The organism is Pseudoalteromonas aliena (genome assembly GCF_038155085.1).
Lineage (GTDB): Bacteria > Pseudomonadota > Gammaproteobacteria > Enterobacterales > Alteromonadaceae > Pseudoalteromonas > Pseudoalteromonas aliena_A.
This window is the reverse complement of record NZ_JBAKAU010000006.1, coordinates 57,672-173,014: the sequence shown is the minus strand read 5'-3', so window position 1 is coordinate 173,014 and position 115,343 is coordinate 57,672. Positions and strand designations below refer to the sequence as shown.

Annotated in this window: 96 protein-coding genes and 1 riboswitch (2 of these 97 cut by a window edge); of the genes, 40 read left to right on the top strand and 56 right to left on the bottom strand. The window is 38.6% G+C overall.

Going from position 1 to position 115,343, the window contains the following annotated elements; all coding sequences use genetic code 11:
• Positions 1 to 221: the 3' portion of a hypothetical protein gene (locus V6260_RS08370; RefSeq protein ID WP_341593644.1), read on the top strand. It extends 181 nt beyond the left edge of the window; the window shows 221 of its 402 coding nt (coding positions 182–402); its start codon lies beyond the left edge, outside the window; its stop codon occupies positions 219 to 221.
• 709 nt (positions 222 to 930) lie between these two features.
• Here the strand turns inward: V6260_RS08370 and eno are convergent.
• The 5 genes from eno to rlmD form a co-directional block, all read right to left on the bottom strand.
• Positions 931 to 2,229 (bottom strand): phosphopyruvate hydratase, encoded by a 1,299-nt coding sequence (gene eno / locus V6260_RS08365; RefSeq protein ID WP_256848707.1) that lies wholly within the window; start codon positions 2,227 to 2,229, stop codon positions 931 to 933.
• 275 nt (positions 2,230 to 2,504) lie between these two features.
• Positions 2,505 to 4,139 (bottom strand): CTP synthase, encoded by a 1,635-nt coding sequence (locus tag V6260_RS08360; RefSeq protein WP_341593643.1) that lies wholly within the window; start codon positions 4,137 to 4,139, stop codon positions 2,505 to 2,507.
• Positions 4,140 to 4,301: 162 nt separating this feature from the next.
• Positions 4,302 to 5,099 (bottom strand): nucleoside triphosphate pyrophosphohydrolase, encoded by a 798-nt coding sequence (mazG, locus tag V6260_RS08355; RefSeq protein ID WP_341593642.1) that lies wholly within the window; start codon positions 5,097 to 5,099, stop codon positions 4,302 to 4,304.
• A gap of 2 nt (positions 5,100 to 5,101) precedes the next feature.
• On the bottom strand, positions 5,102 to 7,258 hold the full coding sequence (relA, locus tag V6260_RS08350) for a GTP diphosphokinase (protein ID WP_341593641.1): 2,157 nt from the start codon (positions 7,256 to 7,258) through the stop codon (positions 5,102 to 5,104).
• Between the two features lie 8 nt (positions 7,259 to 7,266).
• The gene (gene rlmD / locus V6260_RS08345) at positions 7,267 to 8,592 is read right to left on the bottom strand and encodes a 23S rRNA (uracil(1939)-C(5))-methyltransferase RlmD (RefSeq protein ID WP_341593640.1); all 1,326 of its coding nucleotides are present in this window, start codon (positions 8,590 to 8,592) and stop codon (positions 7,267 to 7,269) included.
• Positions 8,593 to 8,705: 113 nt separating this feature from the next.
• On the opposite strand from rlmD, the gene barA reads away from it, so the two are divergent.
• A complete protein-coding gene (gene barA, locus V6260_RS08340) occupies positions 8,706 to 11,480 on the top strand; it encodes a two-component sensor histidine kinase BarA (protein WP_341593639.1) in 2,775 nt (924 codons plus the stop codon).
• Between the two features lie 79 nt (positions 11,481 to 11,559).
• On the opposite strand, the gene pdxJ is transcribed toward barA, so the two are convergent.
• The 10 genes from pdxJ to rpoE all read right to left on the bottom strand — a co-directional run bounded on the left by pdxJ (position 11,560) and on the right by rpoE (position 20,269).
• The gene (pdxJ, locus tag V6260_RS08335) at positions 11,560 to 12,291 is read right to left on the bottom strand and encodes a pyridoxine 5'-phosphate synthase (RefSeq protein WP_341593638.1); all 732 of its coding nucleotides are present in this window, start codon (positions 12,289 to 12,291) and stop codon (positions 11,560 to 11,562) included.
• Between the two features lie 22 nt (positions 12,292 to 12,313).
• Positions 12,314 to 13,006, bottom strand: coding sequence for a DNA repair protein RecO (gene recO, locus V6260_RS08330; protein WP_341593637.1), 693 nt, complete (start codon positions 13,004 to 13,006; stop codon positions 12,314 to 12,316).
• Between the two features lie 20 nt (positions 13,007 to 13,026).
• Complete coding sequence (gene era, locus V6260_RS08325; RefSeq protein ID WP_341593636.1) at positions 13,027 to 13,959, bottom strand: GTPase Era; 933 nt, start codon at positions 13,957 to 13,959, stop codon at positions 13,027 to 13,029.
• Positions 13,949 to 14,626, bottom strand: a complete 678-nt coding sequence (gene rnc / locus V6260_RS08320; protein ID WP_341593635.1) for a ribonuclease III — start codon at positions 14,624 to 14,626, stop codon at positions 13,949 to 13,951. The genes era and rnc overlap by 11 nt, the downstream gene beginning before the upstream one ends.
• A gap of 2 nt (positions 14,627 to 14,628) precedes the next feature.
• The gene (gene lepB, locus V6260_RS08315; protein WP_341593634.1) at positions 14,629 to 15,564 is read right to left on the bottom strand and encodes a signal peptidase I; all 936 of its coding nucleotides are present in this window, start codon (positions 15,562 to 15,564) and stop codon (positions 14,629 to 14,631) included.
• Positions 15,565 to 15,580: 16 nt separating this feature from the next.
• Entirely contained in the window at positions 15,581 to 17,368 is a 1,788-nt protein-coding gene (gene lepA / locus V6260_RS08310) for a translation elongation factor 4 (protein ID WP_341593633.1), read from the bottom strand.
• A gap of 275 nt (positions 17,369 to 17,643) precedes the next feature.
• On the bottom strand, positions 17,644 to 18,093 hold the full coding sequence (locus tag V6260_RS08305; RefSeq protein WP_341593632.1) for a SoxR reducing system RseC family protein: 450 nt from the start codon (positions 18,091 to 18,093) through the stop codon (positions 17,644 to 17,646).
• 20 nt (positions 18,094 to 18,113) lie between these two features.
• Positions 18,114 to 19,064: a MucB/RseB C-terminal domain-containing protein gene (locus V6260_RS08300; RefSeq protein ID WP_341593631.1), complete on the bottom strand. Its 951-nt coding sequence runs from the start codon at positions 19,062 to 19,064 to the stop codon at positions 18,114 to 18,116.
• Positions 19,065 to 19,068: 4 nt separating this feature from the next.
• Entirely contained in the window at positions 19,069 to 19,686 is a 618-nt protein-coding gene (locus V6260_RS08295; RefSeq protein ID WP_341593630.1) for a sigma-E factor negative regulatory protein, read from the bottom strand.
• Position 19,687: 1 nt separating this feature from the next.
• A complete protein-coding gene (gene rpoE / locus V6260_RS08290; protein ID WP_002958721.1) occupies positions 19,688 to 20,269 on the bottom strand; it encodes an RNA polymerase sigma factor RpoE in 582 nt (193 codons plus the stop codon).
• A 245-nt stretch (positions 20,270 to 20,514) separates the two neighbouring features.
• On the opposite strand from rpoE, the gene nadB reads away from it, so the two are divergent.
• On the top strand, positions 20,515 to 22,125 hold the full coding sequence (gene nadB / locus V6260_RS08285; protein WP_002958722.1) for an L-aspartate oxidase: 1,611 nt from the start codon (positions 20,515 to 20,517) through the stop codon (positions 22,123 to 22,125).
• On the opposite strand, the gene V6260_RS08280 is transcribed toward nadB, so the two are convergent.
• A complete protein-coding gene (locus V6260_RS08280) occupies positions 22,100 to 22,456 on the bottom strand; it encodes a hypothetical protein (protein ID WP_341593629.1) in 357 nt (118 codons plus the stop codon). The two genes, nadB and V6260_RS08280, sit on opposite strands and share 26 nt — an antisense overlap.
• 55 nt (positions 22,457 to 22,511) lie before the next feature.
• Entirely contained in the window at positions 22,512 to 22,763 is a 252-nt protein-coding gene (locus V6260_RS08275) for a succinate dehydrogenase assembly factor 2 (protein WP_341593628.1), read from the bottom strand.
• A 164-nt stretch (positions 22,764 to 22,927) separates the two neighbouring features.
• Between V6260_RS08275 and ygfZ the strand changes: the two genes are divergently transcribed.
• Complete coding sequence (ygfZ, locus tag V6260_RS08270) at positions 22,928 to 23,839, top strand: tRNA-modifying protein YgfZ (RefSeq protein WP_341593627.1); 912 nt, start codon at positions 22,928 to 22,930, stop codon at positions 23,837 to 23,839.
• A gap of 12 nt (positions 23,840 to 23,851) precedes the next feature.
• Positions 23,852 to 24,337 carry a peptidylprolyl isomerase gene (locus tag V6260_RS08265; protein WP_341593626.1) on the top strand — a complete coding sequence of 162 codons (486 nt, stop codon included), beginning with the start codon at positions 23,852 to 23,854 and terminating at the stop codon, positions 24,335 to 24,337.
• A 42-nt stretch (positions 24,338 to 24,379) separates the two neighbouring features.
• Here the strand turns inward: V6260_RS08265 and V6260_RS08260 are convergent, their stop codons facing one another.
• From V6260_RS08260 to V6260_RS08250, 3 genes are read right to left on the bottom strand one after another with little or no spacing between them, the layout of a single operon-like run.
• Positions 24,380 to 24,862 carry a hypothetical protein gene (locus tag V6260_RS08260; protein ID WP_341593625.1) on the bottom strand — a complete coding sequence of 161 codons (483 nt, stop codon included), beginning with the start codon at positions 24,860 to 24,862 and terminating at the stop codon, positions 24,380 to 24,382.
• Positions 24,863 to 24,884: 22 nt separating this feature from the next.
• Positions 24,885 to 25,697, bottom strand: coding sequence for a DUF481 domain-containing protein (locus tag V6260_RS08255; protein WP_341593624.1), 813 nt, complete (start codon positions 25,695 to 25,697; stop codon positions 24,885 to 24,887).
• A gap of 44 nt (positions 25,698 to 25,741) precedes the next feature.
• Positions 25,742 to 26,062 carry an HI1450 family dsDNA-mimic protein gene (locus V6260_RS08250; protein ID WP_341593623.1) on the bottom strand — a complete coding sequence of 107 codons (321 nt, stop codon included), beginning with the start codon at positions 26,060 to 26,062 and terminating at the stop codon, positions 25,742 to 25,744.
• Between the two features lie 357 nt (positions 26,063 to 26,419).
• Here V6260_RS08250 and V6260_RS08245 point away from each other — a divergent pair, with 357 nt between their 5' ends.
• The 7 genes from V6260_RS08245 to V6260_RS08215 all read left to right on the top strand — a co-directional run bounded on the left by V6260_RS08245 (position 26,420) and on the right by V6260_RS08215 (position 34,265).
• The gene (locus V6260_RS08245; protein WP_341593622.1) at positions 26,420 to 27,211 is read left to right on the top strand and encodes a crotonase/enoyl-CoA hydratase family protein; all 792 of its coding nucleotides are present in this window, start codon (positions 26,420 to 26,422) and stop codon (positions 27,209 to 27,211) included.
• A gap of 71 nt (positions 27,212 to 27,282) precedes the next feature.
• Positions 27,283 to 27,636, top strand: a complete 354-nt coding sequence (locus tag V6260_RS08240) for a CidA/LrgA family protein (RefSeq protein WP_341593621.1) — start codon at positions 27,283 to 27,285, stop codon at positions 27,634 to 27,636.
• Positions 27,629 to 28,372, top strand: coding sequence for an LrgB family protein (locus tag V6260_RS08235; RefSeq protein WP_341593620.1), 744 nt, complete (start codon positions 27,629 to 27,631; stop codon positions 28,370 to 28,372). The genes V6260_RS08240 and V6260_RS08235 overlap by 8 nt, the downstream gene beginning before the upstream one ends.
• A 37-nt stretch (positions 28,373 to 28,409) precedes the next feature.
• Positions 28,410 to 29,240, top strand: a complete 831-nt coding sequence (locus V6260_RS08230) for a mechanosensitive ion channel family protein (RefSeq protein WP_341593619.1) — start codon at positions 28,410 to 28,412, stop codon at positions 29,238 to 29,240.
• Between the two features lie 167 nt (positions 29,241 to 29,407).
• Entirely contained in the window at positions 29,408 to 32,662 is a 3,255-nt protein-coding gene (locus V6260_RS08225) for a winged helix-turn-helix domain-containing protein (RefSeq protein ID WP_341593618.1), read from the top strand.
• A 16-nt stretch (positions 32,663 to 32,678) separates the two neighbouring features.
• Positions 32,679 to 33,068, top strand: coding sequence for a DP-EP family protein (locus V6260_RS08220; RefSeq protein WP_341593617.1), 390 nt, complete (start codon positions 32,679 to 32,681; stop codon positions 33,066 to 33,068).
• Between the two features lie 207 nt (positions 33,069 to 33,275).
• Positions 33,276 to 34,265, top strand: coding sequence for a sensor domain-containing diguanylate cyclase (locus tag V6260_RS08215; RefSeq protein ID WP_341593616.1), 990 nt, complete (start codon positions 33,276 to 33,278; stop codon positions 34,263 to 34,265).
• 36 nt (positions 34,266 to 34,301) lie between these two features.
• Here V6260_RS08215 and V6260_RS08210 read toward each other — a convergent pair whose 3' ends face one another.
• The 5 genes from V6260_RS08210 to V6260_RS08190 form a co-directional block, all read right to left on the bottom strand.
• Complete coding sequence (locus tag V6260_RS08210) at positions 34,302 to 34,430, bottom strand: hypothetical protein (protein WP_341593615.1); 129 nt, start codon at positions 34,428 to 34,430, stop codon at positions 34,302 to 34,304.
• A gap of 95 nt (positions 34,431 to 34,525) precedes the next feature.
• Positions 34,526 to 35,878 (bottom strand): magnesium transporter, encoded by a 1,353-nt coding sequence (locus V6260_RS08205; RefSeq protein ID WP_341593614.1) that lies wholly within the window; start codon positions 35,876 to 35,878, stop codon positions 34,526 to 34,528.
• Positions 35,879 to 36,190: 312 nt separating this feature from the next.
• Complete coding sequence (locus tag V6260_RS08200; protein ID WP_341593613.1) at positions 36,191 to 36,940, bottom strand: serine/threonine protein kinase; 750 nt, start codon at positions 36,938 to 36,940, stop codon at positions 36,191 to 36,193.
• Between the two features lie 139 nt (positions 36,941 to 37,079).
• A complete protein-coding gene (locus V6260_RS08195; RefSeq protein WP_341593612.1) occupies positions 37,080 to 37,559 on the bottom strand; it encodes a MarR family transcriptional regulator in 480 nt (159 codons plus the stop codon).
• Between the two features lie 132 nt (positions 37,560 to 37,691).
• On the bottom strand, positions 37,692 to 39,359 hold the full coding sequence (locus tag V6260_RS08190; RefSeq protein ID WP_341593611.1) for a methyl-accepting chemotaxis protein: 1,668 nt from the start codon (positions 39,357 to 39,359) through the stop codon (positions 37,692 to 37,694).
• Positions 39,360 to 40,015: 656 nt separating this feature from the next.
• Between V6260_RS08190 and V6260_RS08185 the strand changes: the two genes are divergently transcribed.
• From V6260_RS08185 to V6260_RS08150, 8 genes are all read left to right on the top strand, one after another.
• A complete protein-coding gene (locus V6260_RS08185) occupies positions 40,016 to 42,724 on the top strand; it encodes an endo alpha-1,4 polygalactosaminidase (RefSeq protein ID WP_341593610.1) in 2,709 nt (902 codons plus the stop codon).
• On the top strand, positions 42,724 to 46,005 hold the full coding sequence (locus V6260_RS08180) for a tetratricopeptide repeat protein (RefSeq protein WP_341593609.1): 3,282 nt from the start codon (positions 42,724 to 42,726) through the stop codon (positions 46,003 to 46,005). The genes V6260_RS08185 and V6260_RS08180 overlap by 1 nt, the downstream gene beginning before the upstream one ends.
• Before the next feature lie 14 nt (positions 46,006 to 46,019).
• Positions 46,020 to 46,535, top strand: a complete 516-nt coding sequence (locus V6260_RS08175; protein ID WP_341593608.1) for a protein PelC — start codon at positions 46,020 to 46,022, stop codon at positions 46,533 to 46,535.
• The gene (locus V6260_RS08170) at positions 46,532 to 47,830 is read left to right on the top strand and encodes a PelD GGDEF domain-containing protein (protein WP_341593607.1); all 1,299 of its coding nucleotides are present in this window, start codon (positions 46,532 to 46,534) and stop codon (positions 47,828 to 47,830) included. The genes V6260_RS08175 and V6260_RS08170 overlap by 4 nt, the downstream gene beginning before the upstream one ends.
• Positions 47,827 to 48,810, top strand: coding sequence for a HEAT repeat domain-containing protein (locus V6260_RS08165; RefSeq protein ID WP_341593606.1), 984 nt, complete (start codon positions 47,827 to 47,829; stop codon positions 48,808 to 48,810). The genes V6260_RS08170 and V6260_RS08165 overlap by 4 nt, the downstream gene beginning before the upstream one ends.
• A complete protein-coding gene (gene pelF, locus V6260_RS08160) occupies positions 48,803 to 50,320 on the top strand; it encodes a GT4 family glycosyltransferase PelF (protein ID WP_341593605.1) in 1,518 nt (505 codons plus the stop codon). The genes V6260_RS08165 and pelF overlap by 8 nt, the downstream gene beginning before the upstream one ends.
• Entirely contained in the window at positions 50,308 to 51,672 is a 1,365-nt protein-coding gene (gene pelG / locus V6260_RS08155) for an exopolysaccharide Pel transporter PelG (protein WP_341593604.1), read from the top strand. The genes pelF and pelG overlap by 13 nt, the downstream gene beginning before the upstream one ends.
• Before the next feature lie 85 nt (positions 51,673 to 51,757).
• Entirely contained in the window at positions 51,758 to 52,075 is a 318-nt protein-coding gene (locus tag V6260_RS08150; protein WP_341593603.1) for a hypothetical protein, read from the top strand.
• A gap of 110 nt (positions 52,076 to 52,185) precedes the next feature.
• Here the strand turns inward: V6260_RS08150 and V6260_RS08145 are convergent, their stop codons facing one another.
• From V6260_RS08145 to V6260_RS08135, 3 genes are all read right to left on the bottom strand, one after another.
• Positions 52,186 to 53,187, bottom strand: coding sequence for a D-Ala-D-Ala carboxypeptidase family metallohydrolase (locus tag V6260_RS08145; protein ID WP_341593602.1), 1,002 nt, complete (start codon positions 53,185 to 53,187; stop codon positions 52,186 to 52,188).
• An 11-nt stretch (positions 53,188 to 53,198) separates the two neighbouring features.
• Positions 53,199 to 54,524 (bottom strand): L,D-transpeptidase family protein, encoded by a 1,326-nt coding sequence (locus V6260_RS08140; RefSeq protein ID WP_341593601.1) that lies wholly within the window; start codon positions 54,522 to 54,524, stop codon positions 53,199 to 53,201.
• Positions 54,525 to 54,733: 209 nt separating this feature from the next.
• Positions 54,734 to 55,711, bottom strand: coding sequence for a DNA topoisomerase IB (locus V6260_RS08135; protein ID WP_341593600.1), 978 nt, complete (start codon positions 55,709 to 55,711; stop codon positions 54,734 to 54,736).
• 182 nt (positions 55,712 to 55,893) lie between these two features.
• On the opposite strand from V6260_RS08135, the gene V6260_RS08130 reads away from it, so the two are divergent.
• Both V6260_RS08130 and purU read left to right on the top strand, forming a co-directional pair.
• Positions 55,894 to 57,780 carry a hypothetical protein gene (locus V6260_RS08130; protein ID WP_341593599.1) on the top strand — a complete coding sequence of 629 codons (1,887 nt, stop codon included), beginning with the start codon at positions 55,894 to 55,896 and terminating at the stop codon, positions 57,778 to 57,780.
• A gap of 179 nt (positions 57,781 to 57,959) precedes the next feature.
• The gene (purU, locus tag V6260_RS08125; protein WP_341593598.1) at positions 57,960 to 58,790 is read left to right on the top strand and encodes a formyltetrahydrofolate deformylase; all 831 of its coding nucleotides are present in this window, start codon (positions 57,960 to 57,962) and stop codon (positions 58,788 to 58,790) included.
• Between the two features lie 233 nt (positions 58,791 to 59,023).
• On the opposite strand, the gene V6260_RS08120 is transcribed toward purU, so the two are convergent.
• Positions 59,024 to 60,544: a CYTH domain-containing protein gene (locus tag V6260_RS08120; RefSeq protein ID WP_341593597.1), complete on the bottom strand. Its 1,521-nt coding sequence runs from the start codon at positions 60,542 to 60,544 to the stop codon at positions 59,024 to 59,026.
• Between the two features lie 212 nt (positions 60,545 to 60,756).
• On the opposite strand from V6260_RS08120, the gene V6260_RS08115 reads away from it, so the two are divergent.
• A complete protein-coding gene (locus tag V6260_RS08115; protein ID WP_341593596.1) occupies positions 60,757 to 61,359 on the top strand; it encodes a TIGR04211 family SH3 domain-containing protein in 603 nt (200 codons plus the stop codon).
• A gap of 60 nt (positions 61,360 to 61,419) precedes the next feature.
• Here the strand turns inward: V6260_RS08115 and V6260_RS08110 are convergent, their stop codons facing one another.
• Positions 61,420 to 61,902: a winged helix-turn-helix transcriptional regulator gene (locus V6260_RS08110; protein WP_341593595.1), complete on the bottom strand. Its 483-nt coding sequence runs from the start codon at positions 61,900 to 61,902 to the stop codon at positions 61,420 to 61,422.
• Positions 61,903 to 62,071: 169 nt separating this feature from the next.
• Between V6260_RS08110 and putA the strand changes: the two genes are divergently transcribed.
• Positions 62,072 to 65,875, top strand: a complete 3,804-nt coding sequence (putA, locus tag V6260_RS08105; RefSeq protein ID WP_341593594.1) for a bifunctional proline dehydrogenase/L-glutamate gamma-semialdehyde dehydrogenase PutA — start codon at positions 62,072 to 62,074, stop codon at positions 65,873 to 65,875.
• A gap of 119 nt (positions 65,876 to 65,994) precedes the next feature.
• Positions 65,995 to 67,188: an HD-GYP domain-containing protein gene (locus tag V6260_RS08100; RefSeq protein WP_341593593.1), complete on the top strand. Its 1,194-nt coding sequence runs from the start codon at positions 65,995 to 65,997 to the stop codon at positions 67,186 to 67,188.
• Positions 67,189 to 67,239: 51 nt separating this feature from the next.
• Here the strand turns inward: V6260_RS08100 and V6260_RS08095 are convergent, their stop codons facing one another.
• The 6 genes from V6260_RS08095 to V6260_RS08070 form a co-directional block, all read right to left on the bottom strand.
• Complete coding sequence (locus V6260_RS08095; RefSeq protein ID WP_341593592.1) at positions 67,240 to 68,277, bottom strand: general secretion pathway protein GspB; 1,038 nt, start codon at positions 68,275 to 68,277, stop codon at positions 67,240 to 67,242.
• A gap of 11 nt (positions 68,278 to 68,288) precedes the next feature.
• A complete protein-coding gene (locus tag V6260_RS08090; protein ID WP_341593591.1) occupies positions 68,289 to 69,206 on the bottom strand; it encodes an ExeA family protein in 918 nt (305 codons plus the stop codon).
• A 173-nt stretch (positions 69,207 to 69,379) separates the two neighbouring features.
• Positions 69,380 to 69,898, bottom strand: coding sequence for a DUF1566 domain-containing protein (locus V6260_RS08085; protein ID WP_341593674.1), 519 nt, complete (start codon positions 69,896 to 69,898; stop codon positions 69,380 to 69,382).
• A gap of 9 nt (positions 69,899 to 69,907) precedes the next feature.
• A complete protein-coding gene (locus V6260_RS08080; RefSeq protein WP_341593590.1) occupies positions 69,908 to 71,560 on the bottom strand; it encodes a DUF1566 domain-containing protein in 1,653 nt (550 codons plus the stop codon).
• Positions 71,561 to 71,619: 59 nt separating this feature from the next.
• Entirely contained in the window at positions 71,620 to 71,952 is a 333-nt protein-coding gene (locus V6260_RS08075; RefSeq protein WP_341593589.1) for a hypothetical protein, read from the bottom strand.
• Positions 71,953 to 71,973: 21 nt separating this feature from the next.
• Positions 71,974 to 72,678, bottom strand: coding sequence for a DUF2982 domain-containing protein (locus tag V6260_RS08070; protein WP_341593588.1), 705 nt, complete (start codon positions 72,676 to 72,678; stop codon positions 71,974 to 71,976).
• Positions 72,679 to 72,924: 246 nt separating this feature from the next.
• On the opposite strand from V6260_RS08070, the gene V6260_RS08065 reads away from it, so the two are divergent.
• The 3 genes from V6260_RS08065 to msrA all read left to right on the top strand — a co-directional run bounded on the left by V6260_RS08065 (position 72,925) and on the right by msrA (position 77,710).
• Positions 72,925 to 73,977, top strand: coding sequence for an efflux RND transporter periplasmic adaptor subunit (locus V6260_RS08065; RefSeq protein ID WP_341593587.1), 1,053 nt, complete (start codon positions 72,925 to 72,927; stop codon positions 73,975 to 73,977).
• Between the two features lie 3 nt (positions 73,978 to 73,980).
• Entirely contained in the window at positions 73,981 to 77,079 is a 3,099-nt protein-coding gene (locus V6260_RS08060; RefSeq protein ID WP_341593586.1) for an efflux RND transporter permease subunit, read from the top strand.
• Positions 77,080 to 77,164: 85 nt separating this feature from the next.
• Positions 77,165 to 77,710, top strand: coding sequence for a peptide-methionine (S)-S-oxide reductase MsrA (gene msrA, locus V6260_RS08055; RefSeq protein WP_341593585.1), 546 nt, complete (start codon positions 77,165 to 77,167; stop codon positions 77,708 to 77,710).
• A 101-nt stretch (positions 77,711 to 77,811) separates the two neighbouring features.
• Here the strand turns inward: msrA and V6260_RS08050 are convergent, their stop codons facing one another.
• Complete coding sequence (locus V6260_RS08050) at positions 77,812 to 79,641, bottom strand: TonB-dependent receptor domain-containing protein (protein WP_341593584.1); 1,830 nt, start codon at positions 79,639 to 79,641, stop codon at positions 77,812 to 77,814.
• Positions 79,642 to 79,678: 37 nt separating this feature from the next.
• A riboswitch (cobalamin riboswitch) is annotated at positions 79,679 to 79,862 on the bottom strand.
• 162 nt (positions 79,863 to 80,024) lie between these two features.
• Here V6260_RS08050 and V6260_RS08045 point away from each other — a divergent pair.
• From V6260_RS08045 to V6260_RS08025, 5 genes are all read left to right on the top strand, one after another.
• Positions 80,025 to 81,707, top strand: a complete 1,683-nt coding sequence (locus V6260_RS08045) for a chloride channel protein (protein ID WP_341593583.1) — start codon at positions 80,025 to 80,027, stop codon at positions 81,705 to 81,707.
• 15 nt (positions 81,708 to 81,722) lie between these two features.
• Positions 81,723 to 82,157: a CopD family protein gene (locus tag V6260_RS08040; protein ID WP_341593582.1), complete on the top strand. Its 435-nt coding sequence runs from the start codon at positions 81,723 to 81,725 to the stop codon at positions 82,155 to 82,157.
• Positions 82,158 to 82,271: 114 nt separating this feature from the next.
• On the top strand, positions 82,272 to 83,288 hold the full coding sequence (locus tag V6260_RS08035; RefSeq protein WP_341593581.1) for an aspartate carbamoyltransferase: 1,017 nt from the start codon (positions 82,272 to 82,274) through the stop codon (positions 83,286 to 83,288).
• A gap of 33 nt (positions 83,289 to 83,321) precedes the next feature.
• Positions 83,322 to 84,602, top strand: a complete 1,281-nt coding sequence (hemL, locus tag V6260_RS08030; protein WP_341593580.1) for a glutamate-1-semialdehyde 2,1-aminomutase — start codon at positions 83,322 to 83,324, stop codon at positions 84,600 to 84,602.
• A 182-nt stretch (positions 84,603 to 84,784) separates the two neighbouring features.
• Positions 84,785 to 86,626 carry a methyl-accepting chemotaxis protein gene (locus tag V6260_RS08025; RefSeq protein WP_341593579.1) on the top strand — a complete coding sequence of 614 codons (1,842 nt, stop codon included), beginning with the start codon at positions 84,785 to 84,787 and terminating at the stop codon, positions 86,624 to 86,626.
• A gap of 66 nt (positions 86,627 to 86,692) precedes the next feature.
• On the opposite strand, the gene mrcB is transcribed toward V6260_RS08025, so the two are convergent.
• From mrcB to V6260_RS08005, 4 genes are all read right to left on the bottom strand, one after another.
• Positions 86,693 to 89,035 carry a penicillin-binding protein 1B gene (gene mrcB / locus V6260_RS08020; protein ID WP_341593578.1) on the bottom strand — a complete coding sequence of 781 codons (2,343 nt, stop codon included), beginning with the start codon at positions 89,033 to 89,035 and terminating at the stop codon, positions 86,693 to 86,695.
• 150 nt (positions 89,036 to 89,185) lie between these two features.
• The gene (locus tag V6260_RS08015) at positions 89,186 to 90,415 is read right to left on the bottom strand and encodes an ammonium transporter (protein ID WP_341593577.1); all 1,230 of its coding nucleotides are present in this window, start codon (positions 90,413 to 90,415) and stop codon (positions 89,186 to 89,188) included.
• A 9-nt stretch (positions 90,416 to 90,424) separates the two neighbouring features.
• Positions 90,425 to 90,763, bottom strand: a complete 339-nt coding sequence (locus V6260_RS08010; protein ID WP_004587162.1) for a P-II family nitrogen regulator — start codon at positions 90,761 to 90,763, stop codon at positions 90,425 to 90,427.
• 221 nt (positions 90,764 to 90,984) lie between these two features.
• Positions 90,985 to 92,208 carry a diguanylate cyclase gene (locus V6260_RS08005; RefSeq protein ID WP_341593576.1) on the bottom strand — a complete coding sequence of 408 codons (1,224 nt, stop codon included), beginning with the start codon at positions 92,206 to 92,208 and terminating at the stop codon, positions 90,985 to 90,987.
• 373 nt (positions 92,209 to 92,581) lie between these two features.
• Here V6260_RS08005 and V6260_RS08000 point away from each other — a divergent pair, with 373 nt between their 5' ends.
• Positions 92,582 to 94,099: a S10 family peptidase gene (locus tag V6260_RS08000; protein ID WP_341593575.1), complete on the top strand. Its 1,518-nt coding sequence runs from the start codon at positions 92,582 to 92,584 to the stop codon at positions 94,097 to 94,099.
• A gap of 43 nt (positions 94,100 to 94,142) precedes the next feature.
• Here V6260_RS08000 and V6260_RS07995 read toward each other — a convergent pair whose 3' ends face one another.
• On the bottom strand, positions 94,143 to 94,796 hold the full coding sequence (locus V6260_RS07995; RefSeq protein ID WP_341593574.1) for a response regulator transcription factor: 654 nt from the start codon (positions 94,794 to 94,796) through the stop codon (positions 94,143 to 94,145).
• Positions 94,797 to 94,899: 103 nt separating this feature from the next.
• Positions 94,900 to 96,840 (bottom strand): acetate--CoA ligase, encoded by a 1,941-nt coding sequence (gene acs, locus V6260_RS07990; protein ID WP_341593573.1) that lies wholly within the window; start codon positions 96,838 to 96,840, stop codon positions 94,900 to 94,902.
• A 443-nt stretch (positions 96,841 to 97,283) separates the two neighbouring features.
• Between acs and V6260_RS07985 the strand changes: the two genes are divergently transcribed.
• The gene (locus V6260_RS07985; RefSeq protein ID WP_341593572.1) at positions 97,284 to 98,450 is read left to right on the top strand and encodes a DcaP family trimeric outer membrane transporter; all 1,167 of its coding nucleotides are present in this window, start codon (positions 97,284 to 97,286) and stop codon (positions 98,448 to 98,450) included.
• Positions 98,451 to 98,965: 515 nt separating this feature from the next.
• Positions 98,966 to 101,074, top strand: coding sequence for a TonB-dependent siderophore receptor (locus tag V6260_RS07980; RefSeq protein ID WP_211001474.1), 2,109 nt, complete (start codon positions 98,966 to 98,968; stop codon positions 101,072 to 101,074).
• Positions 101,075 to 101,677: 603 nt separating this feature from the next.
• Here the strand turns inward: V6260_RS07980 and recA are convergent.
• Positions 101,678 to 102,721, bottom strand: a complete 1,044-nt coding sequence (gene recA / locus V6260_RS07975) for a recombinase RecA (protein WP_058547221.1) — start codon at positions 102,719 to 102,721, stop codon at positions 101,678 to 101,680.
• 65 nt (positions 102,722 to 102,786) lie between these two features.
• The gene (locus tag V6260_RS07970; RefSeq protein ID WP_341593571.1) at positions 102,787 to 103,278 is read right to left on the bottom strand and encodes a nicotinamide-nucleotide amidohydrolase family protein; all 492 of its coding nucleotides are present in this window, start codon (positions 103,276 to 103,278) and stop codon (positions 102,787 to 102,789) included.
• A gap of 21 nt (positions 103,279 to 103,299) precedes the next feature.
• Between V6260_RS07970 and mutS the strand changes: the two genes are divergently transcribed.
• Positions 103,300 to 105,885, top strand: coding sequence for a DNA mismatch repair protein MutS (gene mutS / locus V6260_RS07965; protein WP_341593570.1), 2,586 nt, complete (start codon positions 103,300 to 103,302; stop codon positions 105,883 to 105,885).
• 289 nt (positions 105,886 to 106,174) lie between these two features.
• Here mutS and rpoS read toward each other — a convergent pair whose 3' ends face one another.
• The 11 genes from rpoS to V6260_RS07910 all read right to left on the bottom strand — a co-directional run bounded on the left by rpoS (position 106,175) and on the right by V6260_RS07910 (position 113,761).
• Positions 106,175 to 107,149 (bottom strand): RNA polymerase sigma factor RpoS, encoded by a 975-nt coding sequence (rpoS, locus tag V6260_RS07960; RefSeq protein WP_341593569.1) that lies wholly within the window; start codon positions 107,147 to 107,149, stop codon positions 106,175 to 106,177.
• A gap of 35 nt (positions 107,150 to 107,184) precedes the next feature.
• Complete coding sequence (locus V6260_RS07955) at positions 107,185 to 108,009, bottom strand: peptidoglycan DD-metalloendopeptidase family protein (RefSeq protein ID WP_341593673.1); 825 nt, start codon at positions 108,007 to 108,009, stop codon at positions 107,185 to 107,187.
• Between the two features lie 41 nt (positions 108,010 to 108,050).
• On the bottom strand, positions 108,051 to 108,629 hold the full coding sequence (locus V6260_RS07950) for a YqaA family protein (protein ID WP_341593568.1): 579 nt from the start codon (positions 108,627 to 108,629) through the stop codon (positions 108,051 to 108,053).
• Positions 108,630 to 108,638: 9 nt separating this feature from the next.
• Positions 108,639 to 109,277 (bottom strand): protein-L-isoaspartate(D-aspartate) O-methyltransferase, encoded by a 639-nt coding sequence (locus tag V6260_RS07945; RefSeq protein ID WP_341593567.1) that lies wholly within the window; start codon positions 109,275 to 109,277, stop codon positions 108,639 to 108,641.
• Positions 109,267 to 110,031 (bottom strand): 5'/3'-nucleotidase SurE, encoded by a 765-nt coding sequence (gene surE / locus V6260_RS07940; protein WP_341593566.1) that lies wholly within the window; start codon positions 110,029 to 110,031, stop codon positions 109,267 to 109,269. The genes V6260_RS07945 and surE overlap by 11 nt, the downstream gene beginning before the upstream one ends.
• Entirely contained in the window at positions 110,012 to 111,064 is a 1,053-nt protein-coding gene (gene truD / locus V6260_RS07935; RefSeq protein ID WP_341593565.1) for a tRNA pseudouridine(13) synthase TruD, read from the bottom strand. The genes surE and truD overlap by 20 nt, the downstream gene beginning before the upstream one ends.
• Complete coding sequence (ispF, locus tag V6260_RS07930; protein WP_341593564.1) at positions 111,061 to 111,558, bottom strand: 2-C-methyl-D-erythritol 2,4-cyclodiphosphate synthase; 498 nt, start codon at positions 111,556 to 111,558, stop codon at positions 111,061 to 111,063. The genes truD and ispF overlap by 4 nt, the downstream gene beginning before the upstream one ends.
• Entirely contained in the window at positions 111,555 to 112,256 is a 702-nt protein-coding gene (gene ispD, locus V6260_RS07925; RefSeq protein ID WP_341593563.1) for a 2-C-methyl-D-erythritol 4-phosphate cytidylyltransferase, read from the bottom strand. Before ispD ends, ispF begins: the two co-directional genes overlap by 4 nt.
• A complete protein-coding gene (ftsB, locus tag V6260_RS07920) occupies positions 112,246 to 112,533 on the bottom strand; it encodes a cell division protein FtsB (RefSeq protein WP_341593562.1) in 288 nt (95 codons plus the stop codon). The genes ispD and ftsB overlap by 11 nt, the downstream gene beginning before the upstream one ends.
• 37 nt (positions 112,534 to 112,570) lie before the next feature.
• Entirely contained in the window at positions 112,571 to 113,206 is a 636-nt protein-coding gene (locus V6260_RS07915) for a hypothetical protein (protein ID WP_341593561.1), read from the bottom strand.
• Between the two features lie 75 nt (positions 113,207 to 113,281).
• Positions 113,282 to 113,761, bottom strand: a complete 480-nt coding sequence (locus V6260_RS07910; protein WP_341593560.1) for a DUF2947 domain-containing protein — start codon at positions 113,759 to 113,761, stop codon at positions 113,282 to 113,284.
• A 60-nt stretch (positions 113,762 to 113,821) separates the two neighbouring features.
• On the opposite strand from V6260_RS07910, the gene V6260_RS07905 reads away from it, so the two are divergent.
• The 3 genes in view from V6260_RS07905 to V6260_RS07895 are tightly spaced (at most 52 nt apart) and all read left to right on the top strand, a layout consistent with a single transcriptional unit that may run on beyond the window.
• A complete protein-coding gene (locus V6260_RS07905; protein ID WP_341593559.1) occupies positions 113,822 to 114,061 on the top strand; it encodes a DUF1653 domain-containing protein in 240 nt (79 codons plus the stop codon).
• A gap of 52 nt (positions 114,062 to 114,113) precedes the next feature.
• Positions 114,114 to 114,962 carry a MoxR family ATPase gene (locus tag V6260_RS07900; protein WP_341593558.1) on the top strand — a complete coding sequence of 283 codons (849 nt, stop codon included), beginning with the start codon at positions 114,114 to 114,116 and terminating at the stop codon, positions 114,960 to 114,962.
• A 1-nt stretch (position 114,963) separates the two neighbouring features.
• A protein-coding gene (locus V6260_RS07895; RefSeq protein WP_341593557.1) for a vWA domain-containing protein crosses the window boundary here: on the top strand, positions 114,964 to 115,343 show its beginning. It continues 808 nt past the right edge of the window; the window shows 380 of its 1,188 coding nt (coding positions 1–380); the start codon lies at positions 114,964 to 114,966; its stop codon lies beyond the right edge, outside the window.

Here is a 115,343-nt window from a genome sequence, read left to right as displayed (position 1 = left end):
ATGGTCGTTTGCTTGTTCTCCCATATGATAGCTTTAAATTTGAAAATGGCTCATTCGTTGGTGTGGAGAGTAAAGATTTCATTGCTCAAATAAAAAACAGTCGAGATTTTGCAAAAAGTATAGGAGATACAAAATCAGAAAAACAATGGTCAGATTTCCTTGATGTACTTCATGAATATGATGGATATCAATTATCCCCTAAAATCAATGTTGAAGCATAAATACAATTTATTAATTTATGCTTTAACATTATAAATTTATTGAATGTAAATTGAATCGTTCCAGTAACTAGGAGACGAAATTTAGCTTGATGAAACTAAGAAATCACCTTGTTGCGGGCCATAAAAATCAAAATAATAAAGCCAACCTGTGACTGTTTAACCCAGATTGCAGTTATGTATATCAATGCATAAAGTACCGCATAGATATATTTACTCTGAGCAAGACTTACATCAACTAAGGTTCATATCGAGGGATGGGTCTAAAACCCCAAATACTTTCGCTTAACCGTAAACCAATCAACAAAAAAGTGAGTATTTATTATCCCACATTAAAATAGATGCTGCGTCACGCTAGTTTACACTGTCGTATTAACCTAGAGGCCTTGGCCATACAGACGCCAATAACGAATTGCACAGACTCATTGAATAAACATGGCTGGGGAACACCGCTGTAATCCACCTAAAAATGAGTTAATTGCATCACTGGGAGTAAGTTAAAGGGTCTACTAGCAAATCTATAATTGTACTATATGGTGATAAGCGTTAAGCATAAGGTTTTTATAGTCCTGCTGTTGGCTAAGTGTACGCATTAACAAACTTCGTGCCTTGCTCCCAACTCTTTGGATAAAAGTATCTAATATAAAAAATCCCCGCCTGAGCGAGGATTTTATCATCTAAAATTAAATATTAGATTCTATATAAAATAGAATTACTGACCTTTAACTTCTTTAAGACCCTTGTAAGGTGCTTTTGAACCTAGCGCTTCTTCAATACGAAGAAGTTGGTTGTACTTAGCTACACGGTCAGAACGGCTCAATGAACCTGTTTTAATTTGACCTGCAGCAGTACCTACCGCTAAATCAGCAATAGTTGAATCTTCTGTCTCGCCAGAGCGGTGAGAAATAACAACTGTAAAGCCTGCGTCTTTTGCCATTTTGATTGCAGCTAACGTTTCAGTTAGTGAACCAATTTGGTTAAACTTAATTAAGATTGAGTTAGCAATACCGTTGTCGATACCACGTTTTAAAATCTTAGTATTTGTTACGAATAAGTCATCACCTACTAATTGGATTTTATCACCCATTAGTTTAGTTTGGTGTGCAAAGCCATCCCAATCTGACTCATCTAAGCCATCTTCAATAGACACAATTGGGTATTGCTCAGTAAGCTCTTGTAAGAAGAAGTTAAATTCTTCAGAAGTGAATTTTTTGCCTTCACCTTTAAGATCGTAAATATTTGCTTCTTTGTCGTAAAACTCAGATGCAGCACAATCCATCGCTAAAGTAATATCTTTACCTAACTCGTAACCTGCGTTTGCTACCGCAACTTTAATTGCTGCAAGTGCCGCTTCGTTAGATGCAAGGTTTGGCGCAAAGCCACCTTCATCGCCAACTGCTGTTGAGTGACCATCTGCTTTAAGTACTTTTGCAAGGCTATGAAATACTTCTGCGCCCATACGTAGGCCTTCTCGGAAGTTTGCAGCGCCAACAGGTTGGATCATAAACTCTTGAATATCTACAGAGTTATCTGCGTGCTCACCACCATTGATGATGTTCATCATTGGAAGTGGCATAGAGTAAACACCCGGTGTGCCGTTTAAATCAGCAATGTGCTCGTAAAGCTCTACTTTTTTAGACTGTGCAGCTGCTTTTGCAGTTGCAAGTGATACAGCTAAGATTGCGTTTGCACCTAGTTTTTCTTTGTTTTCAGTGCCGTCTAAATCTAGCATTACTTTATCAACAGCACTTTGTTCTAATGCATTTTGACCTTTTAGCGCATCTGCGATTTCATTATTAATAAAACCAACAGCGTTTAATACGCCTTTACCTAAGTAACGTGACTTATCACCGTCGCGTAACTCTAATGCTTCGCGAGTACCAGTAGAGGCGCCTGAAGGTGCAGCTGCACGACCCCAAGAACCATCTGCTAAATGTACGTCTGCTTCAACAGTTGGGTTACCACGCGAGTCCATAATTTCGCGACCGATTACTTTTACGATTTCTGACATCTTGATTCCTCTATATTCCCAAAATGGTGAGTTCAGCTAACTTTACTACGTTTTGTATAGTTTATACCAATTGCATTTAATTAGTGAGCTATCATAACGCTAAGAAAACAACTCAATAATAAGGCACAAATTATGACATATAGTTGTTCTATATGAGTAATTTTTAACGCAATTAGTAAATTATTTAATCCGATACAATGCCCATGTTTTTAATAAAATGGGTATTAGTCAGCCCTTAAAACAAAAAAGCCGTGCAATATGCACGGCTTTTAAAATTACGAATTAGCTTTTTGGTGAATGTGAGCCGCAGCTACAAACCCTTCAAATAGCGGGTGACCATCACGTGGGGTTGACGTGAATTCCGGGTGGAATTGCGCGGCAATAAACCATGGGTGATCTTTATTTTCGATAATTTCTACTAATTTTTTATCTTCTGATAAACCAGTAAAGCTCAAGCCTGCTTTTTCAAGCGCTTCTACAAAATTGTTGTTTACTTCGTAGCGATGACGATGACGTTCAACAATTTCAGCATTACCGTATACTTCATGTACTTTAGAACCTGGTGTTAAATGACATTTTTGTGCGCCTAAACGCATAGTGCCACCTAAATCAGATTTTTCATCACGTACTTCAATCTTGCCTTCAGCGTCTAACCATTCAGTAATTAAACCAACGACAGGCGCTTCTGAGTTAGCATTAAATTCTGTAGAGTTTGCATCAGTTAAACCTGCAACATTACGCGCGTATTCAATAAGTGCCACTTGCATACCTAAACAAATACCTAGGTATGGAACTTTGTTTTCACGTGCGTATTTAGCCGCTAAAATTTTACCTTCAACACCACGTCCGCCAAAGCCGCCAGGAACTAAAATAGCATCTAAATGAGATAGTAGTTCTACACCTTTGCTTTCTAAGTCTTGTGAGTCTACGTATTCAATATTAATTGTTAAACGATTTTTAAGACCCGCATGTTTTAGTGCTTCGTTAACTGATTTGTATGCATCTGGTAATTCAATGTACTTACCAACCATACCAATTGTTACTTCACCAGTAGGGTTAGACTCTTGATACAGTACTTGTTCCCACTCAGCGAGATCAGCTTCTGGCGCATCTAAATGAAAACGACGACATACAAAGTTATCTAATTCTTGAGATTTTAATAGCGCAGGAATTTTATAAATGCTGTCTACGTCTGGTAGTGAAATAACCGCTTTCTCTTCAACATTAGTGAACAATGCAATTTTTGCACGCTCGTTGTTAGGCAGTTTACGGTCTGAACGACAGATAAGAATATCTGGCTGAATACCTACAGAGCGCAACTCTTTAACAGAATGCTGAGTTGGTTTTGTTTTCACTTCACCCGCAGGGCCTAAAAATGGCACTAGCGTTAAGTGAATAAATAGCGCGCGTTCGCGGCCAATTTCAGTACCCATTTGACGAATTGCTTCAATAAACGGTTGTGATTCAATATCACCTACTGTACCGCCAATTTCTACAATCGCGATTTCATGACCTTCAGCACCGTCGTATACGCGTTGCTTAATGTCATTTGTAATATGTGGAATAACCTGAATAGTTGCACCTAGGTATTCACCACGGCGCTCACGACGTAACACGTCTTCGTATACACGCCCTTGTGTAAAGTTATTACGACTAGTCATTTTGGTACGAATAAAACGCTCGTAGTGACCTAAGTCAAGGTCAGTCTCTGCGCCGTCTTCTGTAACGTATACTTCACCGTGTTGAATTGGGCTCATTGTGCCTGGGTCAACGTTGATGTAAGGATCCAGCTTTAAAATGGTAACGTTTAAACCACGGGCCTCTAAAATAGCGGCTAGTGATGCTGCTGCAATACCTTTACCCAACGAAGAAACAACCCCGCCAGTAACGAAGATAAATTTTGTACTCATGCGAACCCTAGAATATCAGGAATTAAAAGGAATATAACACCCGAGAAAGAGACTCTGGGTATATCATCAAGACGGGGCGAAATTGTACCAAAACACGCCAGCGCAATCCAGCTAAAAATAGTAAAAGCGCGCACAAAAAATGTGCACTTTTTAACATTAAACCTATTTCACTTTTTTAATGGCATCCCACGCGTTGTCCATTTCTTCTAGGCTTGCAGTATCCAAACTTTTGCCTTGAGCAATTAAGTACGCTTGTACCTTTTCAAACCGCGCTGAAAACTTATCATTTGCTTGTCTTAAAAGTTGTTCAGGATCGCGTTTAACGTGGCGAGCAACATTAACTGTGGCAAACAGTAAGTCGCCTATTTCTTCTGCTGTATGCTCAGATCGAGGATCGTGTTCGAGCGCCTCTTTTACTTCTAATACTTCTTCGCTCACTTTATCAAGTGCGCCATGATAGCTTGGCCAATCAAACCCTAAGCCAGCAACACGTTGCTGAATTTTTTTAGCTTTACTTAGGCTTGGCATATTTGCAGGAATATCTTGCCAAAGCGAAGTATTAACCGATGAAGCTTTTTCAGCACGTTCTTGTGCTTTAATTGCTTGCCATTGCTTTGCTAACTGCTCGTCAGTTAACGCTTGCTGCTCGTTAAATACATGAGGGTGGCGGCGCACAAGTTTAGTGCTGAGCTGCTTTATAACATCATCAAAATCAAATAAATTTTTCTCTTTAGCTAACTGGGCATAAAACACAATTTGAAAAAGTAAATCGCCAAGCTCATTTTTAAGCTCACCTAAATTATTAGTCTCTATGCAATCGGCAACCTCGTACGCTTCTTCTAGGGTATGAGGAACAATTGATTTGAAATCTTGCTTAAGATCCCACGGGCACCCGCCGTTAGGATCTCGCAAGGTTTGCATAATATTTAAAAGCTCAGTTAATGCGTTTTGATCAGTCATGTTTATTGGCTGCGCTTAGCATCGTGAACACCTTCAATCTGAAGTAGTTTTGAAAGTACACGATTAGTACCTGATAAGTCATGTACTTCTATTTGCATAGTAAATACGGCAAGTTGGTCTGCACCAACCGTATTTACGTTCATGTTCAACACGTTGACCTTTTCGTTAGCAAGCACAGAGCTTATATCGCGGATTAAACCAGACCGATCGCTGGCCTCAATTTTTATGCTCAGTGCATAAGAGCCATTAATATCGTCAGACCAACTTACTGAGATCACGCGTTCAGGATGCTGTGTTTTTAAGTTATTAAATGAGTCGCAGTCATCTTTATGAACACCAATACCACGGCCTTGCGTTATATAGCCAATTATTTGATCGCCAGGTACAGGACGACAACACTTAGCTACATGGCTCATTAAGCTACCCACACCATCCACTACAATGCCGTTTTTATCACCCGTTACTTTACTTGGTGCTTTAAAACGTATAACTGGTTCATCTTCTGTACGATCGCTAACAAAGTTAAGCATTTGGTTTAACCGTACATCACCTGCGCCAATGGCAACCATCAAGTCATCGAGCTCTTTAAAATTAAAGCGCTTAATGGCGGGGTCTAAATCTTTGTAAGTTAAATCAAGCTTTTGAAGCTCGCTGTCGAGTATTTCTTTACCCGCACTTAGGTTTTTATCGCGGTCGAGCTGCTTAAACCAGTGATGTATTTTAGCTCTTGCACGCGATGATTTAATATAACCCAATGATGGATTTAGCCAGTCTCGGCTTGGATTAGGCTGCTTTTGAGTCAGTATCTCTACTTGATCCCCTGTTGATAACTGATGTGTAAACGGCACTATTTTGCCAAATACTTTAGCGCCTATACACCTGTGACCTACATTTGAGTGAATGTAGTAGGCAAAATCAAGCGGTGTAGCGCCTAATGGTAAATCAATAATATCGCCACTTGGGGTAAAGATGTACACACGGTCTTCGACTACTTGGTTTTTTAGCTCTTCCGCTAAATCGCCACCATCAACCACTTCTTCTTGCCATTGCAGTAATTTACGCAGCCAACTAATTTTTTGCTCGTAACCTGAGCCTCGTCCAGGTAATGCGCCTTCTTTATACATCCAGTGCGCAGCGACACCTAACTCAGCATCTTGGTGCATGTCGCTGGTACGAATTTGTATTTCAACTGTTTTACCCTCAGGACCAAATACCACAGTATGAATAGACTGATAGCCATTTTGCTTTGGTGTGGCAACGTAGTCATCAAATTCTTTATTAAGATGACGCCAGTTTGTATGTACTATGCCAAGCGCGCCGTAACAATCTTGTAGGCGCTCAACCACAATACGCATTGCGCGAATATCAAAAAGCTGATCAAACTCGTAGTTTTTCTGCTGCATTTTTTTAAAAATGCTGTAGATATGTTTAGGTCGCCCGTACACTTGCGCTTCTATACCGGCTTCACTTAAGCGGTTTTTTACCTGCTCAACCATATCTTCCATATAGGCTTCGCGAGCAAGTCGTTTATCATCTAACTGTTTAGCTATGCCTTTGTAGGTATCTGGGTGTAAATACCTGAACGATAAATCTTCAAGCTCCCATTTTAATTGCCCTATCCCTAAACGGTTTGCAAGTGGTGCAAAAATATCGGCTGTTTCTTTTGCGGCAATAACTCGCTCTTCTTCGTCGGCATCTTTTACATTACGTAAATGACATACCTGCTCTGCAAGTTTAATAACAACAGCGCGTACGTCTTCGACCATAGTTAATAGCATTTTTCGGATATTATCGACCTGCATAGTGCCTTTACCTTGGTGCGATAAAGTACTAATTGTGGCCATTTGCGCTACACCCGTTAACAGCATAGCAATGTTATTACCTAGCTGCTCTTCTATGGTTTCAAGCGATATAAGATCATTTAAAAAATAAGGCGTTAGATATGCAGTAGCTAACGATTCAGGGTCAAGATTTAGCTCAGCTAAAATTTCAACCATTTCGATTGCAGTAGTTTGCCTACTTTCATTATCACATTTTACGCAGAGCGCTTGCACTTTAGTAAGTAGCTCTGTTTTTTCCTCAGACAAGGAAAGAAATGAAAGCCGAGTGCTAAAATCCGTTGTCTCATCTTGCTGATGTGATTGCCGTGTAGCTACCATAATGCATTCTACCTCCGTTGAAATAACGCCATAGTTTCAATATGCCCTGTATGAGGGAACATATTCATTAGCCCAATTTTATTAAGATCAAAGCCAGCTTGTGAAATAATTGCGCTGTCACGGGCTAAAGTAACAGGGTCACAAGAGACATATAAAATAGTTTTAAACTGCTTTAAAGATAATTGCTCTAATACAGCCATTGCACCAGTCCTAGAAGGGTCAAGCACAAGCACGTCTAAATCTTTACTAAACCACGGCGCGTTTTGCATATTTTGCGTTAAATCAAAACAATGAAACTGCGCATTAGTAATTTGGTTAGTTTGCGCATTTTGAGCAGCCATTGCAACAGCTGAAGTGACGCCTTCAACGCCAATTACCGATTTAGCTTGTTTTGCCAACACCAATGAGAAATTACCAATACCACAAAACAAATCTAATAAATTTTCGTCCCCATTTAAATTCAGCCAATTTGCAGCTTGCTTTAACATAGCTTCGTTAACTTGCGCATTAACCTGAATAAAATTACCTAAACCAAATTCAAATTTTAAATCAAATTCTTTAATGTAATAAAATGGCATAGCTAAGTGCGAATGATCAATAATGTCACTCTCGCTTTGCCATACAATAGTATATTGCTGGTTGAGTGCAGCTTGTTCAACTATTGCCTTAAATTCATCGTTAATTGTTTTTGTGTGACGAATAATCACAAAGTTTTGCTCATCACTTTGGCATAACTGCAGATGGCTTATACTATGCAGCGCTTTATGTTGATTAATTAGCTCATCAAAAAGAGTAAATACATTTGCAAAAACATCATTAAGTACTGCGCATTTATTAATACTTACAATGTTTTTAGAGCCACTGGCTCTGTAGCCTACACGCATTTTTTTAGCAGCTTTATCAAGCATAACGGCAATCCGAGCACTGCGCCTGTAATGAGTTGATTTGCTCAATAGCGGAGTTTGCCAATTCAGCTCTTTTAATTTAGCAAATTTATTAAATAATTGAGTAACTGCTGTTTGCTTTTCAATAACTTGCTGAGCAACTTCTAGATGCTGTAGCTGGCAACCACCACAATGATTATAATGCTCGCAAAATGCATCAGTTCTAAATTCACTGGCGTTTATTACTTTTATTACTTTAGCACTACTGTATTTCGCTTTATCTTCAACAAGTGTTGCTTTAACCGTTTCATTAGGTAATGCACCACTTACAAAACACACTTTATTTTTATGCTTAGCAATACCACGCCCTTGATGGTCCATACCTGTGATATTTAATTCTAGTGTTTGTTGCTTAAGCGGTTTTTTTTTCGCTTTAAAAATTTGCGCCATTAGGCATTACCTTCACTTTATTTGTAATGCACCTATCTTTAGATGCTTTAGAATGCGTGTTGAACCGTATATACTCAAATCATACTAATAATGATAATAATAACGCTCACATTATGACCAAATTAGGCTTACGCGATTCTGTTATAACACTGACACTGATCCCCACGGTGATCATAGGATTACTACTTGGTGGCTATTTTACAATAAATCGTTACATTGAGCTTGATGAAATTTTATATCAGCAAGGTGCAACTATTTCTGAGCCGCTTGCTATTGCCCTTGAGCAGCCAATGCTCGAAAAAAATAAACAACTCTTAAATCGCCTTATAAGTTACACACATAACAAACACTCCCCTACAATTAAGTCGATCGCAATTTTCGATAAAAATAATACACTATTAATGACCAGTAATTACCATCGTTCATTCGAAAAACTAATTAATCAAAAAACACTTAAAAACTTAAATACCACCCGCATACAGAGATCAGATAACCTAATTACATTTTTCACCCCAATAGTTAACCACACAAGTCACGACTCTAAATGGGACCCGTCTGCTTTTCAGACATCTATCGGTACTGTAATTCTACAACTGAATAAAGACCAAGCAGTTATAGGGCAGCAACGAGCGCTATTAATTAGTGGTATTGTTATTATTTTATCACTTGCATTTGCCGCAATCTTGGCTTTCAGGCTCAGTCGCATGTTCATGACACCGCTTAATAAGTTAGTACTCGCTACCGACAAATTAGTTGAAGGTAAAAGAAGTACTGGTCTTAACGACAGCATGATCGGTGAGTTTGAATTATTGCGTGAAGGTCTAAATACTATTGCTCACACTATGGTGATGCAAAAAGATGAAATGCAAAAAAACATCGACCAAGCAACTAGCGACTATCGCGAAACATTAGAGCAATATGAAACTTCAAATATAGAACTCTCGTTTGCGAAAAAAGAAGCTCAAGATGCTAACCGTGTAAAATCAGACTTTTTAGCAAAGATGAGTCACGAGCTGCGTACTCCTCTCAACGGTGTTATTGGATTTACACGCCAGCTTTATAAAACACCACTAAACAAGCATCAAAAAGATTATCTCGACACTATTATGCTATCAGCAAATAGTTTAATGACTATTATTAGCGACATTCTAGACTTTTCCAAACTAGAAGCGGGTGCTATGGAACTTGAGTCGATTCAATTTCAACTTCGTGATGCTGTTAATGAGGTAATGACATTACTAGCACCTAGCGCACACGAAAAACAGTTAGAGTTATCTATATACATAAACCAGCACGTGCCAGATGACTTAACTGGCGACCCAACGCGCTTTAAACAAGTATTAATAAACCTCTTAAGTAACGCGATTAAGTTTACTGAAAAAGGCTCAATTAAGGTCGATATAAGTCACCGATTGCTTGATGACGAGCGCGCTTCTTTGTTAGTTTCGGTAACCGACACCGGTGTCGGTATTCCTATGGATAAGCAAGACTCGTTATTCACTCCATTTGGGCAAGCAGACTCAAGCATTACACGTAAATTTGGCGGCACAGGCCTTGGACTTATAATTACCAAACATATTGTTGAAGCTATGAATGGCCGCATATCATTAAACTCTGCACCAGGTAACGGTACATGCTTTACTTTTAATAGTGTATTTAGTTTGCCAAATCACGTTTTTACAAATGACTTACCGACTAAATCACTCATTGGTAAGCGTATCTTATATTTAGAGCCACATGAACATACACACCACGCTGTACTTTCGCTATTAACACAGTGGCAATCAAGCGTAACTGCATGTTTTAACGAAACTAGCTTTTTAGACGCTATAGAAAATACGGAGCATAGATATGATGTTTGTTTAATTGGTCATATGGCATCAGTTGATGATATGCAGCAGCTAAAAAGCTACGTAAAAGCCGTACGTGAATCTACGGACTACTTATATTTGATGCTTAATACTGTATCACACAGTATGCGTGAGTCTTTCATCAACTGTGGTGCAGATGCTTGCTTAAGTAAGCCACTTAATCACCGTAAGTTATGTGAAGTACTTGCCGCACCTTACAGGCTTGACCACCCTACTCATAATATTGAGCAAAACGATCAAGCTTTGCTGCCGTTAAAAGTACTGGTTGTTGATGATAACGATGCAAATTTAAAACTTCTTCATACTTTACTAAGTGAACAGATTGAAGTAATAGAAACGGCACATAATGGATCACAAGCATACAGCTTAAGTAAAAGTCATAAGTACGATGTGATTTTTATGGATATACAAATGCCAATTATGGACGGTATAACCGCATGCAAGCTTATACAGGAGTCATCACTTAATGAAGGTACACCAATTATAGCCGTAACGGCACATGCTCTCCAAAGCGAAAAAAAGCAACTGTTAAAAGATGGTTTCAAAGGCTATTTAACTAAGCCTATTGATGAGGACATGCTTAAACAAATTATTAGCGACCATAGCCCACAAACTCCGGTCAATCGTGATAAAACTAAAACAGATACACCACAAAGCCCAGCACCATTTCAAAGTAGTCGAATTGATTGGGCACAAGCCCTGCAACATGCTGGCGGCAAGAGCGAGTTAGCGCTAGAAATGCTTAATATGCTGCTCCTAAGCGTCCCTGAAACTCTTACATTACTTGCTAAAGCGATAAAGAGTAATGATTGTCAGCAAGTCTTAAGTATTGTCCACAAGTTTCATGGCGCATGTTGCTACACAGGTGTACCAAAACTTAAATCACTCGCAGAAACAATTGAAACATCACTTAAAAATAAGTGCTTGTTAGAGAATATTGAACCTGAATTATTTGAGTTACAGGACGAGCTTGAAAACCTCCTTGCAGATGCAAGTGCGACCGAACTACAAAGGTAAGGTTTTATTTTAGATACAAAAAAACGCGGTATTTACCGCGTGTTTTACTAAGATTTTTAAATGCTTATGTAGATTCGTATTACATTCTTGCTTCAATCATTAATCGCTTCATATCGCGCACGGCTTTATCAAGGCCATCTATCGCTGCGCGAGCTATAATAGCGTGGCCAATGTTTAGCTCGTATATTTCGGGCATTTCAGCAATTGGCTTAACGTTATGATAATGAAGGCCATGCCCTGCATTTACAATTAAGCCTATGCTTGCTGCATATTTAACGCCTTCGCGAATGTGCTCAAGCTCTTTATGTAAGTCAGTGTCATTAGTAGCGTCGGCATATGCGCCAGTGTGTATTTCAACAAATGGAGCGCCACATTCTTTTGCTGCGTCTAACTGCGCTTTATCTGCATCAATAAATAGCGATACTTTTATACCCGCGTCGGTAAGCGTTTTTATTGCTGCTTTAATTTTATCAATATTACCAGCTACATCTAAGCCACCTTCAGTTGTTAATTCTTCGCGCTTTTCAGGTACTAAACATACATACTCAGGTTTTACTTCAAGCGCTATTTTTATCATTTCATCGGTAACAGCGGTTTCAAGATTCATACGAGTTTGAATGGTTTTAGCCATCACATAAACATCGCGGTCTTGAATATGGCGTCTGTCTTCACGTAAGTGAATTGTAATACCGTCTGCACCTGCATGCTCTGCTACACTAGCTGCATGAGATGGATCTGGATAGCTTGTTCCACGCGCTTGGCGAAGTGTTGCAATATGATCTACGTTTACACCCAAAAGAATATCTTTCATTTTCTTACCTGTAAAATTACGTTTATTGAGAGGCCATAAATAACTCGCGGCTTTTTAATGGTTTACTACCTAATAAGGGTTTTAATAAATAGCGACTTAATTGCTTTGCCATATATAGCACATCGCTTTGGCTAAAATCATGATTTGCAATTGAATTAAGCTGTTTACCACTAAATCCTGAGCGTACATCGTCTTGCATTAAAAAACCAAGCTCAGGGAAATAGCTATACGTAAGCGCTTCGTCTATTGGCTCACCGCTTGCGTCAAAACTAAAATCAACACCGTAGCCTAAGAGCTCTAATAATTGAAACTCGTATGAGCGAAGCACTTCTTGCAAATTTGCCCCACTGTTCAGGTTTGCTAGATGAGATTTATACAGCTCAAACACTTGTTCGATTGGCTCATTAACAGGGACAATACGATTAGTGAGCTCATTTAAATAAAAACCACAGTAAAGCTCATCTCCCTTTAAAAAGTGCGAGTTGCCATGCAGTTCAAACTTATTGATATATTTTAAATCGTACTTGCCACTGTAATTAACAAGAAGTGCCTGAAACGGCTGAAGTTGTGCTTTATGTTTAGTGGCCTGGCGACCACTAATTCGAGCCAGCATTCTTAGCTGGCCGACACCTTCTACAAGCATATCTAACATTACTTGAGAATCACTATACGGACGCCTATGTAATAAATATGCTGTGTAGAAGTCGCTATCCATTCACTATGCTACTTATTGGTTTAGTCTTCACCGTAACCTAAGCTTCTTAGTGCACGTTCATCATCAGCCCAACCAGACTTAACTTTAACCCAAAGCTCTAAGAATACTTTGTTATCAAGCATTTCTTCAATGTCTTTGCGGGCTTCTCGGCCAATCGTTTTTAGCTTCTCGCCTTTATTGCCAATAACCATACGCTTTTGTGTTTCGCGCTCAACAAGAATCAACCCGTTGATGTGCCAAATACCATTTTCTTGCCATTTAAACTGTTCGATTTCAACAGTCACTGAATACGGTAACTCCTCACCCATAAAACGCATTAGCTTTTCACGGATAACTTCAGCGGCCATAAAACGCATAGAGCGATCAGTTACATAATCTTCAGGAAAGTAAAATTCACAAGGTGGTAAACGCTTAGTTACTTCATCTTTAATTAAGTTAACATTTTTACCTTGCGTTGCCGATACAGGCATAATGCCAACAAAATCGAACTTATCGCCAAGAAATTTCATGTGAGGAAGTACTAAGTCACGATCTTTAACTTGGTCTATTTTATTGATAACCAATAATACCGGTTTACCACTTTGTGATACTTTATTAAGTACCATGTCATCATCAGCATTCCAATGAGTGCCCTCAACGACAAAAATAATAAGCTCAACATCACCAATAGAACTGGATGCTGCACGGTTCATTAAACGATTAATCGCACGCTTTTCTTCAACGTGTAGACCGGGTGTATCTATGTATACCGCTTGGTGTTTACCTTCGGTATGAATACCCATAATACGGTGGCGTGTCGTTTGTGGTTTGCGTGAGGTAATGCTCACCTTTTGCTCAATTATTTCATTGAGTAAAGTTGACTTACCTACGTTTGGACGGCCTACAATAGCCACCATGCCACAAAACGTATCTACATCACCTTCATGAGGTTGTATTAAAGTATCAAGGTTCATTTTTAAGTATCTTCAATGCTTTTTCAGCAGCTTTTTGTTCGGCTTTACGGCGCGAGCTACCAACAGAAATTATGCTATCCATTCCATCAACGATACATTCAACCGTGAATGTTTGATTGTGTGCTTGGCCTTTGGTATCAACCACAGTATAGCCAGGTAGAGATAATTTTCTGGCTTGTAAATACTCTTGCAGCAGGGTCTTAGGATCTTTTTGGTTAAGCCCTGGTGAAATAGCATCCAAACGTGATTCGTACCACGCCAAAATAAGGTCACCACACCGATCAATTCCTGAATCTAAGAATACAGCGCCAATAATAGCTTCAACTGCATCAGCAAGCGTTGACTCACGACGAAATCCACCGCTTTTAAGCTCGCCCGGTCCTAAACGCAGATAATCACCTAAGCCAAACTCAAGACCAAACTCAGCGAGAGTTTGACCGCGCACAAGTGTAGAGCGCATGCGACTTAAGTCGCCTTCGCGTGCTTTAGGGAATTTGGCATAAAGCGCATTGGCAATTACAAAGCTCAAAATAGAGTCACCTAAAAACTCAAGTCGCTCGTTATGTTGACCTTTATGACTGCGATGCGTCATCGCTTGTTCAAGTAAACCTTGATCAGCAAATTCATAGCCTATTCTGTTATATAATTCTGTTACATTTTTTTTCATTGTTACTGAATATTACCTAGGCGTTCAAAACGAACACCAGTTGGAACCCATCCTGGTAAAATATCATCTGGGCCATTATCAAATTCAAAACTCATCCATATAAAGACAGCTTTACCCACCAAGTTTTCTTTTGGTACAAATCCCCAAAAGCGACCATCTTCACTATTATCGCGATTATCGCCCATCATTAAGTAATGATCTTCAGGCACAATCCATTCATCGGAGCGAGTGCCTGGTTGTCTGTAGTATCGTCCTTTTTGCTCCGCACGCTCAGGGTAGATTAGAATATCATGACTCTCATCAGTTAAAGACTCCGTTAATCGTACAGACGTCATTCCATTCAAATTAAATTCATCGCTTTTAATAATTTCCATATCAATTTTATTATATTCATTACACAGCAAGCTACCTTGTTGCGTTTCGCCTTCTTTACAGTTTGGCTGAATATACAAACGCTTATCACGATAAACTATTTTATCTCCAGGTAATCCTATAGTCCTTTTTATATAATCAATACTTTCATCTAGAGGGTATTTAAAAACAACAACATCACCACGAGCTGGCTCACCCATATCAACTAATTGAGTACGCCAGACCGGATCTTTAATTCCATAAGAATATTTTTGCACTAAAATAAAATCACCTACTAATAATGTAGGCATCATCGAACCTGATGGAATTTGAAACGGCTCAAAAATAAATGATCTAAAAATAGTAATCGCTGCGATCATTGGAAAAATTGACTTGGCCGTTTCTGTTATTACTGGTTCAGGCGCAATTAATGCAGCGACTTCTTCATCAAGTTGACCACCAGATGAAGATTGTGCAATAGCCAAGCGTTCTTGTCTTTTTGGTGCATATAAAAGGTGATCTATTAACCATATTAAGCCTGAGCCTAATGTTAATAACACCAATAAAACTGAAAAATAACCAGCCATTTATGATCCTTTATTTTTATTTACCAACTTTTAAAATAGCTAAGAACGCTTCTTGAGGCACTTCAACATTGCCTACTTGCTTCATGCGTTTTTTACCATCTTTTTGCTTTTTAAGTAGCTTTTTCTTACGACTCACGTCACCACCATAACACTTAGCAATTACGTTTTTACGCAATTGTTTTACCGTTGTGCGGGCAATAACATGCTGTCCAATTGCAGCTTGAATCGCAATATCAAACATTTGGCGTGGAATAAGTTCTTTTAATGCATCAGCTAACTGACGACCACGTGATTGCGCACTATCTCTGTGTACAATAATTGCTAACGCATCAACACGCTCACCATTAATTAAAATATCAACACGCACCATATCTGATGTTTGAAAATGTTTAAAGTTATAATCGAGTGATGCGAAACCACGACTTGTTGATTTCAATTTATCAAAAAAGTCCATTACCACTTCAGCCATCGGTAGTTCGTACGTAACGGCTACTTGCTTTCCATGATAAGTCATTTTAGTTTGGCTACCGCGCTTTTCGATACACAAGGTAATAACATTACCTAGGTATTCTTGTGGTACCAGAATATTAGCTTCAACAATCGGCTCACGAATTTCTACAATATCGTTTACTGCAGGTAAGTCAGACGGGTTATCGATCTGAAATGTACCTTCTTTGGTTACTATTTCGTAGATTACCGTAGGTGCAGTAGTTATTAAATCAATATCGTATTCACGCTCTAAGCGCTCTTGAATTATTTCCATATGTAGCATACCTAAAAAGCCACAGCGGAAACCAAAACCTAGTGCAGTTGAATTCTCTGGTTCAAAAAATAACGACGCATCATTTAAACTTAATTTATTAAGAGCATCACGGAAAGATTCATATTCATCTGATGCGATGGGAAACATACCTGCATAAACCTGTGGCTTAATTTTTTGAAAACCTGGTAAACGCAGCGGAGCAGCATTTCGTTGATGAGTAATTGTATCGCCAACTGGCGCACCATGTATCTCTTTAATACCCGCAATAACAAAACCTACTTCGCCAGTACGTAAAATACCAGTGTTTGTTTGCTTAGGTGTAAAAATACCAACATGGTCAGCTGTGTGAACGTGCTCATTTGACATTATTTTTATTTTGTCGCCTGCTCGTAACTCGCCATGCTTAATACGTACAAGTGATACAACCCCTTGGTATGGGTCAAACCACGAATCAATAATAAGTGCTTGTAGAGGTGCATCTTTGTCGCCTACTGGCGGCGGTACATCTTTAACAATCATTTCAAGAACTTCGGCAATACCCACACCTGTTTTAGCGCTACACTGCACAGCGTCAAGCGCATCAATACCAATAATTTCTTCAATTTCTTCTGCAACGCGCAATGGATCTGCTTGCGGTAAATCGATTTTATTAAGTACTGGAATTACCTCTAATTCCATTTCAATAGCAGTGTAACAGTTAGCTAATGTTTGTGCTTCAACACCTTGGCCTGCATCAACAACAAGTAATGCACCTTCACATGCAGCTAAAGAACGTGAAACTTCATACGTAAAATCAACGTGTCCTGGAGTATCAATGAAATTAAGTTGGTAGGTTTCGCCATCGTTCGCTTTGTAATTCAACGTTACACTTTGCGCTTTAATGGTAATACCACGTTCGCGCTCAATATCCATTGAATCCAAAACTTGCTTTTGCATTTCACGGTCGGTTAAACCGCCACAAACTTGGATCAAACGATCTGAAAGGGTCGATTTACCATGGTCAATATGGGCGATGATCGAAAAATTACGGATATGCTTCATAAACTGGATTCTATACTTCTATTTTAATGGACTAAATATGAATACCTAAGTGACTTGAAAATACTTGCTTTAGGATGCCATAAGCTAAATTTGTATATAACAAACCATACTTACGCTTTTTAAGATGGGTTACAACCATTTTATGTATTGAATAACAATAAGTTATATTTACTTAACTCAAATAATTCAGTCAGATAAAATAATTTAAAAAACCACGGTTCCCTGTATTTCCAAGTTACTTTGGTATAAAACGGCAATTTTACATTTAATTGGCGTCAATCACCATCTATTTGAGTTAAAGGGATACTAATTGGGTGAATTTTTATAACTTTTATATCATGCTTTAACGATTTCACGCGAGTTTTAGCTATAAAAAAGCCAGTAACACCACCTAGAGCTGCAGCTAAAATCTGCCAGCCCTCACAAGCCATAAACAATTGCGCCGCAATAAGTGCAAAAACAAAACTTAAAAGAAGCGGTAACATGTAGACCGCAAAAGCATGCTTAACTACATGACTATCATCTAGTGACAAAGTGACCTTTTGCCCTATTTTTACAGTGGATTCAAATTTATAAGGAAAGGTTTTTTTTGCAGTGCCAAATAATTTACTAAACACTTGTGAGCCGCAACGACCATTGCAGCCTTCACAAGCTTGTTTTTGCTGTGCTTCTAAATGAGCAATGTGGCCATCAAGGGCCACAACAGTGAGGGTTTGTTCAATCATAACAATCCTTACGGAATCGTCTATAGTGCGCGGGTAACTGACTCTGCAATCGCTTTTGCGGTCATACTCGGTACATTACCAACAACCGATACATCAAAATTACCGCCATTATGCACATATACTGTCGTTGCACCAGAAGTGAGTGCGCCACTTAAACGTTTACCTGGTAATGGGCGCTGAATAAATACAGAAACCTCAACAAAACCATCAGAGAACAAATAATAATCAGTTAATTCGTTATTTAAGTCGAGCTTATGTCTGTCTGATTTTAGCAACTCAAAGCCATATGGTAACCAACTGATTTTCCAATTAGTGGCAGTATTATCTTCATTTATAAGTGCATCATTTGGCAAAGGCGTTGGAAAATTTCGATTGAGCACTTCAACTAGCATACTAGCTGGCTGCTCTGTCACACTAATATGTGTAAGCTGTAATTGTTCTAAGGCTTCACCTTCATGGTTAACGTACGCAGCTTTTAGTAGCAACGACGATTCCATATCCAGCCAAATCCAATAATTATATTTATACTCGTCTTTAGATTCTATGCGAACAAGTTGTGCTGCGCGCCCTGCAATACGACCTTTTCCGCCCAGTACAAAATCATAATGCGCACTTAAACGATCTATATCTTTAAAAAGTACTTCAGGGATTGGACCTGCTATCGAATCTGTTTTTAGAGAATATGGTTCAGACTGAGGTTCAAAATAAGTAACTTGATTATCGATACGGACCATTTCAAGCCCTGCACCGTTAAGTAAACTTAAGTGCTCAAGTTCGGTGTCACCTTGTAAAGCATGCACCCATCGGTAGGGTTCCATCGTTTTACCTTTGACAACCACAAACGAGGCGTCAAAATTACGGGTGTGAACGGCATTAGCCATTTTGAGTAATAAATCTTTGGCAGGGTTTGTGTCGTTGGCAAGTACATTAAAGCTTATTACCAACGACAGAACAAAAGTGATTACTTTCATTTAATTAATTTTTTTCCTCAGACGCTTTGGTATCAGTTTGCGCTGTTTCTAAAGAATTCGCAACTCGTGCTTGGCGTTGATGCTCAAGAACTAACGCACCAATACGTTGCTGCTGCAGTTCACGTAAACCTTGCTCAGCATTTTCAAGCGCAGGCTCAGACGAATAACTTACTGGCGATGCCATACCTGTCAGTGGTGTGGTTTGCAGTAATGGAATTTCACTTTGCTGCTCATTGTTACTTTGAGGAAACGTATTAACGCCCACAATAGCAAACATCGCTACACTTGCTGCAATAGCTAATTGAGCAACTGGTTTGCGCCAATTAAAAGCGACTACTTTATTATCTTGTACTGTTTCAGTGATTGCTTGAGGCTGTGTTTTTGACTGACTAAAGTCAGCATAAACAGGCTCGCTTTCTAGTGCTAATGCAACGCGATCGCTAATATCAATATGGGTGTCGTTATTATTTTTTTGAGCACGCATCGCATCACCAATTAACGCATAACGGCCAAACGTAGTTACATCTTGCTCTGCAATTTTTGCATCAGTTAGATATTGCTCGCCGTCAAGTAATGCCGATAACGCTTCGTTATCTAACTTGTTAAGGTGTGCTTTTGTCATACTAAGACTCGCCTATTAATGGGTTTAATTTGTTATCTATTGCTTCACGGGCACGAAATATACGCGAACGCACAGTCCCGACTGGGCAATCCATTACCACAGCTATTTCTTCATAGCTCATCCCTTCGATTTCTCTAAGGGTGATTGCGGTTTTAAGATCTTCAGGCAAACTATCAATCGTATTAAAAATAACAGCGCGTACTTCTTCGCTTAAAAGTAGGTTCTCAGGAGATGCATTCGATCGCATTGAATCTGCACAATCATAAAACTCGGCATCTTCAGCGTCTATATCATTTGCTGGCGGCTTACGCCCCTGGGCTACTAAGTAATTTTTAGCACAATTAACGGCAATACGGTATAACCACGTGTAAAAGGCGCTGTCACCTCTAAAGTTAGGAAGTGCACGGTAAGCTTTAATAAAAGCTTCTTGTGCTACATCAGCAATATCGCCTTGGTTAGATACATAACGTGAGATCAAACCTGCAATTTTGTTTTGATACTTCTTTACTAATAGGTTGAAGGCGTTTTTATCTCCTTGCTGGACCCTTTTTACTAGCACTAAATCTAATTCCTGCTCGCTCATTCGAGCCGGTACTCCTATGTCTGATTTTTGCTTGTTATTCATATTGTCGTCATTGTTCACAAATACTCTGACCTCTTTATGAATAAAAAGTTCTGCTTAATATTATTTTTTTATAAAATAGATGATAATAACGGCGCTAAGCCTTTAAAATCACTACGTAGTAGTATGACAAATATGATACAACTACAGATATTAAAAACAAATATTGCTCAATATGAGCATTGTAACCGCAAAGTACCTCTGACATGAACCAAAATAAACATCACATTGCAGATGTCGCTATTATAGGTAGCGGCGCAGCAGGCTTATCACTTGCATTATCTCTAGCTAATTATTGTAACGTTACCGTGATCAGTAAAGGAGCGCTTACCGAAGGTTCTACTTTATATGCCCAAGGCGGTATAGCTGCTGTATTTGATAAACAAAATGACAGCATAGAATCTCATGTTGAAGATACACTCGATGCAGGCGGCGGTTTATGCGATAGAGACGCTGTTCATTATACCGCCAGCAATGCTCACGATTGCCTACAGTGGTTAATCGACCAAGGCGTACCCTTTGATATGGAGTTTGATAGCAAAGGAAAAGAGCGTTTTCACTTAACACGTGAAGGTGGTCACAGCCACCGTCGTATATTGCATGCAGCTGATGCAACAGGCAAAGCGGTGCAAACTACACTTATTAGCCAAGTTAAAATTCATAAAAATATAACGCTTTTAGAACAATACAACGCCATTGATTTGATCACAGATAAAAGCGCTGGAAAAACTGGGTCACACATTGAAGGCATGTATGTGTGGAACAAAAAAGCTAAAAAAGTAGAAACCATTTCAGCTAAATTTGTTGCTCTTGCAACCGGTGGTGCAAGTAAAGTGTATTTATATACATCTAATCCAGACGTATCAAGTGGTGATGGTATTGCAATGGCTTGGCGTGCAGGTTGTAAAGTTGCCAACATGGAATTTAATCAATTTCATCCAACAAGCCTTTATCATCCTGAGCTACAAAACTTTTTAATTACCGAAGCCATGCGCGGTGAAGGGGCTTATTTAAAACGCCCTGATGGCACTCGTTTTATGAAAGACTTTGACAGCCGTGAAGAGCTTGCTCCACGCGATATAGTGGCACGCGCGATCGATTTTGAAATGAAGCGCTTAGGCGCTAATTGTGTTTATTTAGATATTAGCCACAAAGATAAAGACTTTATTATTGAGCACTTTCCTACTATTTACGCAAAATGCTTAAGTGTAGGTCTCGATATAACTAAAGAAGCAATCCCTGTTGTACCTGCTGCACATTACACCTGTGGTGGTGTAATGACTGACTTTAACGGCAAAACAGATCTCGATAACTTATATGCCGTAGGTGAAGTTGCCTACACAGGCCTACATGGTGCAAACCGTATGGCAAGTAATTCATTATTGGAATGTATCGTGTTTGCCCATGCTGCAGCTAAAGATATTTTAAGTAAAATTGAACATGCACCAGAGCCAATGGCACTTCCTCATTGGGATGAGAGCCGTGTTAGTAACTCAGATGAAGAAATTGTTATTACCCATAATTGGCATGAACTACGTTTATTTATGTGGGATTATGTGGGTATTGTACGCTCTACTAAACGCTTAGAACGAGCACTGCATAGAGTTGAGTTACTACAGCAAGAAATACACGATTACTATGCAAACTTTAGAGTAAGTAATAACTTACTTGAGCTTCGTAATTTAGTGCAAGTATCAGAGCTTATTATTAGAAGTGCTATGGAGCGAAAAGAAAGTAGAGGCTTGCATTACACTATTGATTACCCTGAACAAAGTGAAAATCCAACGCCGACTATTTTGACTCCAAAACGTAATTAATTGCGCCAACAGTGGCACGTTTTAGACGCGCATAACTCTGTTCATTAACGCCATTGGCTGAAATTATAAGCCAATGGTTGTTACTAAAACCTTCAATATGTAGCCATATATTATTACCATAAAATCGGCTTTTGTTACTTATTTCCCCCTGAATTTTTAAGCTCTCCCCCTCAAATCTAAATAACTTTGGTTCTAATATTATAATGCCCTCGTGCGGGTGAATTGCTAATACTTTGCGCCACATTATCAAGCCAGCTAATGCATTTATTATTAGACAAAAAAGCATAGCTAATAGTGAATCTAAAAAAAAACATAATATAAAGCTGAGCATACAAAAAAAGACCACAATTGGTTTGTGGTCAGCTTTATTATTTGTAACTGTAAACCTATACACGAACTCGGTCTAAGATGAGAGTAACCATACTGTTAAGCTCTTCATCTTTGCACTCTTCATGGCCCATAAACCATGCAAATAAATCTGGGTCTTCTTGCGTTAGTAAACGCTGGAAGATAGCCTGTTGCTCCGTGCTCAAAGAGTCGTATGCTTCTTCTACAAACGGCATAAACAAAACATCTAGCTCTAACATGCCACGACGACAAGCCCAACGAATACGTGCTTTACTATGAATTTCAACCATTTTAAACCTCATACTTAATTGACTCGAGTTTAACAAACACGAGCCTATTTAGCAGCTATTAATCTCTCATTAAATAATAAACCCGCACCAATAAGCGCTTGTCTGTACCATACGTAACAACTGCGTTATTATGTCACTTCATTTATATTGCAAAGAAGGTTTTTATGTCGAGCGTTTATGCATGTCCGTTATCTCATCAACTTATTAGCCTTACAGGTGCTGATAAATTATCTTACTTGCACGGACAAATCACTCAAGATCTAAATAAATTAACCAGCAGTAATTATTTGTGGGCTGGCCATTGCAGCGCCAAAGGTAAACTTTGGGGTGTATTTAAATTATTTTCTTACCAAGATAGTTACTACCTTGCAGGTAGCCAAGCTGAAGTTGAAAAATCATTAGCTGAACTTAAAAAATACGCTGTATTTGCAAAAGTTGATATTACTGAATGCTCAAAGCGTTTAATTGGTTTAATAGGTGATGATTTATCTGATGTACTCGCACAACTTGGTATTAACTTTGAAGGTGATGCGAGCGCGTGTGACTTTGAAAATGGTAAAGCACTAAAATTAGCTGATAACCGTGTTTTATTGATGGTCGATAACCAGTTTAGTATGCCTGATGATGTATCTACACTTGATAACGAAGCTCCTTGGCAACAAGCATCTATGCTTGCAGGTGAACCTCAGTTAAGTGCAGATGCAATTGGCGAGTATGTTCCTCAAATGGTAAACCTACATGCTATTGGCGGTATAAGCTTTAAAAAAGGGTGTTATACCGGTCAAGAAACCGTGGCTCGCATGAAGTACCTAGGTAAAAATAAGCGTGCCATGTATATCGTCTCAGGTCAAAGCGAAGGGGCACTTTCAGAACCTGATTTAGAAACCCAATTAGGCGAAAACTGGCGCCGTGCGGGTAAACTCATAGCACAAAGCTTTAATGAACAAACTAATAAATTAACAGGCCTTGTAGTGTTGCCAAACGATACTGATGTAACTCAGGTACTTCGTGCAAAACACACACCTCAGGTGGAGCTAAGCATTCTGCCTCTACCCTACTCTCTTGAAGATGAATAAATAGGAATGACTATGATCGTTGCGGCAAACAAAGTGGTAAAAATGCATTATTCAGTAATGGATAATGATGGCAATAGCATTGATAACTCGTTCGGTGGTGAACCACTACACTTTATCATTGGCACAGGCTACTTAATTTCAGGCCTAGAAAATGCTTTGCTAGGCAAAGAACCAGGCGACACTCTTAGCGTAAAAGTTGAACCTGAAGAAGGTTACGGCGAACGCCACGATAACCTAATGCAAGCTGTACCTAAGTCAATGTTCGAAGGCATGGAAATTGAAGTCGGCATGCAATTTCGTGCTTCAACAGACGATGGCGACCAATCAGTGATGATCATCGATATCCAAGATGAAGAAGTCATTGTAGATGGTAATAACCCACTTGCAGGCATAACACTTAACTTTGATGTAGAAATACTAGAAGTACGAGATGCAACCGAAGATGAATTAACTCACGGCCACGTACATGGCGAAGGTGGGTGTGGTCACGACCACTAATACATTGTTAAACCAAGTAAAAAAGCGCCTAGGGCGCTTTTTTTATATCATATTATTACGCTTAACCGTTTCAGTTTTTGCCTTACTAGGCAGCGCGATTGATACGTTTTTTTCTTTTAAAGCAGCCAGTAAACCTTTTTGATCGTTTGTGCCAACTCGGTACAAAGTGCCATCTTTAAGCGTTAGCTGTATTGCACTAAAGCCAGATACTGTATACACCCAACCATCGTGAGTAATTCGCATACCAATACCGTGCCTGTAGGAATTTTGAACTGCTTTCGCTTCTACTACTTCGCTAAGCTCAATACTTTGCTCGGCAACGCCTGGGCCAAACGCCCAGCTAATCTTTTTATCATCTACTTTGACTGTTAGGCCATGAAACAAAAAGCCCACCAGCACTAAAATCCCAGTAAATATTATTAAAGGTCCATCCGCGCCTAACAAGTTCCACGCAAGCGCTACAAAACCGCCTATCCATGCTAATACAAAAAATATAAACATTGCGTACTGCTTATGCTGATACATAGTTATCTCTAAATTAAAAATATTAAAAGTTGTATACTAAGGTAGCGCTCAACTCAGTATCGTATTTGAGGTTATCGTCTTCTGGCTTTGAATTATAACGGTACATATAAGCAAATTTAAGTGATACGGCACCAATCACTTGGCTAATCAGTGAGGTTTCTGATTTTAAACGTGAGTTTAGCCCAGAAAGTGATTGCTCTATACTTACATCTTGATTAAAACGAGTTCGCTTTGAAACCAAGCGCTCCCACTGCATAGCAACACGAACCAAATAACCCGTTTTATTTTTTTCATCTTCACTCACTTCAGACTCATCATCCGCAACTGAGCGATATAAACCAGGCCCAATATCAATATCAACTTTATTTTTTACACCTTGATAAACGCGAGCACCGTAACCTGTAGCCAACGTACTTTTAAAATCTAGACCACTAAACTGATCTTCTTCATAGTCACCGTAAATAAAAAATGATGAATTTTTAACACCTACTTTATAGTTACCTTGGGCAGAGACGAACACACGATCGGCTGTTACATCTGTTTCGCCAGTATCATCATTATTATCGCGCTTATAAAGCGAGTCTATCTTGAATTGATTTCGCCACTTTTCAAAATCTTGGTATAAGTTACCTTTAAATTTAAAACTAGTTGAATTGGTATTACCTCGACTTAAAATCAAACCAAATTCAGTATCACCATAAAGCATCTCACCTTTATGCAGCTTATGAATTTCTTCATCAGAGAGTTTGCCATATTCATGAAAGTCTTCAAACGGATCAACTGCCCAACTGGAGCAGCTAATCATTAAAAGAATTAAAAATAAAGACTTACGCACGGTATTCTCTCTAACAATAAAGGATAGACGAACAAGCAAAAAAATTACTCAGTTTCTTTCCACAATATGTGACAAAATGGAGCATCTTTATCACGACTAATTAAAACTTTAGCAAACAAAACATCTTCATTTTCAAATTCTAAGCCAACCAACACCTGAATAAAGTGCTCTGGTTCTATTTCTAGAGCAACAAAATCTTGCCACTGCTCATCTGGCTCACCTTCTTCAATGAACCCAAGATCTTCTCGGTATTTATTAAAATCCTCAACGTCTTTATCGCTAAGGTTATTAGGCGCAAGCTCTAAAAAAATATCATAAGCTTGATGAGTTGCCTCTTCTTCTGTGTATAAACGTGGACCCGACATATGTGCTTAACCTAAAGCCTTAAAGTGACATCATAATATCAAAACTAGAAACAAGTTTGAGAAAAAAGCGCTTAAAAATCATATTTTTTTGTTACCAAGTCATACTTTATTCAGTATTGAACGTTTGCAATATTTAAAAGCTTTACTAACGTATTGAATAACAATGCTAATTATAAAACTTAGCCTCATTAATTAACTACCAGTCATTTAAATACCTTTACGGCAATATAATTAGATATAAGTAAAATCAATTAATTAGGACTAATGTAATATTAAATGATTCAATTTATTTCCATAATATATGTACTTCATTCATGTAACATCATAAGCTCAAACAACAGGTCAGAGGAGTGTGTAATGATAAAACTAGAAAAACAAAATGGCATTGCAACCGTCACGCTTAGCAGAGCTAAAAAACAAAATGCACTAAGCTTTGAAATGTTTGTAGAGTTAAACAAAGCCATTAAAAATATAAAAAGAGATCGCAGTATTCGTGCTGTAGTAATAAAAGGCGATGGCGAGCATTTTTGTGCAGGCCTTGATATATCAGCTGTCATGGCGGCACCACTGAAGATTATAAAATTATTGCTAAAATGGTTACCTGGCAATCAAAACTTAGCGCAAAAAGTAGTATTAGGCTGGCAATCACTCAGCGTGCCCGTTATTGCACAAATTGATGGCAACTGTTTAGGGGGGGGATTGCAAATAGCGCTGGGGGCCGATTACAGGATTGTCCATGTTGATTCCAAGCTTGCCATTATGGAAGCGCGCTGGGGGTTGTGCCCCGATATGGGCGCCAATGTAATGATGAGCGGTTTGGTTAAGCGTGACCAAGCACTTTGGCTAGCAAGCCACGCAAACCCAATCACAGCACAACAAGCAAATGAGCTAGGTTTAGTTACTCAGCTTACCGATGATACTCAACAAGCCACGCAAAACATGCTCAGTAAATTACTTGAACGCTCACCCGATACGCTTGCTGCAATTAAACGTGTTACACAGCTTAGCTATAAACCAAACCAACGAAAAATACTCGCTAAAGAAACTTTCAGCCAGATTCGCTTATTACTAAACCCAAATACTAAAAAAGCAATTGCTAAAGCAAAAGGAAAAGCGGATATAACCTACGCAAATATAAGGCACTGGTAGGCTATTGCACAATGCATAAAAGAGTTTGATTTGTTAAAGTTAAGCTCTTATCTTTTCTGTGAGCCACTTTGATGAAATATCTGCTCAGTAGCGCTATTATTTTACTATGTTTAGCCTGCGCTAAACTCATTATGCACTTTATTGGTGGAAGCTTTCCTGCTGCATTACTTGCTATGGTTATTTTATTAGTTTTACTCTTATCCGGTATTGTAAAAGAGCAATATGTAAAACCATGCGCCTCCCCTATTTTAAATATTATGCCTATATTTTTCATTCCTGCAGGCGTGGGATTTATTGAACATCTCGGCCTTATAAAATCGCATTGGGCATTTTTAGCCTCAGTTGTGGTGCTAGTCCCTATAACTACCTTATTGCTTGTTAGCAATGTAATTGCGTATTTTAAGGGAAAAGAAAATAATGACTGATTTTACTTTTTCCACTATTTCAGAGCTACAGCCTAATCTATGGTGGCTGAGCATTCCTTTTATTATTGTATTGTTTTTAGTATTAAGGACCATAAACCAAAGTATAAAAAACAGTGTATTAAAATCACTCACCAACCCCGTATTTTTAAGTATTAGTATTATTGCTTTATTACTAGTTAATCTAAATTTGCCTTATACGCGATTTGCCGCGCACAGCAAATTACTAAGCTGGTTACTAGAGCCCGCAATTGTGGCTTTAGCGCTTCCTTTATACCAGCAATTTACACACGTACGAAAAAACCTATTACTCATAGTCACAACATGTAGCTTAGGTATTGTTAACGCAACCGTTGTGGCATTTTTGCTAAGCATTTTATTTAATGCGCCAGCGCAGCTAAGTGCATCTGTTGCCGCACTAAGTGTCACGACCCCAATATCTTTAATCGTCACTGATTCATTAGGTGGAATCAGCTCACTTGGTGCAGCTTTAGTTATTTTTATTGGTTTACTAGGGGCTTTATTTGGTTTTATGCTTTTTAAACTCGTTAATATTTTTAATCACGAATCTCAAGGCGTTGCCATGGGCACAGCTTGCCATGCAATTGGCACTGCTGCAGCGATTGCTGAGCATCCAAAAGTTGGCGCTTACTCATCAGTTGCAATGGCACTAAGTGCTTTATTAACAGCGATTATAGTGCCGCTGTTATATCCATTTTTAGTCAACTTTTTGCTATAGTTTGAAAATACAACATAGCCCTAACATAGAGCGCTTTATGATCAGTTCTGAAATCGAACAGTTTGAAAAATATTACACCATGCTTACTGAGTATATGGTTACCTACAGTATGCAAATTGTTGGCGCTATTTTTATCCTCCTCATTGGTTTATGGATAGCACAAAAGCTTGCCAAATTTGTAGCTGCGTTAATGACCCGCCATAACGTTGATATTACGCTCACTAACTTTGTCAGTAGCGTGGTAAAAGTACTGCTCATTGTCATGGTTATAATTATTGCACTTGGCAAAATAGGTATCAGCGTTACGCCTTTTGTAGCGGCCATTGGTGCTGCGTCTTTAGGTGCAGGTTTAGCGCTACAAGGAATGCTCTCTAACTATGGTGCGGGCCTCGCTATTATAGCTACTCGGCCCTTTGTAGTGGGCGATACCATTGAAGTTAAAAGTGTAAGTGGTCAAGTTAAAACAATTGAGCTTGGCTACACTATTTTGATCAATGAAGAAAAAGTAGAAATCACTATTCCTAATAAACATATAATGGGCGAGATAATTCATAACTCATTTAGTTATTCGTTAGTTAAAGGTGAGATAGATATTGCCTATAGTGCATGTGCTGATACAGCTATTAGCCTTATTGAAGACGTACTTAAAGCCCATGAATTAGTTGCTCAAAATCCACACTCACAAATAGGCATAGAGCGCTTTGCCGATAGCGGCGTCACCATTAGCTATCGTTATTGGGTGCCTACCACAAAAATAATAGAAACAAAGCTCGCAATTAACGGCGGTGTTTATAAGGCTATTAACAACGCTGAAATTGAAATACCATTCCCGCAACGCGTAGTGACTATAAATAAAAACGATATTTAACCTTCAAACTTTGTAGGTAATGCTATATTGCATTACCTACATCAATAAACCTCCCTTTCTTAGCAAAAACTTTTTTTGTGTTTGTTGTTTATTCTGTAATATAAATAATTAGTTAAATAACTGATTATTTACTCGCTTTAATCACACAATAACAATAATGAGCCATTATGAATCGCAGCCCCTTTTACTTAGGTGATTGGCAAGTCAATCCCCAGTTAAATAATATTCAACGCGCAGGTAAAACTAAGCAATTAGAACCTAAAGCCATAGATGTATTAGTGCACCTGTGCTTGCAAAAAGGTGAAATAGTCACCAGCGATGAACTATTAGATCATTGTTGGAAAAACATTGAAATTGGCGATAATCCACTGCATAAAATAATTACTCAATTGCGAAAAGCCCTTGGCGACAAAGCAAGCGAGCCCGCTTATATAGAAACTATTCGCAAACGTGGCTACCGTATTATTGCAAAACTTGAGTTCCCATTGGCTGACGACATACTAACAACTGAAAACACGTGGCAAGGTGGTTCTCCCTTTTTAGGTCTAAGCGCATATAATCCAAGCGATACACACTTGTTTTTTGGCCGAAATAGGTCAATATCTACCTTACTTGAAACAATATCGGGCCAAGTTAACTGTGAGCGCGCATTTTGTTTAATCCTCGGCCCTAGTGGCACGGGTAAATCATCACTTGTTAATGCGGGTATATTGCCTAAATTACTTGATGAACGAGGCTATAACGGCATCGGAGTTCTTTCTTATTGTCAGCTCGATTTTGCAGATGTACATAAAAATAGGCTTTTTTTAGATTTAGCTTCTGCGTTGCTCGACTGGGATATAAACAATCAACCAGTATTTGAAGGTTTAAGCGCGCAAGTACTTGCTCAGCAGCTAGAGCACAGTATTGATGATGTCATCAATACCATAAAATCAGTGCTTAGCAAAACCTCTACACAACTCAACAAACCGCAATTATTTTTATTTATAGACCGTTTAGAAGTACTACTCTCCTCGCCACTATTTAGTAACGAAACACGTAGCCACTTTTTATCAATTATTGAGCGCTTAGCAACGTCTAAAGCAGTAATTGTATTTAGTGCGTGCAGAAACGATTTTTACCCTTTAGTGGTTGAGCAACCAAGCCTTATGGCTGGCAAAGCTAATGGCGCGCATTACGACTTAACACCACCGAACAGGCACGAACTTCAACAAATCATTCGCCTGCCTGCAATAACTGCTAATTTAACATTTTCAAACGATCCGCTTACCAAAACACCACTGGATGAAATATTGTGCACCGATACCGCCAACAATCCCGACGCATTACCTATGCTGCAATACACTCTACAAGAGCTGTATTTACAGCGCAGTGATAATAACGAGCTACTACACAGTGTTTACAAAAAGCTTGGCGGTATTGAGGGCGCGATAGGCAAAAAGGCAGAAGATATATTTATTGGCCTTAGCAACGAGCAACAACAGCAACTAAAAAGCGTGTTATCACATTTAATAACGCTAAACCCTGATGGTAAAACTATTACTAGCCGCGCAGCCCGCTGGAAGGCATTAACCAACGCCAGCCAAAAAGAGCTTGTACAAGCTATGGTCGATAGCCGCTTATTTGTATCGCACTTACAAAATGGCGAAGCCTGTTTTAGCCTTGCTCACGAGGCATTATTGCGTCAATGGCCGCGTGCAAAACAGTGGATAAGCGATCATAAAGATGCATTAGCAATAAAAAGTCGCTTACAACACCAAGCACAAAATTGGATAGATGAAGGTAAAAGTAGCGCTTACCTCCTTGCGCCAGGTAAACCGCTACAAGAAGCGCAGCTATTACTAAACGACAAACTGTTTAAATTAGATGATAACGAGTACGCTCTTATTAAAAGCTCTGTAAAAAAAACAAAAACAAAAATAAGAGTAAAGCGAGTTACCGTTGCTCTATTATGCTTGCTTACATTTACCGCGTCATTAATGAGCTTCACTAGCTTTAAAGCCCAACAACTTGCACAGCAAAAACGCCAAGAAGCCGAAAGCTTACTAGGGTTTATGGTAGGTGATTTTGCCGACAAACTACGCAGCGTTAAGCGTATGGACTTACTTGATGGCATTAGTAATAAAGCACTTGAGTATTTTACCAATCAAGTCGAGGAACCAAGCCCGCTATTTAACTTTAGCAGTCAACAAGCCGAATTTAAAAGTCGCTTTCAGTACGCGCAAACTCTGGAAGCCATGGGGGAAGTAGCCTATTCGCGTGGTAAAACTGATGAAGCCTTTACCGCCTTTGAAAACGCCCGCATCCGCCTTGAAGCATTATTAAAAATCCAGCCAAACAATTTAGAGCTACTCACGCTCGCAGGTGCCAATGCCTTTTGGCTCGGCCAGCTTCATTATGATGAAAGCGATTATGCTGCCACTGAGCCATTATTTAAAAAGTACCATTCATATAGCGAAACCATGTATTCGTTAGCACCGAATGATTTTAACTCTATTATGGAGTTATCGTATTCGCATAATTCGCTGGGATCTTTATACACAGAGAAATTTGACTACACAGCCGCGAAACAACGCTTTACAAAATCGCTGGCCCTTAAAAATAAAGCGCTTGAGCTTAAACCAAATAATAAAAACTTACTGCGTGATAAAGCGGATACCATCAGTTGGCTTGCAAAAACTGAAGGTAACTTAGGTAACTTTAATGTCGCAATGAATATGCTGGAAAATGCAGTTTCTGTGGTGAAAGAAATGGCTAATCACTACCCTGATGACGCCAGTCTTTTTTATATGTCAGCAAATATACATATGCAACAAAGTTATTTACTAAGTTATTTACCTGATAAAAAAATGGCCTATTTAAAAGCTCGCTTTGCGAATGAAATTATAAATGAGGCTTTAAAGCAAGATCCGGAAAATAATGAATTTCAACATATGTATTATCGCTCATTAGCGCAGTTGATAATGTTGTCTTATGACAAAAAGGTTGATCCAAGGACAGAAAAAATTATTAGCTTCTTAAAATCACAAGGTCTTAATAGTATCAATTCTATCAATACACAAATTAGTCTAATTCACTATTTTATTGACAGAAACTTCCCCCTTAAAGCGCAAGAGTTATTAACAACTCTTGAAAATAATGGTGAATATAAACGGTACATAACCAATAAAATGAAAAATAGAGATAACTTAGCCCTCATAAATATAAACCTACTCAAAGCTAAATTAGCTTCGACCAGCGAACAACGAGATCAATTTTGTGCAAGTGCGCTTAAATCAATTACTCAAACAGTAAAAGTAAACCAAAGCATTCACGTAAAATACCCTCTAGTACAAGCGTATACTTGCTTAAATAGAGCAAACGAGATACCAGTAATGACAGCAAGCCTAATAAAACTAGGCATTGCTGACTTTAAACTATAAATACAAAGGAAATAACATGAATACCACCTTAGAAAAAGTCGATTTTCAAATGCATATTGAGTTTAACGATAAAAAAGAAGCCGTTTTTAGCTATACAGAAAATGGTAAAGTCGTTGATGGCGGCGGTACAGTAAGAACCGAAACTGCTGGTACTTACACTTTAACTCCTGCAACAGTTGGGCTAGGCTTTTTTTTCACGGGAGCTACAATTACGAATAAAATCGGAACATGTGCCCAAGATTTCAGTTATGAACTTAGCGATAACCGCCAAGCAATCACCATTACCGATACAGCAAAAAACTCAGGTACTGCGTGTTTAATATTTAACGTTAAGTGTAATGATAAACCTTATTCAAGCCCTGACCCACAAGTTATAAATAAAAAAAAATTAATCAACAACGCTTAATTATTGATTTTCAAATTGTACGGGGCTGATTTTTCCCTGTGCAATTTATTTATAAACTAACTATCTTTTAGATAAGCACTGGCACACCTCAATAAAAACAAATGAAATCACAAGCTTAAAACAGAAGGTTACCGAAAGGTTTAAAAACCATAAATTGAATAAACTGCTAGACATCAAGTTTCATTAACAATAAAAATGAGCAACACCATGTCTAACAATAATGAAAATAGCAGAGAAGATAACACCGACAACGCTGTATCTGCATTAATGAGCAGCATTTCTAATTCCGTTAACAATGAAAAAATAAGCGCGATTATTAATGTTACTAATGTGATGGCCGATGCTATTTTTATTGTAAATGCTGAAGGGATTTTTGAGTCGGTAAATCCTGTTGCTGCAAAAATTTTTAATATGCAGCTTGAAGAAGTAATTGGTAAAAAATGGCAGTATTTTTTACATGAACAATACCGTGAAGACTACAACTACATGTTTGAAAGCTGGAAAAAAAATTATCAAACACCGCTTAATCATGGCCCTAAAGAAGTAAAAATAATTAAAGCAAATGGTAACTTTTTGGACGTAGAATTATCTGTTTCATGTTTGCCTGAATCAATTACAGGTAAGACACCACTCTTTATTTGTATAATGCATGACATTACTAAACACATAAAAAAATACAAAGCACTTGAAACAGTGGCAAAACTTGATCATTTAACAGGAATAGCAAACCGCTGTACACTCGAAAAAACAATGATCAAGAACTGGCAAGAAAGTATTATAAACAAACAACCTCTGAGTTTCATTTTAATTGATATTGATTTTTTTAAATTATTTAATGATAGCTTTGGGCATGTGAAAGGCGATAAATGCCTGCAAAAAGTAGCTCGTACAATTGAAGAATGCTTACCCTCTAAAGAGTGTTTAGTTGCTCGCTATGGCGGTGAAGAGTTTGCGGTCGTGTTGCCTCGCTCTCATATATCGAATGCTGAAATGATTGCAAAGCGTATTCAAGATAAAATTTTAGGTATTAATTTTAGAGATATTGGGTTACCACGCAATGTAAAAATAAGTGTAAGCCAAGGGCTTGCATGTGAATATAATAATCAATATAGAACATTTGAAGCTTTAATATCAGCTGCCGATACAGCACTGTACAGAGCAAAGTCAGAAGGTAGAAACAAACTATGTATTAGGTAATTAGATATTGGCCTAATTTATAGCTACCTATATTTATTAAGTTAGGCCTGTAATAAATTTAACTGCATCTTTCATCGTTAATTTTGGTGCATTCCTACCTTTTAGTAATCGACCAAATATATCGGCGCTGGTAATAAAACGCTTTTCGACGTTCCATACAAACATAACGTGTAGTACGCTAATACCTGCATTATTCTATAAAATAATCAATAGTAAAAATTATGACTTCAAAAGTCGTTATATTTTCCTATTAAAAAAGCTTATAAAAGCAATAAACTACCTAAACCTAAGAAGGTAACAAACCCAACAATATCGGTAACGGTAGTTAAAATTACCGAGCCAGATAACGCAGGATCTATTTTCATCTTGTCTAAAATAGACGGAATAACCACACCCGCTAGTGACGCAGCCACTAAATTTAATAATATAGCCACGGTAATCGTAATACTGAGCATAATGTCGCTAAACCATAAGAAAGTAAGTACGCCAATTACAAACGCCCACACCAATCCATTTACAGCGCCAACACGTAACTCTTTTTTAAGCAAAGCGCTACGGTTTGAATCTGTAACCTGCCCGAGTGCTAAACCTCGCACAATAACGGTTAATGTTTGACTACCTGCAATCCCTCCCATAGAAGCTACCACAGGCATTAATACTGCTAGCGCTACAACTTGTTCTATAGTTGCACCAAATAAACCAATAAACCACGACGCTAAAAAGGCAGTAGCTAAATTAATACCTAACCATATGCCACGGTTTTTAGCACTTTTTCGCACACTTGCGAACAGGTCTTCGTCTTCACGTAAACCACCAGCTTTAGCGGCTGCTTCATCAGCAATTTCTTGGCGTAATTCATAGGCTGAGGCAATGGTTAATCGGCCAAGTAATTTGTTATCAGCATTAACCACTGGCAGTGCCATTTTTTCACTGTGGATCACCACTTCTGCCGCTTCATATAAATCATCATCAGCATGAAGCGATGAAAAGTCATGATTTGCCAATGTCATTAAGTTATCGGTGTCGCTGGCTTTTATTAAATCATTTACCGCAACTTCACCTATTAAGCTACCCTTGCGGCTTGCTAAATAAATAACTTCACTGTATTGCGGTAAACCTTTATGTAGCAATTTTTTAGCGCTACCGGCTGTTAACTTCTCCGATACTTTTAAAAAGTCAAAACCTAACCAGTGCCCTAATTGTTCTGGCGGGTATTGCTGCGCTAAATCATATTGTTTGGTTTGCGCTTCATCAAGTTGCTTTTTTGCATACTCAACAAATCGCTCTGGTATTACTTCTTCAAGTTCTAGTAGCTCTTCTACATTAACTTCATCAAGAAGTTTAAAAGCCTCAGTATCTTCTAGTGTTTGCAGCAACCACAAACAACTATCGCCACTTAAATTAACAAAAATTTCGTGTTGAGTGTCTTCATCAAGTAACTGCCAAATTTCAAATCGATGTTCTTTTGGTATAGCCTCAAAAAGTAATGACAGTTGCTCTGTTGAAAGTGTTAACTGCGCATCTGCTAATAATCTATTCTTGCGTTCTGTTGTATCGCACTGCAATAAGTCATTTATGAGCTGTGGAAGTTGATCTACCGGATACTCTATCATCTTAAACCTTAAAATTTTAAAGCGCACATTATTTATAGTCTACTTGAACAATAAAAAATTGCAGAAAAAACGTGAACTTATTAAGCATGCGCAGGCTATTTTTGCTCATTGTATGGGCAAACTAAATGCAGCACTAATATTTATTTTAAAAAATAAAAAAAACATAAAAAGGAATTGTTTCTGAGGGATTAAACAACAAGTAAGTAAACCACAGGGATTACTTATAATAAAAAAAACCCATATTAGCTAGGCTAATATGGGCAAAATCATACAATGAATTAGGTGTTTTTAAATTGCGGTTTATGCTTTAAATTAAAGTCTATCAGTAATACTTCGTACTAAGTCAGAATCTACAAATTGAGTAATAAGTGCAGCGCCCCACGCATAGCCACGCTGTATTGGGTAACCTTTAAAAATCCAGCGTTTACGCACGTGATTAAAGCGCTCTAAATAGTCTTGCTTTTTTTGTGGTAGAGGTTGTTCACCCAATTTGTTCCATGCTTTATATACACCTGACATGTCAGAACCTCGCATAAAGCGTTGCAACCAACGTGGAAAGCGCGAAAAGCTAATAGTGGACTGAAAATCTATAAAATAAGGTTTATCGTCTGCGCCGCATAAAATATTACCCATATTACGCAAGTCTAAATGCACGATGCCTTTGCGGTGCATTTTTGCCACTTGACGTTCAAGCTCACTAAAAAAGCCGGCGGGTAGAGTTTTACCTTCATGAATTAAGGAGCGCAGTGGCGTCCCCTCAATATAGCCATAAGCAATAGCAATTGGCGATAATCTACAAAAGCGGTTAGCTACGGCATCAAGTTCAGCTAATCGACTCAAGCCTTTATATTCTTGATTTACCGATACTCGTGCAAATATTTTGCGGATAAACCACGGGCTTTGGCTAAAATCTTTAACAATTAAATCAAATTCATTATCTTTATATCGATACACAATCGCGTTAGCAAAACGCCCCTTATGAACAACACTTAAGTGATGTTGCATAAAAGTATGTTCTGGATATTGCTGCTGTAATTGTACTAACAAATTATTTTCAATCATAACAAACCTAACAAGATGATAACTTTAATTGCCTAGGCAACTATATTATCAAAGTTAGATTCTGCGCACAATCAGAACAATTAATTAGCACGCTAACTTTCTATTGAAACAGTATCGCTATTTTATTGATAATCTACTTTTAAGGCGAGTCTGGCAGTGAATCAAGATTATTTATAGCTTTGAATAGTAAGTCTATTATTTGGTTTTTTTCTGGCTCTGAAAAACCATTTAATGCTTGCGCATAGACTTCGTTCACTACAGGCATAATTTCAGGACAAAGCGCTTTACCTTTTTCACTTAAGCACAAAATAGTTGAGCGCTTATCAAGCTCACATTGCGTTTTAATGATGAGTCCTTTTTCTTCTAGTCGGTTTAATAATCGGCTCATAGCCCCCCGATCATAAACCATATACTCGCAAAGTCCTGCAAGCGTATTAACCGACTCTCTCGCAAGTAGTACAACCACAATATATTGCGCAGAAGTTAAATCCATAGGAAGGAGTTTAGCATCAACATGTGTTGCTAACCTTGAGCGCAAAAAAGACACTAAACGCCCCAAGTCTTGTTCAGGTGCTAGCTCTTCTCGAGTGCAACGTTTAATTGAAGGTATATTTTGCATGGCTATTCACTATGTAGGTATATTGCATGCTGATAGACTCTAACACATACAAAAAATTCAATATTTTTTATAAAAATCGCACACAAAAATAAAGCCGCAATCAGCGGCTTCTATTTTATAGCTAACGTTTTGTTAAATTTTAAATTGGCCTACTAAGTGTCCTAAGCTTTCACCACGCCCAGCTAAGTGCTGACTCACTGAGGATGTCGCTTTACCTGATTGCGTAAGTTCATTCACAATATCTTGGATTGCGAGCACATTACGGTTTATTTCTTCAGTTACACTACTTTGTTCTGTTGCGGCTGTAGCAATTTGTGTGCTCATATCATTAATTGCTGTCACAGAGCTTGTAACTGCTCCTAAACTTTCTGAAATGGCGCGTGATGATTCAACTGAGCGATTACAGCTTTGCTGACTCGCTTGCATCGCATCAACCGCAGCAGTCACTAAATGATGTAGCTCATTTAACATTTCACTAATTTCTAGCGTGCTAACCTGAGTACGACTAGCTAAACTTCTCACTTCATCGGCAACAACCGCAAAGCCGCGGCCTTGTTCGCCAGCTCTTGCAGCTTCAATAGCGGCATTAAGCGCTAGTAAGTTTGTTTGTTCAGCAATTCCACCGATAACACTCAATACACTATTAATTTTTTTAGATTGCTCACTTAATGAATCAACCTGCTCAGCGGCAACATTTATCTCACTCATTAAATTTGAGACTTCATTTAATGATAGATCCACACATTCTTGTGCTTTGGCAACTTCTTGTGTTGCATTTTGAGTTGAACTAGCCACCTGAGTTGTATTTTGTGCTACTTCATGTGATGTCGCTGACATTTCGGTAATCGCTGTCGCAACAAGTTCGGTTTCGTGATTATGGTTTAATAACTGCCCTTCAATAAGCTTCGTTTGCGTGTTTATATCATTTGATGCTGTTTTAACATCATCAGTGACATCAGCCACACTTGTAATAATACTCTGCAACTTACTGACAAATACATTAAATGATTCACCTAATTGACCTATTTCATCTTTACCATGAACTATTAATCGTTTTGTTAAATCACCTTCACCTTTTGCTATATCATCCAGGTTTTGCGCCATAACCTGTATTCGATTAACAATTCGAGTTGCAGCAAAAAGCACACAAATAACAGCTAACACAACCCAGAAAAAAGCGACGATAATTAATGTAGTTAATTTTTCAGATTCGTATTCATCCATTGTGTTTTGATACTTGTCGAGCTCAGCATTTATATCATCCATATAAGCACCAGTACCAAGCATCCAGTTGGTACCCGGTACGATAGCCGCATAGCCTATTTTTTCAACCAGTTTAGTGGTGTTTGGTTTTTGAAAATGGTAATAAAATGCCCCACCACCTTTATTTGCTTGCTCAAGCAAACCGACGATAATTTTTTTACCATTTGGGTCGATCATATCTATTTTATTTTGACCTTCAATTGCATCACCTAATAATGCATGAAATATACTCACACCTTGAGTATCGTAAATGAAAAAGTAACCACCTTGTCCAAATGTTAAATTTCTGAGAGCTTTAGTAACATCATCTTTAGTACCTTTGGATAATTCATGGCGAATAATTTTGCTCCCTATTTCAACTTCAGTTCTTAATAAACTTTCTTTTTCAGCAATCAGTTTTGCTTTGAATGTATTAAAACTTTGTTGCTGATTTTTGAGTTCTAAATAATAAGAACTACCCATTAAACTAATCAAAAGCAGTAACAATGGTAAAATCGATAATAGTAATAGTTTATTTTTCAAACTTAAGTTGTTCATTATTTTTCCTTGTATAACGACAATAAACCCGACACTAAATTACATTATTAGTTTAATTAAATACAATGTAAAAAACACCAGATGACACAAGCAGGCATAAATCATTTTATTACAAAAAAAATAACATTTCCTTTCTATTATATAGAAAGGTATCAACTTTGCTTTTGTAAACACAACACCTATGTAACTATAAAATCAACGAAAACTAAAAGTATTTATCTTTATGGATTAAAGTATTTTTAATCTAGAATCGGTTCAATCTCGGCGATAGGTTTGTAATCTAGTGGCTAAGTAAAAATAAAGCAAAATTTCTACGTCATACCCACATCCTTTCTACATCAATTTGGACAACAAATAGTTAACAACTTCTAAAAAGAACTCAACGGGCAGTACATATTTGGTATTTATGCTGCGTTATTGTCTTTTTATGGGAAACAGCCATATTACACAAGCCCTGGCAAACACACTGCTGAAAATTCAACCATCAAAGTTAAGCACCCTGTGTATTAGTGTAGATATTAGATTCGAAAGCTGATGAAACTGTAGATACTTGAGTTTCATTAACATATAATCATCCTATATTACTAATACTAAATAATTAAAAACGGGTGAAGCGCTTTGAGCTATAGTTACAAATTAATTAAAATAAGCTACCTATGAAATATATTTTATATTTCATGCTGTTAGTTTCTGCATATGTTGTAGCGAAGCCTGTAAATAATAGTATAGCTTTTTACTACTCTGCGCCGATGCCATTAGCCGAAATGACCTTTTATTCTCGCGTTGTAGTACAGCCTGACCTTGTGACTGAGCACGAACTCAATTGGTTTAAACAGCGTAATATAGCTGTTTATGCTTATTTAAGTGTTGGTGAGTCGTTTATTGAAAGTGAGTCTTCACTAGCAGATAATCCTAACTGGAATAGTTATATTTCAGATTTAACATCTACTCATTGGCAACAACATGTACAAGATAGCGCAGCTACTTTAAAAGCACGAGGCTTCAGTGGATTATTTTTAGATACTTTAGACAGCTATCAACTTTTAGATAATAAGCACAGTAAATCAGAACAACAAAATGGTTTAGTCGCAATTATAAAGAATCTGTCTGGCACGTTTAATAAACACCTTATCCTTAACCGAGGCTTTGAGCTACTACCTGAACTTACCGATTTTGCCAATGATTTAGTGGCTGAAGGTTTGTATAGCCATTATAACCCAATCAATAATAGCTACAAACTAACCACCGAGAACGATCAAGCTTGGCTAAGCGCACAATTAAAAACAGCACAAAACTTAGGTTTTAAAGTACAAGTTATTGATTACGCGCAACCTGATAACCGCCTTGCTATGGCGCAAAAAATAAAACAAGCTGGCTTTACTCCTTGGGTAACTGATGGGCACTTACAAACATGGGGCACATCAACCATATCGCCAGTACCAAGGCGCATCCTAATTCCGTTCAACAGTAATGTAAAACCTCTCATTTACACTACCGTACATTTAAAGCTTGCGACCATGATTGAGTATTTGGGATATATTCCTGATTATGTTGATGTAGCCAAACGAGATTTACCGTTAGTAGATCCAAGTTTACATGCTGGTATTATTTCATGGACAAACAGCGATGCTTTTTACACCCCAACTATTACTAATTGGTTGGAAAGTAACTTAGGCGTTGTACCTGAGCTAATTATGGGTGAGCTACCGCAATCAACTAAACTATTACTTAACCTTGGTATTGAAGCGCTTAGCGTATTGCCTCCTGCCCCTTATGAACTAAATCATTTTACTACATGGCTAAAAGGCGAAGCGACAACATCGCCTGCGATAATTAAGCCCTACTTATTGAAATTAGCAACTGATGCCACCCCGCTTATCAATATAAAAGCGGCTGATGGAACTATAATAGTGCAGAGTACTAAAACAAAATATGGCGCGGTTGTTGTTGCACCTTGGCTTATAGATACCTTGCCAATGGAAGGTAGTAAATGGGTTATTGACCCACGTACACTACTCACCAAAGCAATGGGACTACCTCCGATTCTAGTGCCTGATACCACAACTGAAAGCGGTAGGCGTATGCTAACGCTGCATATAGATGGCGATGGCTTCACAAGCCCAGCACATTATGCAGGTAAACCATATTCTGCAGAAGTGATTCGCGATGAAATAATTAAGCGCTACAAACTCCCTTTGACCTCATCGGTTATTCAAGCTGATATTGAAAAAAGTGGCTTACATTCAAAACAAAGTGCCAAACTTGAAGGTATAGCGCGCAGTATTTTTAACCTGCCTTACGTAGAAGTTGCTTCGCATACTTATAGCCATCCGTATTTTTGGACAGCCCTTTCTGGGCAAAAAAAAATAGATGAAGACGACACCGATTACGGTTTTCATTTAGACGTGCCTGGCTACAACACAATTAGCCTTAAAAAAGAAATTACAGACTCGATAAAGTACATTAATGACAGACTTGCACCTAAAAATAAAAAAACAGTGATGATGTTATGGTCTGGTGATGCAACACCTGGCCCAAAAGCGCTTGAACTTGCCCGTGACGCTGGCGTATTAAATGTTAATGGCGGTAATACTGATGTAAATGCCGATAACCCTAGCCTTACACACATATCTCCTATCGGTCGCCCTGAGAGAGATTTGCTGTATCAAATTTACGCCCCCATATTAAATGAAAATGTTTACACAAACTTATGGCATGGCCCTTATTACGGCTTTAGACGCTTAACCGAAACATTCGAAATAACAGAAAAACCATATAGATTAAAACCATACACTATTTATTTTCATTTTTACTCAGGTGAAATCCCCGCGGGACTAGACGCACTAAAACACAATATAGATTATGTTTTAGCTAGGCCAAATACACCGGTACATTTGAGCCATTACGCAAAAGTAGCAAAAGATTTTTACTTTTCTGCACTTGCAAAAAACAGTAATAATGAATGGTTATTTAGCTCAAAATACATTCGTACTTTACGAATTCCTACTGATTTTGATATGCCAAACATTGCCCAAAGTGATGGTGTGTCAGGCGTTACTGAAAAAGGTGACTATATACACATTATTAATAACGTAGCCCGTCTTAGCTTTGAACACAGCAAAAATAGTAAAAAACCTTATTTAGCGTCTGCAAATGTTATTATTGATAATTGGCAAGTTAACGGACCTGTTAGCTTTAAAGCGTGGGTGCCTGCTTCGCTTGAATTAATTAATGCACGTTCTTGCGAATTTGTATCTAGCTTAGGAGAGCACTTTAAAGGTATTACACGCGCTAATGTGACGCACTTTAATCTACCAAAAGGTCTATTTTATGGCTATCTTAACTGCAACGGAGCTGCTTTATAATGAATACCAAAAAGCGTCCTCAGTTAATTTCTGTAAAAACAATATTAGCGGTATTAGTTGTAAGTTGTTTTGCACTTTATGCATTATTTCCTCATACCTTATTTTTTGAAGATGATGCACTTTCAAAAGATTATACTTTTGAAAAGTCATATCTTAATGCAGCGCTTAAAACAGAGCCTAACGACGAGAAGCTACGCGCAAAATTGGTTGAACTACATATAGAGCTTAGTGAGTATTCACAAGCTACTAACGAGCTTGAAAAACTACCAAGAGGTGAGCGCAAAGCAACTCTAGAAATAAAGCTGCTTTACTCATTATGGCTAGCAAACGGGGCTAAAGTTGACGATCGCTTTGAAGATCTATCTTTAAAAATAGGTGTTCATAAGCATTGGGACGAACAAATACTAGCTATTGCAAAAGCAATTGGGTTAAACGCAAAAGTTGCTCTGTACTATCAAAAAAATAAACAACCACTACTTGCAGCTGATTACTGGTTGAGCGCTGGCGAACCAGCCAAAGCTCTTGCTATTTATAAAACACATATAAATGCTGACATTGCAGCTAAAGCGATTGAGACTGCACTTGGCGCAAATAATCCGATACAAGCTTACGCCTGGTGGAAAACTTATGGTGACCAAGCTAATGTTAAGCGCACCCTTTATTTAGCTAACTTAGCTGGCAATACAGAAGATTCAGCTCAAGCCATTGAAAGTTTATTAAAAACTGAGCCAAATAACACCGAGTTCTTAACAAAAGCCATGCACCTGCGTTTAGCAAATGGGAATGCAAAAGGTGCTGAGCAATTACTCGCCATGCTATTACTACAAACTCCAAATGACAAAGAGCTACGCTTACTAAATTGGAAAATAAAGCGCTGGCAGAACAAACCTAAAGAAGCGCTTAAAGAGTTTAAATGGCTAATGTCGAACAGAGCTGTAACTCCAGCAATGCTTACTGACAGTGTTAATGACGCTGCGGCATTATATTTATACCAAGACGCCAACGATATATATGCATACAAAACACAAAACCGACAATTAAAAGGCAACGGCTTTGCTAAGTGGATGCAAACAAACGAATTTATAGGCAACACAAAACAAGAACTTAGTAATATTGACCGTTTTGAACAAATAAATGGTAAGAGTGCATTATCGCAATATTGGAAAGCGAAAGTACTTCACGATTCCGGAAATTTAAAAGCACTAAGAGCTTTATGGCCTAAATATAAAGGGCCTAAAAATGAAGAAGACTTACTTTGGATAGCTCGTGCATTTTGGCTTGAGGATGACTTTAAAACAGCATTGTCTATTTTAAAAAACAAGCAACAAAGTACTAATGGCGAATTTTGGACTGCACGAGTAGATATGGCAATGCGTGTTCAAGATAAAAAAGATGAGCTTTATGCTTTTGAGCAATTAAAAGCAATCAGCACACTAAGTGTTGGCGACACGCTTTATTACCAACAGCTGCGCTTTGAAGGACGGCCTCAAGAGCTTCTCGATTACCTGTGGGAAAGTGAGTCACTGACAGACCGCCAACTGATACAAATTGCATTATTAAGCACGCAAGTAAACGATGCTAAATCGGTTGCCCGCATTCACACTGAGCTTGATAAACAACGCTACAATAAAGCTCTCTACCCTGCTTGGGTTATTCTTTCAAATTGGTATCAAAATCAAAGTGATTTAAATTCGGCTTATACAACTCTAAACCGCGCCGCTAAATTAAGTGAATACGACCCCGATGTTGTACTCGCACAAGGTTGGTTAGCGCTACAAATGCACGACACTATAATGATCAGCCGTATTTTAACTCGCTATTCGGACAGCGATCCTACCTATGCGTGGATGCAGCTCTTAGCTAGCTTATCTGTTTATGATAAGTCATATAACAGTGCTTACTTTTATTTACGAAAACTAGCTGTTGCAGATCCAAGTGACTTAACAACACTGGTTAACTTAGCCGATGTAATGAAGCAGCTTGGTTATTATGCAAATGCTGCCGAGCTAAATCACTATTTATTACAGCATTTACCTAAAGATAAATACGCATACAGAGGCCTAATGTATCGCTGGGCAGGTGCAATGGCTGTTCCTCATTTAATGCAATTAAACACCATGGATGAGCTCGCGCCCGACACTATTGGTGAGCCTCAAGCAAACTGGTGGTTAGCACGTCGAGCTGCACAAAAGTTAGAACCTTGGCAAAAACTACAGCTTTATATGACCAACGGCGAGTTTAATAAAGTGAAACAACTAATAGCCAAAGGCTCACTAAGCAAATTAGATGAGCTAAACGCCATACTCTATTTGAAGCAGCCATACGCAACAATGCAGCGTTGGTACGAAGAGCTGACTGGTGAGCTTAACGAATCACAACTGAGTTTACTCAGAAATGCACGCGCATCCTATTTTAGAGCGCTTGAAATTAACCTATCGCCAGAAGCTGGTTTAAACAGCAGCCAGTACGATGTGAACGTTTATTTTCCTTATGCTAGTGGGCAATGGAAATTAAGTTTAAGTAATCAGCAAAACCTTGATAACAACGGATTGCTGTTTGCGATAGAAGATAAAATGACATTTGGTCGTTGGTATTTTGATGCAAAAATAGATTATCACCAAGGCAGCTTAGTCAGCCGGCAAGGTCTTAGTCTTGATTCTCGTTATCAATGGGATTCTCGTACTCAGGTGGGTTTAAAACTTGAATATAATGTTGAAAACCGCCAATCAGAAGCGCTACTTAGTTATGCTCAGCTAGATAAAGCCACGGCTTATGTTAACTACAACATTGATAATAGACAAAATGTGCAGCTTTCAGCAGCAGCGATGTCTTTTTCTCGAAGAGACGATGGTAGTTCACTCATTAATGGCCAAGAATATAATGCACGTTATCAGTACAGCATTTTAAAAGACCGCCCAATTTGGAACGCTTACTTTAGTGCGCAATGGCAAGACTTTGAGCGTGTAAATGCGTTAATAAACACAGAAACAAGGCCTCTAATAGTTGATCTTCAACCATTTAGACGCTTTGCACTAGGCACCTCATTTGCCTCAACGGGATCGTTAGAACCTCCATATTTAGGTACAAGCCCGTCATGGTTATTCGATATAAGTACTGGGTATCAAACGGTTACTGAGAACATTGATGTGTCGGTATCAAGCGGTGCTGGCTGGTCTATTTTAGGCGATGATTTATTTAAACTACAGCTGGGTTATCAAAGTAGTAATAAAGTGGGTAACTCAGATACACAATTACAATTAGGTTATTACGTACATTTTTAATGTTAGGAGAGAGTATGTTTCGTTTAATTATACCGTGTTTGGTATTACTATTATCAGCATGTACCACCAGCAGAGTTGCTGATGATGTAGAGCTTAGCCCTTCAAAAACTGTGGCATTAATGCCACTTGTTAATCATGCTCAAACACCGCTTGCAGGTGAGCGTGCTGAAGATATTTTAGCCAGCATTTGGCAACAAAATGAATTACCAACTCTTATACGTGCACCTCGCGTAAACAGCAAAGAGCTTCCACCGCTGGATGATCAATACCGTTTAAACAATGCTATGCAATGGTTAAGCACTCAACAAGCTGACTATGTACTAACAGGCAGCATTGAAGAATGGCGCTATAAAGCAGGGCTTGATGGCGAACCCGTTGTTGCACTTACATTATCACTCACTGAAAATGGACAAACAACCCCGATTTGGACAGGTACTATTGCTAAAAGTGGCTGGGGCCGAGATAGTATTGCTGCAACAGCACAAGATGTAATTGCTGATTTAATTTCGTACATAGAGGCTAGTGAGTGAAAACACATTTCCTTAGACCCAGAGAGGTTCCTGAGTTACAAATATGGGCTGAGATGGTTATATTTACCGTGCTTGCTTTAGGGCTGCCTGTATTATTTAACGCCGAAGATCCTTTTTGGACTGAGGGAGGCTTTTCGTGGCCAGTACTTGGCCCATTATTAGTTGCTTTGCGCTATGGTTTTTCAAAAGGTTTTATTAGCATTTTATGCTTACTTGTAGGGCAATTATTATTACTAAAAGTAACTATTTTATCTGCCCAAAGCGGGTTTAATATTAACGCGATGATTGGCTATATCATTGTTATTATGATTGCCGGCGAATTTAGAGATGTATGGGAGCGTACTAATCAAAAGCAAAGTATTCAGCTTGAGTACGTAACTGATCGTCTTGAAACGTTTACTCGTCAGTACCATTTAATTAGCTCATCTCACGATAGAATAGAACAAATGCTAGCTGGGCATACGTTAAGTTTACGTGAATCGCTACAAGCAGTAAGAACCTCTATCGGGTTACTAAAAGAAAGAAGACTTGATAGTGCGGCGCCAAAAATCATCGACTTATTTGTTGAGTACGGTTCGCTAGAGAGAGCGGGGTTATATAAAGTTGAAAACGATACCGTCTTAGAACCACCTCTTGCTTCTATAGGTAAAATGAGTCAAATAGCTAAAAACGATCCTCTTATATTTGCAATGCTCGAGGAGAAAGAATTAGTATCGGTAAAAGACGACAACGCAGTATCAGGTATAAGTAAATATCATATAGCAATCCCACTTATCGACGTAAACAATACTATTTATGGCGCTATTTTGGTTGAAAGAATACAATTTTTTGCACTCAAAAATACAACTCTAACATTACTTGCTGTAATGGCTGGGCATATTGGCGATTTACTTCGTCATGAAATAACAAACCCAGTAATGACTTATGAAGAGTCTCCATACTTTATTCGCCATATTAAACGCGCAAATAAAGAAGCAAAACGATACAACATTCCATCACAGCTACTAAAAATAAAAGCCAACAATATTACTGATAAATCGACTCAACTTATGAGTTATTTAAGTGAAGCCCGTCGTGGTTTAGACATTTATTTATATGATGATAAAAATCAGGTATTACTGCTATTAATGCCATTAGCTAATGAGCTTGAAAAAGCAGGCTTTATTGCCCGAATGAACACTTGGTGTAAAGAGCGCACTGGTTGCACTTTGGCTGAGCTTGATATTGTTATTGAGCAACAACTTGCACTACCAATAAGCTCAGATGACATAAAGAGATTGGTTTCACTTTCATGATTATAATTATTGTAGCAGCTATTTTAGGGTGTATTTGTCAGTACTTTGCACTAATAGAAGTACTGGAAACACCTAATTGGTTTTTAGCTATACTATTGCATGCTATTGCTAGCATCCTTTTTACTTTTGTTAGCTATTTCCTTATACCTAAAAAATATAAAACAACTCCTTATAGCTCTTTACTACTCATGTTTTTATTGTTGTTTACATTGCCTGTACTTGGAATTATAGGTGTTGTAGTAGCGCTTACGTTTGCTCTGTGTAAACCTCTCAAAAACGATGACATAGAAATTGAAGAGCATAAAATACCTGAGCTTCCTTTTGAAGCCAGAGCAATATCAGCAAACCCGACCTATTCTATAGGCGGACTTAAAGCAATTTTAAAGCACGCGAGTGAACCAAATAAACGTCTAAGTGCTGTAATGGCGGCTCGTCACATGAGTGACTCACAAGCTATTCCTATTTTAAAGCTAGCACTTAAAGATTTAGAAGATGATATTCGCCTACTCGCCTACTCAACCCTTGATGGTAAAGAAACCAAACTCAACGAAAAAATTAGTTTATATCAGCAAGAAATAGCCATTACGACTAAGCAGCCAAAGTTAAGTAATTTACAAAAACAACTAGCCGAACTTTATTGGGAACTAAGCTACTTAGGTTTAGCCCAAGGTGCTCTTCGAAAATACGTTTTAGAAAAAGCCGAAGTACTTGCATTGCAAAGTGTTGAGCACGTAAGAACACCTGCAACCTTTATATTTTTAGGGCGTATATCTTTAGCCTTAGACAAATACGAAATAGCCCATGAGTACTTACTCAAAGCAACTGAGTCGGGCATGGCAAGGCGTCATGTTCTACCTTATAAAGCCGAAGTTGCCTTCTGTATGCACAAGTTTGACGACTGTAAACGCTACTTAAAAGAACTCCCAGAACAACCTAAAGGCAGTGAATTACGTCATTTACAGGAGTATTGGCATGAGTAACAAAAATGCAGACATTTTACTGCTTTTAGAAGGTACTTACCCTTATGTGCGTGGTGGTGTATCTAGCTGGGTTCATCAAATAATTGAAGGGTTACCTCATTATAGCTTTGAGCTTGTTTTTATAGGTGGAGCGCCAGAGCATTATGGCGAGATTCAATATACCTTGCCTGAAAACGTTACCAAGCTGCATGTTCATTATTTAGTGGAAAATGACACTTCTGAAATAAAAGGTAAGCACGGGGTTAAATATAAAAAAGAACTCTTTGATTTTTGGCAGCAACTACAAAATTATTTTAGAGATTGTAACGAGCCAATTCCGACTGAATTATTAAAGTTTGCATTTGAAACTTTGGCGAAAAAAGATGGTATTAATGAAGCCGACTTTTTATATAGTGAATCTTCATGGCAAGTACTCACTAATTACTATTCAACTTTTTGTGATGAATCCTCTTTTATTGACTTCTTTTGGTCATACCGCAATTTATATAAACCGCTATTTAAAATAGCCGAAATTGCACGAGGGCTCCCTAAAGTTAAACTTATTCACTCAATATCTACCGGGTATGCGGGTATTTTAGGATCTGGCGCCAGTGTAATAAGTAATACTCCTTTTTTGTTGACCGAGCATGGCATTTACACTAAAGAGAGAAAAATAGATCTTATTCAAGCCAGTTGGATCAAAGAGTCTGAACAAAGCCTAGGTAAAAACTTAAATACCGAGATGGGCTTTATTCGCCGAATGTGGATCAGCTTTTTTGAGCAAATTGGCCGAACAACATATCAAGAAGCAGATAAGATAATTTCGCTATACGATGGTAACAGACAGCGCCAAATAAAAGATGGTGCAGCACCAGAAAAAGCATTTGTTGTACCTAATGGCATTAAAACGATGCGCTTTATTGAAGCGCTTGATCAGCGTCCAAAACAGATACCACCGGTTGTTGGATTAATTGGACGTGTAGTGCCTATAAAAGACATTAAAACCTTTATACGTGCGATTAAAGAAGCGCAATCGATATTACCAGAGGTCGAAGGCTGGATTATCGGCCCTTTCGAAGAAGACCCACAATACTACAAAGAGTGTGAGCTACTGGTAGGCAGCCTTGATTTACAAAATAGTGTTAGGTTTTTAGGTATGCAAGATATTACCAAAATTTTGCCTAAGCTCGGAATTGTAGCTTTAACCTCGATTTCTGAAGCGCAGCCTTTAGTGCTTTTAGAAGCAATGGCGGCCGGTGTGCCTGTACTTGCTAGTGATGTTGGCTCGTGCCGCGAAATAATCGAAGGCGGAACTGATGAAGATAAAGCGTTAGGTAAAGCCGGTGAAGTTGTCCCAATTGCTTCTCCGAGCGAAACAGCAAAGCAAATATCAACCATGCTAACAAATGAGCAAGCTTGGCTTGAGTATCAAAAAAATGGTTTAGACCGCGTACAAAAACTTTATGACGAGAGCCACATGTTTGCCCGTTACGATAAACTTTATAAGGATACAATAGCATGGCTGGAATAGGTTTTGAGATACGGAAAATTCTCAAAAAAAATACCCTGCTCTCAGTTTTTGAAGCATACGGCTACGCAGGTTTAATAGGCTCGGGCCCCTGGCTGCTCTCTATTGTAGCGTTAATGCTAATTGGTATTTTAAGTTTAGGGATTGTATTACCTAAAGTACTTATTATTCAATTTTTAACGCTTGTTACCTACATGATGGCCGCCTCACTTATTTTAACGGGTGGCTTGCAGTTATTACTAACTCGGTTTATTGCCGATTTGTTTTTTCAAAAAGAAGAGGCAAAAGTACTCCCTAATTTACTTGGTGCACAGCTTATAACAACAATAGCCGCGCTATTAGTCGGCTTAGCGGTTTGGCCCATGCTCCCTATACCCGTTGTTACTAAGATTATAATTTTAGGTGCCTTTGTAAGCTTATGTAATCAGTGGCTTGGCGCTATTTTTTTATCGGGTATGAAAGAATACCGGTTAATTTTAATAACCATGCTAAGTGGTTACGCCTTTATGGTATTACTTGCATATTTATTAAGAGACTGGCAGTTAGATGGCTTATTTTTTGCGTTTTTTGCAGGCGAAGCTCTGCTCTTTTTTAGCTTTTTATTCATGATTATTCGCCGTTATCCTGGTGAAAAACTTATAAGCTTTGACTTTTTAAGCAATAAAAAAGTGTATTACAGCCTATTCTTTTGTGGTCTGTTTTATAACATTGGTGTGTGGGCTGATAAAATCATTTTTTGGTATTCACCAAGCACATCAATTCAAATTATTGGCACGTTAAGAGCTAGCCCAATTTACGACTTACCTATATTTTTAGCCTATTTGTCTATTATTCCCGGTATGGCAGTATTTTTAGTAAAAATGGAAACCGACTTTGTAGAAGAATACGACCGTTTTTACACAGCTATTAGAGAGGGATCATCGTTAGAAGAAATTTACTATTTAAAAGACAATATGATCCAAACCGCTCGCTCTGGACTTTACGACATATTTAAAATTCAAGGCATAACCGTGGCTTGCTTATTGTTATGGGGCGAGCAAATACTTAACTTTATCGGTATTGATCCAAACTATAAAACGCTTTTATTTATTGACGTAGTTGGTGTAGGTGTACAAGTTATATTTTTGTCTATTTTAAATATTTTATTTTATTTAGATAAACGCTCAACCGTGCTGTTTTTAGCCGGGCTATTTTTGGTAATAAACGTTGTTTTAACATTGCTATCAATTGCTTTAGGGCCACAGTTTTATGGTTATGGCTTTGCATTAGCCACTATAATTACCTCTGTTGCTGGGCTATTTTGGCTTTCTAAACAATTTGAAGATTTAGAATATGAAACGTTTATGCTGCAATAGCGTGTTGTGTATTTAATGGGAACTGTATAGACTAAATTAACACTACATCTATGTAATAAAAACTTATTATCAAAGGAAGTATTCTATGGAAAAGGGAATTACAATACGTTTTAATATCTTGGCAACGATAGCTCTATGGACGATAAGCTTAGTTTTTGCGTTAACTAATTTTGAAGTAGGAAGTACATACGAATCAAATGCCCTCATAGATATATATATTGACTCTCTGATTGTAAAAATGACATTACTTTTAGCGACATGGATCGCAAGTGCATTGATTTTGTCGAAGGTATTTAACGAAATTTGGAATCGTTTGCTTTCAGATATTTTTAATGTTCGCCAAATTAATTTTAGCGAATCGTACGCACTTAGCATCTTAATGACGTGGGCGTTGTTATCTTAATGCTATTAGCTTTTGATAAGCTAGTCTCAAAAAGTGTTAGTAACAAGAGTTTTACCAACACTTTTTAAGTACGCTAAGTAATAATTGCGCCAATATATTTATTAATATAGCTACTTGCTCACCCAGCGCGCTTTAAAACCACGTGTATCAACATGAATAAATGCCCCTCTGTGCGACTTAGGCCCATAAACACCTAAGCCACCTAGTAAACCTTTAAATGACTCTCGTCTAGCTAACGACTCAACTGTATTTGCCATCGCTTTAGCATCCCCTATTGAATGCTTACCGTCGTTATTTATGTCATCCATGCGGTAGTTACCATCGTTATCTATAAAAATATCGGCAGCATCACCAAATACATGTCGACTAAGTTTTACATTGCCAATTGATTTATTGTAGTAGGGAGTTCTATAACCGCTCATAACCACCATGTTACTAATCGGTATACCTTCTAAAACCAGCTCTTTGCGTATTTTTTCTAGTTTAAGTAGTAACTTATTTTGTAAAAATACATACTTTGGGTGCTTACTTCGCTGCTTACTAACAAACTCTTTTAGTGAAAAGTGAGGTGAAATTTTTACGTTTTCATTTTCAGGCGTCACCTCAACAAATCCATCGGGCACTATGTAATGAGCAGTGTCTTTAATCTGCGAAGGTTTAGGGTAGTGGCCAATATGGTAATACTTGAGCTTTCCTCCTTCAACGTTGTCTGCGGGTACTTTTACAAAAACGTTGATTTTCATACGCTGCTTTTTATCGGGCGACTCAATAATTACCGTTGTTAAACCAGACTCTTTGGGTGCTTGCCATTGCCAACGGTTGGTGTCTGTAAGCTTCGATTTACCTTGAGTGTTAATTAGCGTGTAGGCATTTTTTGATTGCGCAAAAAGCACTTCAAACTCAACCTGCTCTTGGGGCATTACAAATAGCGAAAACACGGAGTACGGCATAACTATATCGTTAATTTTTAGGCTAAATTCTGCATCTTCAAAGTTAGCTTTATTTTTTATGTCAACCACTTGATGCGCAGCCTTTACAGGCGCTTCAGCAAATACACTGTTGCTAAATATAAGTGTGAATATGGCGATAGAAATATAATGAATAAATTGCATAAACCCTCTCATTATTTATTTTTTAACAAAGCAGCAATTACCGACTGTTTACTATTTTTTAAAAGTGCTTTTTTATCACGTTGATAAATATCATCTCTAAAGTTAACCAGTTGGTTTTCGTCAACCCAAGCAGTCCAATAGACTAAATGAATAGGTAGAGGCTCATCTAAATGAAACGTTTGAGTACTGTTTTGAGTACGAGCGCTGTCTATATGATTAAGTGTTTGTGCCTCTCCTTCGTGCTTAATGATCTCACGCGCTAACGAAAAGGGTTGCTCTATTCTTATACAGCCATGCGATAAAGCGCGATCTGATTGGTTAAAACGCTGCTTTGCTGGTGTATCGTGAACATAAATTGCTTCAGCGTTAGGGAATAAATACTTAACCTCCCCTAGAGGGTTTTGGCTCCCTGCTCGTTTTACTAAAAAGTGATCAAATTGGTACGGCTTAATAGCATCCCAATCAATATTGTTAGGATTAACAGTTTGCGAGTCTAGATAACTGTTTTTTCTAATTTCAATATTATTTTTTACAAGGTAGTCAGGATCTTCGGCTACCTTTGGTGCAATTTCTTTGGTGGCAATTGAGGTGGGTATACGCCATTCAGGATTAACTACAAACTTTTCTATTTCGTCGCTAAATGCAGGTGTTTCCCAACTTGGTTTACCTACAATTACGTTATTTTTTAATTTTACGTCGCCCGCTTTTACAAATCGTAAGCTGTATTCTGGAATATTTACATACACATATTGCTCATCACTTGCGCCTGCAAAGTTAGTTACTCTATAAAAGTTAAGTTTTAACTTATCAAGCTTTTGTTTTGCGGGAATGTTAAGCGCTGCAAAGGTGCGCTTACCTACTCGACCATCAACTTTTAAACCATGACGGCTTTGAAATTGCTTAACAGCTTGCTCTATATCTTTATCAAACATGCATATAGCTTCGTCGCAAACATTACTTTTTAAGTCACGCTCTTGATATAAACGCTGCGCAAGTAAGCTCACCTCTTTACTGTTACTGCCTAACTCAAGTAATTCATCGTTATATAAGTGTGTAAAACCACCGTTGTTAACTATTTCTTGATACCAATTAATCGCTTTTTCTGTACGTTCAATTAACCGCGCTGAATATTGATCAAAGTAATAGCTATCATGAGCTTGCATGTACTTTTGCGAGTTGTAAGTAGTTAGTGAAGAGTTAGCAAGAACCACACTCTCAAGCTCATTTGCAGCAAGTGTTGGTGCTGAACATAAGCCGCTTATGCTAATAAACAATGCAGTTTTTAAAGTTAAACGCTTTGCTTTTGTAAACGCTAGATTTGAAAATGACCCCTTCACTGTGTACCTCCTCGCTAAATATCGTTGATAAATGCTTATGTACTTACCACTAAGTAGTACTTTGGAGGTGCAACGGTAATGCCAAATTAAAAAAACAAACTAAACCATTGAAAGTTAGTGGTTTTTTAAGTTTCGTGTTTTATACGTAAATAAATTAGATGAGTAAATATGTAATTAATATGCCCAAGTGTGTAAAGTTGCTATGGCAATTAATCGTTTAAAAAAGCTAAAAAACCGCGCTCATAACGACTCAAATACTTCGTTTTTCGTGGTAATGAAAGCGACTCTCTCCATGCGGTTTGAGTATCTTCATCTTCTTTACACAGCGTAATTAAATCGGGATGCACATACGATTTACGTGCTATAGCGGGGGTATTACCGAGTTGCTCGGAGACACTATCAAGCATGTTTTTTAAAGTAAGCGCTCCTTTGGCTTTAACTAATTGCTTAAATGCAATCACGCTTGCTCGCCAAGTTCTAAAGTGTTTTGCACTAAACTCCTCACCCATTATCTGCTGAATGTACTGATTTATTTCACTTGATGTAACATTAGTGCGCTCACCCTCATTTATATACTGAAATAAATGCTGGCCAGGCAAATCTTGTAAGTCTTTTAATACATAACTAAGCACTCTATCGGTTATGTTTACTTCACGATCCTTGCCTGATTTAGCCCGATACTTTAGCTGAATATTTTTGCCCGTGAGTTTTGCATGGCGTGTGCGTAGTGTTGTGGCGCCAAAGCTTTTATTTTGCTTTACGTTACGCTCGTTACCTACCCTAAGCGCTCCTAAATCCATAAGCCTTACGACTGCCGCTAAAGTACGTTCAATATTAAGCTCATCACCTTGTAAATCTGTTTCTAAACGCGACCTTAACAAAGGTAGTTTATTACCAAATACTCCACATGCTTGGTATTTTTTTGCCTCTTGTTGCGCTCTAAATTCAGGATGATAGCGGTATTGTTTACGTCCCTTACTATCAAATCCTGTCGCTAAAATATGCCCATTTTCTTCTGGGCAAAACCAAGCGCTTTTATAGGCAGGTGGAAACGCCAATCCATTCAAACGATCAATTACATTTTGCTCCTTTATTTGCTTACCGATTGGATCAAAATAAAGCCAGCTTTTATGCTTTAGTTTGCGAGTGATCCCTGGCAGATTATCGTCAACGTAAATTAGCTTCATTTACCCTCCTATTATATTTAAAGCATACGTCTAAATATAAAATGTACCATTTTAAAATAACCTTAAACTGAACAATATTATTGATATATAATCAAAAAACCAGAAAAATACATATTATATTCGTTAGTTTAATAACGCTTATACCCCCCTTAACTGGGTGTGCTGTTAAAAAGGAGCATTCAATGGCTTTTGATTATGGATCGATTGATCTTGGACTAAAAAACCCCTTTAAATTAGAAGGAAAAGTTACAGCATTAAGAGGGCTTGTAGAAACTGTCGTTGGTTTGAGTTTACTGGTGATCGCCGCAGGCTCGGTAAAAGAAGATGCAACTGCTGGTTGGATTTTAATGATATTTGGCATGCTTATTTTAGCAATGGGCATACGCTCTTTATCATCGGGGATTTACGCTACCCTCAAGTATTTTGTAGGCAGAAACCACCCAACGTCGTTAGCTTATAATTTCAGTAAATCAGAAAGCTCAACTGCACAAGAAGAGAAAAAAGAGGTAGCCTATTCAGCTCAATCTCTTGAAGAAATGCTAGTTGGTCGTAAAAACAGTACATTTAAAGAACCCAACGGCTTTTTATCTCGCTTGTTACACAGCCTAATCCCTAAGCTTTTATTTTTACCTTATCCTATTCGTAACATTGCTCAGCGCTTATTTGGCTCATGGGTCAGCACACTAGTTGCCCTTGTCGCTTATGCACTTGTGGCATTTGTGTCTCTATCTGGTTTTACTGGTGAAGCCGGTGAATTAGCTTTTCCTGTATACAGTGCCATATTGATGTTTTATGTGCTTTTTTCTTGGCGCTCTTCAGGCAAACCTATTTCGCGTAATGCAGAAAAAAATATCGAAGCTTTAGGTACTGGCGCACTTGCTAAGATTATTTCTTTGTCGTTTATTTTACCTGTTGTTATTGGCCTTTCTATGTCGTGGTTAATGCAAGAGCAGCATATAAGTAAATCGCAAATTGATAGCTGGTTAGAACAATTACCTAGCTTACATGCAGGCTTATATTTAGTGGCTATTATTGTATTGGCTACTCTTAGCTGTGCACTTGTTTTTGTAATGATAAAAGCACGTTTAAATTCGGTAACGCCTACAGCTGAAGTATCAGAACTTCGTGAGAATTGGCAAGAGTCTGTTCATCCAGATGAAATATTTATAAACCTTGATAACCTAGTAATGGCTAATCGCCGCTATAAAGAGGTTCCAAATAGAGTTTACCGCGAATTAGATCCTAAACTACAAGAGCAAATAGAAGGTAAAGGCGGCTTTAAAGGTGAAATGATCCAAGAGATTCAACCTAAATTACATCCTATGGATTTAGGTAAAAACTTCTCACTTGCCCGTTTGCTTGCTTTATTAAGCGGTAATTTACTTTATATAGTAGCACTCACATTCACTGTACTTTTTGCCTACTCGCTTATTAGTATTTACCACTATGTTGATGCCGCAAACATAAATACTATTGAGCAAGCATTTGATAATCAGCACATTATTCAATTTAGTGAACTACTTATGACAAGTTTTCACTTTTTACTAATAGGTATACTTATAAAAGCTTTTGCTCAGTTACTTATTAATAATGCACACCTGTTTTTTGCCGAAATGCAATTTGAGTCATTACTTGTGTACTTTAAATGTGAAGGTACTTTTACTGAATCGAAAATTTCAACGGGTACAGGTATTCATGACAGTACTCGCTCTGAAAACACATTAGTGCGCAGTAGTATAACGCCTTGGATTATTGTATCTCGTGTTATTTCTACAACGTTTGCAGCAACAGGTATGAAAAACCTAGAGCACCCTCGCCATATTATGGAAATGCATAAAGACGAAGGCCAATTACAGGCTATTAAAAATGACGTAATTGCGTTTTTGAAAGACCGCGAATCTATTGCTTCAATTACGAGTGAACGCGATTTAGGTAACGCGTCGCAAATACATCAGCTAAACCAACAAACCCGTGCGATGCCTACTCAGCAAGCTATCACGAAAGATGACGAGGAAGCTGCGGGTTACCTCAGACAAGAAGAAAATTTATCTGGCGAACCTAAAGCCTAAGTAAACGTTACAAATAATGCCACCTTGTAAATAAGGTGGCATTTTTTTATGCCTCAATTAACTTTATTACCTCTTTTATACTCAACAACATGATTAATACTGTATTAGTGCACAAAGCCCTTGCTTTATACGCTAAAACCCAAATAATAACGTATTAACCACAGGGTAGAATGAGGAAAATGAGTTACATACTAACCACCCAATGTGCCGATGATGTAGGCTTAATAGCCAAAATTACAGGCCTGTGTCATGAACACAATTTAAACATTACACGTAATAACGAATTTGTAGATAAAGATGCAAAACGCTTTTTTATGCGCACAGAACTAACTGGTGAACCTCAAAGCGACTTTTTAGATAAGTTAGAAGCACTATTACCAAAAGGCGCTCAGCTTACTTTACATAATGGCGCTAAAACAAAAGTAGTTTTACTCGCCACTAAAGAGGCGCACTGTTTAGGCACTGTGTTGCTTAAGCAATTTGAGCAAGCATTAAATATTGAAGTATTAGCTGTAATAGCTAACTACCCTGATTTAGAGCCCTTAGCAAAAGGTTTTGATGTACCTTTTCATGTTGTATCGCATGTAGGCTTAACTCGCGCAGAGCACGATAAACAAGTAGGTGATGTTATTGCCTCCTACAACCCAGATATTATTGGCTTAGCTAAATACATGCGTATTTTAAGTCCTGAGTTTGTTGGCCGTTTTGAAAATAAAATCATCAATATTCATCATTCATTTTTGCCTGCCTTTATTGGCGCAAAGCCTTATCATCAAGCATTTGATCGCGGCGTAAAAATCATTGGTGCTACAGCTCACTTTGTAAACAACGAGCTAGATGAAGGCCCAATTATTTTGCAGGACGTAACCAACGTAACGCATGCAAATACCGCCGAAATGATGGCTAAAATGGGTAAAGACGTAGAAAAAACCGTATTTAGCAAGGCCCTACAACTGGCCTCAGAGCATAAGCTATTTATTAATGGTAATAAAACCGTGGTGTTTAGTTAAGCTAGAATAAGTGCTTAGCAGAGTAATCAATGACATTTGCGTTGTTTAGGGGCTATATAGCCCTTAAACTGCTCCATCCGTGCTTTAAGTTAATAAGTATATTTCTATGTAGGATAAAAAAGCATTACCCCATTTTCGCTTTTTATAAATACTATATTTATTGAACACTCGTACTAAAAAAATATAGAAAAAGCACCTTTGTATATTATTAGTTTTACAAAAGTGCATACTCATTATTGCCAATAAGGTTCAATATCAAATGAAGCTAAACGGCTTTGCTCCATAGCACTTACTAAATATTGAGATTTTTGTTCAAGCCAGGATTGAATTTTCGCAAGTTGCTCATCTTCTTGCCCAGCACATAATTGTTTAAGATACTCCAGAGTACTTAATTCATATATACCATGAAAAATATCCAGCCACGGCAATCGAAACTCTAAGCGCTCCTCTTTATCAAATAAAGAGCCTAAACAACTACCACTTAATAAGCTATTTTCAAGCTGCGTACGCAAATTTAAATATGCTGTTACATCAAGCTTTTTTTCTTTAGGTAACAGCTCATGGAGGTTCTTCCAATCTTTATTGAAAAGCCTACTAGCAATTGACGAGACACTTTGTTGCGCTGCTTGCAGCTCAATTTGCCCCCAATATTTACGCCATTGCTTATCTATTAACCATGTCGTTAGCGAAAGTAATAAACGGTTATAACGAGCGCTATGAAACAATGTATTTATGTCGTCTATACTTGGCTGTAACTCTTTTAAGTCACCAATAACCTGTGTAAGAGCTGGTGCGGAATTTATTTTTTTATAAAATGCGTGACGTTTTGATGTATACGTTTTCAGTTGGATCGCATTTTCCACCCACGCCAATTCACTTAACAACCATTTAAGCTCAGTGCGAAGGTGTTCAGTACTTTCTTTAGACACTATATCGTTATATAACCAAAATGTATGGCGAATCAAGCTGACACCATCGGTAACCCGTTTGAGCGTTTTTAAGCTTGGTTTATCAAAGTAGCACTGCTCATGTTTTTGTACAAAACGAATTCCAAAGTTCATCGCCTCAATTAAAGCATGTTCTTGGCTGGCAGAGCTTGGTAATTTTACAAAACCAATCGACTTACTTGGCTTCAAAGGGTTTTCATCGGCAAGACGATAACCTCGTGCTGCTTTTGAATACAAACCTAGACGAATGCAATTTTGGCTAACAAGTTTATCGGCTAGGGCAAACAGTTCATAACGGCTACCTTCTACCAATTCAATTTCAAGCTCACTAATAACCTCAGTTTTTCCAGCTGCAGCGATCTCGCCTTTATCAAGTACAACCTCAATTTTAGCACCACTTTCTGTTTCTATTAGCCAGGTTCGACGAATAAAGTTAGTGCTAAATATTGGATATAAATGTTTGGAAATTGCATTTACTTGCATGCCATGAGGCCAAATACCTTCATTAAACGCCATTAAATTCGGGCGGTTTGATTCAATCGGTAAATTGTACTCAGGACGTTGGTGCAAGCCACCAACAACTTCACCGGCAAGCTTTATCGTTTGCTCACATTGACTGTCAGAACAACGAGTTCTAAAGCCAATATCAAGCGCCCGAAGTTCACGATTAGGTGTATCGTAGTATGCATTTTGTAAACTACGTGACGGTTTATTTTTAACCGTTTTTGCAAATTGAGTAATTAACGAGGGGATCAGTGGAATTACGACATCTGATACCAAAAATTTCAGTTCTATCTCAGTATCCATTCGGTCTGCGGATTACCTTTAAAATAAATAAGTGCTCAAAATAAACAAAGCGACTTCACAATGCAAATTTTTTAATCTTATTTCCCTTTTCATATACCCTACAGTTACAATATCAGCCTTGCTATTAGGCTACTTAATCCATACTATCTAAGTACTTATGTGAAACAAAATTACGTTCATAACGGACAAAGTTATATCAACAAGGTAGATAAATGCTAAAACATTGTTTATTAGGGCTACTTTTAACGGCCACAACATTTATGAGTTATGCACAAGAAGCTCAAACAAATTCAACTGATGCTAAAACTGCTTATATTATCGATGATTTGTATACATTTATGCGCTCAGGTGCAAGTAAAAGCCATCGATTACTAGGCTCTGTAAATGCGGGAGCAAAGTTAACTATATTATCTGCTGAAGAAAACGGATTTGTTAAAGTTAAAGATGATAAGGGCCGTGAAGGTTGGATAGAAACTAAGTTTGTTACTGAAACGCCAGGCCTGCATCAACAATATAATGAACTTAGTAGCGAAATAAGTAGTATCCAAGAAAAGCTTCGTCAAGCACAAATAGAATTACCGCAGCTACAAGAGCAAAATCAGATACTAACAAACCAAAACAAGCAACTATCAGAGCAAATTACTAAGTTAAAAGAAACGTTAACACAAGAGCGAGCGAAAAAAGAGGCAACTAGTTCTGAGGAGAAAAGGCAATTGCTTACATACGGCGGTGCCATAGCATTTTTAGGTTTATTTTTAGGTATTATTTTAACTATTGTTCTTTCTCGACGTAAACGTTACGAGGGCTGGGCGTAACTAAAATTAATTGATGCAAGATTAAAATCATCTATCACTGAGTCTTGCATCAATTGGTGATCAAATATCAATCAGTAACCCTTCGTCCTTTTTAATCTTTTCGATCACCATATAAGTATGATGAGTGCCCACCCCGGGAATATCTACTAAGTCGCCAAGAACTTGTCTATATTCTTCCATATTAGAAACGCGAATTTTTAATAAATAATCATAGCCCCCTGCAACCATGTCACACTCGACGACTTGCTCTATCTTTAATATATGTTCTCTGAATACTTTAAATACAGGAGTATTTGAAGCAACAAGTGATACTTGAACATGCGCTACTAAGCTCTGATTAAGCTTCGCTTCGCTAAGCTTGGCGTAGTAGCCTTCAATATAGCCTTCTTGCTCTAGACGCTTTACACGATCAAGGCATGGGCTGGCACTTAAATTAACCTGTTTTGCAAGGTTAACATTAGAAATTCTGCCGTTCTTTTGGAGAACGTCTAATATTGCTAAATCGATACGATCAAGCATGCGTAATCTATTTGGAATGCTCATAACAGAATTTTATGCGGATAAGTTAAATTTATACCCTGTAAATTATCGTAAATCGTGAAATTTAACCAGCATATTCTGCTGAATTTTATTTAGAATGCACTCACAATATCACTGGTAATTTATTGGTAATTAACTTTACTTTAAATCTTAACACTCCTGAGGGTTGCTTATGTTATTCAACGGCGATTTAACAACGACTTGTCCTATTAGACAAAGAATCCGTGACTTTTACCGCATCGATGAAAATGCGGTTATTGATCATATTTTACCGCTTGCTGAGGTTGGCGTAAAAGCACGAAGCCGTGCGTGGGAAAGGGCCCGTCAGATTGTTTTAAACATACGTAAAGACCAAGATGGTCAAAGCGGTGTTGATGCACTTTTAAACGAATTTTCACTTTCAAGTGAAGAAGGCGTTGTACTAATGTGTTTGGCCGAAGCATTGCTTCGCGTACCAGATAAAGCAACTCAAGATGTGCTTATTCGCGACAAGCTAGCTAAAGGCGATTGGAGCTCTCACTTAGGAAGCAGCGATTCATTATTTGTAAACGCATCTTCTTGGGGATTATTAGTTACCGGTAAAATGGTTAACTACACAGACAAAACAAAAGAACAACAGTTTGGCATGCTTAAAAAGACCATTGGTCGCTTAGGCGAGCCTGTTATTCGTAAATCTGTAAACTTTGCTATGAAAATTATGGGTAAGCAATTCGTAATGGGCCGTACCATTGACGAAGCCATTGAACGTGCTGCCGAGACAGAGCAAAAAGGCTATGTATATTCTTACGATATGCTAGGGGAAGGCGCGCGCACCATGAAAGATGCCAAGCGTTACTTCGACAGCTACATGAACGCCATACATTCTATTGGTAAAGCAGCAAATGGCCGTGGTCCCATAAAAAGTCCAGGCATTTCAGTTAAACTATCTGCTATTCATCCTCGTTATGAGTTCACTCATAAAGAACGCGTAATGGCAGAAATTGTACCTAAACTTAAAGAACTTGCGCTGGCAGCTAAACAGTACGATATCGGTTTTACGGTAGATGCTGAGGAAGCAGACCGTTTAGATATTTCTTTAGATGTTATTGAAGCCGTATTTAGCGATGAAGAATTAGGTAACTGGCAAGGTTTTGGCCTAGCGGTTCAAGCTTATCAAAAGCGTGCTATTTTCGTCATTGAGTGGGTTACCGAGCTTGCTACCCGTGTAGGGCGTAAGATGATGGTTCGCTTAGTAAAGGGCGCTTATTGGGATACAGAAATCAAAACCACTCAACAAGATGGTCTGGACCACTACCCAGTATTTACGCGTAAAGCAACAACCGATGTCTCTTACAAAGCGTGTGCGATTAGAATGCTTGAAGCACGCGATGTATTATACCCGCAATTTGCTACTCACAATGCTTACACCGCAGCGACTATTTTAGAAGTAGCTAAAGGCGATAACACAGGCTTTGAATTTCAGCGCCTGCACGGTATGGGTGAATCTCTATTTGACCAAATCGTAAATGAAGAAAAAATTCAGTGTCGCGTATATGCCCCCGTAGGTCAGCACGAAGACTTACTTGCGTATCTTGTTCGTCGTTTATTAGAAAATGGCGCTAACTCGTCATTTGTGAATGCGATAGTAGACACAACTAAACCGGTTGAATCTTTATTACCTGACCCTGTTGAGACGCTACAAGGCCTACGAAATAAGTACAATACGCAAATTAAAATGCCAATTGACTTATACGGCGAAGAGCGTGCTAACTCTAAAGGTATGGATTTAACGGATATAAACGTTATTACTCCATTCAAAGAAAACCTTGAAAGCTGGTTCAATGAACATCTAATTGAGCAAAGCCAAGTACCTGAAGGCTCACTTGCAGTTAAAAACCCTGCAAATCATCAAGAAATCATTGGCCACGTTAAGTTACAGTCTGGCGATGAAATGAAAGGTATACTGGCAAATGCAGAAGCTGCATTTGAGTCATGGTCGCAAACATCAGTAAAAGAGCGTGCTAATTTATTACGTCGCGTTGCTGATATTTTAGAACGTCACCACGATGAGCTAGTGGCTATTTGTATTAAAGAAGCGGGTAAAATTGCGCAAGACGGTATTGATGAAGTACGTGAAGCCGTTGATTTTTGTCGTTACTACGCAGCCCGCGCTGAAGAACTTTCTCAAGATGAGCGTTTTGAAGCCCGTGGCGTTATTTTATGTATCAGCCCATGGAACTTCCCACTTGCGATATTCCTAGGTCAAGTTGCTGCTGCGATTGTTACTGGTAACACTGTCATTGCAAAACCAGCTGAGCAAACAAGCTTAATTGCGCTTCGCGCTATAGAGCTAATGTTATCTGTTGGCTTGCCTGAGCATGTTGTACAGCCTGTTATCGCACGTGGTTCAGAAGTGGGTAAAACAATTGTTCCTGATGAGCGTATTCAGGCTGTTATGTTTACCGGCTCTACAGAAACAGGCACACTTATTTCTCAAACACTTGCTGCACGTAACGATATTCAAGTACCGTTAATTGCAGAAACAGGCGGCCAAAACTGTATGATTGTTGACTCAACAGCCCTCCCAGAGCAAGTTGTTGATGATGTAATTAGTTCGGGTTTCCAAAGTGCTGGACAACGTTGTTCTGCTCTTCGTGTGCTGTTTATTCAAGATGACGTAGCTGATGGCATCATTGAAATGCTTAAAGGCGCATTAGCTGAGCTACACATTGGCGATCCTTCATTACTTTCAACTGATGTTGGCCCAGTAATTGACGAAAAAGCGCTTAAAAACTTAAACGACCACGTTGAGTACTTAAAAGGTAATTCTATACTTCACTATGAGTGTAAAATCCCGGATAACACGAAAAATGGTGCTTACTTCTTTGCCCCTCGCTTATACGAGATTGAAGATTTATCAGTACTTAAACGTGAAGTATTTGGCCCATGTGTTCATATTGTTCGTTTTAAATCAAACGATATTGATAACGTAATTGACCAAATAAATAACACAGGTTACGGCTTAACAATGGGTGTACATTCACGTATTGAAGAACGCTGTGAGTACCTAGCTAAAATGTCACGCGCAGGTAATGTGTACGTAAACCGTAACATGATTGGCGCTATTGTTGGTGTACAACCATTCGGTGGCCGTGGTTTATCAGGTACAGGCCCTAAAGCAGGTGGCCCTAACTACCTTCAACGTTTAGTAAAAGAAAAAGCATCGCCAGATAACGTACAAATGACTAACCTGACGCCAGACGAGCTTGATTTACACCATTACAGTGGTGCAAATGAGCAAGTTAAAAAGCTAATGGCTAATTCAATGCGCGATGAAAAAATTTGGCGTGCAACACCATTAAATGACAGGGTTTCGGCTGTACGTCAGTTGCTAGCTAAAGTTGCAACAGTAGAAATTATTGATGATTTAGCTGATGATTTAGCATTAACTCTATCAGAAGCCCGTGCACAGCTTAACCGCCTTGAAAAGCACATGCGTAAATTTACTACCCTTCCGGGGCCAACAGGTGAATCAAATACCCTTCACCTAGAAGCACGTGGTTGTGTAGTATGCTACGCCGATAAGAGTACTTCATTTAACTTTTGGGCTCTTTCAATAATTACAGCTATTGCAGCCGGTAATACAGTAATTACTGTAGCGTCTGAGCTGTTTTATGATGAAGCGGTTGCCTTTAAAGATAAGTTTATCTCTACAGGTGTTGCTGAAGGTGTATTCCAAGTAGCTAAACCTAACCAGTTACAAGCTATTTTGGCGCATCCTCATTTAGCAGGTGCCGTAGTTGCTGCTCGCTCGTCTCGTTTAGGCTACTTCAGCCAACAACTTGCACAACGTAAAGGCGCTATTTTGCCGGTAATCAGTTCTGAGTATTACGATACATTAATTAAGCGCTTGATTACTGAAAAGACAATTAGCATTGATACAACAGCATCAGGCGGTAATACCTCGTTAATGACGCTTGTTGAAGACGATGAGTGATCACATTAATACTATTTAGCTACATTTTAACAAAAGGCACTAAAAAAGTGCCTTTTTTATTAGATAAAAGTGAATATATTTGTTAATTTAAAGGGATATTAGCAACAGAAGTCGAAAAATTGAAAACTATTCCCGTTTCGAAGCTACTGCCAGGTATGTTTGTACAAAGTGTTACGAAGCAAACCGGTTGCATTAAGGTCAAAAATCAAGGTTGGGTTAAAACTCAAGCTAGTATTAATAAGCTAGAAAAAGCAGGCGTTTTAGAAGTTGAAATAGATCCAGATAAAACTATTGTCGAATCAATCCCTGTAAATGAATCGAACAACACTACCCCTGCAATAAAAAAATACGATCCTTGGCAAAGAACACATAATTTCGACCATGAAATAAACAAAGCAAAAAAAATCTACAACGAAGCAAAAACACTACAACTAAAAGCATTTAAAGATATTGAAGCGGGTCGAAATATAGACATTACTCCTTTCAAAGAGCTTGCTAGTGGATTCATGGATTCAGTTTTCAGAAACCAAGACGCTTTAGCGTGCTTAACACAAATGCGTCAAAAAGATGCTTACTTACTTGAGCACTCTATTAATGTTTCGATTTTAATGAGTATTTTTGCAAAACATCTAGGTATTGAAAAAAACATTATTGAGCAATTAACCACTGGGGCTCTTTTACATGACATTGGTAAAATAAAAATCCCAGATGAAGTACTTAATAAACCAGGTCGTTTAACCGAAGCTGAATTTGAAATAATGAAAAAACACTCTCTTTTTAGTAAGGAGATTTTAGAAGAGGCCGGTTTAACGGGTTTTGCTGTTGATATAGCTGGTATGCATCATGAAAGGTTAGATGGCAATGGCTATCCATTTGCTAAAAAAGGCGATGAAATAAGCCAGTACGTCCGAATGGCTTCTATTGTAGATGTTTACGATGCACTTACAGCAGAGCGCGTTTACAAAGCAGGCATGGAGCCAATCAAAGCATTTAAAATATTAAAAGACGGATGCCCTGATAGCTTTGACGGTGAACTATTAACTAAATTTATTCAATGCATTGGTATTCACCCTGTTGGCACTTTAGTCAGGCTATCGAGCCAAAAAGTTGGTTTGGTTATACAAAGTAACCCCACAAAACCATTAAAGCCTGTAGTTAAAACCTTTTATAATGCAAAACACAGCCACTACACAGAGGTTCAGGATCTCGATTTATCTAGTAAAAAAACGCAAGATACACTTGAATCCGCAGTCAACCCTAAAGAATATAATATTGATTTAGATAAGTTTTATAAAAACTCAATATTGCCCTAAGAATTCGAGAGCTCATAATTATATTGAGCTCTCGTACATAACTAAGAAACGTTACTGTGGCCAATCTTGTAATGCTTTTAGACTAAACTCATAACCATCAAAATCTAATACGCTTTGTTCTGGTGTAATCTCTCTTACAGTTAGAGCTCCAATGCTCTCCCCTTCATGTAACTCTCGACCATTTAACTTAATCCAGCGCTTATCAGCGGTTGATGAATAAATATGCGCTTGGTACTTGATACTAGGCAGCACTGTTTGTAAACCATCAGGTAACAATTCAACAGGCTCAACACGAGATGACGTTTTAGATGCTTGAGTAACTTCATACTCTTGGTTTTTTTCGACATCTTGTATAGCTTGCGCAAATGCATTTTTAAGAGTTGTAGGCACGGCATCAAGCTCAGGGTCGCTGGTCTGTTGAGATTGGGTGCTGCCATTAATTGGCTTACCCAATACTTTATATTTACTCATATCAAGATGAGCCGATGCGGTATTTTGATTTTGCCCAAATACCGCAGTGTTTTGTGCATTATTTGGGTTGTAATTACTTTGTTGGTTAAACGCTGGCTGATTATAATTTTGAACAGGCATTATTTGTTGCATACTTTGCTGATTATAACCTGCTGCGTTCGTGATCTGACCCGTCGGCATAGGAATATACTGACCATTTGGGGTTAACAACATTTGCTGTACACCATTGGGGGTTTGCACATGCACAAGTTGTCCTTCAATCGTAGCCGTATTTATTGAATCTACTTTCGCTTGCTCTAATTTAGCTATTTTTTGCTTTTCAACTTTATCAGTTACTAGATTATCTTTTTCTTCAGATACCGATTTTTTGTTTTCAGCAATATTAAGTGGAACGGGTTTCGATGCTTTTAATAAGCTCGTACTTTGAAACCACTTACCTGTAGTAAAACCAGCAGCTACAATAATAAAAGCTGCTAAGCTTGCACCAAACACAAATGCTAACCGCCTATAACGCTCGAGTGCTTGCTGTTGTTTTAACTGCTCTGATTGCAAATCGTACTGTTCAGCGCTCATATCTGATTGCTGAGATTGCTTTAGCGCATCTAATAAATAAGACATAACTTACCTAACTATAAAATAAATGAAAGCCCAATACCTACGGCAAATAAAGTAGCGAAAACAAAGCTATACAATAAAAATGAAGATGCTTTTTTCACCTCATTAACTGACGCTACAAAATCCATGGGGAGTGACTCATGTGCTGATTTTTTTATTGTATCGCTATCAACTATCGACTGCTGCTTTGCAAAAGTCCCAACTAAGGCACGCTCACAGACTAAGTTCATTAACCGAGGCACACCGCCTGTTAATTGATGGACCGCTTGCATGGCATCCATCGAAAAGATTCCTTTGTTACATCCGGCAATATGCAATCGATGCTTTATGTAAGCAACTGTTTGGCCTTGCGTAAGGGGTAATAAATGGTAACGAGCCGTTATCCTCTGGGCAAGTTGCCTTAATTCGTTGCGCTTCAAAAGATCTTGTAGCTCAGGTTGCCCAACTAATACTATTTGTAATAATTTTTTATGATCTGTTTCTATATTTGTCAGCAAACGTAATTGCTCAAGCACATTAGGGGCAAGTAACTGTGCTTCGTCAATAATAAGTATAGTGTGCCCACCCGATTTATTATTAGTCTCTAAATGCTTTTTTATAATATCGGTAAGACTTTTAAGTGTTGCATTATTAACATCGTAACTAATATTGAGCTCATCACAAATACTGGCTAATAACTCCAGCTCTGAAAGCGCAGGGTTGTGGATCATCGCTACTTGCGTGTTTTCAGGAAGCTGCTCTAACATACTGCGGGTAATTGTAGTTTTACCGGTGCCAACTTCGCCCGTTAATAATACAAAACCACCGTCTTCACCTAATCCATAGGTAAGGTGTGCTAAGGCTTCTTTATGTCGTTCACTTAAAAATAAGTAATGAGGGTTGGGCGAAATCGAAAATGGTTTTTCGTTCAGGCCAAAATAGCTTAAATACACCGAGATGTTCCTTCGTAATTAAATCACGGCCTATAATGGCAAAAAAATGCGCTGAGTGACAACGTTGTAAGTGCTTTATTATTAAAATAACGTAAATTTATGTGAAACAAAAAAGCACAGCTTTAATACTGTGCTTTCTAGGTATCTATATAAGTTGCTTGGAGCTAAATTGATTACTTTTCATAGCGCACTAAGCGTAAATACACATTGCTAGTTTTTGCATGTAAACTATTTAAACCGCTATCAAATTGATAAACCCATGCAGAACTCATTGTGCTTACGCCAGATGTATTTGACCAATAATTTTGTAATTTGGTTCCAAGAAATACTTCCTCATTAATACTTGGCTCAGTGCAACGGTGCTCTAGAATACTAGCAAGCTCTTTTATATTTGGTACTTGCCAATCATCGTAACCGGCAGTTTTATCATTTTTTGCAGCTAGAAGAGCTTCTTGCCAATTAACTGCTGGAGTTGAGTCTTCACAAAGAGCTGTATCTTTATTATAAGTTTGTGCATAACTACAGCGCTGCCACATTAAACCCGTTTTGCTATCAGAAACAGTGCCGTCTGTATTTATGGTAAACCTATCTGTTGGGCTTGTTTCATCAACTTCTGTATAGCAAGTTTGTTCCGCAAAAATATTAAAGCTAATGACTAAAGGGACACATAAATAGAATAATTTTAATCTCATCATTTTCTCCTAACGACTTCTTACTAGACGAACATACGCAGTATCTTCTTTTGGGTAAGCCAAGTCATTACCATCACTCATATCGATAATATATGCTTGTGATAAACTCGTGCCATCCACTGCTGTTTGTGAAGTCCAAAAGCGTAAGTGGCCTAATGCGGTTTTATCCGCCATATTAGGAAATAAATTGTCATCAAGTAATATGGCTTGCCCTTGCTTGCCATAATCTATTAACCCTAACAATTCAGAGTAGGTAGGTACTCTCCAGTTTGTCCCTCCACAGAAGTCGGTCGAGTTAACTTCATCTATGTAGGTTTGAAGACCGCAATCAGTATTACTTGGACAAGTTGTGTTTGCTCCTCCTGATGAGCTACCTACGGATGATGCATTACCTAAATCCCAAATATAATGATTTTGCCCATCACGTAAAGTCGTGTTAGGTACTACGCCTGATAATGGACTTTTCACTTCCCAAACTAAGCCTGTAACATTGTCACGAACACAACTGAATTGACTACTATCATCTGAAACTTCATCAGCAAATTCATTTAATTTTGTGAAATCAAACGCTAAGTTACCTTCACCAACTTTATCTAAACGATTTGCAAAGCTGTCACGTCCCAGTTCAGCATCTTGTAATAAAAAATCATCACTACCACAATTAATTCGCTGAGTATTGTTATAGCATTCACCTACACCGGTATCATTAATAAGGCCTAATGGTTTTTGCGTTACATCAACAAAAATTGTATCCGTATTGCTACGCCCTTTTGAGTCAGTCACTGTTACTTCAAAATTAAGCTCTGTAGCAGTATCAACATCCGATGCAAAAAAGCGTGTTGTACATTGGCTACTATTCGTTAGTGTTTCAGCATTCCCTGAAAGTTGCTGCCAATTACATTTGTACGTTGCTGTAGTTACTTCACTACCACTTGCATCTAATGTAACTTCATCAAACTCACTAACTACCTGATCTTCCCCTGCATCTGCGATAACTATTTGTTCTGTTTTATTTAATGTCATTATATATTCAGCAGATGATTCACCACCTTCGTCATCAGTTACCATAAGTAACCACTTAAGGTTACTATTACTTTCTAATAATGGATGTGGAAAACTTAAAGTTGAATTTGTATAACTATCAACCTCTAAATTAGGTCCTGATATTAGCGACCAAGAATAACTCACAATTTCTCCATTAGCATCTGGGTCGATTGAATCTAATGCACTTAATGTAATGATGTCGCTATAAACTGACGGAAGAGTGGTTGGAGCTATTTGTGAAACAACTGCTTGCGGGAGTAAGTTATTCGAAGTTAAAGAAATACTGATATCATCAGTTACCAAACCTCCTTCTGATGTTTGATAGCTGACTCTTAAAACTAGCTGACTATCAGCTTTTATATCAGGCGCTGTAATTGTTTGTTCACCGCCTTCAAGAGGGAAGCCTTCAACAGCAGGCCCACTTACTTGTTGCCAGGTAAATGTTCCACCAGCAGGGGATCCTTGAGCTACAACGTTAAAATCTGTTTTTTCAACTACTTGTTGATCTTCACCTGCAAACACGGATGCAACAATATTGGCATCCTCAGAATCACCACCGCCGCCACACCCAGTTAATAAACCAAGACAAAGTAACGATAATACGGCAAATAATTTCATATAAAGCACCCTTTAAAATAACATATATTTATAGTAAGCAATAAGAGTGCCAGATACCTCTATAAATAACTATCTTGATGAATTCGTACAAATAGTTTCGTGCCTACCTTACTATAATCAACTTTATATTCTCGACCATCTAAAGCTTGAATAAACAATAACTGTTTTTCCTCACTAAATACATCGGCACTACTAATATGGATTATCTCAAGGTAGCGCTCTTTAGCATCACGACGATTTTTTGGCAGCTCTTCTTTAAACGGCTCTAAACCATGCTGTGTTACTTTTATCCGAGGTTGTGTTTCAGAGTTGATAATCACTAAATCAAGTTTTCTATCTTTATGTATTATAGTATTACGGCCACTTTTAATGAAGGCTCTATCTTCGCTCATCTTCTTTCCTACAGCCGCAACTTAATTATTTATATGCGACGCTATAAACTGACAGGGTTCACGCTTCCACTTATTTAAGTTCGCACTAAACTCCCAAACATCTTTATCTAACACACTAGCTGGTAATATCAAATCGAAACCAGTAAGTAGTTGAAGGTTCTTGGCTCTGTTTGCAAACATTGCTATGAGCCCATTATAACCAACTCCTTGGGGAGATGTATATTGTGTGTCTTCTATTAACCATTCTGATGGGCAATTACCACCTTTGCAATGTTTTTGAACAACCTGCATAAATAAGTTTCGCTGTTCAATTAAAAGCTTGCCTGCAATCCTTGGGGCAATATTTTCCAAAAACTCATCAATATTATTTATCTTAACTCCAACAGCGTTTAATTCTAAGTAGTCAAGTCCATCTTCTACTTTAGGTATCCCGCTTTGACGAAAGTTACTATGAGATAAACTCCAGCTTCCATATTTATGGTAATAAATCAGCTCAGATTTACTTAATAGCAAGCTGTAATATGGCTCTTGGGTTTTTAAAAAACCAATAAAAACAGCAACGATACTTAAGCTTACTAAAAATATTTCAAGTATGCTAATCCCACCAGGTCTTAACAAATTAAACAGCATAATAAACACTAAACCAATAGCACCAACTATAAGTGTTTCTATACCGTTTCGTGCACCTTGCGCCCTATACTTAATTACATCATTGAATTTATCCATGTTGGTAAAACACCATATAATAAACAAACATAATAACGGCCCAAATTATGACCTTTCTTATTGTTATACATAAGTTACAGCTGGTTTTAAATTTCATACATTACCGCTTTTTCCTCAACAAAATAGGAACAATGAATAAATCTTATTTACTTTTACGCTTAACGCACAAAATTATGAGACACATAACCGTCTTTTCACGGTCTTATTTCGTACAATACTTACAATTCATTTCCAGGTATGAAATCAATGTACTCAAGACAATCAGGTAAAGCACTTTTTCCATTCATTATTACGTTACTTCTAATATTTAGCGTTTATTTATATTTACCGTCAAGCCATGGTGAACAAGCCGACTTATCACAAATGTCTACTCAGGTATCTGCGCATACTGTGACATCACAAGAAAACGCAGTGATGATAGAGGCTATTGGTAGTGCACGTGCAAACCAAGCTATTTATATTAAAAGTGCGCAAAACGATTATGTCACAGATATATATTTTAAAGATGGAGACTTAGTCAGTAAAGGACAAAAATTAGTACAGTTACAAAGCCAACAAGAGCAACTTGCAGTTAAAGAACTCGGTATCAACTTACGTGAGGAGAAACGTCAGTTAGATCGCCTTACCGAACTTTCACGCTCGCAATCAACGGCAAAGTCATTACTTGAAGAACAACTATCTCGAGTTGATGCCACTGAAGCTCAACTAGAAAACGCTAAAACAAAGTTAAATGAAATGACCATTACCGCGCCATTTTCGGGCCTGCTAGGTAAGCGTGAAATATCAGTGGGTGCTTACGTAAGCAACACAACAATAATCACCACACTTGATGATATTAGTATTATTAAAGTTGACTTCAAAGTACCTGAAAAATATTTAGCACAATTAAACATGGGAATGAAAGTACTTACCCAAAACGATGCCTACCCAGGGCAGACATTTAACGGCAAGGTAACGCATATTAGCTCACGTATTGATTCGGTAACACGCAGTGTTGAAGTAACTGCAAGTTTTGCTAATAAATCAGGGTTACTTCGCCCTGGTATGTTACTAAATACAGCACTTGAGCTAAGCAGTAACCAAGCTTTAATGGTGCCAGAAAAAGCGGTTATCCCTTTACAAGACAAACACTTTGTTTTTCAAATTCAAGACGGAGTAGCCAATAAAGTTGAAGTGCATGTTGCTGGCAGAAATAATGGCTGGGTCGCTATCGACGAAGGTTTAAATGATGGCGAGCAAATTGTTACAGAAGGGCTAATTAAAATTCGCTCTGGTAGTAAAGTAAGCGTAAAGGGGTAATACGTGAAAATTACTGATACTAGCGTTAAACGCCCCGTTTTTGCCATTGTAATTAATTTACTGCTTCTTACTTTTGGCCTTGTTGCATTTACTATGCTGCCACTTCGTGAGTACCCTGATATTGAAACGCCAATAGTAAATATTAGCACTGAATACACAGGTGCTTCTGCCGAAATTGTAGAAACTAAAATAACCCAAATAATAGAAAACCGCATTTCCGGTATTGAAGGTATTAAAAGCATAAACTCTTCTAGTCGAAATGGACGCTCAAACATTACCATTGAGTTTGACATTAACCGTGACATAGATGCGGCATCTAATGATGTACGTGAACGTGTAGCACGTGCACTTGATAGCTTACCTGATCAAGTTCGCCCACCAGAAGTGTCTAAATCAAACAGTGATGAAAGCCCTATTGCATGGTTTGTACTAAACAGTGAAACAATGGACTCATTACAACTTTCTGACTACGCACAGCGCTTTATCGTTGACCGTTTGGCCGTGGTAGACGGTGTATCTAATGTACGTATTGGTGGGGAGCGCCAATACGCCATGAAAATTTGGCTAAACCGCCAAGCAATGGCTGCACGCGGCATTACCTCAAGCGACATTGAAGATACATTGCGTACAGAAAACGTTGAATTACCTGCAGGCGAAATTGAATCGATAGATCGCGACTTTACAGTACGCACAGCCCGAAGCTATAAAGATCAGCGCGATTTTAAAAACCTGGTAATTAAACGTGGTGATGAAGGCTACTTAGTGCGTTTAGGTGAAGTTGCCGATGTACGTTTAGAAGCTGCCGATGACGAAAGCTTATTTCGTGGTAACGGGCGTAACATGATTGGTTTAGGAATTGTAAAACAAGCTAAAGCAAACACGCTTACCGTAGTAGATAACGCCCGCAGTGAACTTGAAAAAATCAAACGTAACCTACCTGAAGGCACAACAATTCAAGACAGCTACGATTCATCTGTGTTTATTAAAGAATCAATTAATGAAGTTTACAGCACACTTGCAATCTCTATGGGGCTAGTTGTACTGGTTATATTTTTATTTTTAGGCAATATAAGAGCAACTCTTATTCCAGCAGTAACGGTACCTGTGGCACTGGTTGGTAGCTTTATGTTTTTATTAGCAATGGGCTACTCAATCAACCTACTAACTTTACTTGCCTTAGTATTGGCTATTGGTTTAGTAGTAGATGATGCCATTGTTATGCTTGAAAATATTCACCGTCGCATTGAATTAGGCGAACCACCGCTGCTTGCTGCTTATCGAGGCGCACGAGAAGTAGGCTTTGCGGTTATAGCAACCACGCTTGTACTTATATCTGTGTTTGTGCCATTGGTATTTATGGATGGCCGTATAGGGGCATTATTTACTGAGTTTGCAATGGCGGTAAGTGCTGCCGTATTTTTCTCAAGTGTTACAGCGCTGACTCTTGCTCCAGCCTTGTGTTCTAAAGTACTAAAAGTATCAGACAAACCAAATAAATTTAGCCAATGGATGGACCGCCAATTTAGTAAGATTGAAGTAAGTTACCGTAATTCACTCTCCACTAACATAACCCGTAAATGGGGTTTAATGGTGAGCTTATTATTAGCTGGCTTCGTTAGTTACTCGTTGTTTTTACAAGTTCCTTCTGAGCTAACCCCAAAAGAAGACCGTGGCACGTTCTTTATTATGATGAGCGGCCCTGAGGGCGCAAGTTACGAAAATAATGCCGCTAATATGGCTAAAATTGAAGAACGCTTAATGCCTTACTCGCAAGCGGGTGAGCTAAGTCGTGTACTTGTTCGAGTGCCTGGCTGGGGTGGCAGCGGCGGTGTTGCGATTGTTGGTATGGCCGATTGGGATAAACGCAAACGCTCAACGTGGGAAGTAATGGACGAAATAAGCGGTAAAATGCAAGAAGTTACCGATGTGCGTGCGTTTGCCATTATGCGCCGTGGCATTGGCGGTGGTGGTTCATCTCGCCCTATTGAGTTTGTATTGCAAGGTAATGATTATGCACAACTTGCCGACTGGCGTGACCGTATAATTAAACGTGCTGAACAAAACCCAGGTTTAGTAAGAATCGATCATGATTATAAAGAAACCTTCCCGCAGTTTTTAGTCAGCATAGATAAAAACAAGGCCGCTGATTTAGGTGTATCTGTGTCTGATGTAGGCCGTACACTTGAAACAATGCTTGGCCAGCGCCGTGTTACAACATTTATTGACCGTGGTGAAGAATACGATGTGATTTTAAAAGGGACTAAAGAAGATTTTGCTAACCCTACTGACATTTCAAATATATATCTTAAATCACGAAGCGATGAACTAGTCCCACTTGATAGCCTTATCAGTTTAAAAGAAGAAGCAACCGCATCGCGCTTAAACCGATATAACCGCATGCGCGCAATTACACTAAGCGCCAACTTAGCCGACGGTTATACGCTTGAGCAAGCACTTAACTTTTTAAACGAAGTAGCCGCGCAAGAAAACGATATAGATGGCGCCGTAGATTACAAAGGTGAGTCGCAGCTTTATTACGAAGGCGCATCAGCCATGACCTACGTATTTATACTTGCACTCACCGTTACCTTTTTAGTACTAGCAGCGCAGTTTGAAAGCTTTATGCATCCGTTTGTCATTATGCTTACCGTACCACTTGGTTTAATGGGCGCTATGTTCGGACTTTGGGCTACAGGACTTACCTTAAATATTTACAGCCAAATAGGTATTGTCATGCTCATAGGGTTAAGTGCTAAAAACGGTATTTTGATTGTAGAATTTACGAACCAACTGCGCGATAAAGGCGTTGAATTTAGTGAAGCTATTTTGCAAGCAGCAACTCAGCGTTTGCGTCCTATTATTATGACCTCGCTGACTACGGTTATGAGTTCGGTACCTTTAGTACTTGCTTCAGGCCCTGGCGCTGAAAGCCGTATGGTGATAGGTGTGGTCGTGTTTACTGGCGTTATTGTATCGACCCTGCTAACTCTTTTTGTTGTACCAGCTGCATATTATGCACTTGCACGTAACACTCAATCACCTGAGTTTTTACAGCAAAAATTAGACAAACAAGCCGCTGAAAAACCTTTCGAAGAGATCTAATCTCTTTATTGCGCCGTAACCTTGTTGTTGCGGCGCATACAATTTATGCTCGCCTTTAAACCTCATGTACATTTTAGGAATACTTATGAGCTCAACAACACAAGTAGCAACATTCGGTGGCGGCTGTTTTTGGTGTATAGATGCTGCATTTAGACGTGTAAATGGCGTACTAACCGTAAGCTCTGGCTACACCGGCGGTGAAACAAATAACCCAACATATGATTCTGTATGCTCAGGAACAACCGGTCACGCTGAGGTTGTTAAAATTGAATTTGATGCGACTGTAGTTAGCTTTGAAACACTCTTAGCAATGTTTTTCACACTGCATGATGCAACACAATTGAATCGCCAAGGTAACGATATAGGAACACAATATAGAAGTGTTGTTTACTATCACGATGAAGCTCAGTTAAAGCAAACCAACGAAATGATAGCTCAACTGCAAAGCCATGTCGCTGAGCCAATAGTGACTGAGGTTAGCCCAGCTACAACGTATTACCCAGCAGAGCATTACCATCAAGATTACTACAACGAAAACCCACAACAAGGTTACTGTAGTATTTTAATAGCACCTAAATTACACAAGTTTGAAACCGTATTTAAAGAATTTTTAACTGAGCAGCTAATTTAAGTAGTTAAACTTAGCTACACATTGAAAAGCCCGATTTAAATCGGGCTTTTGTATTTTCAGCTTAATTTAATACCCTTTATGTATTAAGGAATTAAAGACGACTAAAACTGGTAGCTTGCGCCTGCAAAAAAGCGACGCTCAGGCGTGTTGTAGTAATACACTTCACCCGTTGTAAAATCAGCGTTTGAATCAACAGCGTTATACTCTTTATCAAATAAGTTTTCTACACGAAGCGAAATTTCAATATGTTCATTTACTTGATAATTACCCGCTAAGTTCCAAAGTGTGTACGAACCTAAACGCGTTACAGCACCTTGTCGATCACTACGGTATTGCATATCTAAACTTGCACCAAACGCACCAAACTGCTTTGCTACTTCCCAGTTAAAAGTACGTTTAGCGACATTGCGAAGCTCAGCGCCAGTTTCTCTATTTTCAGCGCTTAAATAAGCAAAATTAAGATTGTTATCAAATCCAAATATCTGCTGAGAAAGGCTAAATTCAACCCCTTCATAGCGAGCTTCATTAATATTAGCTAATGCAAAGTTTGCATCATAATCAATTTTATCTTCAATATCGTTTCTAAATATTGCAACGTCAATCTGCGCAATATCAAAATCAATATTTAAACCAAGCTCACGGTTTGTAGATTTTTCAGGCTGTAAATCAGGATTACCAAAATTTGGAAAGTATAAGTCATTAAATGTAGGTGCTTTAAAACCAGTACTTTGACTAATACGGAATGTGGCATCTTTAGATAAACGATAACCTGCAGCTGCCGTATAAGTTGTTTCATCACCAAATTGTTCGTCATCATCTTGGCGAACAGTTAAGTTAGCAAGAATTTTATCTGCATCGTAGTAAGCACCTACAAACACAGCAAGTACATCGCGGCTATCTTCAACAAACACCTCAGAGCTATGCGATACATCGTCGTTATACCAGTTAATGCCACCACTAATATTAAATTCATTAGACAGTTGATACTGACCATTGTAATCAATCTGAGTACGCTTGGTTATAAATGTACTTGTTGCTGGTTCACCCGTAAAAAAATCAACAAAAGTGTTATCAGAATCATCGGTTGCAATTGCTATATCAATACTGTGCGTTTGATTGGTATAATTTTTACTCCACCCTGCGCCAAGTTGATAATTTTTAAAGTCGCCAACTTCTACCGAACTCGTTGCAGGACTAAAGCTACTGTCGTAATCTGCAAAACCTTCGCTGTATTGACCTAACACTTTAAAATCACCGAAGTGTGCATCAGTATAATTTACTTTAAAACCAAGGTTTTTATTCTCGTAGCCATCTTCATCAGGTGCTACACCTTGTAGTACATCAAAGCCATCTGTTTTTTCAAATCCCGCATTAAAAGCGGTTGTAACATCACCGGACTTTACAGAACCAGCCACTTGATAATCTTGGTAAGCATCAGAGCCCAATGTAGCGCTTAAAGATAAGTTATCAGACTCACGCGTTATAATATTAATAACGCCCGCTAGTGCATCAGAACCGTAAACAGCGGCACGCGATCCTTTAATAATTTCAATTCGCTCAATACTATTTAGAGGCACATTACTTAACGCTTTTTGACCAAGTGTTGCAGAGCCTGTACGTACTCCATCTATCAAAATTAAGGTGTCACCAGAACCTGTACCACGCAGCGATACACCCGCATTTTGACCAAAACCACCGTTTGGATTAACCTGAAAACCAACTTGCGTACCTAATAACGTTGGTAAATCACGTACATTGCTTGCTTCTATTTCAGCGCGGTCAATAACATTTACACTTGCTAGCACATCATTAATTGACTGCTCAAATTTATTAGCTGTTACGGTTATTTTTTCAATTGATTGTTCTGCACCAGACACAGAAAATGAAAGCGCAGCAGAAATAGCAACGCCTAGAGTTGTTTTGTTTAACATGATGTCCCCTACCTTTGCCCACCGCAAAGATTTAAGTAAGTAAGATTGCATCAAGGCCGGTCTCCGGACTCAGTAAGCACATAAAAACATGCAATACTCTACCGTTGCGGGGGCAGTGTTGGGTTTGTAATCATCATGAAAACGCACCAACTTCCCGATTATCCTACTAAATAAATCATTACATGAAGTGGTTAGCAAGCACCTTGAAAATATGCCGTTATTGTGAGCATTTTGTTTACAAATGTCAACGGACGTCTATATAGCTAAAGTTAAGTTTGGTTAATTAATGTTATGCCATTGTGAAAATTAATTTCAAAATCACAAGGACTTAGCCAAACTCTTTTGCTAAAATGCTCGATGAAAAATGTGACGGAGAAAACAGCATGTGGCTTGAGCAACTCAGGCGTCGATTAGCAAAACCAAAAACATCCGTTCAATTATGCTTATTAGGCGTAAGTGCTGGATTAATTGCTGCATTTTTTATTATTTTATTTCGCTTAACGATTCTATTTTTTCAAAGTTTATTTTTAGAAACCCCAGACGACTTTACTACTCTGCCAACACTTGAGCGAGTACTAATGCCTTTAATCGCAGCACTGTTAATAGCCTCATTTGCTGCCTTTACTGGATTTAAGCATTATCGCTTAGGCATCCCCTTTGTTATACATAGAATTAAACATCACTATGGGCAGATGCCTCTATATAATACTGTTAATCAATTCGTTGGTGGTGCACTTGCGCTAATTAGTGGCTTTTCAGTTGGCCGAGAAGGGCCTAGTGTACATATGGGTGCTACGGGTGCTAGTATTTTAGCCGACAAACTGCATTTACCACATAACGCCATGCGCACTTTGAGTGGCTGTGGTGTAGCAGCAGGAATAGCAGCTTCATTTAATACTCCCCTTGCAGCCGTTATTTTTGTTATGGAGGTAGTACTTCGAGAATATAAAGTACACATATTTGTGCCAATCATGCTTGCTGCTGTTACTGGCGCACTCGCCACGCAATTCGTTTTTGGTGAAGGCTCTGAACTTGCTCTCATTACAATAGCGCCATTAAGTGGTTGGCATTATCCTTATTTAATATTGTGCGGTATGGCGTTGGGCGCTATTGCATTTAGCTTTAATCAAAACTTAATGCTAATTATTAAAACATTTAAACCTTTAAGTATGTTCCCTCGTTTATTAATCGCAGGATGTATTGCCAGCTTAATAGCTTACGCGGTTCCCCATGCAATGGGCTCTGGGATGAGCGCGATCACTATCGCAGTTGAGTCACCGGAGAACGTTAAATTATTGACCACTATTTTAATAGCAAAGCTACTAGCAACACTATTCGCTATTGGGTTAGGCATCCCCGGCGGCTTAATCGGCCCAATAATTGGGCTTGGCGTACTAATTGGTACATTAATGGCTTTTTGTGGTCAATTCATCAGCCCTGGTGCTGACATTGCAGGTACTTATGGTGTATTAGGTATGGCTGGATTAATGGCTGCGACACTTCACGCGCCACTTGCTTCACTAACAACGGTAATGGAGCTTACCTCTTCACCTGAAATAATAGTCCCAGCCATGCTTGTTATAACAACTGCCTACGTTACCGCTTTGCAGTTTTTTGGTAACCGTTCTATTTTTTTACAACAACTAGATTTTCAAGGACTCTCATATCATGCATCTCCTGCTACTGAAGCCCTACAAAAAGTGGGGATAATGGATGATATGGATGAAGACTTTAAGCTATTGTACTCGAGCGATAAAGAACAAATAAAAAACACACTTGATGCAATGAATAGTCAAACACCTCTTATTGTGTTTGATGAAGAGAATGGCTACCGTCTCGCTGAATACGATTTAACTTTGATGTCTGGTCAGACTATAAATATTAGCTACATCAATTTGCAAGGAATAAGTAGTCAATCCACCCTAGCCGATGCTTTTAATATTTTAAAAGATAAGCGAAGTGGCGCACTTTACGTATATAACTTATTAGATAACGAACAAATTATGGGCATATTACGCTGGGATCAAATAAATAATATTTTAACCATTCGTAACAGCTTACTTTAAATAGTTAGGATTTTTATGAGCGCATTATTAATTTATAAAACACTTCATATATTTTTTATGATTGCATGGTTTGCCGGTATTTTTTATTTGCCTCGGTTATTTGTATATCACGCAATGAGCGAAGAAAGAGCATGCAACTCTATGCTTAAAGTTATGGAGCGCAGACTACTTTATTTCGTAACCCCATTTGCTGTTTTAACGGCTGTATTTGGTGTATTAACCATTGTTGAATATGGTCGTGAGTGGTTTAGATACAGTATGTGGCTACATTATAAACTAGTACTAGTTATTATTTTATACATATATCACGGCTACTGTTTTAAGTTATTGAGTGATTTTAAACATGACCGAAACACTAAAACAGACCGCTTTTATCGTATCTTTAATGAGCTCCCTGTCATTGCACTACTAATCATAGTGGCACTAGCCATAATAAAACCTAATTTATAAGCTTTGTAGCACGTGTTAAACTTCGCTGCAATTTACAATACTTGCTTTAACACGCGCGATTGCGTGCTCCATTTATGGATTATCGCGCCCATTTGATTGATTAGGAATAACCCCATGTTAAGTTTCCAAGGTGAGCATATACTGTCTGTAAATCAGCTAGACAGAGACTGCATTGAACGTATTTTTGCAGTAGCAAAAAAAATGGAGCCTTATGCTAAAAAGCAAAAACAGACTACCGTGCTAGAAGGCGCTATTTTAGCTAATTTGTTTTTTGAGCCAAGCACTCGTACACGAGTTAGCTTTGGCACCGCCTTTAACTTACTTGGTGGTGGCGTACGTGAAACCACAGGCATGCAAAGTTCAGCCCTTGCTAAAGGTGAATCACTTTACGATACCGCGCGCGTTATTTCAGCTTATGCTGACGCTGTTGCTATGCGCCATCCTGATGCTGGCTCAGTAAGTGAATTTGCTGACGGCTGTACTGTACCCGTTATTAATGGCGGCGACGGCCCAAATGAGCACCCGACTCAAGCATTACTCGATTTATTAACCATTGAACGCGAGTTACATCGTTTTGGTCAAAATATTGATGGTATGCATATAGCGCTTGTGGGTGATTTAAAGTATGGCCGTACAGTACATTCTCTATCAAAGCTATTGTGCCATTATGAAAACGTAAAGTTTTCGATGGTAGCGCCTGACGGCCTACAAATGCCAACGAGCATTTTAGATGCCGTAGAAAATGCTGGCCATAAAATTGAGCTAGTAAATAAGATGGAAGGTAATTTAGCAGCCGATATTGTCTACCAAACACGCATTCAAGAAGAGCGTTTTCCTTCGCAAGAAGAAGCAAATAAATACCGTGGTGGCTTTAGGATTAGCCAATCTATTTACAACGCTCACTGTAAGCCTAACTCAGTATTAATGCATCCTCTTCCACGCGATAGTCGCTTAGAAGCGAACGAGCTTGATAACGACTTAAATAGTAACGACAATTTAGCAATATTTCGCCAGGTACAAAATGGCGTATTAATTCGTATGGCACTGTTTGCTTTAACACTCGGCGTAGAAAATAAAGTCGATAAGTATGAAGTAGACGTACCTTGGTTTAGCCGCAAACGCGACAGCTAATCCCCTTTTAAGTGACAATTTATAGGATTTTTCATGACAATTAGCCAAAACTTATTTGAACGCGCCCAAGCTTCTATTCCTGGTGGCGTAAACTCACCAGTTCGTGCTTTTAATGGTGTAGGTGGTACGCCACTATTCATTACAAAAGCAGAAGGCGCATTTACATTCGATGCTGACGGTAATAGTTACATTGATTATGTTGGCTCTTGGGGACCTATGATCATGGGTCATAACCACCCTGCAATAAAACAAGCCGTACACGAAGCTGTAGAAAATGGCCTCAGCTATGGCGCACCAACTGAAGCCGAAATATTAATGGCTGAAAAAGTAAAAGAACTAGTTCCATCAATCGAAAAAGTACGCATGGTTAGCTCAGGTACTGAAGCGACAATGAGTGCAATTCGTTTAGCACGTGGCTTTACCGGTCGCGATAAAATTTTAAAATTTGAAGGTTGTTACCATGGTCACGCTGACTCGTTATTAGTTAAGGCAGGCTCAGGTGCGCTAACAATGGGCGTACCTAATTCCCCAGGTATTCCTGAAGACTTTGCTAAGCATACACTTACAGTTTCGTTCAATAACTTAGATGAAGTAAAAGCTATTTTTGAAAAATACGCAGACGAAATTGCCTGTATTATTGTAGAGCCAGTAGCCGGTAACATGAACTGCATTCCACCAGTACCTGGCTTTTTAGAAGGTTTGCGTGATGTGTGTGACGAATATAAATCAGTACTTATTTTTGATGAAGTAATGACAGGCTTTCGTGTTGCACTTGGCGGTGCACAAGCTTATTACAACATTAAACCAGATCTTACGTGTTTAGGTAAAGTAATTGGCGGCGGCATGCCGGTTGGCGCATTTGGTGGTAAAACTGAAATAATGGATTACATTGCGCCTGTAGGCCCAGTTTATCAAGCAGGTACGCTTTCAGGTAACCCTATTGCAATGGCGGCAGGTTTAAAGTCACTTGAGCTATTAAGTGAGCCTGGCCTTCATGATAAGTTAGAAGCTATTTCAAAAGCACTTTGTGAAGGTTTTGAAGCAGGTGCTAAAAAGGCAGGTATTGCGTTAACAACTAACTACGCTGGCGGTATGTATGGATTCTTTTTTACTGATGTTGAAAAAGTAACAACCTATAAACAGGCAACTGAGTGTGACCTAGAGCGCTTTAAACGTTTTTTCCACCTTATGATTGAAGAAGGCATTTACCTTGCTCCATCTGCATTTGAGGCTGGTTTTGTATGTGCTGCACATACTGAACAAGAAGTAAAAGACACAATAGAGGCGGCGGAACGCTCGTTTGCTAAACTTTAAGCTAAAAAATTACTATTTATACATTTGTAGCCACTTGTTTTTAAGTATGTAATTAAGACTAAAGATTGAAAAAAGCCCGAAAGGGCTTTTTTTATTTGTAATGTACTATAAATGAATGATAATTAAACATAACACGGTCTGTTTACCTTTACCCTATAATTACAAAAACACAAGAGAGCCTTATGTCAGGATTACGCCAGTTTGCCTCCCTCGCTACTCAATTAATGGCAAATTTAAAATACAAAACAAAAATAAGTCTAATGTTTGGAATTTTATTACTCCCTCTGGCGTTAAGTTTGTTCTTTTTAGTATCGTTATTAAGTGAAAGTATCGCTGTTTCAAAAATGCAGCAGCAAGGCTTAAAGGGCTATAGAGCAATAATTGCAAACCAAATGCAAGGCAATGCAAATAAAAATATAGAGATAGCCCGTTCTCTTGGTTTTAATATAAAAAACGACTCAGAAAATGAAGTACTTGAACTTGTTTCAATTCAATCAAATCTAGCATTAGATAACCAGCTGGCGAGCGCCTATGTAAACCGCTCTTTAGTGACGCCAATTCCAGCACTAATAATGCAAATTAACTCAACAGCCCAAAGTGCAAATACAGTATTGGCAAGCAACCGCTTTACACCAGACACATTTATAGCACTTTCAAACTTTAGTAAGTCACTTCCTTTATACGAAAAGCAGCTCGATAAAATACTTAATGTGGCAACTAGCGCAGACAAATCAGTAAATAAAGCGCTCCTCCCCCCACTTACTAATTTACACCACGCTGTTGATGCCTTTAAAAATGCAATTGATGAAAAATTACTTGAACCTGACGACATACAGTTAACGCAGGCCGAGTTTACTAAATTAACGAATAATGTTCACAGTAGTATTAGCCAACTTGTTAGTAAAAGTATTCCAACGCTTGAGAGCCTGATTGAAACCAAATTACAAACTCAATTATGGACTCGAAACCTTGTTTTAACTGCATCGGTGATTAGTTTATTATTTGCATTTTATTTGATGATTGGGTTTTACTTCGCAGTAGTTGATACTATAAATCGCTTTGCTGATGCAGCTGATAGAGCTGCAAACGGTGATTTAAATGCAACTATCGATTCGAGCACTAATGATGAAATGGGAATTATTGCATCGCGTTACAATGCTTTACTTAATGCATTTTCACACTTGCTACTTAATGTTAAAAAAAGTACCGAGGAGCTTTGTGACTCAACTAAATCTCTCTCTCATGCAAGCAGCCAAACAAGTGATGACGTCTCAAAACAACAAACCCGCGTAAATGCAATTTATAACGCGTTAAGTGATATGGCTCAAAGCGCACTTGCGGTTGAAGAATCAGCACATCAAGCAACACTCACCGCGCAAGATGCTGCAACGCATGTAAAGCAAGGTTCAGACAATACAATGGAGCTTGCTAAATACATGCAAGATCTACAAATTGAATTTGCAGAAAGCCAACAAGCGCTCGACAAACTGGCACAAGACAGCCAAGAAATTAGCAAAGTTAGTAAAGGGATTAGTGAAATAGCCGATCAAACAAACTTGCTTGCCCTTAATGCTGCTATTGAAGCCGCACGAGCTGGCGAGCATGGTCGTGGGTTTGCCGTTGTAGCTGATGAGGTAAGAACACTTGCTCAGCGTACACAAACACAAACCCAAGAAATACATCAAATTATTAGCTCCTTGCAACAAGCATCTGATGATACTCAGCAAAAGATGCGTTCAAGTGTTGAAAAGATGGAACAATCAGTAAAAGCTGCAAACCAAACTAATGAAGTATTGCAAAGTGCAGAGCAAAGCATGGGCGATATCAAGCATCAAGGCGAAGTTATTGCACAGCGTGTTAAACAGCAATCGGATGCAACTACACAAGCACTAAATGATTCACAAGAAGTAAGTAATTTAGCCGATCAAACACTAATTTCTGCTCAATCAACACTACAAGATGCGCAGCAATTAAGTCGTTTATCAAATGATTTAACTAAATCTATGCAATTTTTTAAATCATAATTACGTTAACTACAACTCACAACAAAGCCGCTAGATAAGCGGCTTTGTTGTGAGTTGTGCCTTAAATTAGCGAATACACTGCGGTCTTGGTTGAAACTCACTCGCTCTAAGCGGTAACTGAATCACCTTGCCACATCCTGGTGGTGCTTGCTTGCCCGTTCGCTCATTTACGAACGCCCAACGTATTGATGGCGGGCGAGTATCAGCTATTGCTTGTGGGTTAAGCGGCTTTAAGTAACGAATGTACGCTTCTAATGCGCCTACACTACCAGTTAAACCCGTGCTTTTGTTATCGTCCCGGCCAAGCCATGCTACTGTAACTGTACTTTGGTCAAAGCCTGCAAACCAACTATCGCGTAAATCGTTACTAGTCCCTGTTTTACCTGCTAATTGAATTGACGGGAAGTGTAAATTTAAGCGTTTAGCAGTGCCATCTTTCGTTACACGTTTCATCGCGTATTTAGTCATATAAACGGCGTCTTTATCGAAACGAGGCTCTGTTTTTACCTCATGCTTATAAAGCACTCTACCCACCGAATCAGTTAATGCCGAAATTGCAGTAAGTTTCTTGTATTCACCATCTGCTGCAATTGTTGTATAAAGCTGGGCAACCTCAAAGCTCGACATTTCAACAGCCCCTAAAAGCAACGATGGGTATTCGTCTATCGCCCCTGTCGCACCTAAACCTTTTAGTGTATTTACTACCTTGTCAACACCTACATCAAGCCCTAAATTAACCGCTGGAATATTAATACTGTTACTGAATGCTTTATAAAGAGGGACTGCACCACGATATTGATGATCAAAGTTTTCTGGTTGCCACACTTCTCCCTGCTCATTTGTAACCTGTAATGGGGAGTCGTCGAGAAGTGTTGCTAAATTATAATGCGGTAACTGTAGTGCAGTTAAATACACTGCAGGTTTTACCAGCGAGCCTATATTGCGCTTTGTATCTAGAACACGGTTAAAGCCCGAATAACGCACATCTCGTCCAGCAACAAGTGCAGAAACCCCTCCCTTCTCTACATTAACAGAGAGCATTGCTGCTTCTAGTTTTTCAGTATTTGGGCGCTTTTCTAAATATGGTAAACTCTTTTTAATTGACTCTTCCATCGCTATTTGCTTTTGCAAATCAAAATAAGTAAATACTCTCACCCCCGCATCCAACGTCTGTTGATTTGGCAATAGCTTATTTAGCTCCCTGTTTACTAACTCTAAATAGCCTGGATATGATTTTTGCAAACTGGCTTTCATTGGTGCGATATTAATCGGCCGCTTTAGTGAAGCTCGGTACTCTTTTGTACTAAGTAATTTATTTTCAACCATTAGACGAAGTACTAAATCTCGACGCTCCATTGTACGTTCTTTATAGCGACGAGGATTATAATAAGATGGCCCTTTAACCATCGCCACCAGTAAAGCAATTTGATCGTACTCAAGCTCATCTACCGGCTTTGAAAAATAAAATTCAGAAGCAAGCCCCATCCCATGCACACCTTGGTTATACGATTGCCCTAGATATACTTCATTTAAATAAGCCTCAAGTATCTGATCTTTCGAATAACGATAATCTAAAATAAGGGCAATAAACGCCTCATTTATTTTTCGCATTAAAGAACGCTCACGTGTTAAGTAAATATTTTTAGCAAGTTGCTGAGTAAGCGTACTGCCACCTTGAACGGTACGCCCAGCTTTAATATTTGAATACAGAGCTCGTAAAATAGAGAATACAGATACACCATGGTGCTCATAAAAGTTACGGTCTTCAACCACCAGTAGCGTATCTTTAAGCATGGCTGGAAACTTATCTAGCGGTACAAATTCTCTATCTTGTTTAGAGTCGTTACCAATTCGCGCTATTTGCACAGGCTCTAGGCGAGCAGAGTTTAAACGCCTACCGAACTTATCTTTAATGGTCGCAACTTTTTTCCCTGCAAAGCGAAGTTCAATAATATGTGACTTTTCAAGACCATCATAAAATTCAAACTCACGACGATAAATCTTAATGCTACCTGCTGTTTTAACAAATTGCCCTGTTCGGCTTAGTTTATTAACGGATGTATAATTTAAGCGCTTGAGCTCAAATACAACTTCTTGACTTGATAAGAATTGCCCCGGATAAAACTCCATAGAACGAGCATACACTTGCGCTGGAAGTTGCCATTTATTACCTTCAAATATACGAGTCGTTTTTGAATCTAAATAAATGAAATACATTGCCATTGCAATAAAAACAGCCAAGCTGAATTTCCAAAACACTGACCATGTTTTTCTCATAAAAGAGCGTTTAACAGTGGGCGTCACTGTTTTTTTACTGCTCTTTGATGTACTTTTTTTTGTCGTACTTGACGATTTACTTGCACGTTTAGCTGCAGGTTTTTTGGTAGGTGTTTTTTTATTGTCGGCCATTTAAGTGTAATTTATTCCAAGGGTTATTCACGAATGTGAGCTTAGCATATTGGGCATACCCTAACATCCGAAAAGTTAACCCCCCCTGAAACGAAAAAAGCCCTACCGAAGTAGGGCTTTGTGTAAACACACTATTTTTTAAATAAACTATTAGCTATTTCGAACAGAAACAAACTCTGGGTAGGCTTCAATACCACAATCGTGTTGATCCATACCGTTTAATTCTTCCTCTTCAGTTACTCGTATACCCATTGTTTTGTTAAGCACAGTCCAAACAATAAATGATGCTACGAATACAAAGGCAATAATACACACTAGACCAATTAACTGATTAACAAAGCTTGCATCACCATTGGTCAGCGGTACTAGCATAATACCTAATGCACCACATACACCGTGTACAGAGATAGCACCTACTGGATCGTCAATCTTAACTTTATCAAGTGCTATAATGCTAAACACAACTAACGAGCCACCAAGTAGACCTAGTAAACATGCCATTAATGGAGAAGGTGAAAGTGGGTCTGCAGTAATTACAACTAGACCTGCTAATGCACCATTTAATACCATAGTTAAATCTGATTTGCCCCAAAGTATCTTACATACAAACAGTGCAGCAATGGCCCCCATTGCAGCAGCAGCATTAGTATTAAGTAATATTTGACCTACCGCTGTTGCGTTTTCTTTATCCGAAAGTAATAATTGAGAACCACCGTTAAAGCCAAACCAACCCATCCATAAAATAAATGTACCTAGTGTAGCAAGTGGTAAGTTTGAACCTGGAATTGGATATATTTCACCGTTTTTACCATATTTACCTTTACGAGCACCCAGGATTAATACACCTGCTAGTGCAGCAGCTGCACCTGCTCCATGTACAATTGCAGAGCCAGCAAAATCTACAAAGCCCATTTCAGATAAGAAACCACCACCCCATGTCCAGTAACCTTCAATAGGGTAAATAAAACCAGTTAGAACTACAGCAAAACCAAGGAAAGCCCATAGTTTCATACGCTCAGCAACAGCACCCGATACAATCGACATAGCCGTTGCAACAAATACTACCTGGAAGAAAAAGTCAGATTCTAATGAATGGTCAGCATCAGCAGCTTGTGTGCCAATTAAAGCCCCTATTGAAGGAATAAAACCACCTTCGGCATTGTCTACATACATAATGTTGTAGCCAACCAATAAAAACATCGTACATGCAATTGAATACAGCGCGACATTTTTAGTTAAAATTTCAGCTGTGTTTTTAGAGCGAACTAAGCCCGCCTCTAACATGGCAAAACCTGCTGCCATCCACATTACTAATATACCTGATATTAAAAAATAGAAGGTATCGAGTGAAAACTTTAGTTCTATTATTGTATTTTCCATGAGACCCCCTTAAATTGCTTCTTCATCAAGTTCGCCAGTACGAATACGAACAATTTGATCTAAGTCGTACACGAAAATTTTCCCGTCACCAATTTTACCTGTTGATGCAATTTTAGTAATTGCTTCAACAACGCGTTGGCAATTTTCAGTACGCGTTGCAATTTCAAGTTTGATCTTAGGAATAAAATCTACTTGGTATTCTGCACCACGATATAACTCAGTATGACCTCGTTGACGTCCAAAACCTTTAACATCAACTACTGTCATCCCCTCAATTCCTAAATCAGCGAGTGCTTCACGCACATCGTCTAATTTAAATGGTTTTATGATTGCACTAATCATTTTCATAGCGGCCCCCTCGGACTCTTTATTGTTATCCTATTGGGTTAAACAATCCAACCTTTGTGCCACTATTTTTATATTTTTTAAAACAATAAGTTAGTGTAAAAAAAAAACTAAACAGCAAAAAAAACGCACCAATTAGGTGCGTTAATTTAACAAGTTAGCTACATTGGTGCGAATAGTATTTCAATCTCACTCTCATACTATTCCTATTGTATAAAAAGGGTTTATACCACGCAGTTTCGACCTTGGCTTTTAGCCTTATATAATGCTTTATCAGCCGATCGCATAGCCTCTGTCAAACTAGTATTCTGAAATTCAGCTAAACCAATACTCATAGTAATTCTGAAAGGCCTATCACTAATTGAAAAGTCATAACTTTCCATCTTTTTTCTAAACGCTTCAAAGTACTCTCGACCACGGGCAAGTTCAATTTCAGGTAAAATAATAGCGAACTCTTCTCCACCGACACGAGATACTGTAAAGTTTGAAAATGTAGACCTAATCAATGAACCAACTTGTTTTAAGGCTTGATCGCCTCCTTCATGCCCAAACGTATCATTAATATCTTTAAAAAAGTCTATATCAACTAATGCAAGAGTATTTTCTTTGCTTTTATTTTTAAGCAATTTTTCAGCATATTGATAAAAGTAACGACGATTGTAAAGTCCCGTGAGGTGGTCTCTAAATGCACTTTCTTTAATACTAGCGATCAGGGAAAGCTGTTCCATTGTTTGTAACACACGACAATGAAACTCTTCATTCATAAAGGGTTTTGTTAAAAAGTCATTAGCGCCATACTTGATAAATTTGGCTGATAAACCATGCTTGCCGGCCCCTGATAAACCAATAATAGCTAAATCATCCCTACCTCTAAAGTTACGTACGGCTTTAACTAGTTCAAACCCATCCATAGTAGGCATAGCATAATCAGTCATAAGTAGTTTTATATCGGGATTACTTTTTAATATTTCGAGTGCTTGCTGGCCATCATGTGCGTCAGTTACATCAAACAATTGTTTTTCAAGCATTTGTTTCATCAACGTTCGACTCAAGACAGAATCATCAGCAATTAAGGCCTTACACCCTTGATTTCTCAAAAGCTGGGCTACTAGTTTAATAGCGTAATGATAAGAGTCTCGATTATCTTTAATAACATAATCGACAACGCCTAATTCGAGCATTTGCTGACGCTTGTATTCATCTATTTTTGAAGTAAGCACAATGCTTGGAATTTTTTTAGATAAAGTATACTTTGCTACTTCACCATTAGGTGCATCAGGCAAAGTTAAGTCAACCAATGCAAGAGAGTAATTATACTTTTCTATAAACGCTTCGCATTCAGCCAAAGACCAAGCAAAATCAACGACAACATCAAGATACAGCGCAGTCAGGTGACGTAATACCTGTTGTACGACTTTACTGTCTTCAACCACTAATACTCTTTGCATAAAGCTTCTATTTCACCTTTAATTAATTTTGTAGTAGACCTACAAATACAACATTTAATTTATCCAGCTTTATTAGTGTAAATACTCTAATTTATAAATCCCTATACAATTGATTTAACTTTAAAAACATAACCCATTTATTTTTTTAATAGCTATATGCCTAAAGCTAGTTACAAGCTACACGTAATATACTCGAGTTTTATAGTTAACTAAATATAGACACTAAGCATAAACATATCAGTATATTAAATTACATACCTTTTTAACGTATTTATATTTACTTAACCAGCATTATCTACCACTAGTCTCAATAATTTTGTTATTTGCCTTATTAGTGTTTTTAATAAGATCTCAACAATAATAAGGATACCCGATGAAACTAAGCCATATGATCAGTTTACCCGCAACTGTTATTGCAATACTTATAACTACAAGCGCTCTTGCCGATAACCAGCGTCGGATAGATGTAGACAGTAAAGTTGTTACTAAGCACAAAGCTAATATTAACGGTCAACGTTTTAACTATACTGTTGCAACAGGGACGCAACCTGTATGGAATGACAAGGGTAATGCAGTTGCGACACTGCAATATACCTATTACACCCGTGATAAAGTCGACGACAGAACAACACGCCCATTACTGATTTCTTTCAATGGCGGACCTGGTTCAGCCTCTGTATGGATGCACCTTGCTTATACTGGTCCACGCGTTTTAAAAATTGATGATGAAGGGTATCCTATTCAACCTTATGGAGTGAAAGATAACCCATACTCAGTACTTGATATTGCCGATATTGTCTATGTAAACCCTGTAAATACTGGTTATTCTCGCGTACTTGAAAATGACAAGGGCGAACTTCCCTCTCAAGCAAAACAAAAAGAAATGTTTTTTGGTGTAAACGCCGATATTAAATATCTTGCAGAATGGCTAAATACCTTTGTAAGTAGAACAGAGCGTTGGCGCTCGCCTAAATTTTTAATTGGTGAAAGCTATGGTACAACACGCGTATCAGGACTCGCTCATGAGCTTCAAAACAGTCAATGGATGTATATAAACGGTGTTGTACTAGTATCGCCCACAGATATTGGTATTAAACGCGATGGTCCTATCAAAGCTGCCAACCGCCTTCCTTATTTTGCAGCAACTGCTTGGTATCACAAAGCACTTAGTGCAGATTTACAGGCAAAAGACTTAAATGAGTTATTACCTGAAGTAGAACAGTTTACTGTAAATAAACTAATTCCCGCACTTACAAAAGGCGGCTTTATTGACACAGATGAAAAACGTCGAATAATTACAAAAATGGCTCACTACGCAGGTTTATCAGAAAAATTTGTTGAACAAAATAATTTAGATATACCAACTCAATTTTTCTGGAAAGAACTATTAAGAGAACGAGGTCAAACAATAGGTCGCTTAGACTCTCGCTATTTAGGCATAGATAAACGTGATGCTGGCGAATCGCCTGATTACTGGGCTGAATTAACCTCTTGGCTACACTCGTTCACCCCGGCAATTAATCACTATCTGCGCGAGGAGCTAAATTATAAAACAGATATAAAATATAACTTATTTGGTAATGTTCACCCATGGGAAAGATCAGGTAATAACACAGGAGAAAATCTACGCTTAGCAATGGCGCAAAACCCTTACTTAAACGTAATGATTCAATCCGGATATTTTGATGGTGCAACTAATTACTTTGATGCTAAATATACGTTATGGCAATTAGACCCAAGCGGTAAGATGAAAGATAGGTTAAGCTTTAAAGGCTATCGTAGTGGACATATGATGTATTTACGCCATTCAGATTTAGAAAGATCAAACAATGACTTACGTAAATTTATAATACATGCATTGCCTAAAAAAGAGCAACCTGCAAAATACTAAATTTTCTAATATGACACAATAAAACGTCAATAATGTTAGCATTTTATTGTGTCTGTTCTATAGGCTCTAGCTTTAATTTAGCTGCTATTAAAACAGCTTGAGTACGATTGTACACACCCAGTTTTCTAAATATGGCTGTAATGTGTGCCTTTATAGTCGCCTCTGATATGTGCAACTCGTAAGCAATTTGTTTATTAAGTAAACCTTCGTGCAGATATTGCAGCACTCGGTATTGTTGAGGCGTTAATGATGCAACTTGCGCTGCTATTTCTCTATCCTCGCCTTCTATTTCAGCTACTTTATTTTTTAGCTCTTTTGGTAACCATGTATCGCCTTCAAGTATCTGGTTAATTGCACTGGCAATATCATCAGACGATGATGATTTAGGGATAAAGCCCATAGCACCATAACCCATTACTTTAGAAACGATATTCACGTCTTCACTACCAGAAACAACGGCAATAGGTAAGCTTGGGTATTCTTCTCTAATACGAATAAGACCATATAAATCACCATTTCCTGGCATGTGAAGGTCTAGCAGTAATATATCAAGATCCTCTTGCTCGCTTAACACTTGCAATGTGCTGTCAAAATCTGATGATTCAAAAACCTCTAAACCTTCGAATTTTGCGCTCAGTGCGCCCTTTAGTGCTTCACGAAATAACGGATGATCGTCCGCTATTAAAAACTGACTCATGGTTCACTCCTAATAAATTCGGCTACCAGTTAGGTATAAATCCTTACTGGTAGCCGATATACTACGTTTAGAATCAACTTGTAATCAAGTTTTTAACGCGCATTTAACGATTTAATCTGTTCTCGATTAGTTCATCGACAACTGAAGGATCGGCAAGCGTTGACGTATCACCGAGTTGTTGGTGCTCATTTGCCGCGATTTTACGTAAAATACGACGCATAATCTTGCCTGAACGTGTTTTTGGCAAACCCGGTGACCATTGAATCATGTCAGGTGATGCTATTGGGCTAAGTTCTTTACGAACCCAATTACGTACCTCTTTAGTTAGCTCATCACTCACAGTTACGCCTTCGTTAGGCGTAATATATACATAAATACCTTGGCCTTTTATGTCATGTGGGTAACCTACTACAGCAGCTTCTGCCACCGCTTCATGCGCAACTAATGCACTTTCTATTTCAGCGGTACCTAAACGGTGCCCAGACACATTAAGTACATCATCTACACGACCTGTGATCCAGTAGTAATCATCTTCATCGCGGCGACAACCATCACCTGTAAAATAAACACCTGGATATGCGCTAAAGTAAGTTTGCTCAAAGCGTTCATGGTCGCCATAAACAGTACGTGCTTGTGAAGGCCAGCTATCTAATATAACTAAGTTCCCATCAACAGCGCCTTCTAGTGTATTACCTTCTGCATCAAATAATGCTGGTGCAATACCAAAAAATGGATGTGTCGCAGAGCCTGGTTTAGTGTCGGTCGCACCTGGTAATGGCGTGATCATAATGCCACCGGTTTCTGTTTGCCACCACGTATCTACAATCGGACAATTTGACTTACCAATTTGTTCGTAATACCACGTCCATGCTTCTGGGTTTATTGGCTCACCTACAGAACCTAAAATACGTAAGCTATCGCGATGCGAAGACTCAGTTGGCTCATCGCCTTTGGCCATTAAGGCACGAATGGCGGTTGGAGCGGTATATAAAATAGTAACGTTGTGTTTATCAACCACTTCCCCCATGCGACCAGCAGTTGGATAAGTAGGTACACCTTCAAATAATACTTGAGTACACCCATTTACTAATGGGCCATATGCAATATAGCTGTGTCCTGTGATCCAACCTACATCGGCACTACACCAATAAACATCATCATCTTGTAAATCAAATACGTATTCATGAGTCATTGATGAATAAACTAAATAGCCACCAGTGGTATGTACCACGCCTTTAGGCTGTCCAGTAGAACCTGATGTATACAATATAAACAAAGGGTCTTCAGCATTCATAGGCTCTGGTTCGCACAGCGCTGGTAAGTCAGCAACTAGCTCGTGCCACCATACATCGTGCTCATTCCAATCAACTTCACCGCCTGTTAATTGGTGCACAATAACGTGTTCAATTGTGGTTACAGTTTCTTGCGCTACCGCTTCATCTACATTTGCTTTTAATGGAACACAATTTCCTGCTCTGCGTCCTTCATCAGAAGTAATAACAACCTTAGCGCCAGAATCTCTAATACGATCAGCAATAGCCGATGGTGAAAAACCGCCAAATACAACAGAATGAATAGCACCAATACGTGCACAAGCTTGCATTGCATACACCGCTTGTGGGGTCATTGGCATATAAATAGCTACGCGGTCACCTTTTTGTACGCCCAGCTTTTTTAAACCATTGGCAAATTTAGCCACTTCATCATGAAGTTTTTGATAAGTAATGCTCTCACTTTGAGAAGGGTCGTCACCTTCCCAAATAAGTGCAACCTTGTCTGCTTTCGTTTTTAAATGGCGGTCAATACAGTTGTAAGACGCATTTAAATAGCCATCTTCATACCATCTAATGCTGATATGGCCTTTATCAAAAGAGGTGTTTTTAACTTTAGTATAAGGAGTAGACCAATCAAGGCGTTTGCCATGTTCACCCCAAAAACCTTCAGGGTCATCAATAGATTGCTTATAAAGCGTATTATATTTATTTTTATCAATGAGAGTCGCATCTTTAATATGCGCAGGAACTGGATAGATACTTTGTGACATCTTAGTCTCCATTTAATTTACTTGCCTTAGGCTCTTTTCAAGGATTACTCAGCAGTGCTTCATTAAGTATTAGACCTTAGTTGTATTCCACTTCAATTTACCAATTTGTAGTTTATAATCCATTTGCTTTTAATTGTTTTATATAATCAATACAAGATGTTAAATTTAAGCAAAAACAAACTAATGCATCCTAGAACCTTAGTCTTATAGACCAATAGGTAATTGAGTAAATATTACACATACTTAAAAGTACTCTCGTACTTTAATAAAGATATTTAGCGTATACCTTACTAAAAAGCTTTATTTAACGAATGAAAGAAACGTATTTATTGATAGCCAATTTAACAACTCTTTTTATTCGTGGTTAATACTGGTAGCAAGTAATACAATCTTACATGAAGAAAAAAGTAACAAACAACAAGTAGCCTATAAAGGACACCACAATGAAATTTACCCCATTAAAAACATTAGCAGCAAGCGCTGTGCTTTGTGCACTATCGACTACTGCTTACTCTGCAACTGCTGCAAAAATTGGTGATACGGAATTTACCTACGGTGGATACATTAAACTCGACTCTATGTGGAGTGATTATTCAGCGGGTGCACCTGCAGGCTCAAACGTAGGTCGTGACTTTTACGTACCCAGTACGCTAACAGTTGGCGATGATAATAACTCAGATGCTGTGTTTGATATGCATGCTCGCGAGTCACGTTTTAACTTTGGCACAGCTACAGTTATGGATAACGGTAAAACCGTAAAAACTAAAATTGAAATTGATTTTTTAGCCTCAGCTACAGGCGGTAATGAGCGAGTTTCAAACTCTTATGCGCCACGTATTCGCCATGCCTTTGTAACATATGACGGCTGGTTATTTGGTCAGACATGGTCTAACTTTCAAAATGTCGGAGCACTTGCTGAAACGCTTGATTTTGTAGGCCCAGCTGAAGGCACTGTGTTTGTTCGTCAATCGCAAATTAAATATACAACTGGTGCGTGGTCGTTCTCATTAGAAAACCCTGAAAGTACAATTTCTACTACTAGCGGTATGGTAGTAACCGATGATGCTTCATTACCTGACTTTACAGCTCGTTACACACACAAAGCCGATTGGGGTAACATTGTGGTGGCTGCGCTTGCTCGCCAACTTACTTATAAAGTAGGCAGTGTTGATGCAGATGAAACATCTTTTGGTATTAGTGCATCAGGTAAAATAAACCTTGGTGAAGACAACCTAAAATTTATGCTTACTCAAGGTAAAGGCTTAGGCCGTTACGTAGGCTTGAACGTTGCACATGGCGCAGTACTTAATGGTGATGAACTAGATGCAATTGATTCAACATCTGGCTTTGTAGCTTATCAGCATAAGTGGACAAGTAAATGGCGCTCAACATTCCTATACTCGTTCTTCTCTGCTGATAATAACACTGATTTGCTCTCTATCTCTGGAGATCCGACTGAATCAAGCCAAAGCTACAGCGCTAACATTCTATACTCACCGGTTAAACGTTTAACTTTTGGTGCAGAATTTAAGCACGCAGAACGAGAAACTGAAAGCGGTGTTGATGGTGATTTAGAACGTTTACAATTTTCTGTTAAATACTCTTTTTAATAAATAAAAACAGCATAATCAATTAAGCGGCCTAGGCCGCTTTTTTTAACTAAATTAAAAAAGTATTCACCTAATCACATGGCTATTTTGTACTTAAATCTAATATATTGTTATAAATCCCTACGACGATATGGAGCTTTGCCTTTACTTACCTGAGTTTGAGACTTTATTGAGGCGCCTTTTTATAAAACTTTAACTTAGAGCATAAAAATATATCCACATTAATTTAATGTGAGCTAGTTTAATAGTTGGGAGATTCAACCAAGATAAATTGTAAAAAACTGCCACCTTCCCGCAATCCTCAAAGAAGCCCTATTAATTACAAGCATATTTCTGATTAGCAATATCGTTTCGTCAGTCGGAAATATATTAAAAAATAAATGTCTAATTTTAAACAATAGAAACACACTTACAAATGATAATAGTTTTTATTTGAATTTGTGATTTTCAAATAGTAGAATATGGCAAATATTTAAATAAACTCAAATAATAAGTTCTATTAATTAAGGGAAAACATGAAACTCAATCGCACTTTTGCACTTTCTTCATTAGTTTTGGCTATGGGTTTTTCTGCTCACGCACAAGAAACAGCAGCTACTAGTACAGTTGAAAATAATAATGAAAAAATGGAAGAAATATTAATAGTTGGTGTACGTCAAGACCGAGTTAGCCAAGGTGCTACAGGTTTAACCATGGAGCTTAATGAAACACCACAATCTATTAGTGTAATAGATGCAAAACAACTTAAAAACTTTGCAGCAAACAGCATTAATGACGCTATGAAAATGGCCACAGGCATCACTGTAGAGCAAGGTGAAACTAACCGTACACGATATACCTCACGAGGCTTTGATATTAAGAGTACTCAAGTTGACGGTGTTGGACTGCCTAATAACTGGGGCCTTGTTACAGGTGCTATGGAAAGCTACGGTTATGAAAAAATAGAAGTTATTCGTGGTGCTAATGGGCAATTAACAGGTGTAGGTAATGCTGCGGGCACTATTAACTATGTTCGAAAGCGCCCAACAAATGAGAATGAAGGTGAAGTGGGTATATCTGTAGGTTCATATGGCTTCAAACGCTTGCAAGCAGATTATTCATTTTTATTAACAGACTCAGGCAGTTGGGCTGCTCGATTTGTTGCTGCTGCAGAGGATTCTGATTCATACCTAGACGGCTTAGAAAACGATCGCACTTACTTCTCTGCTGTAATTGATGGACAACTTACTGGTAATTCAACACTTTCATTCGGTGCCTCATATCAAGATGCAAATACAGATGGGACAATGTGGGGAGGTTTGCCACTATCTTATGCTGATGGTACGCAAGCAGAGTGGGACGTAAGCGCAAGCCCAACTCAAGAGTGGACTAAATGGGACACTCTTAATACCACTGCTTTTATTGAATATACTTATGTATTTGATAATAACTGGGAAATTAAAACAACTTATAATTATCAAGACTCTGAAGATCAAAGCAAATTACTTTATCTTTATGACGCTTATGGAATGTTTGATAGTGAAACTAATTTAGGTTTAGTAAGTCTTCCTGGACGATACGATACAGAGTTCTCAGCTGATTTATTTGATATAACGGCTAAGGGTGAATACAGCTTGTTTGGTCAAGAGCATGAATTAATGCTTGGTGGAAGTATTTCACAAAGCACATCCTACTCTTTTACTAACTCTTACGATGCTGCAACGACAGAAGCTTATGGTTTAGCTCCTGCTTTTCCATATGCTTTAGATGCGATCGCTGAACCTATTTGGGGCGAGCAAACTAAATATGCTGATATTGATGTTACTTTGAAGCGTTTTTTTGGTTCAACTAAATTAAACCTAACAAGTGACCTATTTGTTATTGCAGGCTTTAACGCTATTGATTATGAGCGCTCAGGATTTAGCCAAGGCGTTGATATAGATAATAATGAGAGTGAAGTAAGCCCTTACCTAGCAACAACCTATGCAATTAATGATGATGTTAACTTGTACGTAAGCTACTCCGATATTTATCAACCACAAGAACAATACGACTACGACGGTAACTTTTTAGATCCAAGTAAAGGCGTTAATTACGAAGTAGGTGTTAAAACTCAATGGTTTGATGATCACCTGCTTGCAACCTTTGCAGTGTTTAGCGCAAAGCAAGATAACATTGCAACTTATGCTGGGCTAAATGCATCTGGGTTTACTTACTATAAAGGAGCCGACCAAGATACGCAGGGTTTTGAATTAGAATTAACAGGACAAATAACTGATGATCTAAACGCTGTATTTGCTTATACATACTTAGATATTAATGATGATGCTGGCGATAGCTCTCATGAGTGGGAGCCTGAAAATGTTGTTAATTTTTCATTAGATTACACGCTACCTCAACTACCTCAGTTTCAATTCGGCTTAGCCGGTAAATGGCAATCAAAAACAGCAAATATAGCCAGTAATGTTAAACAGGATTCTTATTTACTAATGAACGCATTTGCTAGATGGGAAGCTAACGAAGACCTATCAATTCAAGCTAACATTGATAATATTACAGATGAAAAATATATTACTAGCTTAGCTAATGTGGGATTTTATGGCTCACCTATTAGCGGAAAAGTTAGCTTAACTTACCGCTTTTAAAATACTATTTTACTTAGAGCTCATTCTTTAACTATTAGAAAATGCTTTTACTGAGTAAAATTTATAGCGCATGATTGCTCTGCACTGAATTGAGCAATTACTAGTGTATGCTCATGCGCTATCTAACCATAGGTTTTTTATAAGCTTAATTTAAAAACGACACATTATATGTGTCGTTTTTATTTTTAGGCGGCAGTTTTACAGCTAATTAAATTCAAATCTATATTATTAGCTATTGAGTGCTAAAGCATCATCACTTCCTTGCTATTTAATTGCTCTATATTGCAAGCAGTTAAATAGTCTGCATTAAGCTGGCAGCTTAAAATAATTAATATTAATTTACTTATATAAGGTCTTACTAGCATTAAAAAAATTGCGCTAAATCTAGGCAATATTTTTTATTTGGTTGTGCTAAATAAAACTTTCAACCACGTTATGGTGTAACTTAATTCATTAGGCTTCACAAAGACTTATGCAGGTTGGTAATAAGTATTACTGCTAATTTATATTACAGGTTCCCACAAACAAAAAAACGCTAACCATTGCTGGTTAGCGTTTTTTATAAAGCTCGGGTCAAATCAAGCTTTGAGAACGTTTTAAACCTTAAAGGTCTGCGTCATCGCCTAACTTATCTTCACCGTCTTCTGGTTCAATAGTCGCTTTTAGCAATAACATGTCGCGTAGTTTGCCTTCAATCTCATCTGCAATTTCTACGTTTTCTTTCAAAAACTTAATTGAGTTTGATTTACCTTGGCCTACTTTATTACCATTGTAACTGTACCAAGCACCTGCTTTTTCAACAATTTTGTGCTTAACACCTAAATCAATTAGCTCGCCTTGCTTAGAAATACCTTCACCATACATGATGATAAATTCGGCTTGCTTAAACGGAGGTGCTACTTTGTTTTTAACAATTTTAACGCGCGTTTCGTTACCAACAACTTCATCGCCTTCTTTTACAGAACCAATTCGACGAATATCAATACGAACTGATGCGTAAAACTTAAGAGCGTTACCGCCAGTTGTTGTTTCAGGGTTACCAAACATTACACCAATTTTCATACGAATTTGGTTAATGAAAATACATAACGTATTAGAACGTTTAATATTACCCGTAAGCTTACGTAATGCTTGCGACATTAAACGTGCTTGTAAGCCCATGTGCGAGTCGCCCATGTCGCCTTCAATTTCAGCTTTTGGTGTAAGTGCAGCAACAGAATCGACAATAACAACATCTACCGCACTTGAACGTACTAACATGTCACAAATTTCTAGTGCTTGCTCACCCGTATCTGGCTGAGACACTAAAAGCTCATCAATGTTAACACCTAGTTTTTGTGCGTATACTGGATCTAGAGCATGCTCAGCATCAACAAAGGCACATGTTTTACCTTCTTTTTGAGCTTGTGCGATAACTTGTAAAGTAAGTGTTGTTTTACCTGAAGATTCAGGACCATACACTTCAACAATACGACCCATAGGTAAACCGCCTATGCCTAAAGCAATGTCGATCCCTAATGAACCAGTAGATACTGCATCAATGTTTAGGGCTTTATTGTCGCCCAGCTTCATGATTGATCCTTTACCAAATTGACGCTCTATTTGTGATAGTGCAGCGTCCAACGCTTTTTGTTTGTTATCGTTCATTTTGTTCTCCAAATCCAGCTAATGCGAACAAGTATACTGTATGAAACCACAGTATCAAGCGAAATTTATAAATTTATCTTCTCTATCGTTTTTTTCAACGCAAATTCAATAGCTTGCACTCTAACTTGCGATCTATCACCACTAAATACTTGCTTAAAAGTGAATTGCTTACCAGCAATTTGTATGCAAAACCACACAAAGCCAACAGGCTTACCGGGAGTAGCGCCGCCCGGCCCTGCAACACCTGAAATAGCAATAGCAACATCGGCATTAGCCGCGTTTATGGCACCAAATGCCATTTCCTTAACTGTTTGCTCGCTTACCGCTCCAAATTGCTCCAATGTGCTCGTCGCTACATTAATTAATTCGTGCTTTGCCTCATTGCTGTATGTAACAAACGCACGCCCTAAATACCGCGAGCTACCAGGGGTATCTGTAAGAGCATAACTCACTCCGCCACCAGTGCATGATTCAGCAGTAGTGATCCATAAGCATTTATCCGTTAAAATAGCGCCTAATTGCGCAGCAAGTGTTTTAATCTCTTGATGTAATTCCATATTCAGCCTTTGGGTAAATACATGTCGTTTGATCTTTATGCACCACACACTATAAAACAACAAACCCCTATGATGCAGCAGTATCTAAAAATAAAATCAGAGCATCGCGATATTTTATTGTTTTATCGTATGGGAGATTTTTACGAACTCTTTTTTGATGACGCTAAACGCGCAGCTCAACTTCTTGATATATCGCAAACGCACCGCGGTAAAGCGGGCGGCGATCCAATACCTATGGCCGGTGTACCTTATCATGCCGTAGAAAACTACTTAGCCCGTTTAGTACAAATGGGCGAATCGGTTGCTATTTGTGAACAAGTTGGCGATCCCGCAACCAGTAAAGGCCCTGTGGAACGTAAAGTAGTTCGCATTGTAACACCGGGCACTATTTCAGATGAAGCACTACTACAAGAGCGACAAGACAACCTACTGACCAGTGTTTGGCAAAATAAAAAAGGCCAATACGGCATTGCTTACCTTGATATAAACTCAGGGCGTTTTAACATTGTAGAAGTAAATACTGACGAAGCTTTTAGCTCAACGTTACAACGGTTATCCCCAGCAGAATTACTCTATAGCGAAAGCTTTGTAAATACACATTTAATTGAACATATTAAAGGCGCTCGTCGTCGCCCTGAGTGGGAATTTGATTTAGATACAGCGCAGCACTTATTGTGCGATCAATTTGGTACCAAGGATTTAGTTGGATTTGGTGTAGAAAAAGCTCACTCTGCACTCGTAGCCGCCGGCTGTTTAATGCAATACGTAAAAGATACACAACGTATTGCTTTACCTCATATTCGTGCTATTACGCTTGAGCACAACGAGCATGCGGTTATTTTAGATGCCGCAACCCGTAAAAATTTAGAACTAACGGTTAATCTATCAGGCGGATTTGAAAACACCCTAGCACAAGTACTTGATAAAACGGCAACAGCGATGGGCTCACGTTTATTAAAACGCCGAATTCACACACCTATACGTAATAAAGATGAGCTTAATTCTCGTTTAAATGCTATTAGTGCAATTTTAGACGTACAACTTTGCGGCGAATTACACGAGTCACTTAAAGATATCGGCGATATAGAACGTGTAATAGCGCGTTTAGCGTTATGCACTGCACGCCCAAGAGATTTAACACGCCTGCGCAGTGCACTACAAGCACTTGCCCCGCTGCATAATTTATTAAGTGATGCGAGTGACCCGCGCATAACAAGTATTATCCAACACTCGCCAGAACTACCAAATCTACAAGCATTGCTAGAGCGTGCTGTTATTGATAATCCGCCAGTACTTATTCGTGATGGGGGCGTAATTGCGCCGGGTTATAATAGCGAGTTAGATGAGTGGCGTAACCTTAGTAAAGGTGCAACAGATGTACTTGAGCAACTTGAACAACGCGAGCGTGAACGCACAGGCATTAGTACATTAAAAATTGGCTATAACCGAGTACACGGCTTTTTTATAGAAGTGAGTCGCGCTAATTCACATTTAGTACCTGCTGATTATATTCGTCGCCAGACGCTTAAAAATAATGAACGCTATATTATTCCTGAGCTTAAAGAGCATGAAGATAAAGTACTTGGCAGCCAATCAAAAGCGCTCGCGCTTGAAAAACAACTATACGAAGAGTTATTTGAATTTATAGCCCCGCACATTGAACAGCTGCAAATAATGGCCGCTGCACTTGCTGACTTAGATGTATTAAATAATTTAGCCGAGCGTGCCTTTGCACTTAATTATGCTAAACCACAATTATGCGACAACGACAACATTAGCATTAAACAAGGTCGTCACCCAGTTGTTGAACAGGTAATGAAAGAACCCTTCATTGCAAATCCCGTAGAACTTAATAGCCAGCGCAAAATGTTGATTATTACAGGTCCAAATATGGGTGGTAAATCAACCTATATGCGTCAAACAGCGCTTATTGTATTAATGGCGCACATTGGCTGTTATGTCCCTGCTGATAGCGCAAAAATTGGTAATATAGACCGTATATTTACGCGTATTGGTGCAAGTGATGATTTAGCCTCTGGCCGCTCAACCTTCATGGTAGAAATGACCGAAACCGCCACTATTTTAAATAATGCCACAGCGCAATCTTTGGTGTTAATGGATGAAATTGGTCGCGGTACAAGTACCTACGATGGGCTTTCGCTTGCGTATGCAACAGCGAATCATTTAGCATCAAAAATATCAGCTAAAACCTTATTTGCTACGCATTACTTTGAGTTAACAGAACTTGCTGAGCAAACAGCAGGTTTAGTGAACGTGCATCTTGATGCAATCGAGCACAACGATACTATCGCCTTTATGCACACCGTACTTGATGGCGCTGCAAGTAAAAGCTTTGGCTTGCAGGTAGCAGCCCTTGCGGGTGTGCCAAAAGTTGTTATTGCACAAGCAAAGCAAAAACTTAAGTTGCTTGAAAATCATCAAAGCGTTACTGCACCAAATACAGAGCAACAAGCCTTTACTTTTAATAACGAAATTGTACAAAGTGCCCCTTCTGAAGTAGAAGAGCAGTTAAGCGCTATTGACCCTGATAATTTATCGCCACGCCAAGCGCACAATTTGTTATATAAACTAAAAGCATTGTTGTAATTTATATCATCTAATTTACAAGCATAAAAAAGCCGAAGAATAAATTCTTCGGCTTTTTAACACACATAGTCTCTTAAATTATTTAACTAACCTGAACTCTGGATAATAAATCTATCTCAAGCAGCTATTTTCAGCGATCACTGCGTTGAATTTACTTGCAATAGGCCAGCTATTGACGCGTAAATTCGCCTTGTTTTCACTGAAAATCTCTGGCTAGAGAAAATAAATTTAAATATCACTATAATTCAATACTTTGGTAAATCTCTTAACCAAAGATCAGGTTAACTAATTACGAAAACTGATTAAACAAGCTATCTGTACTTAAACCTTCTTGTTGCAAAATGTCTTTTAAACGACGTAATGCTTCTACCTGAATTTGTCTTACACGCTCACGTGTTAAGCCTATTTCACGACCTACATCTTCAAGTGTAGATGGCTCATAGCCAAGCAGTCCGAATCGACGTGCTAGCACTTCACGTTGTTTAGGGTTTAATTCTCCTAACCAATCTACAATATGTTTATTAATATCATTATTTTGTACTTCACCTTCGGGCCCAAAACTTTTTTCATCAGGGATTATATCAAGTAAAACACTATCGTTTTCACTGCCAATAGGCATATCTACTGATGCAATCTTCTCGTTTAAACGTAGCATTTTTGTTACGTCTTCAACTGGTTTATCCAAACAAGCAGCAATTTCTTCGGCTGTTGGCTCATGATCAAGTTTTTGAATTAGTTCACGTGCAGTGCGCAAATAAACGTTAAGCTCTTTGACAACATGAATAGGTAGGCGAATGGTACGTGTCTGGTTCATAATGGCACGTTCAATTGTTTGGCGTATCCACCATGTAGCATAGGTTGAAAATCTAAAGCCACGTTCTGGATCAAATTTTTCAACTGCGCGAATTAAACCCAAGTTACCTTCTTCAATTAAATCGAGTAAGGCAAGGCCGCGATTGTTATAACGGCGTGCTATTTTGACAACTAAGCGTAGATTACTTTCAATCATACGCTTACGTGAAGCTTCACAACCTCGAAGGGATTTTCTAGCAAAAAAGACCTCTTCCTCTGCACTAAGCAAAGGGGAGAAACCAATTTCACCTAAATAAAGTTGGGTAGCATCAAGGTTTTTTGTAACCTCTTCTTTAGCAAAAATTTCTTCTTCATCTACTTTTTCTAGTAACGGTGTAGTCTCTTCAACGGCGGTGTCGTTATACTTTTCGTCAGTCGTGATATTTTTGTCAAGTTTTGCTGCGCTAGACATAAGCCTTCTCCCGAGCAATTATCAATACCTAAAAATTAGGGAAGGTATTTAGCAGGATTGACAGCTTTCCCACGGTAGCGAATTTCAAAACGAAGCGCGGTCACCGAAGATTCTGAATTACCAATTTCTGCTATTTTTTGTCCTGCCTTAATTTTCTGCTTTTCTTTAACAAGTAATTTCGAGTTATGTGCATAAGCACTTAGGTAATCATCATTATGTTTCAATATGATTAAATTACCATAACCTCGAAGGGCGTTACCCGCGTACACCACCGTTCCTTGTGCCGCGGCTAAGACTGGTGCCCCTTTATGATTAGTAATCTGTAAACCTTTATAACCGTTTTCCTTATTAGAAAAGCGTTTAGTAACTTTCCCCTTTGCAGGCCAAAGCCACTGTACTTTACTGCTCGACAAACGTTTAGTATTACTAACTTTGTTACTAGCTTGTTTCTGAACATACTCTCGTTGTTTTGGAGGATCAAGCTCTTTCTTTAATTTTTTGTTACTTTTTTGTTTTTTTTCTGTAGACTTCTTACTAGGGTTAGTATATTTTTTATGCTTTTTTATTTTTACTGGTTGAGCTGTTAGAGAAATAGTTTGTCCAGGAAATATGATGTAAGGTGCTGGAATAGAATTGTTTTTTGCTAGTACTCTAAAGTCTTGTCCAGCGCTAAAAGCGATGGAGTAAAGTGTATCTCCTTTTTGTACTTTGTAGTAACCTCCATTTATGTTAACAGTTCCCCTCAAGTCATTAACATTATTATTTAAACTACTTACAGGTGCGGGAACGTGGCGAGAAGAGCAACCAGAAAGTAAAATATTTGTGAATACAACAATGTATAATAAAAATTGTTTATTCATCATATTTTACTCCTTAATTTAAAAACAGATACTTTTAATGCTTAACGTAATGAAAAGTACGCAACTACAATCAATATAACTAAAGACCAACCAAGCGCTTCAATATATTGACGTAATTTTTTCTCCATTTTAACCCCGCCCCATTTCATCAAGGCTGAAACTAGAAAAAAGCGAGCACCACGTCCAACGGCAGATGCGAGTAAAAATGGAATAAAAGCCATTTGCATTACACCAGCACCAATCGTGAACACTTTATAAGGTATCGGTGAAAAACCAGCTAAAAATACAACCCAAACACCATACTCTTTAAACCAAGTTAATGCTGTATCAAATTTTTCTTGCCAATGCATTTGTGTAATTAATGGCTCTACAACAGGTTCAAATAGCCAAAAGCCGAGCAAGTAGCCAATTATACCGCCAACAACTGATGCTATTGTGGCAAAACTTGCAAAGCGCCATGCTTTTTGTGGCTGTGCAAGTGACATAGGTGCAAGCATAACATCGGGTGGAACAGGAAAAAAAACTGACTCTGCAAAGCTCATTACAGCTAAATAACGCTCTGCATGGCGATGTTTAGCCCACACAAGGGCCATATCGTATAACTTGGTAAACAACTTCAAAATGAATTCCTATTCAATATCGCCAGGTACTAACGGCACAAATCTAACGGGAGCAATAACATGCTCTTTATAATTATCGCCTTTGCGGATAACCATTATTAATTTTTGATCACTTTCACCAATTGGAGCTAATAACACGCCACCGTCGGCCAACTGAGCAAGTAAATCTTGCGGAACTTTAGAGGCCGCAGCAGTCACTATAATACCATCAAACGGTGCTTGTGATTGCCAGCCTTGCCAACCATCGCCATGCTTCATGGTTACATTATACAAATCGAGTTGCTGCAAACGTCTTTTTGCCTGCCACTGAAGTGTTTTAATACGCTCTACCGAGTAAACCTTCGCAAACGTTTTGGCCAATATTGCAGTTTGATACCCAGAACCTGTTCCTATTTCAAGCACTTTTTTGCGCACACCAGCTAAACGAAGTAGCTCTGTCATGCGCGCTACTATATAAGGCTGAGAAATTGTTTGACCTTGCCCAATAGGTAGCGCAGTATTTTCATAGGCTTTGTGTTTTAGCACATCATCTATAAAAATATGACGCGGAATATCAGCTATAGCACTAAGTACTTGGGTATCTTCAACACCTTCACGCTTTAATAAGTCAGATAACGCTTTTGCACTGCGGGTATAATTAGCGAGCACGATTAATCTCCAAATCGGCTAACCACTCTCCTACTGCCTTTAAGCTATCTTTAGCTGTCATATCAACACTCAATGGCGTAACTGAGGCATAGCCATTATTGATTGCGTAAAAGTCGGTGCCTTCACCAGCATCGCTTTCGGTGCCAAGCGATCCGTACCAATAAATATCACGGCCCCATGGATCGGTTTGTTTAGTCATTGTTTCAGCTTTGTGACGAGCGCCTAAACGTGTTACTTGCACCCCTTTTAATTCACTTAGTGGAGTATCTGGCACATTAATGTTTATTATTTGATCTTTTGGAAGCGGATGCGAAGCCAAGCCTTTAATAATATTTACGGTAACAGCAGCGGCTGTTTCAAAATGCTCCCCCTTATGTGAGCAAAGCGATACCGCAATTGCAGGCAGACCTAAATGGCGACCTTCAGTTGCAGCGGCAACAGTACCGGAATAAAGCGTGTCATCACCCAAATTGGCACCATGGTTAATACCTGCAACAACTAGATCTGGCTTTTCATCAGCTAACTGATTTACACCTAAATGTACACAATCAGTAGGTGTGCCATTAACTGACATAAAACCATTTTCTAGTGTAGTCGCTCGTAGCGGGTTCATAAGTGTTAAAGAATTACTTGCGCCACTACAGTTGCGATCAGGTGCAACAAGGGTTACCTCTGCAATTTGTATAAGCGCCTGATATAAAACCGCAATGCCTTTGGCATTTACGCCATCATCGTTACTTAACAGTATCTTCATTTATGCCATTATCCTTTTCTTTGCGCTCTCGTGGACTTGCATCTGTATAATCCACCAGCTCACGTAATAATGCGGTTGCAAAACACCCTTTTGGCAAACCAAAGCTTAGTTTTAGTGTGGTTTCATCAAGTGTTTCAACAGTTAAGTTTTGTGGAATTAAGCGCAGCATTCGGCGCTCATTTTTAAGGCCGAGTTCACCCAAGCCATCGCACCATGCTTGATATGGTTCAAGCCATACTTTTTCTTGCTCGGTTAAGCCTTTTTCACTTTTACCCACCATAGGTGCTGACATCATAATATCGCCAGTGGCTAATCGTTCTATGTTTTCGTCATTAATTGCATCTTCAAAAAATGCATTACTGCCGCTGAGCATAAATACTTCACGGTGCATTGTTTTAGCTAAACCATGCTCTTTTACACGCAGGCTCACTAACTGATTAAATACATGCGACCGTGCTGCAGAAATAATAATACCGCGCAACTTTTTATCGCGAATACGCTCACCGGCAAACATTTTTTCAGCCATAACTAAGTTATGACCGCCATAACCAAATCGTTGTTCGCCAAAGTAATTAGGCACACCTGCGCGTACTGCGTTAATGCGGCATAAAATATCAAGGGGCTTGGTTACATTACGCAGCGTAATAGTAAATTTATTACCTTTGTGGCAACCCGTACGTAATTTACGGTCGTGGCGCTGTTGCGACACAATAAAAATACTCTCACTATTTAAGTCACTAAAATCGATAGGCTTTTTAATCGGTACTTTTACGCTAAACCACTGTGAGCACACTCCGTGGCGATCTTTCATGCCGGCGTAACTTACGTCTCGCGGTGAAACACCTGCACGTTGTGCAATTAGCTTTGCAACGTATTGCGTATTTTCGCCTTTTTTAACCACCTGCAAACACACGTGCTCGCCACTGCCGGTAAATTCTATACCCAAGTCTTCATCAACCATAAAGTCTTCAGCAGTGGTTTTAAAATCAGCTTTAGAAAGCGGCGCACCGTATAAATAATTTAAATCGCTCATGCGTTTTTTGTACTCGCAAGCTCTTTACTCATAATAACTACTGCATGGCTAGAAATGCCTTCTTTGCGCCCTTCAAAGCCTAGCTGTTCGGTAGTAGTGGCTTTAACGTTAATTTGGCTAAGGTCGCAATTTAAATCGCTGGCTAAATTAGCGCGCATAGCTTGAATATGTGGCAACATTTTTGGTGCCTGAGCAACAATAGTCACATCGCCATTACCAAGTATATAATCTTGCTCTTTAGCTAAGCCCACCACGTGGCGAAGTAAAATACGGCTATCGATATTTTCATACTCGCTTGCCGTATCTGGAAAGTGCTTACCAATATCACCCATTGCCAACGCGCCTAAAATAGCATCGCATAATGCATGAATAGCAACATCACCATCTGAGTGCGCTAAAAAGCCCTGTGGGTAATCTATTTTTTCACCACAAATAGTTAACGGGCCTTTGCCGCCAAATTTATGTACGTCAAAACCATGGCCAATTCGTATCATAATCCACTCTCGTTTTGTTGTTTATGTAATAAAAACCCAGCCAGGTCTAAATCCTCTGGCGTAGTTATTTTAATATTATCGCTACGACCTGCCACAAGCTTAACCGGTTTACCCGCCCACTCAATTGCACTGGCTTCATCGGTAATAGTAGCCCCGCTTGCTAATGCGTTTTGAAGCGCAGTTTTAAGCTCCTCATATTTAAAAAACTGCGGTGTAAGTGCTTGCCATAAATCGTCTCGTGGCACCGTTTGTAGGGCATGTGTGTGGCCACGTTTTATGGTGTCTTTTACTTTACTAGCTAAAATACCACCTTCATCAGCGTTTATACATTCGTCAATTAAGTGCTCTATATCAGTCATATTAACTAATGGACGAGCAGCATCATGCACCAATACCCATGTTGGTGGGTTAGGCGCTAAAAAAAGCAAGCTATTGAGCACTGAGTCGGCGCGCTCTTTTCCGCCGCTGGCTCGCACAATGCGATTATCAAGCAGAGGGAGTTCGTCAAAATAGGGGTCGCTGTCGCTAAGGGCAACAACAATAAAGCTTAATTGGGGTAATAGAGAAAGTTTGGCTAAGGTGTGTTCTAAAATGGTTTTACCGGCTAGTTTTATATATTGCTTAGGCGCATTGTGCTGCATTCTGCTGCCAACACCCGCAGCAGGTACAATTGCTGCAATAGTTTGTTTATTTGTCATATTGTTTGCCCGGTAAAACACGAATAAATGTTTCGTCCGGTTTAATCATTCCTAATTCGTTACGTGCACGCTCTTCAATGCCTTCTTGGCCAAGCTTTAAGTCTTCAATATCTGCTTTAAGTACTTTATTACGTTTAATAAGCTTTTCGTTAGTGTGTTGGTGTGACGCTACAGCACCTTTTAGCCGTGCGTAGTCTTGTAATCCATTATGGCCAAACCATAATCTGTACTGTACAAACAGTGCTAAGCATAGTAAACCAACTTGAAAAATACGCATTTAACACTCCTTATTTTAAATTCCAGATACCTTAACTTTAATACGCTAAGGGGCGCTTTAAATTGCGCCAATTAATACTACCCGCTAAAAGCATTTCGCGTAGAGATAAAACCCGTGGCATGCAACGCTTCGAAAATTGCCACTGATGCCCGCAACATGCTGCAGTTAAACTCACTTTACTTGGTTTTATTAACTGAGCATTTTGCTGCTCTAGCCCATTTCCTAAAAAATCAAACCAACCGAGCTCGTTACAATGCAGCTTATTTTCGCCTAACTGATCGATACTGTCTATTCTAAGACGCACCTGATCGTAGCCATACAATATAACGGGCACTATAAGCCCCACTTTGGCATACGTTTGATAAAAAAGTTCATTAGCTTGAACATTCACATCGGGTGGGGTCGGTTTTTGCTTTTCAAGCCACGTACCATTTTGTGCGTCAAGCGTAAAAGGCGTGTCACCATTGGCAACTAACGTTGCAGCTCGCTCAATATAATAAGGTAGGCTTTTTAACTGGCGGCGCAGTTTATCGGCATTAGGCTCTGCAACTAATCGTTGAACCTCACGCTGATAAAACGCATTGCACAATTGTGCATACAACACTTTTTGTGCATCAGTTTGCCAAATTTCAACTTGCTGTTGAGCACCAAGTGACTGATTTTTAGCGACCAAAAGCTGTACTCAAAAATATTCAGGTAAATGTTTTATAACACAGTATTGAATGTTTTTTAAGCGCAGCGCACTAATTTAAGCGCTTGGCTTTTCACCTAATTTTGCTTTACCTGATTCTAAAAATTGCACAACCGTATTACGCTTTTTACCAATCAGTAAACTGCCATCAGCTAAAAACATAAAGTTTTGCCAATTGCGTTTAAATACATCAAACGTCGTTTCGATAATATTATCGCGAGCCATACAAAAATAAACCGTGGTGTTAGCTTCCCAATCTAAAAACGTTAAGATTGTTTCTGGTGGTTGCGCATCACCATTTTCCCACGCATCTTGCCAATCGACTTCTTGGCTAAAGCTTTTTTCTTGTCCGCACCAATCGGTGTCTTCAAAAAAATCAGGGTGATCAAACTCACGGCTCACCATGGTTGTCCAAAGTACTGCTGCGCGCTCGTCGCTCATAGGCTTTATTTTTGCTGCGTCTTCATCAGATACAGGTAAATCTTTGTGGCGAAAAACCCACGCCTTTTTGTAATCATCTAAAGAAATATAGTTCATAGTATTGGCAAATTAGTTAACATTAAAAGTGCAAAGCCAAATTATACAAGAGATCAAAACATGACTACAGCAATAAAACCACTTTCCCTCAAACCAGGTATGTACCAACACTACAAAGGGCCGCAATACAAAGTTATTCACGTTGCCACCCATAGCGAAACCGAGGAACAACTTGTTATTTACCAAGCACTCTATGGTGAATTTGGAATCTGGGCACGTCCACTTAGTATGTTTTTAGAAACCGTTGAAAAAGGAGGCGAAACCATACCTCGTTTTGCTTACCTTGGACCTGTAGATTAACTATGGCATTATAACTAAATAACTTACTGCTCAGACCAGACAAGGGTGCACCGTGCAATTTAACTCTACCGACAATTACATCGCAAGCAGCTCGCTAAAACAGGCTGTAAATGCCGCCATTATGCTCGAAAAACCATTATTAATTAAAGGTGAACCCGGCACGGGTAAAACCATGCTAGCTGAAGAACTTGCAAAAAGTTTAGATACCGAGCTTATTCAATGGCACATCAAATCGACCACCAAAGCGCAGCAAGGTTTGTACGAATACGATGCCGTATCGCGCCTACGCGACAGCCAATTAGGTGACGAACGCGTACATAATATTGGCAATTACATTGTTAAAGGTAAATTGTGGCAAGCGTTTAACTATGCCGAGCTTAATGGTAAACGTCCTGTACTTTTAATTGATGAAATAGACAAAGCCGACATCGAATTCCCAAACGATTTACTGCTTGAGCTTGATAAAATGGAGTTTCATGTTTACGAAACTAACGAGCGCATTATCGCAAAAGAGCGCCCTATTGTGATCATCACTTCAAACAATGAAAAAGAATTGCCAGATGCATTTTTACGCCGCTGCTTTTTTCATTATATTGATTTTCCAAGCAGTGATGAAATGCAGCAAATTATTGATGTGCACTACCCGCATGTTAAACAAGATTTAGTTCGCCAAGCGCTAGAAGTATTTTTTAACTTACGTGAAGCCAACGGCCTCAAAAAGAAGCCCTCCACCAGCGAATTGCTCGATTGGTTAAAGCTTTTAATGGCAGAAGATATAGACGCAAAAACGCTGCACGACAAAGCGCAAAAAGGCGGATTAATGCCAATGTTTGGCGCCTTACTTAAAAACGAGCAAGACATAAGCCTAATCGAAAAACTCGCGTTTATGAGTCGTCGCTAACATGCTAGTACAGTTTTTTTTCAAACTGCGTGAATACCGTTTACCGGTAAGCCTTCGCGAACTGCTCGATTTAATTAACGCCTTAAAAAAAGGCGTTATATTTGCCGACGTAGACGCCTTTTACCATTTAGCACGCACCATAATGGTAAAAGACGAAACCCATTTTGATCGATTCGACAAAGCCTTTAGCGACTATTTTAGTGGTATTGCCGACCTTGATTTACTCGAGAGCTTAAAGCAACAACACAACTTACCTGAAGACTGGCTACGTAAAGAATTCGAAAAAAACCTAAGCGATGAAGAAAAAGCCCAACTTAAAGCCATGGGCGGACTCGACGAGCTTATGAAAACCCTAAAAGAGCGTTTAGAAGAGCAGCAAAA

What these genes read in the sequence shown, in the direction of transcription:
- eno (WP_256848707.1), bottom strand. Translation starts at nt 2,229, where the DNA reads ATGTCAGAAATCGTAAAAGTAATCGGTCGCGAAATTATGGACTCGCGT.
- V6260_RS08360 (WP_341593643.1), bottom strand. Translation starts at nt 4,139, where the DNA reads ATGAGTACAAAATTTATCTTCGTTACTGGCGGGGTTGTTTCTTCGTTG.
- mazG (WP_341593642.1), bottom strand. Translation starts at nt 5,099, where the DNA reads ATGACTGATCAAAACGCATTAACTGAGCTTTTAAATATTATGCAAACC.
- relA (WP_341593641.1), bottom strand. Translation starts at nt 7,258, where the DNA reads ATGGTAGCTACACGGCAATCACATCAGCAAGATGAGACAACGGATTTT.
- rlmD (WP_341593640.1), bottom strand. Translation starts at nt 8,592, where the DNA reads ATGGCGCAAATTTTTAAAGCGAAAAAAAAACCGCTTAAGCAACAAACA.
- barA (WP_341593639.1), top strand. Translation starts at nt 8,706, where the DNA reads ATGACCAAATTAGGCTTACGCGATTCTGTTATAACACTGACACTGATC.
- pdxJ (WP_341593638.1), bottom strand. Translation starts at nt 12,291, where the DNA reads ATGAAAGATATTCTTTTGGGTGTAAACGTAGATCATATTGCAACACTT.
- recO (WP_341593637.1), bottom strand. Translation starts at nt 13,006, where the DNA reads ATGGATAGCGACTTCTACACAGCATATTTATTACATAGGCGTCCGTAT.
- era (WP_341593636.1), bottom strand. Translation starts at nt 13,959, where the DNA reads ATGAACCTTGATACTTTAATACAACCTCATGAAGGTGATGTAGATACG.
- rnc (WP_341593635.1), bottom strand. Translation starts at nt 14,626, where the DNA reads ATGAAAAAAAATGTAACAGAATTATATAACAGAATAGGCTATGAATTT.
- lepB (WP_341593634.1), bottom strand. Translation starts at nt 15,564, where the DNA reads ATGGCTGGTTATTTTTCAGTTTTATTGGTGTTATTAACATTAGGCTCA.
- lepA (WP_341593633.1), bottom strand. Translation starts at nt 17,368, where the DNA reads ATGAAGCATATCCGTAATTTTTCGATCATCGCCCATATTGACCATGGT.
- V6260_RS08305 (WP_341593632.1), bottom strand. Translation starts at nt 18,093, where the DNA reads ATGATTGAACAAACCCTCACTGTTGTGGCCCTTGATGGCCACATTGCT.
- V6260_RS08300 (WP_341593631.1), bottom strand. Translation starts at nt 19,064, where the DNA reads ATGAAAGTAATCACTTTTGTTCTGTCGTTGGTAATAAGCTTTAATGTA.
- V6260_RS08295 (WP_341593630.1), bottom strand. Translation starts at nt 19,686, where the DNA reads ATGACAAAAGCACACCTTAACAAGTTAGATAACGAAGCGTTATCGGCA.
- rpoE (WP_002958721.1), bottom strand. Translation starts at nt 20,269, where the DNA reads ATGAGCGAGCAGGAATTAGATTTAGTGCTAGTAAAAAGGGTCCAGCAA.
- nadB (WP_002958722.1), top strand. Translation starts at nt 20,515, where the DNA reads ATGAACCAAAATAAACATCACATTGCAGATGTCGCTATTATAGGTAGC.
- V6260_RS08280 (WP_341593629.1), bottom strand. Translation starts at nt 22,456, where the DNA reads ATGCTCAGCTTTATATTATGTTTTTTTTTAGATTCACTATTAGCTATG.
- V6260_RS08275 (WP_341593628.1), bottom strand. Translation starts at nt 22,763, where the DNA reads ATGGTTGAAATTCATAGTAAAGCACGTATTCGTTGGGCTTGTCGTCGT.
- ygfZ (WP_341593627.1), top strand. Translation starts at nt 22,928, where the DNA reads ATGTCGAGCGTTTATGCATGTCCGTTATCTCATCAACTTATTAGCCTT.
- V6260_RS08265 (WP_341593626.1), top strand. Translation starts at nt 23,852, where the DNA reads ATGATCGTTGCGGCAAACAAAGTGGTAAAAATGCATTATTCAGTAATG.
- V6260_RS08260 (WP_341593625.1), bottom strand. Translation starts at nt 24,862, where the DNA reads ATGTATCAGCATAAGCAGTACGCAATGTTTATATTTTTTGTATTAGCA.
- V6260_RS08250 (WP_341593623.1), bottom strand. Translation starts at nt 26,062, where the DNA reads ATGTCGGGTCCACGTTTATACACAGAAGAAGAGGCAACTCATCAAGCT.
- V6260_RS08245 (WP_341593622.1), top strand. Translation starts at nt 26,420, where the DNA reads ATGATAAAACTAGAAAAACAAAATGGCATTGCAACCGTCACGCTTAGC.
- V6260_RS08240 (WP_341593621.1), top strand. Translation starts at nt 27,283, where the DNA reads ATGAAATATCTGCTCAGTAGCGCTATTATTTTACTATGTTTAGCCTGC.
- V6260_RS08235 (WP_341593620.1), top strand. Translation starts at nt 27,629, where the DNA reads ATGACTGATTTTACTTTTTCCACTATTTCAGAGCTACAGCCTAATCTA.
- V6260_RS08230 (WP_341593619.1), top strand. Translation starts at nt 28,410, where the DNA reads ATGATCAGTTCTGAAATCGAACAGTTTGAAAAATATTACACCATGCTT.
- V6260_RS08225 (WP_341593618.1), top strand. Translation starts at nt 29,408, where the DNA reads ATGAATCGCAGCCCCTTTTACTTAGGTGATTGGCAAGTCAATCCCCAG.
- V6260_RS08220 (WP_341593617.1), top strand. Translation starts at nt 32,679, where the DNA reads ATGAATACCACCTTAGAAAAAGTCGATTTTCAAATGCATATTGAGTTT.
- V6260_RS08215 (WP_341593616.1), top strand. Translation starts at nt 33,276, where the DNA reads ATGTCTAACAATAATGAAAATAGCAGAGAAGATAACACCGACAACGCT.
- V6260_RS08210 (WP_341593615.1), bottom strand. Translation starts at nt 34,430, where the DNA reads ATGTTTGTATGGAACGTCGAAAAGCGTTTTATTACCAGCGCCGATATA.
- V6260_RS08205 (WP_341593614.1), bottom strand. Translation starts at nt 35,878, where the DNA reads ATGATAGAGTATCCGGTAGATCAACTTCCACAGCTCATAAATGACTTA.
- V6260_RS08200 (WP_341593613.1), bottom strand. Translation starts at nt 36,940, where the DNA reads ATGATTGAAAATAATTTGTTAGTACAATTACAGCAGCAATATCCAGAA.
- V6260_RS08195 (WP_341593612.1), bottom strand. Translation starts at nt 37,559, where the DNA reads ATGCAAAATATACCTTCAATTAAACGTTGCACTCGAGAAGAGCTAGCA.
- V6260_RS08190 (WP_341593611.1), bottom strand. Translation starts at nt 39,359, where the DNA reads ATGAACAACTTAAGTTTGAAAAATAAACTATTACTATTATCGATTTTA.
- V6260_RS08185 (WP_341593610.1), top strand. Translation starts at nt 40,016, where the DNA reads ATGAAATATATTTTATATTTCATGCTGTTAGTTTCTGCATATGTTGTA.
- V6260_RS08180 (WP_341593609.1), top strand. Translation starts at nt 42,724, where the DNA reads ATGAATACCAAAAAGCGTCCTCAGTTAATTTCTGTAAAAACAATATTA.
- V6260_RS08175 (WP_341593608.1), top strand. Translation starts at nt 46,020, where the DNA reads ATGTTTCGTTTAATTATACCGTGTTTGGTATTACTATTATCAGCATGT.
- V6260_RS08165 (WP_341593606.1), top strand. Translation starts at nt 47,827, where the DNA reads ATGATTATAATTATTGTAGCAGCTATTTTAGGGTGTATTTGTCAGTAC.
- pelF (WP_341593605.1), top strand. Translation starts at nt 48,803, where the DNA reads ATGAGTAACAAAAATGCAGACATTTTACTGCTTTTAGAAGGTACTTAC.
- pelG (WP_341593604.1), top strand. Translation starts at nt 50,308, where the DNA reads ATGGCTGGAATAGGTTTTGAGATACGGAAAATTCTCAAAAAAAATACC.
- V6260_RS08150 (WP_341593603.1), top strand. Translation starts at nt 51,758, where the DNA reads ATGGAAAAGGGAATTACAATACGTTTTAATATCTTGGCAACGATAGCT.
- V6260_RS08145 (WP_341593602.1), bottom strand. Translation starts at nt 53,187, where the DNA reads ATGCAATTTATTCATTATATTTCTATCGCCATATTCACACTTATATTT.
- V6260_RS08135 (WP_341593600.1), bottom strand. Translation starts at nt 55,711, where the DNA reads ATGAAGCTAATTTACGTTGACGATAATCTGCCAGGGATCACTCGCAAA.
- V6260_RS08130 (WP_341593599.1), top strand. Translation starts at nt 55,894, where the DNA reads ATGGCTTTTGATTATGGATCGATTGATCTTGGACTAAAAAACCCCTTT.
- purU (WP_341593598.1), top strand. Translation starts at nt 57,960, where the DNA reads ATGAGTTACATACTAACCACCCAATGTGCCGATGATGTAGGCTTAATA.
- V6260_RS08120 (WP_341593597.1), bottom strand. Translation starts at nt 60,544, where the DNA reads ATGGATACTGAGATAGAACTGAAATTTTTGGTATCAGATGTCGTAATT.
- V6260_RS08115 (WP_341593596.1), top strand. Translation starts at nt 60,757, where the DNA reads ATGCTAAAACATTGTTTATTAGGGCTACTTTTAACGGCCACAACATTT.
- V6260_RS08110 (WP_341593595.1), bottom strand. Translation starts at nt 61,902, where the DNA reads ATGAGCATTCCAAATAGATTACGCATGCTTGATCGTATCGATTTAGCA.
- putA (WP_341593594.1), top strand. Translation starts at nt 62,072, where the DNA reads ATGTTATTCAACGGCGATTTAACAACGACTTGTCCTATTAGACAAAGA.
- V6260_RS08095 (WP_341593592.1), bottom strand. Translation starts at nt 68,277, where the DNA reads ATGTCTTATTTATTAGATGCGCTAAAGCAATCTCAGCAATCAGATATG.
- V6260_RS08085 (WP_341593674.1), bottom strand. Translation starts at nt 69,898, where the DNA reads ATGAGATTAAAATTATTCTATTTATGTGTCCCTTTAGTCATTAGCTTT.
- V6260_RS08080 (WP_341593590.1), bottom strand. Translation starts at nt 71,560, where the DNA reads ATGAAATTATTTGCCGTATTATCGTTACTTTGTCTTGGTTTATTAACT.
- V6260_RS08075 (WP_341593589.1), bottom strand. Translation starts at nt 71,952, where the DNA reads ATGAGCGAAGATAGAGCCTTCATTAAAAGTGGCCGTAATACTATAATA.
- V6260_RS08070 (WP_341593588.1), bottom strand. Translation starts at nt 72,678, where the DNA reads ATGGATAAATTCAATGATGTAATTAAGTATAGGGCGCAAGGTGCACGA.
- V6260_RS08065 (WP_341593587.1), top strand. Translation starts at nt 72,925, where the DNA reads ATGTACTCAAGACAATCAGGTAAAGCACTTTTTCCATTCATTATTACG.
- msrA (WP_341593585.1), top strand. Translation starts at nt 77,165, where the DNA reads ATGAGCTCAACAACACAAGTAGCAACATTCGGTGGCGGCTGTTTTTGG.
- V6260_RS08050 (WP_341593584.1), bottom strand. Translation starts at nt 79,641, where the DNA reads ATGTTAAACAAAACAACTCTAGGCGTTGCTATTTCTGCTGCGCTTTCA.
- V6260_RS08045 (WP_341593583.1), top strand. Translation starts at nt 80,025, where the DNA reads ATGTGGCTTGAGCAACTCAGGCGTCGATTAGCAAAACCAAAAACATCC.
- V6260_RS08040 (WP_341593582.1), top strand. Translation starts at nt 81,723, where the DNA reads ATGAGCGCATTATTAATTTATAAAACACTTCATATATTTTTTATGATT.
- V6260_RS08035 (WP_341593581.1), top strand. Translation starts at nt 82,272, where the DNA reads ATGTTAAGTTTCCAAGGTGAGCATATACTGTCTGTAAATCAGCTAGAC.
- hemL (WP_341593580.1), top strand. Translation starts at nt 83,322, where the DNA reads ATGACAATTAGCCAAAACTTATTTGAACGCGCCCAAGCTTCTATTCCT.
- V6260_RS08025 (WP_341593579.1), top strand. Translation starts at nt 84,785, where the DNA reads ATGTCAGGATTACGCCAGTTTGCCTCCCTCGCTACTCAATTAATGGCA.
- mrcB (WP_341593578.1), bottom strand. Translation starts at nt 89,035, where the DNA reads ATGGCCGACAATAAAAAAACACCTACCAAAAAACCTGCAGCTAAACGT.
- V6260_RS08015 (WP_341593577.1), bottom strand. Translation starts at nt 90,415, where the DNA reads ATGGAAAATACAATAATAGAACTAAAGTTTTCACTCGATACCTTCTAT.
- V6260_RS08010 (WP_004587162.1), bottom strand. Translation starts at nt 90,763, where the DNA reads ATGAAAATGATTAGTGCAATCATAAAACCATTTAAATTAGACGATGTG.
- V6260_RS08005 (WP_341593576.1), bottom strand. Translation starts at nt 92,208, where the DNA reads ATGCAAAGAGTATTAGTGGTTGAAGACAGTAAAGTCGTACAACAGGTA.
- V6260_RS08000 (WP_341593575.1), top strand. Translation starts at nt 92,582, where the DNA reads ATGAAACTAAGCCATATGATCAGTTTACCCGCAACTGTTATTGCAATA.
- V6260_RS07995 (WP_341593574.1), bottom strand. Translation starts at nt 94,796, where the DNA reads ATGAGTCAGTTTTTAATAGCGGACGATCATCCGTTATTTCGTGAAGCA.
- acs (WP_341593573.1), bottom strand. Translation starts at nt 96,840, where the DNA reads ATGTCACAAAGTATCTATCCAGTTCCTGCGCATATTAAAGATGCGACT.
- V6260_RS07985 (WP_341593572.1), top strand. Translation starts at nt 97,284, where the DNA reads ATGAAATTTACCCCATTAAAAACATTAGCAGCAAGCGCTGTGCTTTGT.
- V6260_RS07980 (WP_211001474.1), top strand. Translation starts at nt 98,966, where the DNA reads ATGAAACTCAATCGCACTTTTGCACTTTCTTCATTAGTTTTGGCTATG.
- recA (WP_058547221.1), bottom strand. Translation starts at nt 102,721, where the DNA reads ATGAACGATAACAAACAAAAAGCGTTGGACGCTGCACTATCACAAATA.
- V6260_RS07970 (WP_341593571.1), bottom strand. Translation starts at nt 103,278, where the DNA reads ATGGAATTACATCAAGAGATTAAAACACTTGCTGCGCAATTAGGCGCT.
- mutS (WP_341593570.1), top strand. Translation starts at nt 103,300, where the DNA reads ATGTCGTTTGATCTTTATGCACCACACACTATAAAACAACAAACCCCT.
- rpoS (WP_341593569.1), bottom strand. Translation starts at nt 107,149, where the DNA reads ATGTCTAGCGCAGCAAAACTTGACAAAAATATCACGACTGACGAAAAG.
- V6260_RS07955 (WP_341593673.1), bottom strand. Translation starts at nt 108,009, where the DNA reads ATGAATAAACAATTTTTATTATACATTGTTGTATTCACAAATATTTTA.
- surE (WP_341593566.1), bottom strand. Translation starts at nt 110,031, where the DNA reads ATGAAGATACTGTTAAGTAACGATGATGGCGTAAATGCCAAAGGCATT.
- truD (WP_341593565.1), bottom strand. Translation starts at nt 111,064, where the DNA reads ATGAGCGATTTAAATTATTTATACGGTGCGCCGCTTTCTAAAGCTGAT.
- ispF (WP_341593564.1), bottom strand. Translation starts at nt 111,558, where the DNA reads ATGATACGAATTGGCCATGGTTTTGACGTACATAAATTTGGCGGCAAA.
- ispD (WP_341593563.1), bottom strand. Translation starts at nt 112,256, where the DNA reads ATGACAAATAAACAAACTATTGCAGCAATTGTACCTGCTGCGGGTGTT.
- ftsB (WP_341593562.1), bottom strand. Translation starts at nt 112,533, where the DNA reads ATGCGTATTTTTCAAGTTGGTTTACTATGCTTAGCACTGTTTGTACAG.
- V6260_RS07910 (WP_341593560.1), bottom strand. Translation starts at nt 113,761, where the DNA reads ATGAACTATATTTCTTTAGATGATTACAAAAAGGCGTGGGTTTTTCGC.
- V6260_RS07905 (WP_341593559.1), top strand. Translation starts at nt 113,822, where the DNA reads ATGACTACAGCAATAAAACCACTTTCCCTCAAACCAGGTATGTACCAA.